The sequence below is a fragment of the Pedobacter sp. D749 genome (genome assembly GCF_019317285.1).
Lineage (GTDB): Bacteria > Bacteroidota > Bacteroidia > Sphingobacteriales > Sphingobacteriaceae > Pedobacter.
Map to the genome: position 1 here is coordinate 3402607 of NZ_CP079218.1, position 115343 is coordinate 3517949.

Here is a 115343-nt window from a genome sequence, read left to right on the forward strand (position 1 = left end):
TTTAGATAATACCGATCTTACACAGGAAGAACAATTGGATTTTGCGTTGGAGAAAGTTAATCAGTTTTTGGTTCATTAAGCAGTAGGTCATTTGTTCACTAGTCATTAGTTCATTGGTCAATGGTTTAGTAGTTGATGTCCATAAATCATAGCTTAATTAATCGTCTTAAGACTAGGGATTTAGATTAAATGCGGTGCTCCAGTCGAAATGACGTATCTCTAAGGCTAATTATTATCGGTTAAACGGTTCCAGGCTATGAGCTATCAGGCTATCAACCATGAACGATCTAACGACTAGCCCTTCGACTCCGCTCAGGATGACACACCGAGAGGAATTGTTACAATCGCATAATTGACTCCAAACCCCAAACGCTCAACTCCAAACTGATAGGCTCCAGACTATCAACCATGAACTATCTGGCTATCAAACTTTAACTTCAGAAAAAAATTCATATTTTTAGCGCATAACCCAAATGTTGCTATGAAATTAAAATCAATTTACCTTACTGTATTATTTCTATCCCTTTTTATTTTAAATGTAAATGCCCAAAAAGGCTGGATCAATCTCTTTAACGGAAAAGATTTAAAGGACTGGAACATTAAAATCGCTAAACACGAATACAAAGAAAATTATGCCAATACTTTCCGTGTAGAAAACGGTGTAATGAAAGTAAGTTATGACGGATACAATGAATTTGACCAACAATATGGTCATATCTTCTATAAAAACCCTTTTTCTGCCTATCTTTTAAAAGTAACCTATCGTTTTATAGGCGAACAGGCTAAAGGTGGCGAAGGCTGGGCAACCCGAAACAGTGGTGCCATGTTACATTGCCAGGATCCGGCAACGATGTTAAAAGACCAGGATTTTCCGATTTCTATCGAAGGGCAGATTCTAGGTGGAGACGGAGAACACGAACGCCATACCAGCAATGTGTGTACACCTGGAACGCTGATAAATTATAACGGTAAATTGTTTACGCCACACTGTTTAGATTCCAAATCGAAAACCTATGCAGGCGACCAATGGGTAACCGCAGAATTTTTAGTCTTAGGTGATTCTGTTATCAAACACATTATAGCAGGCGAAGTGGTTTTAGAATACACTAAACCTCAAATTGGTGGCGGCAACGTCTCTAACTTTGACCCGAAAGTTAAAATAGATGGTAAAGCATTAACATCAGGTTATATATCATTACAAAGCGAAAGCCATCCGATAGAATTTAAAACGGTAAAACTTTATGATTTAGAAGCCTATATGAAAAATAAGGCAAAACTGGATAAAGTATTGGCTAAAATATTAAAAGAGTAAACCATATTACTACTTAGTTGTTGAATGGTGATGTAAAAACATTACACCTAAATTTATATGATGCTCAACACCCGTTTATTTGCTCCCCTTGCCCTGCTATTCTTTCTTTTAGTTGCCAATATCACCTTTGGACAAACTGCTTACAAAGTGAAAGACATCCCCGATCCTAAAAAAAATGGGGATGGTTATGTAAGTGACCCTGACAAAATATTGGGCACCAATGCGGTTTCGGAGCTCAATAGTACCATTTCCGATTTTGAGAGTAAAACCAATGTGCAAGTGGCAGTGGTGGTAGTTAACGATTTCGACCATGATAAAGAGGATTTCGACTTTGCTTATGAACTTTTCAATACATGGGGAATAGGTTCAAAAACCAGTAACAATGGTTTGTTGTTATTTATTTCAAAGGAGCGCCGTAAATACAGGTTTATTACGGGTACTGGTGCAGAAGGTGTTTTACCTGATGTAAAGCTTAAACATATTGCCGAGCAGCAGCTTATACCAGCTTTTAGAGAAAATGATTTTGCCACCGGAATTACCAATACCATTAATGCCATTGGTGAGATTATTTTAAACCCTGAACATAAATCGGAGCTCAACCAATTGTTTACTCAGCAAGAAAGTGGTAATGATTTAGAAGATTTCTTACTACCAACCGGGATAATCATGCTGCTTTTTTGGGCTGCATTCAAAATTTTAAACCGGCAGGCTAAAAATGCTACAAAAGATAAATCCAAGTCAGATGGAAACCAATATGAAAAGATTGGAAAAGGCTGTGCGGTGGCTATGATGATCACTTTTGTAACTGGCTTTATATTCTTCTTTTTTGGTGGACTGGAATTGGTTAAAAAAATAAGGCCAAAAGATGTTCCGATTATTCTGTATGTTATTTTGGCTCTTGTACTTTTCGGCAGGTACCTTTTCCACATTTCAGCATTGCGAAAAATACACAATGACGATAAAAATTTTTTTAATTCGGTAAGTAGCTTTCATAAAAAGAATTTTTGGCTGATCATTTTTTCTCCCCTTATTTTAATCAACATTATCATCTATTTATTTAAAAGTGTTAAGAACATTAACCGATTTAAAGCAGTGCTGGATAGTAAGGGCCAGGAAATGCTGCGTTTAGATAGGGATATCAATATTGAAGGCGAACCTTTTTTAACAAAGGGCCAACGTAAAGAGGAAATAGTAAAAGCTTATGATTACGATATCTGGGAAAGTGCCGACCATAAAGAACATATCATTAAGGCATGGCCTGCAGAAAACTACAATAGCTATACTGAATGCCCGGATTGTTACTTTAGAACTTACAAACTAAATAAACGCATAACCACAAGAGCGGCAACCTACAGCCATGAAGGCCAGGCAAAACTGATAAATGAGTGCAGTTTTTGCAAAAAAACAGAATTTATAAAGTGGATTACACTGGCCATGCTGGTCGAATCGAAGTCATCTTCTTCTTCGTCGGGCAGTAGCAGCAGTTCTTCCTCTTCATCGAGCAGTAGCTGGGGCGGAGGAAGCAGTAGTGGCGGTGGTACAGGTGGAAGCTGGTAGTGTTAACTCAAATTAAATGACAAAGAAAAATATTTTGATCGCACTTGCCATTTTCATCATTCTGATCATTATCTATATGGCTAAGTTTACGGTCATTAATATAGCCTTATCTAATTTATCATTTCCTGATCAGCTGAAACATTACCCCTATTTAAATCAGGGAGCCCAATCAGAAAATTTTGAAGTGGATTATCTTTTCTATGATCCGGCAAATATAGATTACGATACCGAAACGGGGAGTTTCATTATTACCACTGCACATGTAAACCAGGATTTTGAGGTATACCACAAACTCGATGCAAAGGGAAATTCAATCGATTCGCTCGTTAATGATAGCAGTGCCATTCATACCTTTCATAACGAAGGTGTGGTTTTTGGTGAAGATTATTTTATTGATTGGATCACATCAGGTAATAAAAACAGACAGCCTTTTATTGATTTCCTGAACCAGGATTTTAAAATGGACGAAAAGGCTTGGGAAGTAATTTTTGAGACCAATTACAAAAATGCGCTTGCAGTAACCTATAAAACAGCAGCAGATTGGCATTCTTTAACCTTTTATTTTAAAACATCCAAAGGCTGGCTCGCCATGAATACTTTTAAAAACGATGATCGGATCTATCAGGATATGGGCTCAGAAAATGAGCTTGATTTTAAGGGATACCCTATTAAAGGGAACAGATTTATTACTTTAAAAAGCAGCATTACAGGAAAATATCCATTGTTGAGTTATAAAAACCAGAATAATGTAGAAAACCAGCCTTATAATTGGACAGACCCGAAAAATCCTGTTATTCTAAAATATTTCAAAAAAGAGAACTTACAGGGACGGGCGCCATACACTGGTTTGCCACAAACCTGGGGTGGCGACGTTTATCTGACCTTAAAACATAAAAGCCAGCTAATAGGGTTTAAAGAAATTGCGCTTAAAGCTGTTGGATTTTCTTCCGAACCAAAAATTAACCTGGATTTATATCAGGTCCCAAAAGCATTTGAAAATAAATCGGATGTTGCGTTTATTATCCTCTCGTATGGAACAAATATTGGCGACCGGGGTGGAAACGGGATTTATGTAATTAAAAAAAAATAGTTATATCTTATCGGTTCAAACTTAACGCTTTCCAAACATGAAAAAGGTCATTTTTATCTGTGCAGGTTTCTTTTTACTCTTAGTATGCGTATGGATCGGCATCAGGTTTTTTGGCATTTTCAATACCTATAGAAATGTTTCATCGGCCAATGAGCCCAATATTGCCGTTAATCAGATCGTAATGGCTTCAAATTTAAAAGAAGCGAAAAAAGGCAGTCTCATTGTCGTGAAAGTAGATGGAGTGCCTTGTATTTATAGGCTTTGTGCTGTCGAAGGAGATCAGATCGAAATAAAAAAGGGCGACGCTTATTTAAACGGCAAAATAATGCTGCAGAATTACGATACCAAACACAATTATAATTTTAGCAATCAAGTATACGACAAACTAATCAGTTCGGGTAAAATAAAGGCCGGAGAAAATATATATGCGATGGCTGATGAGGTTCATCTTGAACTTGTTGATGCTGAAGCTAAAAAAGCAGGCATTTATCAGCACAGACAGCTGGCAATGTTGGCATACCGTGATGAAAATATCGAGAAACAATGGCAGAACAGATGGAATGCAGATAATTTCGGCCCAGTACTGGTTCCAAAAGACAGTTTTTTCGTGCTTGGGGATAACAGGAATAATGCAAGGGACTCCAGATATATTGGTTTTATTAAAAAAAGCGATTTACTTGGTGTAGTTTTATAAACATTGGATTTAGAACTCTTTTTTAAATCCTATCCTTAGCTATTAAAAGTATTTTCTAATTTTGAAACTCTTAGCACGGTGTTTGCTTATAGCGTGTTTGCAATTACCGATTAAACTGTTTCGCAGAATCTTATACTTATGACTAGAATTTTCTTCCTCCTCATCGCTCTTTCTATTTTTGCTAACCGTTTAAGTGCGCAGGAAACTTATAGGGTCAAGGCCGATAAGTTGCGCGTAAGAGAAAGCAGCGATCCGAAAAGCAAGGTGATTGGCAATATTGCCCAAAATGGAAACATTACGGTTTTAGACGCAAGTAATGACAAGTTTTACAAAGTAAAGTTTAAAAACCGAGAAGGTTGGGTAAGCAAAGATTTTGTAGAAAAAATTACACCGGCAGCTAAACCGACTACTCCACAGGCAACTACTGCACAAACAGGTGCTGCCACTCAAACGGCAACAAGCACCGACATGTATCGCGTAACTGCCGACGATTTACGCGTAAGGCAACAAGCTGATCCAAAAAGCAAAATTGTAGGATACCTGCCTAAAAATGAAAATGTGGCCGTGATCGACTCATCGAATACGAGCTTCTATAAAATTAAAGTTACCAACGGTGAAGGATGGGTGAGTAAAGAATTTTTAGTCAGGGTTTCTCCTGTAAAAGCTGTAATTGAAAAAACCAGCGTAACCGCATCAGTACCTCTGGTAAAAACAGATTACACAAACATTATCTTTTTTGCAGTTGTGGCCTTAATACTCATCACTATATTATACTTTTCGATTAAATATGCCAGTGGCAACAAATTTTTGATCGGTTTTGCAGTGCTTGTAATCCTGGTAACCGGATATTTCTGCTACATTACTTTTATACAGGCAAAAGCGGTAACAGGTACCTTTGCCAGCATTGAAGATATACAATACAAAACCTTCAATTTTAAATCGAAAGATTCGGTAACCGTTACCGATGCCTATACTGATTCTATTTTCACTTCGAAATATGTTATTGAAGGGGACATGATCAAACTTTATGATCAGCAGAACACCATTATGCTATTGATCAGAGATGATAAAACATTAATTGGCGAAGGTTTTACCAGGGGGACCTTTACGAAAAAATAGAATTGCCAAAATCATATCAAACGTTCCTACGGAACGAAAAAAAAAAAAAAAAAAAAAAAAAAAATACTTTTTTTCTACCAATGAATCGTCCCTATAGGACGATTAGTCTTAACAAATAAACACACACCGCCTAATTGGCGATTTGCAAATGAAAGACGAGCAGGCAAACTTTACATGCCTTCCCATCGGGACGCTTGCCAGATAGCAAATAACAGATGTTATTTGTATTTCGTTCCGTAGGAACGTTTGGTAGGTATTTGTGTACAGTCCTTTGTTTATAAACCCGATAAAGCGGAATAGCCCGGAGCGCAGCGAGGATTATAAGCGATAGCGGGGCTGCTGTTCCCGATGAAATACGGAGCGCTCATTTTCAAATAATTAACCTTAAAATCACTATATAATGTTTCCATATTCTCAAAGAGTATCTGGCAAATTCAAATAACCACCCCGCCTTTCAGGCACCCCTCCATGGGAGGAGAATTATAAAACGCTAAAAATCAGCAAGATTTATTAAAAAAATCTTTTCTATTAATTAAAATATTTTTACCTTTGCAGTCCCTAAATAGGGAAAAAAGGAGATAATTAATTAATGGCTAAAAAACAAGTAGCAGAAAAAGAATTAGCAGCTAAAACAGCTGAACTTCAGGGAGAAGGCGGACGCCTGACTGAAAAAGAAACTATCGAATCAGAAGCTGATTCAGTTTCGATCGAATCGATCAAATCATCATTAGCAACACCAACCGAAGATTTCGATTGGGATGCAGATGAAAAAGTTTTCGGTAATTACAATGATGCAGACCGTAAAAAGTTTGAAGATATGTATGCCGGAACATTCAATCAGATCACTAAAGGTGAAATCATCAGCGGTATCGTTGTTTCAATTAACAACAAAGATGTAGTATTAAACGTAGGTTTCAAATCAGACGGTTTAGTTTCTACTTCAGAATTCCGTGATACACCAGATCTAAAAATCGGCGATTCAGTTGACGTTTTCGTTGAAGCACCAGAAGATGCTAACGGTCAATTGATCCTTTCTCGCAAAAGAGCAAAAACCCAAAGATCATGGGAAGCGATTAACGAGGCTCTTGAAAATGATAGAATCATCAACGGTTTCGTTAAGAGCCGTACTAAAGGTGGTTTAATTGTTGATATCATGGGCGTTGAGGCTTTCTTACCAGGATCTCAAATTGATATTAAACCTATCCGCGATTACGATGTATACGTGGGTAAAACAATGGAATTTAAAGTTGTTAAAATTAACCATGAGTTTAAAAACGTAGTTGTTTCTCATAAAGTGTTAATCGAAGACGATTTAGAAAGCCAAAAAGTAGAGATCGTTTCTAAATTAGAAAAAGGTCAGGTATTGGAAGGTACTGTTAAAAATATTACTGATTTCGGTGTGTTCATCGATTTAGGTGGTGTTGATGGTTTACTTCACATTACAGATATTTCTTGGGGCCGCATAGAGCATCCAAAAGAAGTATTATCATTAGATGAAAAAATCAACGTGGTTGTTTTAGATTTCGATGATGAGAAAAAACGTATCGCTTTAGGCTTGAAACAATTAACTCCACACCCTTGGGAAAACTTAAGCACTGACATTCAGGTTGGTTCTAAAGTAAAAGGAAAAATCGTAACTGTTGCAGATTACGGTGCTTTCTTAGAAATCATCCCAGGTGTTGAAGGTTTAATCCACGTTTCTGAAATGAGCTGGTCACAAAACTTAAGAAACCCACAAGAATTCTTAAAAGTTGGTGATGAGATCGAAGCTGAAGTTTTAACTTTAGACAGAGACGAGCGCAAAATGAGCTTAGGTATTAAACAATTATCTAACGATCCATGGCAAGAAGTTGCTGCTAAATTCCCAGTTGGAAGCAAGCACCAGGCAACTGTTAAAAACATGACTAACTTCGGTGTATTTGTTGAAATCGAAGAAGGTATTGATGGATTAATCCACATCTCTGACTTATCTTGGTCTAAAAAAGTAAACCACCCTAACGAATTCACTAAAGTTGGTGATGTATTAGACGTAGTTGTTTTAGAATTAGATGTTGATAACCGCAAATTAAGCTTAGGTCACAAACAACTAGAAGAAAACCCTTGGGATACTTTCGAAACGATCTTCACTTTAGATTCGGTTCACCAGGGCACTGTTGTTAAAGTAACTGATAAAGGTGCTGTTATTGCTTTACCATACGGTGTAGAAGGTTTCGTACCAACTAAACACATGGTTAAAGAAGATGGTACTTCAGTTAAAGCTGAAGAAACCAATGACTTCAAAATCATTGAATTCAACAAAGAAGCAAAACGTATCGTAGTATCTCACGCCCGTATTTGGGAAGAGGTTAAAGCTGAAGCTGTAGCAGAAGAAAGAAATGCTAAGAAAAAAGAAGCTAAAGCTGCTGTAACTGCGGTTAAAAAAGTTAAAGATTCTGTAGAGAAATCTACTTTAGGAGACTTAGACGTATTGGCTCAATTGAAATCGCAATTAGAAGGCGAAGAAAGCAAAGCTAAAAAAGGCTAGTTCTTTTTAACTGAATATATTAATCCCGATAGCGAAAGTTATCGGGATTTTTTTTGTGGTTATTTTTTGCCACGGAAACACGGAATGCACGGATCTCTTTAATGAATCCGTCATTGCGCGAAGGAACAGTCTACTCCGACTTTTCAGGGAAGCAATCTCAATTCTTAACCATATAAGAAATGTAAGATCATTTAAGATTGAAATGAACGAGCTTATATTGTCTTAAATACCTTATATGGTAAATCATAATTAGAAAACGAAAGCAAGCGCTTATCGGTAACTCCGGCCCCGGCTATTCGTTCAATCTTTTTGCAGCTTCTGTCATGCTGAGGCACGAAGCATCTCTTTCATCGGTTTAAGATGCTTCGTGCCTCAGCATGACAGCATATTTAAGGATGCTACAAACAAAAAGGATTTCACTGCTATCGGGTTTATATAACATAGTGGTTCGTTCTACCAAACCTTTTCCTTTCAACCGCCTATAATTATTACTTTTGAAAAGCGTAACCAAGCCTTTTCAGCATGAGAAAAATTATCCTTTTGTTTCTTACGATTATTTCCTTCAAACTTATTGCTCAGGAAGTGAATATTATTCCGCAACCTGTAAGTATTAAAACAGGAAAAAACACGGAAAAATTTATCATTGATCAAAACACAGAAATTATTTCAAATGATTCTTTATCAAATTCAGCTTTATTTCTACAAAATTATATTCAAAAATATTATAATATAAAACTTCGAATTAATCCTAATTCAACGAACGAAAAAAACATAATCAAATTAGAAATAATTAGCAGGTTATTAAAAAACTTAAACGAATACGAGCTTATAAGCAACAACAATCAAACAATAGTTTATGCTTGTTCAGAAAACGGACTTTTTTACGGCATTCAAACATTAATTCAGTTAATACCAGAGACAAAATCTCATTTATTACAAATTCCTGCGGTCGAAATTACCGATTACCCCCGTTTCGATTACCGAGGCATGCACCTCGATGTAAGCCGCCATTTTTTTGATGTAGCCTTTGTAAAACAATACATCGACTACTTAGCGCTGCATAAAATGAATTATTTTCATTGGCACTTAACTGATGATCATGGATGGAGAATCGAGATTAAAAAATACCCAAAACTTACAGAAATCGGCGCATGGCGTAACGGAAGCATTATTGGTTTATGGCCGGGAAAAGGAAATGAAAACATTAAATACCAGGTATTACCAAACGAAGTAAAGATTACGCCAAAAGATGCCGTACTCCAAACAGATGGCATTAAACATGGCGGCTTTTACACACAAGAACAGATTAAAGAGGTAATTGATTATGCTGCCAAGCGTTACATTACCATTATTCCTGAAATTGAAATGCCTGCTCATAGTATGGCCCTATTAGCTGCTTATCCGGAGCTGGGTACCGAACCCAATAAAAAGTATGAAGTTGCCCAGACCTGGGGAATGATGAACAAATACAATAATGTATTGCAAGCTTCTGATACCACATTTAAGTTTTTAGAAAATGTTTTAACAGAAGTGATGGACCTATTTCCATCGCCATACATCCATATTGGTGGTGATGAAGCTTCGAAAATATGGTGGAAAAAATCTGCTATTTCGCAAGAGATCATGAAAGCCAACGGATTGAAAAATGAAAGCGAACTACAAAGTTATTTTATCCGCAGGATAGAGAAATTTGTAAACAGCAAAGGCAAAACCATCATCGGCTGGAACGAGATTTTACAGGGCGGTTTAGCACCAAATGCGGTGGTAATGAGTTGGCAGGGCGAAAAAGGTGGTATTGAAGCTGCCAAACAGCAACATAAGGTAATTATGACGCCTGAAATTAAAATGTATTTTAACCACGCCCAATTTGTAAAAGAAGACAGTTTAACTGCGAATAAATTTTCGCCATTGATTGATGTGTACAATTACGAACCCGTACCGACCGAATTAACAGCCGAACAGGCCCAATACATCTGGGGCGGACAAGGTTCTTTGTGGAGTGAATACATTACCAATCCGGCAAAAGTGCAGTATCAGCTTTTTCCAAGGTTAGATGCCTTAAGCGAAATTTTGTGGAGCCCGAAAGAAAAACGGAATTACCCTGATTTTAAAAAACGTTTGAAAACACAGTTTAAGCGATATGATTTAATGGGCATTACTTATTCGAAAAGATATTTAGAAAATTAGTGAATGATCTGTTTTGCCACCTGCATCTGATAAGTACCCGGTGTAATACCCACGATCTTTTTAAATGCCCTGATAAAATAATTGGCATCGTTAAAACCAAGCTCATAACTTATCGAAGCCACTTTGGCCCCAGGCTGGGAAAGTAAGATTTTGGCCTTGTTAATTTTTTCTGCCAGGATAAAATCGTTAGGACTAATGCCCAGTTCGCGCTTAAACAACCTATAAAAGGTTGCCTTGCTCATACAGGCCTTATCGCTCAGACTATTGATGCTGATCTTCTCGTTCAGGTTAGATTTAATGTAGTTCAGCACAAAGGCCAATGGATTTTGATTGAGGTTATAACCTTCATCGCTGATGGTTTTAAGATTTTGGGTCTGCATAATGCGGACCAATAATTCCTTTAAAGTTAAATCGGCTAAAACATCTTTTTCTTTTGTCCGTTCAGAACAGATCCTGATTACTTTATTGATAAGGTAGGCAATCTCTTCATTGTTATAAAAATGATATTCATCGTAGTTTAGCAGCCATTTCTCATTACTGCCTTCTTTCGGGAAAAACTCGTTCAAATAAGAAATTGTTTTTTGGATCTGCTCTTGATCTATAGCCAGGGCGATACATTGGGTGGGATTAAGATCTGAAGCTTCAGGAAAATCAATTTCCATGGTAACGGCAGGCGGAACAATAACAGTTTGGCCAGGAAAATAATCAAAACCTTTCTTATCAAATAAATGCATTACCTTTTTGCCCCTCAGCATGCTCGTAATTACAAAATCATTAAAAGTAAGCGGAACTTTATACGATTCGGTATAGGTTTCGAAAACATTTAATTCGCAACGCTCTAAGGTATAAGAGGTTCTATTCTCTACCAAAGTTTGCAAGGCTTCCGATGCACTGAGATTTACCTGATCTAATGTATGTTGCATAAACTGAAAAGATTTGGTCAGACATATTTAATAAACTCAAATATAATTATTTCAGCTAGTTATATCATGTGAATAAATGCCCCTTACCTGCATAACATGACCTAATCTCCATTTGCTGACTGTTAAGATCATTATGGTTTCAATTTGGTTACATAGCCTGAAATAATAATGCTATCAATTGATTCGATTGTACTATCTGCTCCGTAGGCTTTGCCATTAGGTTTGTATTAACCAAATCTTAAAAACGTAAAAATCATGATGAGCCACCCCATTAAAAATCCTATACCAAACCCCGCTCAAAATGATTTTTAAAATTTAATAATCAATAATAATTATGGAAAATTTAATTGAAAAACCATCATTCAAAAGCCATTACGATAATTACATTGGAGGGAAATTTGTAGCCCCGGTAAAAGGTGCTTACTTCGATAACATATCGCCGATTGATGGTAAAGTTTTTACTAAAGCAGCACATTCCACAAAGGAAGATTTAGAATTAGCCGTTGATGCCGCACATGAGGCATTTAAAACCTGGAGCAAAACATCTTCTACCGAAAGGAGTATCATTTTGAACAAGATTGCACAGCGGATGGAAGATAACCTCGAATACCTGGCGGCGGTTGAAACTATTGATAATGGTAAGGCGGTTAGAGAAACCTTAGCTGCTGATTTACCCTTAGGCGTAGACCATTTCAGGTATTTCGCGGGAGTAATCCGTGCCGAAGAAGGTTCACTTTCAGAACTCGATCAAAATACTGTTTCGTTAATCGTACATGAGCCGATTGGTGTGGTGGCGCAAATTATTCCATGGAATTTTCCATTGTTAATGGGCATCTGGAAACTTGCCCCTGCCCTTGCCGCGGGAAACTGTGTGGTGTTAAAACCAGCAGAAAGCACCCCGGTTTCGATTATGGTTTTAATGGAATTAATCGGCGATTTATTACCTCCGGGAGTAATAAATGTGGTAAATGGTTTTGGCGCTGAACTTGGGCGTGCCTTAGTGACCAATCCTAAAATTTCGAAAGCCGCATTTACAGGCTCTACCCCAACAGGCAGATTGGTGATGCAATATGCAACCGAAAATATCATCCCGGTTACACTGGAACTTGGTGGAAAATCACCTAACATTTTCTTCAGTTCGGTAATGGCAGAAGATGATGCCTTTTTAGATAAAGCGGTAGAAGGTGCGGTAATGTTTGCATTAAACCAGGGTGAAATTTGTACCTGTCCATCACGTTTATTGATCCAGGAAGATATTTACGAAAAATTTATTGCCAAAGTAATCGAGAGAACAGAAGCGATAAAAATCGGTAGTCCTTTGGATAGAACGGTAATGATGGGTGCGCAAGCTTCGAAAATCCAATATGAAAAAATTGCGCAATATATTAAATTAGGTAAAGAAGAAGGGGCAGAAGTGTTAACCGGCGGAGAGGTAAATGAGCTCCCTGGCGAATTGGGTGGCGGTTATTACATCAAACCAACCATCTTTAAGGGCCATAACAAAATGAGGATTTTCCAGGAGGAAATTTTCGGCCCGGTATTAGCCGTTACTACCTTTAAAACAGTAGAAGAAGCCATTGAAATTGCGAACGACACTTTGTATGGTTTAGGTGCAGGTGTTTGGACGCGCGATGCGCATGAGCTTTACCAGGTACCGAGAGCCATTCAGGCAGGTCGTGTTTGGGTTAATCAATACCATGCTTATCCTGCAGGTGCTCCTTTTGGTGGCTACAAGCAATCGGGCGTGGGCAGAGAAAACCATAAAATGATGTTAGGCCACTATCGCCAGACCAAAAATATGCTTATTTCTTACGATAAAAATAAATTAGGTTTCTTTTAGTTGGTCTGAATGAGGAGCTGTGTTATAAGTACAAAATTGTCATCATGAAAATTCAGTCTTTAGCTAAAACATTGTATTTGTGATGACACTTTGAGGGATCGTCATTCCCAACTTGATTGGGAATCCTAATGCAATACGCTTTAAGATTCCCGCTTTTACGCGGGAAAGACGACCGCTCTAAGAATCTGGCATTACTTTTATAATACAGCATCTTTCTAAAAACCCATTTTCAACCTAAAAAAACGATCATGATCGAGCGAATAGACAGTACAGAAAAAGCAAAAGAGCTGATTGCGATACTTAAAGAAAAACATGGAGAACTCATGTTTTACCAGGCTGGTGGTTGTTGCGAAGGTACACAGCCCCAATGTTTCGAAAAAGGAGGTTATTACCTGCGGATGCGCGATGTTTGTTTAGGTGAAATAGAAGGTTGCGAGTTTTGGGTAGACAGAGACCTGTTCGAGTATTGGAAATTCTCACACTTTACTTTGGATGTGCTGGATGGATTTGGTGTAGGTGGTTTTTCGTTAGAAACCCCACTTCAAAAAACCTTTAAGATCCATTACCGCCTATTCTCCGAAGAAGAATTAAAAGATTTAACTCCAATTAAAACGGCAGAGTAATTTTGGTTTATTTGGTAAAAAGAGGTCAGTTTGGAGCAATCCGGCTGACTTTTTTTATGACTGTTGCGTCATGCTGAATTTAGTTCAGCATCTTTCTTGTTTTTAAAAATTTATGCAATCTTTGCATTAAAAATTAAACCATGCGTAAACTATTTGCCGTCCTTTCTACCATCATTACCTTATTTGCCATTAAAGAAACGGTGTATGTATTTACTTCTAATGAAGCAGACATGGTTAAGCAAAAAGCCATCATGATTGTAATTGCTTTAAGCATTACCATACCGTTAATCATTTTAACACTTTGGCTTTGGTCGCCGGGTAGAAAGAAAAATGGCCCACAAAACTAAGCAATAAACTTATTTTTCAATTCGGGAGTGGGCACCCAACAACTTTCCTGCCTTCCCCACCATTTATAACGGTTTTTGGCAATTATATCGTAAACCCAGTCACGTATAAACTTAGGAATAATGATAAATGCATAAAGAAGCGGAGTTAATCCATTGAGTTTTCGGGCCACTCTTAGTGCCGCTGAAGATTTGGTATAGAGTTTCCCATCCTCCAGCAATAAAATAGTATTCAATTTTTCGGGATCAGCATTAAATTTAGGCAGCATTTCTTTAGCGTAATCACCTTGTAGCGCAGTAAATTTGAATTGATCCTTTGTATCATGTTCAATAACAAATTGCACAGATGAATTACAGAGGTTACAAACGCCATCAAAGAAGATTACTGGTTGCCGGATCATAGATTATAAAAATAAAGTTTTTTAATGCAAAAACAGCCATCGTTTTCTCAGAATATTAAGCTTAAAAACATAATCCTAATATAAATCTTCTACTTCTGTATTTGTACTTTAGTCTTTAAAGCACTATCAAAAAATAATTTTACGTTTTTATATTTTGATAGAGAACAATTTAGCTAGGAAACACTAAAACAATCCAGCTTCAACTTTCTTACCTTAAAACATTTTTATATATTTGCCCAATCCTTCTTCCATGCAAAAGAAAACACTTCTTGACGGACAAAAAATTCAGATTACAATTAAGAGGCTCTGCCATCAATTAATTGAAAACCACGACGATTTCGCAAATACCGTTTTAATTGGCATCCAGCCAAGGGGTATTTTTTTAGCAGATCGTATTCATCAGGATCTTCAGCTTATCCTTAAAAACAAGAAAATTTTAAAGGGAAACCTCGATATTACTTTCTTTAGAGATGATTTCCGCCGTAAAGACGGACTGGTTACCGCAAGCAGCAACTCTATCGATTTTATTATCGAAGGCAAAAAAGTAATCTTAATCGATGATGTACTTTGGACAGGCAGAACCATTAGGGCAGCACTAGATGCCTTGCTTGCTTATGGCCGACCAGAGAAAGTGGAACTTTTGGTTTTAATAGACCGGAGGTTTAGCAGGCATTTACCTATAGAACCCGATTACATTGGGCATCAGGTGGATAGTTTAAACTCACAACAGGTAAAAGTAACCTGGGCGAGTGAAGGAAGTGAAGATAAAGTGATTTTAATATCGGAACCGCCCTTGCCAAAATGAGCCTAAACACCTTACAAAAGGGTTATTTTGGCATGGAAGCTCTATCTGACAGTTAAAACAATATAATAAAACAGATAAAAATAATAAATAAAAATGGCAGCAGAAAAACTATCAACCCGACATCTTTTAGGCATTAAAGATATTAACCGGAATGATATCGAATTGATTTTCGAAACTGCAGATAATTTCAAGGAAGTGATTAACAGGCCGATCAAAAAGGTTCCATCCCTCCGCGACATTACCATTGCCAATATCTTTTTCGAAAACTCTACCCGTACCAAACTTTCTTTCGAACTTGCTGAAAAGAGACTTTCAGCTGATGTGGTTAATTTTGCCGCTTCGTCATCGTCGGTAAGCAAAGGCGAAACCCTGATCGATACCGTAAACAACATCTTATCAATGAAAGTTGATATGGTAGTAATGCGTCATCCTTATGCCGGAGCAGGTCAGTTTTTAAGTAAACATGTAAAGGCTCAAATTGTAAATGCCGGAGATGGTGCACATGAACACCCAACTCAAGCCTTACTTGATGCCTTCTCCATCCGCCAGAAACTGGGCGATGTAGCTGGTAAAAAAGTAGTAATTGTGGGCGATATCCTGCACTCTCGTGTAGCCATCTCAAACATTCTTTGCCTGCAGCGTTTAGGCGCTGAAGTAATGGTTTGCGGTCCTACAACCTTAATTCCTAAACATATCCATCAATTGGGTGTAAAGGTCGAGCATAATTTAATTAAAGCCCTAAACTGGTGCGACGTCGCAAATATGCTGCGCATCCAATTGGAGCGTCAAGACATTAAATATTTCCCATCTTTAAGGGAGTATGCCATGATGTATGGCCTAAACAAACAGATTTTAGATAATCTTGATAAAGAAATCATCGTCATGCATCCCGGCCCAATAAACAGAGGTGTTGAGATTACCAGCGACGTAGCCGACAGCAAACAATCTATTATTTTAGAACAAGTAGAAAACGGAGTTGCGGTGCGAATGGCGGTATTGTATCTGTTGGCAAGTCAGGGGTAGATTAGTTCAATAGTTCATTTATCATTGGTTCATTGGTGCAGGATGCATAGTTTAGCATGGCGCATTGATAATCTAATCGTTCATTAATCAATAGTTCATTGGTGCACGGTGCATAGACTAGCATGGGGTATTGATAATTGTTTATTTCTCCATGTTGCAGAGTATTATGCTCTCTATTTATCATTGCTTACTGGACTTTGTTCATTTGTAATCGATCATTACACGATGAAAATAATGAACTCTACACAAACAGTCAACTGATGTAAACAACTAACCAATTATCCTTCTACGCGATTTCTACATAGATTACCTACAGCAAGACAGGTTTCTTTGGGAAAAGCCCCTCTGCAATGACTGATGGTGGGACTAATAAACCAACGACAAACCAACCAATAAACCTCTACCGGATGCGGCAGTACCAATGACGAATGAACTAATGACCAATGAACCTAACTTTTCCACATTCGTTCACCACTGAATACCAAACCAAAAATCCTATCGTTAATTTGTGTTATTAACAGATGTTAATTACTTCTGTTGATAAGCTTTGATACTATTTCTAATTTAGTACCAACCATATTTGAAACCAATGCAGAAAAAATACTTACTAATTCCGCTAATTTTAGCTGGAAGTTTTAGCACTTATGCTCAGGTTAGCGCAGTGCAGAACCTCAACAAAAACTATCAAACGGGCTTAGAATTATTAGACAAAGAAAAATACACTGCAGCTGCACAACAGTTTAAACTTGTTGAGCTGCAACGTTATAAACCTTCTACCCAGACAGAGAGTAACGCCGAATTATCTTTACTGAAAGAGAACGCAAAATTTTATGCCGCCGTTTGCGCACTGGAGTTAACCAATGCAGATGCTGAAAGTTTATTTCAGGCCTTTATCCGGGATTACCCGTTAAATCCGAACACCAAACTTGCTTATTTCTATGTTGGAAAAACTTATTTCAACCAGAAAAACTATAAAAAAGCTTTAGAATGGTTCGAAAAAACAGATCCTTCTACACTTTCTGGCAAGCAGAGAAACGAATATCAGTTTAAACAGGGTTACGCCTATTTTGAACTTAAAGACTACGAAAAAGCAGAACCTTTATTCGAAAAAGTTAAAAAAGAAGAGGGCGATTTTCAGGAAAGCGCTACTTACTACTTTGCTTATATCAATTACTTAAACAAAGAGTATAAAACAGCTTTAGCTAACTTCGAAAAATTAAAGGGCTCTCCTACTTATGAGGCGAGTTATCCCTACTACATCACTTCGATGTACTATCTTGATGAGCGTTACGATGATGTAATCAGCTATGCTTTGGCATCAATTCAAAAAACCAAACAGCAATTCGAACCAGAAATGTTGAGTTTGGTTGCGGCATCGTACTTTGCAAAATCTGAATTTAAAAATGCTGAAAAGTATTTCGCCGAATATTATGCAAAAGATAAAAGCGAAACCAAGAACAATCTCTTCATCTACCAATATGGATATTCATTGTTTCAGAATAAAAAATACAAAGAGTCTGTTGCCGTTTTAGAAAAGTTGAATACTGATGACGTTTACCTGCAAAACGGTATGCATACGCTGGGTAAAGCATTTATACAGTTGGGCAACAAGCAAAAAGCGCAAAGTGCTTTTTTCAGGGCTTCGCGTTTAAGTTTTGATAAGGGTATACAGGAAGAAGCCTGGTTAAACTATGCCAAATTAAGTTACGAATTAGAATTCCACCAGCAAGCTTTAGAGGCTACGCAGGGTTTCTTAAAAACTTTCCCAAAATCTCGTAAAATAAATGAGGCAAAAACCTTATTAGGTGAAGTTTTATTAACCACCAAAAACTACCAGGCAGCTGTTGATATTCTTGAGCCAATTCCGGATAAAAACCTTGAGGCCAAAGAAGCTTATCAAAAGGTAACCTATTTCCGTGGATTAGAGTTTTATAACGAGAGGGCTTTCCCAAATGCATTATCCATGTTTTTACGTTCTGAGACGTTCCCGGAAGACAATGAGATCAATGCATTAAATACTTACTGGAAAGCAGAATCAATGTACGAACTGCGTAAGTATGGCGAAGCGGTTAGCACTTTCGAGAAATTTTTAAAGATGCCGGATGCCGATAAAACAGGCGTTTACAATTTCGCGAATTATGCTTTGGCTTATGCTGCTTTCGAAGATGAGAAATACAGCAAAGCAGCTACTTATTTCGAAAAATTCCTTGCTGGTAATGATAAAGATCAAAAAACCATTGATGATGCGACCATTCGTTTAGCCGATTCGTATTTTGTAAATAAGAACTATGGTGATGCAATGGCTAATTACAATAAAATCATCAGCCGCAAAACAACTTCTGAAGATTATGCCACTTTCCAAAAAGGAATGATCCAGGGATTGGAAACGCAGTATGATGCGAAAATTGCAACGATGCAAAGTTTGTTAAATACTTTTCCAAATTCAAATTATGCTGATGATGCCGGCTTCGAAACCGCTTATACTTATTTCAACAAAGGCGATTTTGATAAATCTAAATCAGATCTTGTTGCATTAGTGGCCAAATACCCACGCAGTAGCTATGTAGCGAAAGCCTTAGTTACCATTGGCTTGGTTCAATACAACCAAGACCAGGATGATGCCGCTTTAGAATCGTTCAAAAAAGTAATCCGCGATTACCCAACTGCCGACGAAGCTAAACAGGCAATGGAATCGATCAAGAACATTTATGTAGACCGTGGAGACGCGAATGGTTTTATCGCTTACGCAGCAACTACTCCACTTGGAAATTACTCTGGTTCTGAACAGGATAACATCGTTTTTGCCGCAGCCAATAATACCTATCTAAAAGGAGATGCCAATGGTGCATTCCAGGCAGTAAATGCTTATTTCGATAAATTCCCTAAGGCCAACCATGAAAAAGAAGCTAAATTTATCAGGGCAGAATCGTTGGTTAAATTAGGTCGTCCGGATGAAGCCATTCCAGATTACGAATTTATCTTAAACGACTGGACGAGCGATTACACCGAACGTTCTTTGGTAAGTATCTCTCAACTCTTCTTAAATCAGAAAAAATACAACGAAGCGATTGTTTACCTGAAAAGATTAGAGACTACAACCGATTACAAATCGCACTATAGCTTTGCCATCAATAATTTATTAAAGGCTTACACGGCCTTAAACATGCCTGATGACATGCTTAAGTATGCACAGCTGACCAAAGAATCGGAAAAAGCTTCGGAAGAAGAAAAAAACAGTTCGAGCTTATACTCTGGTAAAGCTTACTTGTTAAAAGGCGATACTACCACAGCCATCAAAGAATTTAAAAATGTAGTGGCTAAAACAAAAACAATTGCCGCTGCCGAAGCAAAATACAATCTGGCTTTATTAGAATACAACAAAGGTGATTTCAAAACTTCATCTAAAACCTGTTTTGATCTGGTTAACAACATGGCCGCTTACGATTATTGGGTAGCAAAGGCATTTATCCTTTTATCTGATAATTATGTGGCATTAAAAGACAATTTACAGGCAAAAAGTACACTTCTCAGTATAATTGATAATTACGAAGGCAAGGACGATATCATTCCTACAGCCAAAGAAAAACTAGAAAAACTAAACCAGAAGAAGTAGCATTATGAAATCGATTAAATATATATATAGTTCACTGTTTTTTTTAGCTGCTGGATTAATGACTGCTCAGGCACAGGATAAAAAAACTGAGGAAAAAGGGGTGGTAAACGAGGAGATTGAAGTAGTGCGCCCATATAAGCCAATTTTGGCCGAAGCGGTAAAGTTGAGAAGAAGCCCGAATTTGGACGATGTTAAAACTTATAAGGCAAAATTAAACTATAGCATTTTAGATAGAAAGCTGGAGTTGAACAGCGATATCCAAAAGCTACAGGCACAGGCCTTAGCTGAAGAAAAAGCAAGCATTTTGGTTAACAACTACGTAAAAGGCGCATTCGGATCGTTGGGTACCCTTTTGGGCGAAGCCTATTTTAACACCGGCAAAGATGAAGGGCTACAAGTTGGTGGTTATTTTAAGCACTTTAGTCAGGAAGGAAAATTAAACAAACAGAACAGCAGCAACCAACAGTTAAGTGTTTTTGGTCGCAGTATTTTAGATGAAAATACCGTAAGTGGCCGCATCAATTTTGAGCGTAACGGCACTTATTTTTACGGTATAGATGATGTCCGGCCAACCCTAAATCCAAATCCGGATAAACAGGCTTTAACTACCATCGAATTAGAAGGCGAACTGGTGAAAAACTTTACTGAAGATGAAGATGCTTTTAGTTATGCTTTAAAAGCGAATGGTTATATCTGGAACGATAAATTTAGCGCCAAAGAAAATTACCTCAGCTTAAACGGTTATGTAAACAAACGTATCAATTCTTTAAACCTTGGCTTAGCTGCATCAACCGAATTTGGAAACACGAAAGATGCTTTAACCAGTGTTGGCAATAACCTGTTGCGTTTAAACCCTTATATCCGTTTACAGGTTAAAGGTGCTAAAATTACTGCAGGAGTTAATTTTGTACAGGAATTTGGCGCCTACAGCAGTTCAAAGATATTCCCTGCAATTACTGCTGACTTCACGCTGATTCCTGATTATCTGCAGGTTTTTGGGGAGGTTAAGGGAGATGTAAACAGAAACTCTTTAAAAGGTTTTACAGATGAAAACCCCTGGCTAAACAGCAATATCCTAGTGAAAAACACAGTGGAAAAATTAAGTTTCAGTGCAGGTATTAAGGGTACTGGCGGACCAGGTTTTGGTTACAAAGCCCGTATCTATGTAAAACAGTTTGATGATATGCCTTTGTTCGTAAATAACTTTACTGACTTTAATAAGTTTGATGTGATATACGATTTCGGTAAAACAAAATTAACGGGTTTAGAAGGAGAAATTTCTGTTCAGGTAAGTGATGCTTTAAAATGGACAGGTAAATTAAACGTCGACGATTGGAAGCCTGCTTCCGAAACTTACTCCTGGTTTAAACCGGGTTTAAAAGTGAGCTCGAACTTTATGTATACTTTTAACAAAAAACTAAGTTTTAATGCTGGTGTTGTGATCCAGGATGACGTAAAAGCTAAAGTATACACGGGTGCTCCTGTTCCCGCTTCACAATACGTAATTCCAAATACTAATATAGAACTTATTGAAACGGTTAAAGGTTATGTAGATTTAGGGCTAGGTGCAGATTACAGGATCAATAAAAAATTCTCTGTTTTTGCAAAAGCAAACAACATCTTAAATAAAAACTACAGTAGATATTTATACTATCAGGTTAATGGATTTAATATTTTCGGAGGCTTGACTTATTCATTTTAGGATAAAGAAACCTTTAAAGTCTTAATGAAACAAAAAAATGCCTTCCGAAATCGGGAGGCATTTTTTTATGGGCTGTTTAGTAAAATCTTCATTGCCTAAGTCTGTTTTCAAAAACAAAGTATTGGAATAACAGGTATAATCATTTCGACCGTATCGTCATCCTATAGCTATCGGATGCGAGAAGGCTTTTTCAGCCGACAACCTGCCCCGATTTTCGGGGAAACAATCTTTCAACGATCGCTGCCAGCGTGCGAATTAAAATTGCTTCGTTCCTCGCAATAACGATTTTTCTATTAGGGGTTTATCATTGATAGCGTAGTCCATTGACAGAATCTATCAGTACGGCCGTCATTCTCGAGCAGGCGGGAATCTTAAAGCGCTTGCATTACGATTCCCAATCAAGTTGGGAATGACGATTCCTCGCAGCCTATAGTTCTCTAAAAATCTGTCACTCATATTGATTTTAATTAACCCTCAGACTGACGACCGTGGTGCTCAACTTAATAACATTGCATGAAAAAGCTTTCCCAGCAATGATGCTATTTTAAGAAAATTATTTTTACTTAAACCTATATCCTATTCCAATCCTAAAAACCTGATTAGTCTATTTAAAAGAGCCCAAACTATTGCTTTATTAGACTAACTTAGGCTTGATTACTTATCCCACCAAACTCTTGCAGTAAGCACATCGCCTCCAGCTATTCTTGCAACAGCAGCTTTATAATTCTGGGGGTTATTCAGTACTTCGGTTGATAGGTAGATCATCCGGCGGGGAATAGTGCCATTGGTAATGTTACCCTTGTAGTTTATGGGAATAAGCTTAGGGTAATCGCTTCTTTTCCAATTTAACCAGGCTTCTATAAAATTGAAATTGGTACCCGTGGCTACCCAATACTGTGTATTGATTGAAGCTAATGCATTTTGTGAGCTACTTTCATCAAGTGGGTTTTGGCTAACAAACGCAGTAATCTTATTGGCGTCAACCGTTGCGGATGGATCTAACTGGGCAAGTGACTGTATGGCTCCGGTTAATCCGTTAGTATAATGTTGTTTTGCCGTACCACTAGTATTCCAGCCCCTCACCTTAGCTTCGGCGAGTAAAAATTCAGTTTCAGCGTAACTCAGAATAAAAATCGGGCCGCTCAACTTAAGATATACTGCGGTACGTGGTCTGGAATATTTTCCGAGCGGCGCAAAATCACTTCCGCTGCCTGTACCACCCGGATAGTTTGGAGAACGACTGATATCAGTTGCACCACCCTGCAGATCAAACCCATTAGGCATTCCCAACTGAACTGCTGCGTCGGTATTTCCGTTTAGGTTTTGATCTGAATTTTTAGTCAATCCATCTTTTGGTACTTCACCGATTACACCCAACCTAGGGTCGTTAGTATTCCTTAACTGATCGATTAAGGTTTTACTCCATCGAACTTCCAGGTAATCAGAAAAGGTTCTCAAAGCAAGTGATGTTCCGTTCTGGCTGTTAAATGAGGAGGCATCGGTTAACAGGATCGCATTGTCATTGATGCCTGTAAAGGTTTTATCAGCAACCTTCTCTGTCCAGTGCCTGGCTTTGTCCGGATCACTTTTGGTTAAGCGCATGGCAACCCTCAACATTAACGAGTAGCCAAACTTCTTCCATTTTTCAACATCTCCCTTATAAAAAAGATCGGCAGTAGGTCCTGGTTTTTCGGTATCCAGTTGCGCGGTGGCGGCATCAAGATCATTCAGCATTTGGTTATAAATATCTTCCTGCCGATCGTACACAGGGTATTTAATGCCCTGCATGGCCTTAACTGCCTCCTTATAAGGTACGTCACCATAGGTATCGGTAATTCTTTGTAAAACCAGCACGAACATGATATCGCCAATGGCAATCAGGTTTTTATACGCTACAGGATCTTTCAGTCTGGCCAGTCGTTGCATCTCTCTGATGGATGAAGCATCCTTATATCCTTCGTCAAAAATACGCCCCTGATAATCGGTAAAACTGCCCACATTGATGTATTTATCTCCATTATTGTAATAATAATAGGTAGAGGCAAGCAATTGCATCATGGTACTTTGGTACAAAAGCTGATAGTACCCCAAATTAGCATATTTTAACTGCGCCTGGGCAAGCAGGCTATTGGGATCGTAATTACTTTCTGTCAGTTTGGTTGGATCGGTATTGATCTGATCTAACTTTGCTTTAGAACAGCTGCCCATTAAAGCCAGAAAAAAAACACCCAAAACACACCACTTTCTCATCACCATCGTTATTTGAATTTAAAATTAAAATTAACCCCAAACGTACGCGTTGCAGGCAATGAAGCTCCTTCTATACCAGCATAACCCAGTGTGGGCGAAAACTGCGACTCAGGATCGATATTCTTACTGTATTTAAGCAGGGTAAATAGGTTTCGGGCCACCAAATCAATCCCAATATTGCTAAAAGGTGTCCTTTTTAAAAAGTTATTGTTAAAAGTATAGCCCAATGTGGCCTGTCTTAACTTAATAAAACTACCATTGAGTACCGATAATGCGGAAATATTGGTGGCCAGTTCGGGGTAATAGGCATAAGCAGGAACGTTAATGGTATTTTTTTGCCCATTTTCCAATACCCCATCGGCTACAATACCTGTTTCTCTACCCACCAGAGTGGCCTTATTTAAGCCAAGCACGTAGCTGTAATATTCTGTTGCGGATAGGATTTTATTGCCGAAGCGGTAATCGATCAAAAAAGAAAAACTAAACTGTTTATAATTAAAACTGTTGGTTATACCACCGTACAAAGTAGGCATTGTGCCGCCCATTGGAATAAAATTACCCCGTTTAGGGATGCCATCTGATCCGATGATCATGTTGCCACTGGCATCACGCAAATAATCGTAAGCCATAACCTGGGTAATCGGTTTACCAACTACCAATGCAGTATTGGCATTTAATGGCCTATAAGTACCTGTTAGCGTATAATTACTATTGCCATCAATGGAGAGTAGTGTATTTTTTACCTTAGTAAGGTTAAGATTAATCTGCCACTTGCTGGTTGTGGTAAGGATTGGGGTGTATCCTAAAGCAAGCTCAATTCCTGCATTACGGGTTTCACCAAGATTAACGTAAGCCGAGGTAAAACCTGTGGTAACCGACTGTTTTGCATTAATAATTTCATTGTGCGTAACGCGATTAAAATAAGTAAAATCAATATCCAACCTGCTGTTAAAAAACTTAAGGTCTAAGCCAGCTTCTATTTCATTTAAGGTGAAGGGTTTTAAATTGTAGTTAGGTAAATCGCTGGAAAAGCCGCCAACAGGAATACCATTCACCTGATCATCTACTGTATAATAAATTTGTGTGGTATAAGGAACGATAGGTTCGCCGCTGGTTTTGGCAAAATCAACGCGCAGTTTACCAAAATTCAGAGCTTTTAATTTCAACAGATCTGAAAAAATAAAACTGCCCGATACCCCTGGCACAAAAATCCCACGGTTATTGGCAGGCAAGGTTGAATAGATATCGTACCGACCCGTAACTGAGAAATTAAGAAAATGCTGATAACTCAGGTCAGCTGTGTAATAAGCAGATTCTGTTACGATTCTAGAGATAGCTAATGTTTTGGTACTGGTAATCAGATTTTCGGGAGTATATAAGTAAGGTACCTTAAACTGTGAACCTTTTAACTTTTCGCTATTACCTTTTCTTTCACGGTAATTCGCACCCATAGAAAGTTCGAGATTTAATTTATCGCTAAGATTCCGGGTGGCACTGAACAAGATATCGCTATTTAGTTCAGAGGTACGGTTCTGATCGTAGGCATTCATACCGCCCTGTCGGTTAATAGAAAAAGCAATTCCGGTAGGCAAAATACTTACCAATTCATCCTTACTCGAATCGTAACCAATTCTTCCCTGAACAGATGCCCAACTGGCCAGTTGATACTTCAGCACTGCGGATGAAATGTAACGGTTGCGGCTGGCATGATCAGCTTGTTTATTCATCAAAAAATATGGATTGGTTTTGTATTCATCGGCATTCCAGCGACTTTCGAAACCTGTTTTCGCATCAAAACCGGGTGCCAGAATAGATTGATCCAGGCTGGTAGCCAGGGCAGAAATTCCATAATTAGGATTTAATGGACCATCACTTAAGTAACTCTTGTTTTTATTCCATTCGTAAATATAATTGCCTGTTAAACTCAACAATATTTTAGGGCTTAAAGCCACTGTGCCATAAAAATTTAACGTTTTACGGTTTAGTGCGCCATTGCTTAAAATAGAATTGTAATCTAAATTAGAAACAGAAACACGATAGTTATTCTTTGTATTTCCGCCAACAAGTGAAAGTGTATTGGTAAATGCCGGAGCAATACGATAAAAAGTCTGGATGTTATTTTTAACAGGAGTGTAAGGTCGCATAGAACCATCTACCTGAGGAGTTAATTTGCCGTCCATCATTTCTCCCCAGCTTAACAAACCTGTTGAAATGGCATTATACAAATCGGCAGGACGTTTGTTCTGAGTCCCTTGCCCGTATAAATATTGAAAATCGGTTGAGTTAACAGGAACATCGAAAGCCAGGTTGGTATTGTATTCAAATTTAGCTTTAGTATTTTCTCCTCCACTTTTAAGGTTAATCAGGATCACACCATTGGCGGCCCTCGCCCCATATAAAGCTGAAGCTGCCGAACCTTTTAATATGGTTATTGTTTCAATATCGTCTGGATTAATATTACTGATCCCATCACCATAGTCGGCACCACCATACTCGTTAGCACTTCCCCTGATGCTATTATCAATGGGTACACCATTTACGATAAATAATGGAGAGGTGGCAGTCATACTCGAAACACCCCTAATGAGCACACGCGCAGCAGACCCAGGGCCACCGTTTACACCTGTAATATTTAGTCCGGCCACCCTCCCCTGCAGTGCCATAATCAGATTACTTTCTCTTGCTTTGGTAATAGATGAGCCTTTAATAGTGGTAAGGGCGTAACCCACCTTACGGTTATCCTTTTCGATGCCCAAAGCCGTAATTACCACTTCTTTTAAAAAACGGACACTATCTGTTTCCATCCCTCCTCCATTTTTTCTAATTACAATGAGATGATTGGGCAGCAAGGAATAAGTGTAACCACTGTTAAGCAAAAGTTGATCAATTACTTTTACAGCTTCCTCTTTTTCTACCTTGATGGATACCTGATGTTTAGGAATTTTGGATTCGCTGTAAGCGAAATGATAAACAGTTTGCTGCTGTATAGCTTCTACAACCTGCTCAAAATTTGCCCCATTAAAATTTAAGGTAACTTTAGTTTGCGCAAATGCACATAGCGGAAAAATCAATCCAATTAACAATATAATCCGCTGCACAAAATTCATGGCAACAAATATACATGGCTAAAGTATTATGTGCTAACGGTAGATATACACATTTTTGCCATTTACCGAATAATTGAAGTTTTCGATGAGTTTTAGCACCTCTAATGCTTCCTCAAGTGTTTCTTTATCAACATGCCCAGTAAACCTCACGGCTTTAAGTTCAGGTGTTTTAAAGGCTATTTTGATCCCATACCAACGCTCAAAAAGTTTAGCAATTTCCTCAAAACTATTGTTTTTGTAAATAAGCTCGTGGTTTGTCCATGCCGTTTCCAAAATACGTTCAGTCCCGGTGCCATTAAAGTAGCTAAGTTGGCTCATGCTTGCTTTATCACCAGCCAATGTGAATTTATCATTTGGCTTTAAGATAAAAGTTTGTTTGATATTATTTTTAAGGGAAATAGATACCTTTCCCCTGATTAAGGTGGTTTCGGAGAAAGTATCGTTCGGGTAAGCTTTAACATCAAATGCGGTACCCAGTACTTTTACAGCCAATTGTTCGGTATGGACAATAAAAGGGTGTTCAGGATCTTTTTTAACATCAAAAAATGCCTCACCAGATAAGTAAATATCTCTGGTACCGGCAGTAAAATGTTCCGGGTATTTTAAACTACTCCCCGAATTCATTTTTACAGTAGAGCCATCGGCCAGTACAATGGTTTTAACCTCTGCGGCTTTGGTTAGCGCTTGTTTTAATTCCAGCTGATCTGTCTTATTGAAGAAAATAGCTTCTCTATTGTATACCAGTGCACCAGCGATAACAATGGCTACAACCGCCGCAATTTTTAGCCAGGTACTATAAGGTTTATTTTTGACAACTGTTAAGCCCGGTTCTCCCGGAACTGTAATTTGAGCTTTGATCCGATCAAAAACCTGATCAATATTTTCATCCTCAACCGTTTCACCATTAAAGTAAGTTTGTAACAGTTCGTACTCCGTTCTATGCGATGCACTGCCAGCTAAAACAGATTTAAGTTCTACAGATTCATCCGGCGAAATTTCACCGGCCAATTGTTTTCCAAGCAATTCTGTAAATCTTTGATCTGTCATTTTTTTTCCGTGCCTTTATTGTATGTTCCTTTTTCTGTTAAAATTGCCTACAAAAAATAAAAAAAGATAAAGTACCCGCTAAGATAATCAGGGAGATCATTTTTCCAAGTTTTTTTCCATCGGTTCCCTTATCGTTTAAGGGCTGTAATGCCATACGGAGTTTCGCAATGGCCCTGAATAATTGCGTTTGCACAGTTCTGGGTGAGATATTCAACAGTTCTGCCACTTCTTTATACTTCATCCCGCTTTCTTTTATTAACCTGAAAACAGTAGCTGCCTGTGGCGCCAAACTTGCAATGGCATGGTCGAGTTGTTGATGCAGTTCTTTAGTTTCGAGAATGTATTCTGGTGTATGAGTTGACACCGAAATATTATCCTCTTCATCAACTAAATCGATAAACGTAATGGAAGAATTTTTTTTAAGGTATTTAAGCGATTGATTTTTTACTGCAATAAAAAAATAACTTTCGGGATTTAAAACAGGAGTACTTGTCGACCGGTTTTCCCAGCATTTCACAAATATTTCGGCTACAAGATCTTCAGCAACCTGTTTATCATTCACATAATAAATGGAAAATTTGATTAACCTAGTGTATAGAAAGCGGTAAAGTTGCTCAAAAGATTTTATATCATCCTCAAGGCAAATCTTATTCCATAAAACGACTAGATCTGGCTTAGCTGCTTTCAACTTGGTTAGTTTGATTGAATCAAATGTAAGGTAATAAAAAATATTTCATAAAAAAATCTTCCTGCTGTAGGCAATTTAACAAAAAAAAGACTCTTCATTAGGTGCCACAATAAGGCACAAACCAATTATAGATCTATTGAAGCAGAAAACGATGAATAAAAACAAATATGTACTGGGCATTGATATCGGCGGCTCGCACATTACAGCGGCGGTAATAGATATGCAGCAGCGCAATATCCTTAAAAGTTCCTTTACACGTGAGCGCGTAGACTCTCATGGCTCAACAGAAAAGATTATCCACACCTGGTGCAATGTAATTAAAGCAGCTTATAAAAAGGCAGATATCCAAATTGGCTGTTTAGGCATTGCAATGCCAGGGCCTTTCGATTATGATAACGGTATTTCTTACATTGCTGGCAATGACAAATATGCTGCATTTTATGGCCTGAATGTAAAAGAAATGCTGGCCAGTGAACTGCAGATTAACAGCGATCAGATTTTAATGAGCAACGATGCTGCCTGCTTTTTAGCCGGAGAGGTGTTTGCAGGTGAAGCACGAGCCTACCAAAACCTGGTTGGCATTACCCTGGGTACCGGACTCGGAAGTGCCGTGTGTAAAGAAGGAAAAATTACCGATGCCAACCTTTGGTGCTCTTCTTTTTTGAATGGTATAGCAGAAGATTACCTTTCTACCCGTTGGTTTTTAAAGCGTTATTATGAACTCACAGGTTTAAATATCCTAAACGTTCGCGAACTGACCTTGCTTTATGAGGAGAACCAGACGGTGCGGAAAATATTTACAGAATTTAGCCATAATCTTGGCCTTTTCCTTAAAGATTTTCAACAAGATCACGTAGTAGAGGCAATTGTGATTGGCGGTAACATTGCCAATGCTTCCAGCCGGTTTTTATCTAATGTGATTAAATACCTTGAGTCGCAGGGAATCAATACACCTATTCATATATCCAGGCTGAATGAAGATGCAGCATTAGTTGGTGCTGCGGGTTGTTGGGCAGTAGGTGCCGCTAACCTAACCGAATGAATTTGATTTTGATTACATATTACACTGCAAGCCAGAGGTAATTTATTGTAAAAAATAACCATATTATTAAGTAATCCCACAGCTGATTTTGATTGATGATTAGGAAATGGAGTTTCTGAGCTTTTGGCCACTACACTCCCGCTTTCCATTACAAGTCCTCGCTGCGCTGTGGGCTTTTCATTCCAATCAGGTTTATGTACAAAGTTTTGTGCCTTGAAACCAAACCGTTGTTCAATAAACCTGACAGCAGCGAGCATCACGATTTTTCATCGTGATAAAGCGGATGGCAGGACAACAGTACCTATGGAATACTGACATTCATTTCCAAAAAACACTGTTATTATGATTAATATTTTCGATTTAGTTTAAGCGTCTTCTACTGCACTGCTATGGATTAACTCAGGGCAATTTAATCAGTCAATGATATCGAAATGGAGAAATCTAAAAGATGCAGCAATCACTTCAAGAAAAAATATTTTAAAATATTTCAATTTGATTGTAGGCAATTTGTGTAAGCAAAATACTCTTATCTATAAAACAGTCCGGACGGAATCCGGAAGGCGGCAAACAATTAACCAAATACTTATTCAAAATTATTCATAATGAATATGAAAAAATCTCTACAGCTCACATGCTTATTGCTTTATGCATCGGCAGGTCTGTATGCAGCTACACCAGCAGATCATTTTAAACGTGCAGTTTCTTATCATTCCGTTTATCAGGATGTAATTAAAGGAACGGTAAAAGATGAAACCGGTAAACCGGTACCCGGCGTTACCATTACCATTAAAGGTGCACAAGGTGGAACACAAACTAATACTTCTGGCCAATATAGCATTGGAGCTAAAACAGGTGATGTTTTGGTATTCTCGTTTATAGGTTACCAGAGCAAAGAAATTACCGTTGGTACACAAAGCACCCTTGATGTATCGTTAACTCCAGATTCTAAAAACCTCGAAACCGTAGTGGTAACGGCATTGGGGATAAAAAGATCAGAAAAATCTTTAACATATACTACCCAACAGGTATCTGGCGAGGAACTGAATAAAGTGAAAAGCCCCAACCTGGTAAATTCATTAAATGGTAAAGTTGCCGGCATGACGATCAGTCCGAGTTCTTCGGGTGTTGGTGGTTCAGCCAAGGTAATTTTAAGGGGAAGCCGTTCGGTAAGCGGCAATAACCAGCCTTTATATGTAATTGATGGGGTGCCTATCAGCAATAACGGTAATGCCAATGCGCAACAGAACAGTATTTTTGGTGGCGGCCAGGACGGTGGCGATGGGATATCGAATTTAAACCCCGATGATATTGAAAGTTTAACCGTGCTGGAAGGTGCATCTGCAGCAGCACTTTATGGTAGCCAGGCACAGAATGGTGTAATTTTAATTACCACTAAACAAGGTAAAGCAGGTAAAACACAGATCGGTTTTTCGTCGAGTTTAACTTTTGATAAAATAGCTTACAAACCCGAATTTCAAAACAGTTATGGCCCTGCATCTACTACCACCAGAGACAGCTGGGGAGCAGCAATTAACAACACTACTGATAACCTTGATCAGTTTTTCCAGACTGGAACAAACGCAACCAATTCAATCAATTTTTCTGGCGGATCTGAAATTGCCCAAACTTATTTTTCTTATGCCAATACTTATGCAAGTGGCATACAGGAAGGTAATAAATTAAACAGGCATAATATTAATTTGCGTGAAACCGCCAAGTTTCTAAACAACAAATTAACTGTTGATGGAAATGTGAATTATATTAACCAACGCATCAACAATAGCCCATCAATTGGATTGTATAACAACCCTTTGGTTGGTCTTTATCTTTTTCCAAGAGGAGTTGATATCACACCTTATAAAGACAATTATCTGCTTGCAGGCAATGTAGGTACTGCCCGTCAGAACTGGTTAGGTGGCTCTGCAGATATTAACCAGAACCCATGGTTTTTAACCAACCTTAACCCAAACACAGCCATCAGAAACCGCTTTTTATTAAGTGGAAATGTGAAATATGAATTTACACCTTGGCTAAACCTTCAGGTAAGGGGAAATATAGACCGTACTACTGATGATTTCGAAAACAGACGCTATTCTGGTATCAACGGAAACTTTAACTCAAATGGCAAAGGATACTTATCGCAGAATACGCAAACTTTTATCCAAAAATATGCTGATGCGATATTAAATGTAACCGTGCCATTAAAAGGATCAGACTTTAAGATCAACGGATTAATTGGTGGTAGCATTAACGATCAGAAAACAACGGGATTATCTTTAGCAGGCGATTTAAGTGCGGTTGATTTATTTACACCGAATAATACCATTGTAGCAAATGCCGGCACTTATACTTCGGATATATTAAACACAACTAAAGCAAATGATGCTTTCCACAGCCAGTTACAAGCCGTATTTGCAAATGCGAATTTATCATATAAAGATTGGGCGTTCTTAACTTTAACAGGTAGAAACGACTGGTCTTCGAACCTTGCATTCACACCAAATATTTCCTATTTCTATCCATCGGTAGGTTTGTCATTTATTGTATCTCAAATGGCTAAACTGCCAGAGGCCATTACTTATGCCAAAATAAGAGGTACTTATGCTGAGGTGGGTAATGCAGTGCCACCTTACTTAACCTTTATCCAAAATACTTTGGGTAATGGTGGTGCACTTAACATTAACACTAACAGGGCATTTGCTGAGTTAAAACCAGAAAGAACAAAATCTTTCGAGATTGGAACAGACATGCGTTTTCTGGCCAACCGCTTAAACTTTAGCTTTACCTATTATAAAACAAACACCAAAAATCAATACATTCCTGTTAAACCGGCACCTTCTGGCCTTGTGGCTACAGGCTACCTAAATGCAGGCGATGTTCAAAATCAGGGTATACAGTTTACTTTAGGAGCTGACGTATTAAAAGGCGATGGTCTGAACTGGAATACAGCTATAAATGGATCACTAAACAGAAACAAAATTATTGATGTAGCCGCTTCACAGGGTCTAAATTCGATAGATTTAACAGGTGGTGGTAATAATGCATATATCTCGCGTATTGCAGCCGGTGGATCTTATGGCGATATTTATGGCTATACTTTGCAAAGAGATGCTAATGGCCGTATCATATTAAGTGGTGATGGAACAGCTGCAAACCCTTATTTCCCGGTTAAAAGTGGAGATTATAGTCTGATTGCAAATGCAAACCCTAAATTTCAATTGGGTTGGAATAACAGTTTTAACTATAAAGACTTCAGCTTAAGCTTCCTGGTAGATGGTAAGTTTGGCGGTAAGGTACTTTCACTAACCGAAGCATTAATGGATCAGGCTGGTGCCTCAAAAGCATCAGGCGATGCAAGGGCACAAGGCGGTGTTAAAATTGATGGAGTAGATGCCAGCGGAAAAGCAGTTTCGGCTACCATTAATCCACAAAGCTATTATTCTTTCTTAGGTGATAGAAACGGTGTAACCGGCGAATATGTTTATAGTGCTACTGTTGTGCGCCTGCGCGAAGCTTCAATAGGTTACAACTTACCTTTAAAAGGAACATTTAAAAGCATGCGCCTTTCGCTAATTGGTAGAAACTTGTTTTACTTCTATAAAAAAGCACCTTACGATCCAGAGGTAACCATGTCTACCGGTAATGGTTTATCAGGAATTGACGTTTTTAACCAACCAGTTACCAGAAGTTTTGGTTTTAACCTTAATGTTTTATTTTAATCCGAACAAACATGAAATCGATATATCATTTATCACAACATAAAATTAAAGGCTTATCTTTAGTTTTACTTTTAGCCGCTGCGGGTTTAAACCAGGGCTGTAAGAAGAACTTTGAAAGTTTTAACACCAACGATAATTTACCAACTACAGAACAGAGTTTAGCCTTATTGCGATCAGCAATCGGGCCTATTCAGCAAAATATATTTTCCAACTACCAGATTGCTCAAAATTTAAGTTCTGATGCATTTAGTGGTTACATGATGCCTCCAACACCATTTGGCGGTGGGATCAACAACATGAACTATTCGCTTAATAACGGCTGGAATGAAACCGGTTTTAACGACCAGTATACCAATGTAATGGCACCAATTTCTAAAATTGCCATATCACCTTTAAAAACAACTGCGCCTGAATCGTGGGGTATATCTCTTTTGGTACAGGTAATTGCAATGGACAGGGTAACCGATAAATTTGGCCCGATTCCCTATACGCAAGCAGGTAAATCATTGATTTCTCAACCTTACGATGACCAGAAAACCGTTTATAACGAATTTTTCAAACAGATTGATACAGCAGCAAATAATTTGCAAACTTTTATCACAGCAAATCCAGGCAAAAAAGCCTATTACGATACCGGAGATCTGGTTTATGGTGGAGATGTTGCAAAATGGCTTAAATTAGCCAATTCGTTGAGGTTACGTTTGGCCATGCGCATTGTTAAAGTTGATCCGGCTACAGCAAAGCTGCAGGCAGAAAAAGCAATGGCTGCACCAGGTGGATTGATGACTGTGCCAGGTGATAACGCAGCGGTTGCCCAATCAGGAAACAGAAATAACGACCTTTGGAATGTAACTGTAAATTACGATGGAGATAACGCCATGGGCGCAGCATTAGAATCATACATGGTGGGTTATGCTGATCCCCGCTTATCAATATACTGCACGCCAGCTACCGATCCTCTTTTTGCAGGAAAGTATGTAGGAATCAGATCAGGAGCCAATACTTCTTTTAATGGTTTGGGCAAAGCGGGTTACAAAACCTATTCGAGTTTAAATTCTTCTACTCCAGATAACTCAAAAGCACCTATAGGGCAAAAGGCGCCGCAAATATTAATGACGGCTGCCGAGGTTTGGTTTTTAAAAGCTGAAGCAGCTTTACGCGGCTGGACAGGTGCAGGAGATGCACAGACCAATTATGAAACTGGTATCACTACATCAATGCAACAATGGAATGCCAATATTGGCAATTATTTAGCTGATGCAACAAGTAAACCAACTGACTATGTAGATCCGAAAAACCCGGCTAACAATGCGGCTGCAGCAAGTACCATTACTGTTAAATGGGATGGAACTGCATCTAACGAAGTAAAATTAGAACGCATTATTACACAAAAATGGTTGGCTATTTTTCCTGACGGAGCTGAGGCATGGGCTGATTTCCGCAGAACTGGTTATCCAAAATTGTTTACAGTAGCCAACAATAATAGCGGTGGTACAATCAATACCCAATTACAAATTCGCAGATTGCCATATCCAACAGCAGAATACGGCAATGGAAATAAGGATGAGGTGCGTAAAGCAGTAACCTTGCTTGGCGGACCGGACAACGGCGGCACCAGATTATGGTGGGACGTTAACAAAGCAAATTTTTAACACACAAATACCAGGTAGGATGACGAAAGTTATCCTGCCTTTTTTATATCAAACCAATTCTAACCAATTTTTTTTTAACCTATGAGAAAACTACCCTTTTCGGCGTATTGCTGTAAACTCAATTCGCTTTATTTATGCTTTTAGAGCAAGTTGATCTCTCTGAAAAAGCAAACCCATCCATCCTTCTAATTCCTGATTTACAGGATGAACATCAATAAAATATAATATCTCTCTGAATAAAAACCTGTTTGTAGCGATTACAATCAATTTCTAACCAATTTAAAATAAAAATTATGACAACTACCAAATCGTTAACATGCAAAAATGTGGCATTAGCCCTTGCATTCTTTTTAACCGTTTCTATTAGCGGCTGTAAGAAAAAAGACATTACCCAGGATGAAACCTTAACTGGTCCGGCTAAAAAAGAATCAACCGCATCTCCGTCGGCAATCGGTGTAACTGGTCCAAAAGGTGTATGTTATGTAGAAGTGAACAATGCCGATATCCGAAACGTAGGAAAGTATAAACTTTCTACAGGGCAACAGCTGTTCGACATTGCGATTATTTTTGCTGCCAACATCAATTACAATACCTCAACTCAAAAAGCTGAATTATTCTTCAACACAAATGTTTCCAATGTTTTGAATAATAAAACAACTTACATTAAACCTTTACAAGATAAGGGTATAAAAGTGCTGCTTTCCATTTTGGGTAACCACCAGGGTGCAGGCTTTTGTAATTTCACCTCTCAAGCCTCGGCACAGGCCTTTGCGCAGCAATTGGCAAATGCCGTTAATACTTATGGGCTTGATGGTATTGATTTTGATGATGAATATGCAGAATATGGTAATAACGGTACCGGCCAGCCAAATTCCAGTTCATTTGTATACCTCATAACCGCATTGAGATCATTACTGCCGAACAAAATCATTTCATTTTACTTCTATGGCCCGGCAGCATCAAGATTATCATATAACGGCGTTACCGTAGGATCTAAAGTAAACTATAGCTGGAATGCCATCTACGGAAGTTATTCGGTTCCAAATATACCCGGATTGGCCAAAGCAAATCTTGGTCCTGCAGCAATAGATATTCAGGCTACCAGCTCATCTACAGCAGCATCTTTAGCTACACAAACCGTTAATAATGGTTATGGCATTTACCTTTACTATAATTTACCCAACAGCGATGTGCATACTTATTTATCAAGCATATCAAGCAACTTATATGGTGGCAAAACCACTACATACACACCTTAACAGATAAATCATAAAACCTGTACTTTAAGAGATATAATTTAATAATCAGTAATCGCCATAAATATAACCAGTAGGACGGCATAAGCTGTCCTGCTTTTTTTATTCCCCATCCTGTTGCATACCATGCCATTCGGTATTATATCGATTTAGCGATTTGCTTACTAACATACCATTTCTATCTTTGTAACCGTTATCTTTGCACGGATACAGCTATAAGTTTAAAGATTGTGATTTTTTCATGATTGGAATAATAAAACTGTACCCATATTTGTCCCCTTTTTGGAATATGATGTGTAAAAACATCAATAGACACTATTTGAAGGTAGAATATAATTTTTAATTTTAAACGCTTAATTTTACCCGAATGGATATCTTATCATACCTGTTAGAACTTTTGCAGCAACGCAAAGAAGTTGGTATTACCGGCTTGGGCACCTTTTATAAAAAAAAATACCCGGGAAGATACGATAAGGAAAAACAAACGTTTTTACCTCCTGGATATACCCTGCAGTTTACTACTGATTTAACTGAAGAAGCAGCCTTAGCTGATTTTATTGCTGCTAAAAGAAATATCTCCAATGATACTGCCGAATACTATATCGAACAGTTTGTTGAAGAAGTAAATCAAAAATTAGAATTAAACCACGAAGCCGAACTTGAAAATACTGGCCGCTTATTTTTTACTGAACAAGGAATAAGTTTCGAACCGGTGAAAAACATGAACTATGGTTCTGAATTTTATGGACTTCCATCATTGGCAGAAACCGTAATTGAGGAAACAAAACCTGGTTTACCTCAACAAGAGGAAGAAGTTTTCGACGAAATTGCCGAAGCACCCGTTGCCCCTTCTCCTTTCGAAAACAAGTCTTATCAGCCTCCTGTTATTGAGAATATCGAACTTGATGAAGTTAAAGATGATCTTAAAAATACTTTAAAACATTCGGAAGAGGTTGTTGAAGCACCAGAATTTATAAAGGGACAACACGAAGAGCATCCAAACCGTTTTGGCCATACACCAGAATCGGAAGTAGAAAATACTGCTGCTGAACAACATGCGATAGAAACACCTGAATCTGCCGAAACACAAGAGGAAGTAGCAAATACTATAGAAGAAGTAGCAATACCAGAATCGGTTGTAATACAACACGAAGAACATCCTAACCGTTTTGGCCATACGCCAGAATCGGAGGTAGAAAATATTGCTGCTGAACATCATGCAATAGAAACACCTGTATCTGCTGAAACGCAAGAGGAAGTAGCAAATACTATTGAAGAAGTAGCAATACCAGAATCGGTTGTAACACAACACGAAGAAAACCCTAACCGTTTTGGCCATACACCAGAATCGGAGGTAGAAAATACTACTGCTGAACAAGATGCGATAGAAACACCAGAGCATGACGATACGCAAGAGGAAGTAAAGGCTACAGAAAATACTTCGGTGTTTATAGAAACAAAACCAGTTGAATTACCAGAAAAAGTTATCCAGGAAAGCGAACGTCCAAGCCGCTTCTCGCTTAGATCAGAACCGGAGGAACCAAAAACATACATCAATTTAGAAGACGAGGCTAAAAATGAAGAACCTGTAATTGAGGCTCCGGCGTTTATAAAAGAGCAACATGCAGAGCATCCTAACCGTTTTGGCCATGACCCAATTGAACATGGAAACGAAGCGCGCCAAGGTATGTCTACCTGGTTGATGATTACAATTGCAGTTTTAGCTTTAGCTGTTATTGCAGCGATAACCTTTTTGGTTAAGCCCGAATTATTTACAGGCAAAAGTACTGAAGCAATAAAACCAGCACAAGTAATTGTCGATTCGCCAAAGGTTGCTGTTGATACCTTAAAAGCAAAACAAGATTCAATAGCCAAAACAGATAGCATTTTAAAAGCCAATCAGGTTCAGAAAAAAACCGATACGGTTAAAAAAACAGCATCAAAACCTGTAGCCAACCCTACTGTAGAAACACCAAAAGAAAATAAAATTGTACCAAACACTGGTCCTTCTACGTTTTATGTTATTGCAGCGTCCTTTCAATCCGAGAAAAAAGCACTTGTATTTATTAAGCAAATGGAAAAAATCGGTTTAAGTGCCGAAATCGCAAAAGTACCTGGTCGTTTAAAAAAGGTAAGCATAGCGAGTTTTACAACTGAAAAAGAAGCTAAAGAACAGAAAGATATTTTACAGAAAAAACTAAAAGGAAAAGGCTATTTCGTACAACAAAAATCTAACAACACACAACCATAATGATAACTTTATTAATTCAGGACACCACACAAGCATTACAAGACACAGCAAATGCGGTTAACCAAGCAGTAACACAGCCACAGCCAGAACTACATTTTATCGATCTGCTTTTTAAAGGCGGTTGGGTAATGATCCCCTTGGTTTTTCTTGCTTTTTTAGCCTTGATTATTTTTGTTGAACGCTATTTAACCATCAAAAAAGCCACTAAAGATGAGGCTAACCTCATTGTACAGATCAGGTCTTATATCCAATCTGGAAATTTAGAAGGCGCAATGTCGCTGTTAAGAAATAATAACTCTCCCCTTTCGCGGATGTTGCAAAAAGGTTTAAAACGCATTGGTCGCCCAATTAAAGATATTGAAGGCGCGATTGAAAACGTTGGTAAATTAGAGGTTTCTAAATTAGAGAAGAACATCAGTATATTGGGTATTGTTGCAGGTATTGCACCTATGCTTGGTTTCGTAGGTACAATTGTGGGGGTAATTACCATTTTCCACCAAGTATCAATAAAAGGTGCGATTGAAATCGGTACTATCTCTGGTGGTTTATATACCAAAATGATTACATCAGCAACCGGATTAATTATTGGTATCATCGCTTATGTACTGTACCACATTTTAAACATTATGGTTGAAAAAATCATTCTTAAAATGGAAACCGATGCAATTGATTTTATTGATTTATTAGAAGAACCAGGCAAATAATGAACTTACGCAAAAGAACAAAAGGATCGGTAGAAGTACATACTTCAGCGTTGAACGATATTATGTTCTTCCTGATGCTGTTTTTCTTACTGGCCTCTGCCGTGGTTAATCCTACAGTAGTTAAACTATTGTTACCACAATCTTCAAGCGGACAGCAATCTACCGCCAAGAAAGCAGTTACGGTTACAATAGATGAAAACCTTAAATATTTCGTTGAAAAGAAACCGGTTAGTATTGAAGAATTAGAGCCTACGTTGGCATCATACCAAAAATTAGCACCAGATATGACCATTCTTTTATATGTATCGCGCAATGTGACATATCAGGAAGGATTTGTGGTAAATGACATTGCCAATAAACTGAAATTAAAACTTGTTGTAGCCGTTGAGCCTAAAAAATAATGAACTACAAAGCACAAATACCTAACGAAGAAAATAATTACCCTAAAGCCATTGCCATAGCAAGCGGAATTATGGGTTTTTTATTATTGATCAGCTTTTTTATAGTGATTGGTTCTTTCCAGCCACCTGAAGAAGTGGGTATGGGCGGTATGGTTGTAAATTACGGTACTTCAGCAGAAGGAATGGGTGATGATTATACCAGCATTGAAGAGCCATCGGCTGATCCAAATGCAAATGGCAAGCCACCAGAAAAGGTAACACCAGAAGAAAAAGTTACACCAACTACCTCTACCGAAAGTAGCGATAAAGAAGTGCAGACACAAAATACTGAAGATGCTATTGCCGTAAATACTAAACCAACAAAACCAACTAAAGCAGCACCAACTCCGGTAACTGAAGACAAGCCGGCCAAACCGGTAATTAACCAGAATGCACTTTACAAAGGCAAAAAAAATACTGGTCAGGGGCAAGGAGACGGCACCGGAAAAACACCAGGTAACCAGGGCGATAAAGATGGCGATCCATTGGCTTCTAATTATGGAGAAGGTGGTTCCGGAAATGGTAATGTACAGTTATCATTGGCCAGCAGAAAATTTATCGATATCCCAAGGATACAGGATGATGGGCAAAGTGCAGGAAAAATTGCCGTTCAAATCCGGGTTGATAAAAATGGTAAAGTGGTTCAGGCCCGTGCGGGTGCAAAAGGCACTACCCTATCTGATTTAGCACTCTGGAGAAAATGTGAACAGGCTGTTTTAGGTGCGAGTTTAAATAAACTGGAATCAGCTCCCGATGTACAAACCGGAATTGTGATGTTTAACTTCAAAGTGAAATAAAAAATAAATTAAATAACCAAGGTCTGTGTCTTCACAGACCTTTTTTGTTAATATAAATATTTCCCTTGCCATGGTCTGTGTCTTCACAGAACACCACCTAGACTTCAGAAGTTCTCCCTCCCCCAAATCCCAAATTTCAAAACTTCGGAAGTCAATCTCATTTGAACTTCAAACGCCAATCCATTATATTTGACGCAAATTATGAACTACCAACAAACGCTTGAATTTTTATACAGTAAACTCCCGATGTTTACCCGCGTTGGTGCCTCTGCTTTCAAAAAAGATTTAACCAATACCATTATTCTTTGTGAGGCTTTGGATAATCCGCAAGATAAATTTAAGAGTGTCCATGTAGCGGGCACTAACGGTAAAGGATCTACATCACACATGTTAGCATCAGTATTGCAGGCACAGGGATACAAAACGGGGCTTTACACCTCTCCCCATTTAAAAGATTTCCGCGAACGCATTCGCATCAACGGAAAAATGATGAGCAAAACGGAAGTGGTATCGTTCGTAAAAGATCAACAAAAATTGATCGAAAAAACTGAGCCTTCTTTTTTCGAGGTCACCGTTGCCATGGCATTCGATCATTTTGCCAAACATCAGGTAGATGTAGCTGTAATCGAAGTGGGTTTAGGCGGAAGGTTAGATTCTACCAATATCATTACACCACAAATTTCGGTCATCACCAACATCAGCCTCGATCATATGAATATGCTGGGCAATACCCTGTCCGAAATTGCAGGTGAAAAAGCAGGCATCATTAAAAAGAATATTCCGGTAATAATTGGCGAAACCCAGGAAGAATCGGCACCGGTTTTTATCAAAAAAGCCAAAGCTGAGGGCGCTCCTATTGTTTTCGCTGATCAAGTGTTAACTGCCCAGGATTTTAAAATAAAAAACAGTAAACTTTCTTTATCCGTTTATCAGGATGGTAAAATCAAATACAAAGATCTTCAAAGCGACCTTACCGGTGTTTATCAGCATAAAAACATCCTAACCGTTTTAGAAACTCTGGCAGTACTGAACGAGAAAACTGAAATAAAAACCGATCAGGAAAGTATTTATAAAGGAATAAGCCAGGTAAAAAAACAAACCGGTTTGCAGGGCCGTTGGCAAACTTTATCTAAAAATCCTTTAGTCATCTGCGATACCGGCCATAACGAAGCGGGAATTAAGGAGGTAATCAAAAACATTACACAAACTCCATATCAAAACCTGCACATTGTTTTTGGTATGGTAAACGATAAGGATATTTCGAAAGTGTTGTCTCTTATGCCAAAAAATGCCATTTATTATTTTTGCAAACCTGATTTAGAACGTGGTTTAGTTGCTAACGCACTAAAAGAACAGGCGGCAGCATTTAACTTAAACGGATACATTTATGCATCAGTTGCCGAAGCAAAAGCAACTGCTATTCAGGCAGCCGGCACAAATGACCTTATTTTTATAGGTGGAAGTACATTTGTAGTGGCCGAAGCGATATAAAATCTTTACATAAACTTCAAATTAGCTTTATCTAAATTGATTACTTTAGCCATTTAACTAAAACACAATGAATAAAATATCCCGTTTAATCTTTACCATTTCTATTTTTTCGATCTCACTTTCCTCAGCTCAAACCAAAAAACCTACCGCAGTACCTTCAAAAGCATTTCCAGCTGAGGTTGCACGCCCTAAATTGGTGGTTGGCTTAGTGGTCGACCAAATGCGTTGGGATTATTTATACCGCTACTATAACCGCTATAGCAATGGCGGATTTAAAAGATTAATCAACGAGGGTTTTTCTGTGGAAAATACCTTCATCCCTTATACACCTACTTATACGGCATGTGGCCATACTTGTATTTACACGGGGTCGGTTCCGGCTGTTCATGGTATTATCGGTAACGATTGGTACGATCCTGAAACCAAAAAGAGTGTGTATTGTACCGAAGACTCTACAGTATCAACGGTTGGCAGTACACCCTCTTCAGAAGGTAATATGTCACCGAAAAACATGCTTACCACTACCATTACCGATGAGTTGAGATTAGCCACGAACTTTAAAGGTAAAGTAATCGGTATTTCATTAAAGGATAGAGGTTCGATCCTTCCAGCCGGCCACGCGGCAAATGCAGCATATTGGTACCAGGGCAGTACCGGAAACTGGATTACCAGCACCTATTATATGAAAGAAGTGCCCACCTGGATTGCCGATTATAATAAACTGAAACTAGCGAACAAGTTTTATGCAAAAAACTGGGAAACTTTATACCCCATCAATACCTATGTAAACAGTACCAAAGATGAGAATGCTTACGAAGGTAAATCAAGCACATTTCCTCACCAATTAACACAAAACGTTGATAAAAATTTCGATGCCATCAGAAGCACCCCTTATGGCAATACTATTACTTTAGATCTGGCCAAATTAGCCATCCTATCAGAAGATTTAGGTCAGGATAATATTACCGATTTCCTGGCGGTTAGCTGCTCATCTACCGATTATGTTGGTCATGCCTATGGTCCGAACTCTGTAGAAGCAGAAGATACTTATTTACGTTTAGACAAAGATTTCGAAGAGTTTTTCAATTATCTGGATAAAAAAGTAGGTAAAGGAAATTATACCGTATTTTTAACTGCTGATCATGGAGCTGCGCATGTACCAGGTTTTATGCAGGAGAACAAATTACCTTCAGGCGTAGTGAGTGACCGTGATATCGCAGACAAATTAAATGCTTACTTAAATGATAAATTTAAAGTAAATAATGTGGTTTTAAGATCGATGAACAACCAGATCATTTTCGATCATGATAAAACCGACAAAGGTGATGTGAGTTTCGATGTAATTAAATCAGCATCAGTAGAATTCTTAAAAAGGTTAGATGGTTTCCAGAATGCAGTTGATATTGCTAAAATATCACAGGCTACAATTCAGGAAATCCAGAAAAAAATGATTACCAACGGATACAATGCACGTAGAAGTGGTGATATCTATTATGTTTTACAACCAAACTGGTTTAACGGTAGCAGTACAGGTACAACCCATGGAAACTGGAACCCATACGATTCACACATTCCATTGGTTTTTATGGGCTGGGGAATCAAATCAGGCGCTTCTAATAAAACACATTACATGACCGATATTGCACCAACGCTGGCTGCGCTGCTCCATATTCAGATGCCAAATGGTAATGTTGGAGAACCAATCACAGAGATTACAAACAAATAATTTAAGGAAACTATGCTCACCAGCATAGTTTTTTTGTTTTATAGATATTTAGAATGATAGCTTACCACTAACATGAACTTAGTCGACTTAGGTGGTAGAAAAACGGAAACAACTAATTATTCTCAACCAACTTAGTCACCTTAGCACACCTAAGATTATATACACTGATTTCGCATTGAGCTTATATGGTCTCAAATGTCTTATATGGTAAAAAATAAACTATATTTTATCTTAACATCATGTCAACATACACCGCTACCAAACTTACCCCCATGCTCGAATCGCATGATATGCAAGAAACGCTAAAATTCTATACCGAAATTTTAAATTTCACCTGCGCATCAAAATTCGAAGACCTGAGTTGGTTAACCCTCCGCAAAGATGAGATAGAAATCATGTTCTGTAGCCCTAATGAGCATCGCAATATTCCTAAATCCATCATGAGTGGTTCACTTTACATCAAAACTAACGAGGTGACTGCACTATGGGAAAGTTTAAAAGATCATTGCAAAATTTGTTATCCGCTCGAAGATTTTGACTACGGAATGAGGGAGTTTGCTATTTACGACAATAACGGTTATTTACTGCAGTTCGGACAAAATTTGTAACTGAACCAAAAGCCATAACGGTATAGGGTATTCGTGCTTTAAGCTGCTTAATTTAGTACATTTGCATACCAAATATATTTGGAAACAAGGATTGGTTACCAGAGCATATCCATCCTTTAAATCCTGTAGTATGCAACAAGTAGAAATCTATAAGCCTAAAAATAAAATCCGTTTTGTAACCGCTGCATCCCTTTTCGACGGACACGATGCTACCATCAACATTATGCGCCGTATCCTTCAATCTTCAGGTGCCGAAGTGATTCACCTTGGCCATAACCGATCGGTTGATGAAGTGGTAAACTGTGCCATTCAGGAAGATGTTCAGGGTATTGCAATGACTTCTTATCAGGGCGGACACATCGAATATTTTAAATACATGCACGATCTTCTGCAAGAAAGAGGTTCGGAACATATTAAAATATTTGCGGGTGGTGGCGGCGTAATACTACCCTCAGAAATTGAAGAACTCCAGGCTTACGGAATTTCTAAAATCTACTCTCCGGATGATGGCCGTAAAATGGGTCTACAGGGCATGATCAATGATATGCTGATCCAAACCGATTTCGTTACCAAAGCCAATATCACTAACGAGCTCGAAACCATTCCAACAAAAGATATCAAAGCCATTGCTGGGGCTATTACGGTTGCAGAAAATGATCCCGAAGGTGCTCAGAAATTTGTTGATGAATTAAAAAAACTCTCCAAAAATAACACTGCGCCTATTTTAGGCATTACCGGAACTGGCGGTGCCGGAAAATCGTCTTTAGTAGATGAGCTGGTTCGGCGTTTTTTGGTAGAAGTGAAAGATAAAACTTTAGCGATCATATCAGTAGATCCATCAAAAAGAAAAACAGGCGGGGCGTTGCTTGGCGACCGTATCCGTATGAATGCCATCAATAATCCACGGGTGTACATGCGCTCTTTAGCCACCCGTCAGGCTAACCTTGCTTTATCTAAAAATGTACAGGAAAGTATCGATATCTGTAAAGCGGCAGGTTATGATTTAATTATTGTAGAAACTTCGGGCATTGGCCAATCGGATACTGAAATCACTGAACATTGCGATGTTTCACTTTATGTAATGACTCCCGAATTTGGTGCAGCTACGCAGTTAGAAAAAATTGACATGTTGGACTTCGCCGATTTGGTAGCCATTAATAAATTCGATAAAAGAGGCGCTTTAGATGCCTTACGTGATGTACGCAAGCAATACAAACGTAACCATAATATTTTCGAGGCCAAAGATGACGAAATCCCTGTTTACGGCACCATGGCATCACAATTTAATGATCCGGGCATGAACAACCTGTTTGTGGCCTTAATGGAACAGATTAAATTAAAAACCGGAACCGATTTTAAGGCCAAAATGGAATTAACTTCTGATCAATCAGAGAAGATTTATATTATTCCACCCGATCGCATCCGCTACCTGGCAGAAATTGCCGAAGCAAGCCAGACATATAACGAATGGGTAGATAAGCAGTCTACTATTGCCCGTAAAATGTACCAGCTTAAAGGTGTAATCGATTTATTAAGCGAGAATAATTCCCCTCTTCCAGAGGGGTGTCCGCAGGACGGGGTGTCAAAAAGCCTAAATGCAACCTATGAATTCTTTGAAGAGCAATTAGATGGCGAATGCAAACGTTTACTTCGCCAATGGCCAGAAACCAAAAGAGCTCACAAAGAAGAGTTTTTCATTTATAAAGTCCGCGATAAAGAAATTAAACAACCTTTATTTTACGAATCACTTTCCAAATTGAATATCCCAAAAGTAGCCTTACCAAGGTATGAAGATTGGGGTGATATTTTAAGGTGGCTGTTAACCGAAAATCTTCCAGGCGAATTTCCTTATGCGGCAGGCGTATTTCCTTTAAAAAGAGATGGTGAAGACCCAACCAGGATGTTTGCCGGAGAAGGTGGGCCCGAACGGACCAATAAACGTTTTCATTATGTTTCTCTAGGTCAGCCGGCGCACCGCTTATCTACAGCTTTTGATTCTGTTACCCTTTATGGCGAAGATCCACATATCCGCCCCGATATTTATGGGAAAATCGGAAACTCGGGTGTAAGTATTGCTACTTTGGATGATACAAAAAAATTATACTCAGGTTTTGACCTTTGTGCACCATCCACTTCAGTATCTATGACTATCAATGGCCCCGCACCAATGTTATTGGGCTTTTTCATGAATGCCGCAATTGATCAGCAATGCGAAAAATACATTATTGAAAATGGTTTAACAGAAGAAGTTGAGGCTAAAATCGCTTCAATTTACAAAGCAAAAAATATAGAAAGGCCATCATACAATGGTGTACTTCCGGAAGGAAACAACGGCTTAGGTTTAATGCTTTTAGGTGTTACGGGTGACCAGGTTTTACCTGCCGATGTTTATGCCTGCATAAGGGCAAAAGCCATCAGTTCAGTTAGAGGAACCGTTCAGGCCGATATTTTAAAAGAAGACCAGGCACAGAATACCTGTATATTTTCTACAGAATTTGCCTTAAGGATGATGGGTGATATCCAGAAATACTTCATCGATGAAAAAGTGAGGAACTTTTATTCGGTTTCCATTTCCGGCTATCACATCGCCGAAGCTGGCGCTAATCCAATTTCACAACTTGCCTTTACCCTAAGCAATGGATTTACCTTTGTAGAATATTATTTAAGCAGGGGCATGCATATTGATGACTTTGCACCTAACTTATCTTTCTTCTTCTCCAATGGAATTGATCCTGAATATGCCGTTATCGGTCGCGTAGCCAGAAGAATTTGGGCCAAAGCCATCAAGAATAAATATAAAGGGAACGATCGTTCACAGAAGCTTAAATACCATATTCAAACCTCTGGTCGTTCTTTACATGCCCAGGAAATCGATTTTAACGATATCCGAACCACTTTACAAGCACTATACGCCATTTACGATAACTGTAATTCACTTCACACCAATGCTTATGATGAAGCCATTACCACGCCTACCGAAGAATCGGTTAGAAGGGCAATGGCAATCCAACTGATCATCAATAGGGAATTAGGTCTGGCGAAAAATGAAAATCCACTACAAGGTGCTTTCATTATCGAAGAGCTGACTGATCTGGTTGAAGATGCCGTTCTCGCCGAATTTAAACGTATAAACGATCGCGGTGGTGTGTTAGGTGCGATGGAAACCATGTATCAACGTGGAAAAATCCAGGAAGAAAGTTTGTATTACGAAACCTTGAAACATACCGGCGAATACCCAATTGTGGGTGTAAATACCTTTTTAAATAAAAATGGCTCACCCACCATTGTTCCAGGCGAAGTAATCCGTGCTACTGAAGAGGAAAAGCAGTACCAGATTTCGGCATTGCAAAAATTTCAGGACCGTAATGCAAACCGTTCAGCAGATTTACTGAAACAATTGCAAAAATCAGCCATTGCAGGCGATAACATCTTTGAACAGTTGATGGAAACCTGTAAAATTTGCTCTTTAGGTCAAATTAGCAAAGCCCTTTATGAGGTAGGTGGACAATATAGAAGAAACATGTAATAAAAAAAGCCCTTATCGATTTGATAAGGGCTCATATATTTTATAACTAAAGATTTAAATATCCTAGCCAGCAATCCAGCTAAATTTATAATCAATGGTTGGTGTTTTCATACGCTCTGCAACACGTAATAAACGCGAAGGCAAAGCCATAATATAATCGCGGGCTTGTTCACCAGCTTCATTTAAATCACGCATACCTTCTATTTTCCAATCTTCAATCAATTGTTGCATAATTTCCACATAATCGATCGCAGTATAAACACCTAAACGTTGCGCAGCATCGGTAAAGTGACCAAATGTTTGACCAATTTTCAAACCTACCTCACGTAAGAAATGTGCAGGCATTACAATCTTTTTACGCATCATATCTTCAAAAGCCAACATCGCTTCATTAGGATCAACCTCGAAAATACGGTTCATAAAATCTTTATAGGCTTTTGCATGTCTGGCTTCATCTGATGCGATTACACCACACATTCTAGACAATAAAGTATCGCCATCTTTTTTTGCTAAAGAAGCAACCCTTCTGTGCGATACATTGGTAGCCAACTCCTGAAAAGAGGTATAAATAAAGTTGCGGTATGGATCGTGACCAGTACCAATATCGAAACCATCAGCAATAAGATACTGCGTAGAGATTTCCATTTGGCGCATATCTACACGGCCTGAGAGGTATAAATATTTATTTAGCAAATCACCATGACGATTTTCCTCTGCAGTCCAATGGCGAACCCATTTCATCCAACCACCTTCCTCGTCTCTGCTATGTCCATCAACCATGGCTAACCACGATTCGTAGGTAGGTAAAGCTTCTTCTGTAATGGTATCGCCAATTAAAACGGCTACTAAATCGTAAGAAAGGTCTTTTGCATTATCCCTTAAAATTCTGATATCTTGATAAAATGTTTCACTAGTAGAATCTGGTAAAAAATCAGAAGGTTGCCAGTTAGTATCGATCGGTTTCAAATAAGTTCCCATCGACTCCAGCATATATTTTTCAATATGCATCATTACTTCCCTTCTTTTATCTGCAAAAAAACTCATTATTTATGCTTATATTTTTGTTAAAAACAAAGATAACCAAATATTGTGGCAAACCTTATGATATTAACATATTTAGCGCTAAATCAGTTTTAAATGTGATCAAAATCAGTAAGATACTCTTAAATGGCACCCTATAGACTGTAGGTGATGAATTTAATGTAATTCTTGTTGATTGTTTTTTATTTTTTGGAGCGCAGTTCCCTGTGCATTTAGGCTGGGTTCTGCCTGCTGTACGTTTTACTCCGCCAATGAAGAATTGGCTCTGTGCTCACTCCCATCAGGGCTATTAAACAGGAAAGAAGAAGGAAAATAGGTAAGATGTAAAACGGATGATGGAATGGCCTCTGCGGAGATCAGCGTGATCTGCGGGAGCAAACCCTTAACTTTGCTTAACGCCTTGATGGTGAGAAAAATTTATGGCCCCTTTACCATTAAGGGATTAAGGACATTAAGAAAAGAACCTTTGCATAATCCCTTTTAATGCTTTAACAGTTTTAAATAATATACTTCACAAAGCCATTATAACAAGAAAACCCTTCAACATTTCTGTTGAGGGGTTTCTTTTTAAGATCTGGCACCGACCTACTCTCCCACGTGTTACCGCAGTACCATCGGCTCTGGTGGGCTTAACTTCTCTGTTCGGAATGGGAAGAGGTGGACACCACCGATATAGGCACCTGAATATTTTATTGAGGTAGAAGGTAGAGGATATAAAGGTGGAGGGGAATCCCTAAACCTTAAGCCTTTCGCCTTAAACCTTAAACAGTATTGAAAGAAGTTAGTTTGAAGAACAAACAACAGTCTGTTTGCTTTGAAAGCTTCGGATGATTAGTACTACTCGACTGTGCTGTCGCCAGCTTTACATCTATAGCCTATCAACGTAGTAGTCTTCTACGGTCCTATATGGAATTCTCATCTCGTGGCTAGTTTCGCACTTAGATGCTTTCAGCGCTTATCTATTCCCAGCGTAGCTACTCTGCAATGCCCCTGGCGGAACAACAGATTCACTAGAGGCTAGTCCAACCCGGTCCTCTCGTACTAAGGTCAGCCCCACTCAAAATTCCTACGCCCACAACAGATAGGGACCGAACTGTCTCGCGACGTTCTGAACCCAGCTCGCGTGCCACTTTAATCGGCGAACAGCCGAACCCTTGGGACCTTCTCCAGCCCCAGGATGTGACGAGCCGACATCGAGGTGCCAAACCTCCCCGTCGATATGAGCTCTTGGGGGAGATCAGCCTGTTATCCCCAGCGTACCTTTTATCCTTTGAGCGATGGCCCTTCCATGCAGAACCACCGGATCACTATATCCGTCTTTCGACCCTGATCGACTTGTCTGTCTCACAGTCAAGCAAGCTTATGCTATTGCACTCCGCGTACGGTTACCAAGCGTACTGAGCTTACCTTTGAAAGCCTCCGTTACCTTTTTGGAGGCGACCACCCCAGTCAAACTACCCATCAAACAATGTCTCCCTCTTAGAGGGATTAGACACCGAATACAGAAAGGGTGGTATTTCAACGTTGGCTCCACGACGCCTAGCGACGCCGCTTCAAAGCCTCCCACCTATCCTACACATCCTGTATCCAATGTCAATGTTAAATTGTAGTGAAGGTGCATGGGGTCTTTCCGTCCCGTTGCGGGTACCCGGCGTCTTCACCGGGACCACAATTTCACCGAGCTCATGGCTGAGACAGCGCCCAGATCGTTACACCATTCGTGCAGGTCGGAACTTACCCGACAAGGAATTTCGCTACCTTAGGACCGTTATAGTTACGGCCGCCGTTTACTGGGGCTTCGATTCAATGCTTCTCTTACGATGACATCCCCTCTTAACCTTCCAGCACCGGGCAGGTGTCAGGCCTTATACTTCATCTTTCGATTTTGCAAAGCCATGTGTTTTTGTTAAACAGTCGCCTGGGCCTTTTCACTGCGGCTGACATTGCTGCCAGCGCCCCTTCTCCCGAAGTTACAGGGCCATTTTGCCGAGTTCCTTAGCCATGATTCACTCGAGCACCTTAGAATCCTCTTCCCGGATACCTGTGTCGGTTTGCGGTACGGGTTTTTATAACCTGAAGCTTAGCGGTTTTTCTTGGAAGTCTGATTACCTGCGCTATCCAATTAGCCGAAGCCTCTTGGTACTATCGACTTTCAGCTAGATCGGCGGATTTGCCTACCGTTCTAATACCTACTGTCTTTAACGATCTATTCCGTCAGATCGCGGCAGTGTCACTACTCCGTCCCCACATCGCAGTTATAAAAAGTACGGGAATATTAACCCGTTGTCCATCGAATTTCCCCTTCGGGTTCTCCTTAGGTCCCGACTAACCCTGATCCGATTAGCGTTGATCAGGAAACCTTATCCTTTCGGTGGGCGGGTTTCTCGCCCGCCTTATCGTTACTTATGCCTACATTTGCTTTTCTATAAGCTCCAGCACCCATTACCAGATACCTTCGCTGCCGATAGAATGCTCCCCTACCGATATATTTCAATCCCATAGCTTCGGTGTACAATTTAATGCCCGTTTATTATCCATGCCCGATCGCTCGACTAGTGAGCTGTTACGCACTCTTTAAATGAATGGCTGCTTCCAAGCCAACATCCTAGCTGTCTGTGCAATCGGACCTCGTTAGTTCAACTTAACTGTAACTTGGGGACCTTAGCTGATGGTCTGGGTTCTTTCCCTCTCGGCGCGTGACCTTAGCACCCCGCGCCTCACTGCCGACTATATTATATAGCATTCGGAGTTTGTCTGGATTTGGTAGGATTTGACTCCCCCGCACCCAATCAGTAGCTCTACCTCTATATAACTCAACGTCGACGCTGTTCCTAAAAACATTTCGGGGAGTACGAGCTATTTCCCAGTTTGATTAGCCTTTCACCCCTACCCACAGATCATCCGGAAACTTTTCAACGTTTATCGGTTCGGTCCTCCAGTACGTGTTACCGCACCTTCAACCTGTCCATGGGTAGATCACAAGGTTTCGCGTCTACCTCCTCTGACTATACGCCCTATTCAGACTCGCTTTCGCTTCGGATCCGTGCCTGAAGCACTTAACCTTGCCAGAGAAGAGTAACTCGTAGGCTCATTATGCAAAAGGCACGCCGTCACGCCACCTGGACGCTCCGACCGCTTGTAAGTACACGGTTTCAGGTTCTATTTCACTCCCCTGTTCGGGGTTCTTTTCACCTTTCCCTCACGGTACTGGTTCACTATCGGTCTCTCAGGAGTATTTAGCCTTACCGGATGGTGCCGGCAGATTCCCACAAGGCGTCTCCGACCTCGCGGTACTCAGGATACTGCTAGGCTAGCATTCTATACGTGTACCGGGCTATCACCGTGTATCGCTGGGCTTCCCATCCCATTCCACTTCTGTTTGCTAATGCCACGTTGCAGTCCTACAACCCCCACTTTGCCGTAACAAAGTAGGTTTGGGCTCTTTCCCTTTCGCTCGCCACTACTTAGGAAATCATTGTTATTTTCTCTTCCTCTGCTTACTTAGATGTTTCAGTTCGGCAGGTTTGCTCATTATATGTGACATGTCTTCAACATGCCGGGTTGCCCCATTCGGAAATCTTCGGATTAATTCCTATTTGCAAATACCCGAAGCTTATCGCAGCTTATCACGTCCTTCATCGCCTCTGAGAGCCAAGGCATCCCCCGTGTACTCTTTATTACTTTCTTCTACTCATACGCCTTTTGCGCCGTATGGTATGCTTTTTTGCTCTTGTTATGATGTCTCATACCTCACTTTGTATTGCTACTCTGCTTGGTGAGCACAAACACAACAGTCGCCTATTGTTGTTTGCTCTTCTTTTTTAACTTCTTCCAATATGTCAAAGAACTTTATTAAGGTATAAGGCTGAGGGTATAAAGGTGTAGGGTTTAATGTGCCCTAACCTAAGCCTATAGCTTATTCCTTATTAGTAAAAACTGCGGTCTCGAACCGTTTCATATTTCGATATTATTATATCTATATATGTGCCCCATGGCGTTTCTTCTTTTCTTAATCTTTATGTCAATGTATATTATCTATCCCGATAATAAGGTGTGTATTCTGTTTTTTGAAAGCTTTCTGCTTTGGTCTTTAAGCTTTAATGCTCAAATGTGGAGAATAACGGAGTCGAACCGTTGACCTCCTGCGTGCAAGGCAGGCGCTCTAGCCAGCTGAGCTAATCCCCCAAAAGGATTTTAAATGTGTAGTCCCGTCCAGATTTGAACTGGAGACCCCTACATTATCAGTGTAGTGCTCTAACCAGGCTGAGCTACGGGACTTCTTAATTCCAGGTAAGCATTGTTTGCAGTATATAGTATCTTACCGCTACTGCTTCCTTTGGCTTCCCCTTCTTGTCTCCGTTAAGCTTACCTTTATAGTAGCCCACCGTTTTCTTCTGGGTGTTTCTTTTTTCTCTTTTTAGTATAAAGTATATGGTATCAAGTATCAAGACCTTAAGCCTTCTACCTTATTACCTTCTACCTTATCGAAATATCATGTTGCGTGGCGAGTAGGTGAGTCTACTCCAGAAAGGAGGTATTCCAGCCGCACCTTCCGGTACGGCTACCTTGTTACGACTTAGCCCCAGTTATCGGTTTTACCCTAGGACGCTCCTTGCGGTTACATACTTTAGGTACCCCCAACTTCCATGGCTTGACGGGCGGTGTGTACAAGGCCCGGGAACGTATTCACCGCGTCATTGCTGATACGCGATTACTAGCGAATCCAACTTCATGGGGTCGAGTTGCAGACCCCAATCCGAACTGTGAATGGCTTTGTGAGATTCGCATCATATTGCTATGTAGCTGCCCTCTGTACCATCCATTGTAGCACGTGTGTAGCCCCGGACGTAAGGGCCATGATGACTTGACGTCGTCCCCTCCTTCCTCTCTGTTTGCACAGGCAGTCTGTTTAGAGTCCCCACCATAACGTGCTGGCAACTAAACATAGGGGTTGCGCTCGTTGCGGGACTTAACCCAACACCTCACGGCACGAGCTGACGACAGCCATGCAGCACCTAGTTTCGTGTCCTTGCGGACTGATCTATCTCTAAATCATTCACTAACTTTCAAGCCCGGGTAAGGTTCCTCGCGTATCATCGAATTAAACCACATGCTCCTCCGCTTGTGCGGGCCCCCGTCAATTCCTTTGAGTTTCAATCTTGCGACCGTACTCCCCAGGTGGAACACTTAACGCTTTCGCTTAGCCGCTGACTGTGTATCGCCAACAGCGAGTGTTCATCGTTTAGGGCGTGGACTACCAGGGTATCTAATCCTGTTTGATCCCCACGCTTTCGTGCCTCAGCGTCAATAAGACCATAGTAAGCTGCCTTCGCAATCGGTGTTCTGAGACATATCTATGCATTTCACCGCTACTTGTCTCATTCCGCCTACCTCTAGTCCATTCAAGCCCATCAGTATCAAGGGCACTGCGATAGTTGAGCTACCGTCTTTCACCCCTGACTTAACAGGCCGCCTACGCACCCTTTAAACCCAATAAATCCGGATAACGCTTGGATCCTCCGTATTACCGCGGCTGCTGGCACGGAGTTAGCCGATCCTTATTCTTCCGGTACATTCAGCTCTCTACACGTAAAGAGGTTTATTCCCGGATAAAAGCAGTTTACAACCCATAGGGCAGTCTTCCTGCACGCGGCATGGCTGGTTCAGAGTTGCCTCCATTGACCAATATTCCTTACTGCTGCCTCCCGTAGGAGTCTGGTCCGTGTCTCAGTACCAGTGTGGGGGGTCATCCTCTCAGATCCCCTAGTCATCGTCGCCTTGGTGGGCCGTTACCCCGCCAACTAGCTAATGACACGCATGCCCATCTCAATCCTATAAATATTTGAACATTGGATAATGCTATCCTGTGTTTTTATGCGGTGTTAATCCGGATTTCTCCGGGCTATCCCCCAGATTAAGGTAGGTTGCATACGCGTTACGCACCCGTGCGCCACTTTTTCTTCCAGCAAGCTGGAAAATATCGTTCGACTTGCATGTATTAGGCCTGCCGCTAGCGTTCATCCTGAGCCAGGATCAAACTCTCCATTGTAAAATGTGTTGTAAGATGCTGACCAGTTTTAACTATTGTTAAAAATAGTCTTCTTTTTTGTTATGTTGTCTGTTAGACACCACCTTTAAAATAAAGCTACGTAATCATGTACTTTGATCAGTACTCCATTACCTCGCTACGCTACATTGACATCTCTTTTAAGAACTTTCTGATCTGGTAAACCTCACGGCCGATCACTTATATATCTTCAAACTTCAGTTCGTTCAAGTCTTGTTAGTCTTAAACGTGTTTACGTCTGTTTCAATCTTTTTTTTCTACCTTCCCGACATCCGCCGTTCCGATTTTCCCGCTTCCTTTCGGTTGGGAGTGCAAAGGTAAGGAACTTTTTTAAACTTCCAAATAAAATAAATTTTATTTTTGAAGCTTTATTCTTTCCTTATTTGCTTTTCAATACACCAGGTTTAACTGGCTCCCCGTTCTTCCGAACCGGGCTGCAAAGGTAGCAATCTTTTTCTCATCCGCAACATTTATTTTAAAATAAATCCCACTCTCCTATCTCTATACCACCTTTTCAGTTTATTAACCTCTTCCTCCGAAGCGGGATGCAAAAGTAGGAAAATTCTGTATAACACCAAAGGTTTTTTATGGAATAACGAAGGGTTTAACGTAAGTTGATGGTTTTCAGTAGGAAAATTTTTACCTCCGGCAAAACTTTTTCAAGAATTGAATGTTTACACCTCCTTATAAACCTCGTAGGTTTTAAAAACCTGCGAGGTTTGACCTAAAAACTTACGAGTTTCCCTGCACCCTGCCATTAGAAACTTCGTAAGTTACTCCTGCCCCCGCCCACCTAAACCCGATTGAAGTGGTAGCTGCCGGCTTCACGCCGGCACTACAAACGGAAAGCGGGAACGCACTTATATAATAGCACAACAAACTGCTTTGCTGAAAAACCTTTGAAAAGTAGTAGTTCCATCATTGTTTAGCTGTAGGAAAGCTGATTTTCAAACATTAAACTAATATTGAAAATGGATTAATTTCCCCTTACTTATGTCTGATAATAACTAAAATCTTTTTAACTACAATCACAACAAGAACCGAAGCCAGTCCAACTATTAATCCAAAAGCGAATTCTCTAAGTATTGATGGAAAAGAAGGAAAAATATGATGAAGAAAATCAATATTATGTGCAAAGATTCCTCCCGACACCAATATCAGTGCAACCGTTCCTACAATACTTAAAATTTTGATAATAACGGGCAGCGATTTAACCAGTATTTTTCCGATTACTGAAAAAATACCTTTATCGCCGGAGGCTTTCACCAAGCGGTAGCCGGCATCATCCATTCTGACAATAAGCGCAACGATTCCGTAAACACCAATTGTAGCTAATAATGCCACCACTGAAACGGTCATAATCTGAATGGCGAGCTTTTCATCCAAAACACTCCCCAGTGCTATAATGACAATTTCTATCGACAGTATAAAATCAGTGGTAATAGCAGACCTAATTTTTGTCTTTTCTGCTGCATCACCTTCTTCAATCACTTCTTTAGCTTCAACATGTGATGGCTTAGTACGATGGAAAAAATATTCAACAACTTTTTCTACCCCTTCATACGCCAAATATAAGCCACCCAGTATCAGAATTACTTTAATTGCAACCGGAAAAAAAATATTGAGCAGTAAGGCAATTGGAACAATAATGAGTTTATTTACCAAAGAACCTTTGGTGATTGCCCATAGTACCGGCAACTCCCTGGAAGAAAGAAAACCTGTCGATTTTTCTGCGTTTACGGCTAAATCATCTCCTAAAATACCAGCCGTCTTCTTTGCCGCCACCTTTGCTGTTACAGCAACGTCATCCATTAAGGCACTTATATCGTCTAAAATTGCAAAAAAACCCGAAGCCATATCTAAATTTATTAATGCTGCAAAATATTAATTCCTTTTTAGATTTAGATAATTAGGCATCAAATCTTTGAACTAAACATATGAAATTTTCCCAATTATGTTCTATTAAGGTTTGGCAATATTTATTTACACGGTTTATAACAGTAACAAGCCAAAACTGTTCGAAAAAAACTAAAGAATTTGTAATTGTTTAAACGCAAAGCTAGATAGATCTATAATTATTAAAATTATGAGCTTTTTTTTGGTCTCAGTTTGGATAATTCGGATCCAACCCGATATAAGCTGCCAGGTTATAAAGCAACTCTTTCGAGCTTATTTGCAGTGCAATAGCAGTAACCATTAGGTTAGGTTCTGTCCTGCTATCCGTTTTACTCCGCCAATGAAGAATTGGCTCGTGCTCACTCCCATCAGGGCTATTGAACCTGGGATGGGAGATGTAAGATATGATGTAAAAATCAGCGGAGATCTGCATAATCTGCGGGAACAAATCTTAACGTTCTTAACTGCTTAATGGTATAAATAAATCATCTGAACTGATACGAATAAGATCTAATCGAACCATTCATTTTGATAATTTGGAGCACAATAGCAGCAATATATTAGGTTTGGATTTGTCACAATTATAAAGTAGCCTGCTTTTTATTTTTTTTGGAGCGCAGTTTACTCTGCATTTAGGTTGCGTTCGGTCCTGCTGTACGCTCAATCCTTTTGGGAAACCATTCTAACATAAACGATCAATCATCTTTTCCCAAAAGGGATACCGCTCCCATCAGGGCTATTTAAGCTGGCACAGAAGAAGGAAAACAGGTAAGATGTAAAATGGATGATGGAATGGCCTCTGCGGAGATCAGCGTGATCTGCGGGAGCAAACCCTTAACTTTGCTTAACGCCTTAATGGTGAGAAAAATTTATGGCCCCTTTACCATTAAGGGATTAAGGACATTAAGAAAAGAACCTTTGCATAATCCCATTTAATGCTTTAACAGTTTTAAATAATATACTTCACAAAGCCATTAAAACAAGAAACCCCTCCAACATTTCTGTTGAGGGGTTTCTTTTTAAGATCTGGCACCGACCTACTCTCCCACGTGTTACCGCAGTACCATCGGCTCTGGTGGGCTTAACTGCTCTGTTCGGAATGGGAAGAGGTGGACACCACCGATATAGGCACCTGAATATTTTTATTTAAGACTAAAGAAGAAAGCTTAAAGACTAAAGCGTAATCTACCTTTGGTCTTTGCTCTTTGCTCTTTCAGCTTTTAGCCTTTTAGTATTTCAATTTCGCTGGCCCTAAAACACAAGGCCTTGTATATAACAAGAAAACCCTTTAACATTTCTGCTAAAGGGTTTCTTTTTAAGATCTGGCACCGACCTACTCTCCCACGTGTTACCGCAGTACCATCGGCTCTGGTGGGCTTAACTTCTCTGTTCGGAATGGGAAGAGGTGGACACCACCGATATAGGCACCTGAATATTTTATTGAGGTAGAAGGTAGAGGATATAAAGGTGGAGGGGAATCCCTAAACCTTAAGCCTTTCGCCTTAAACCTTAAACAGTATTGAAAGAAGTTAGTTTGAAGAACAAACAACAGTCTGTTTGCTTTGAAAGCTTCGGATGATTAGTACTACTCGACTGTGCTGTCGCCAGCTTTACATCTATAGCCTATCAACGTAGTAGTCTTCTACGGTCCTATATGGAATTCTCATCTCGTGGCTAGTTTCGCACTTAGATGCTTTCAGCGCTTATCTATTCCCAGCGTAGCTACTCTGCAATGCCCCTGGCGGAACAACAGATTCACTAGAGGCTAGTCCAACCCGGTCCTCTCGTACTAAGGTCAGCCCCACTCAAAATTCCTACGCCCACAACAGATAGGGACCGAACTGTCTCGCGACGTTCTGAACCCAGCTCGCGTGCCACTTTAATCGGCGAACAGCCGAACCCTTGGGACCTTCTCCAGCCCCAGGATGTGACGAGCCGACATCGAGGTGCCAAACCTCCCCGTCGATATGAGCTCTTGGGGGAGATCAGCCTGTTATCCCCAGCGTACCTTTTATCCTTTGAGCGATGGCCCTTCCATGCAGAACCACCGGATCACTATATCCGTCTTTCGACCCTGATCGACTTGTCTGTCTCACAGTCAAGCAAGCTTATGCTATTGCACTCCGCGTACGGTTACCAAGCGTACTGAGCTTACCTTTGAAAGCCTCCGTTACCTTTTTGGAGGCGACCACCCCAGTCAAACTACCCATCAAACAATGTCTCCCTCTTAGAGGGATTAGACACCGAATACAGAAAGGGTGGTATTTCAACGTTGGCTCCACGACGCCTAGCGACGCCGCTTCAAAGCCTCCCACCTATCCTACACATCCTGTATCCAATGTCAATGTTAAATTGTAGTGAAGGTGCATGGGGTCTTTCCGTCCCGTTGCGGGTACCCGGCGTCTTCACCGGGACCACAATTTCACCGAGCTCATGGCTGAGACAGCGCCCAGATCGTTACACCATTCGTGCAGGTCGGAACTTACCCGACAAGGAATTTCGCTACCTTAGGACCGTTATAGTTACGGCCGCCGTTTACTGGGGCTTCGATTCAATGCTTCTCTTACGATGACATCCCCTCTTAACCTTCCAGCACCGGGCAGGTGTCAGGCCTTATACTTCATCTTTCGATTTTGCAAAGCCATGTGTTTTTGTTAAACAGTCGCCTGGGCCTTTTCACTGCGGCTGACATTGCTGCCAGCGCCCCTTCTCCCGAAGTTACAGGGCCATTTTGCCGAGTTCCTTAGCCATGATTCACTCGAGCACCTTAGAATCCTCTTCCCGGATACCTGTGTCGGTTTGCGGTACGGGTTTTTATAACCTGAAGCTTAGCGGTTTTTCTTGGAAGTCTGATTACCTGCGCTATCCAATTAGCCGAAGCCTCTTGGTACTATCGACTTTCAGCTAGATCGGCGGATTTGCCTACCGTTCTAATACCTACTGTCTTTAACGATCTATTCCGTCAGATCGCGGCAGTGTCACTACTCCGTCCCCACATCGCAGTTATAAAAAGTACGGGAATATTAACCCGTTGTCCATCGAATTTCCCCTTCGGGTTCTCCTTAGGTCCCGACTAACCCTGATCCGATTAGCGTTGATCAGGAAACCTTATCCTTTCGGTGGGCGGGTTTCTCGCCCGCCTTATCGTTACTTATGCCTACATTTGCTTTTCTATAAGCTCCAGCACCCATTACCAGATACCTTCGCTGCCGATAGAATGCTCCCCTACCGATATATTTCAATCCCATAGCTTCGGTGTACAATTTAATGCCCGTTTATTATCCATGCCCGATCGCTCGACTAGTGAGCTGTTACGCACTCTTTAAATGAATGGCTGCTTCCAAGCCAACATCCTAGCTGTCTGTGCAATCGGACCTCGTTAGTTCAACTTAACTGTAACTTGGGGACCTTAGCTGATGGTCTGGGTTCTTTCCCTCTCGGCGCGTGACCTTAGCACCCCGCGCCTCACTGCCGACTATATTATATAGCATTCGGAGTTTGTCTGGATTTGGTAGGATTTGACTCCCCCGCACCCAATCAGTAGCTCTACCTCTATATAACTCAACGTCGACGCTGTTCCTAAAAACATTTCGGGGAGTACGAGCTATTTCCCAGTTTGATTAGCCTTTCACCCCTACCCACAGATCATCCGGAAACTTTTCAACGTTTATCGGTTCGGTCCTCCAGTACGTGTTACCGCACCTTCAACCTGTCCATGGGTAGATCACAAGGTTTCGCGTCTACCTCCTCTGACTATACGCCCTATTCAGACTCGCTTTCGCTTCGGATCCGTGCCTGAAGCACTTAACCTTGCCAGAGAAGAGTAACTCGTAGGCTCATTATGCAAAAGGCACGCCGTCACGCCACCTGGACGCTCCGACCGCTTGTAAGTACACGGTTTCAGGTTCTATTTCACTCCCCTGTTCGGGGTTCTTTTCACCTTTCCCTCACGGTACTGGTTCACTATCGGTCTCTCAGGAGTATTTAGCCTTACCGGATGGTGCCGGCAGATTCCCACAAGGCGTCTCCGACCTCGCGGTACTCAGGATACTGCTAGGCTAGCATTCTATACGTGTACCGGGCTATCACCGTGTATCGCTGGGCTTCCCATCCCATTCCACTTCTGTTTGCTAATGCCACGTTGCAGTCCTACAACCCCCACTTTGCCGTAACAAAGTAGGTTTGGGCTCTTTCCCTTTCGCTCGCCACTACTTAGGAAATCATTGTTATTTTCTCTTCCTCTGCTTACTTAGATGTTTCAGTTCGGCAGGTTTGCTCATTATATGTGACATGTCTTCAACATGCCGGGTTGCCCCATTCGGAAATCTTCGGATTAATTCCTATTTGCAAATACCCGAAGCTTATCGCAGCTTATCACGTCCTTCATCGCCTCTGAGAGCCAAGGCATCCCCCGTGTACTCTTTATTACTTTCTTCTACTCATACGCCTTTTGCGCCGTATGGTATGCTTTTTTGCTCTTGTTATGATGTCTCATACCTCACTTTGTATTGCTACTCTGCTTGGTGAGCACAAACACAACAGTCGCCTATTGTTGTTTGCTCTTCTTTTTTAACTTCTTCCAATATGTCAAAGAACTTTATTAAGGTATAAGGCTGAGGGTATAAAGGTGTAGGGTTTAATGTGCCCTAACCTAAGCCTATAGCTTATTCCTTATTAGTAAAAACTGCGGTCTCGAACCGTTTCATATTTCGATATTATTATATCTATATATGTGCCCCATGGCGTTTCTTCTTTTCTTAATCTTTATGTCAATGTATATTATCTATCCCGATAATAAGGTGTGTATTCTGTTTTTTGAAAGCTTTCTGCTTTGGTCTTTAAGCTTTAATGCTCAAATGTGGAGAATAACGGAGTCGAACCGTTGACCTCCTGCGTGCAAGGCAGGCGCTCTAGCCAGCTGAGCTAATCCCCCAAAAGGATTTTAAATGTGTAGTCCCGTCCAGATTTGAACTGGAGACCCCTACATTATCAGTGTAGTGCTCTAACCAGGCTGAGCTACGGGACTTCTTAATTCCAGGTAAGCATTGTTTGCAGTATATAGTATCTTACCGCTACTGCTTCCTTTGGCTTCCCCTTCTTGTCTCCGTTAAGCTTACCTTTATAGTAGCCCACCGTTTTCTTCTGGGTGTTTCTTTTTTCTCTTTTTAGTATAAAGTATATGGTATCAAGTATCAAGACCTTAAGCCTTCTACCTTATTACCTTCTACCTTATCGAAATATCATGTTGCGTGGCGAGTAGGTGAGTCTACTCCAGAAAGGAGGTATTCCAGCCGCACCTTCCGGTACGGCTACCTTGTTACGACTTAGCCCCAGTTATCGGTTTTACCCTAGGACGCTCCTTGCGGTTACATACTTTAGGTACCCCCAACTTCCATGGCTTGACGGGCGGTGTGTACAAGGCCCGGGAACGTATTCACCGCGTCATTGCTGATACGCGATTACTAGCGAATCCAACTTCATGGGGTCGAGTTGCAGACCCCAATCCGAACTGTGAATGGCTTTGTGAGATTCGCATCATATTGCTATGTAGCTGCCCTCTGTACCATCCATTGTAGCACGTGTGTAGCCCCGGACGTAAGGGCCATGATGACTTGACGTCGTCCCCTCCTTCCTCTCTGTTTGCACAGGCAGTCTGTTTAGAGTCCCCACCATAACGTGCTGGCAACTAAACATAGGGGTTGCGCTCGTTGCGGGACTTAACCCAACACCTCACGGCACGAGCTGACGACAGCCATGCAGCACCTAGTTTCGTGTCCTTGCGGACTGATCTATCTCTAAATCATTCACTAACTTTCAAGCCCGGGTAAGGTTCCTCGCGTATCATCGAATTAAACCACATGCTCCTCCGCTTGTGCGGGCCCCCGTCAATTCCTTTGAGTTTCAATCTTGCGACCGTACTCCCCAGGTGGAACACTTAACGCTTTCGCTTAGCCGCTGACTGTGTATCGCCAACAGCGAGTGTTCATCGTTTAGGGCGTGGACTACCAGGGTATCTAATCCTGTTTGATCCCCACGCTTTCGTGCCTCAGCGTCAATAAGACCATAGTAAGCTGCCTTCGCAATCGGTGTTCTGAGACATATCTATGCATTTCACCGCTACTTGTCTCATTCCGCCTACCTCTAGTCCATTCAAGCCCATCAGTATCAAGGGCACTGCGATAGTTGAGCTACCGTCTTTCACCCCTGACTTAACAGGCCGCCTACGCACCCTTTAAACCCAATAAATCCGGATAACGCTTGGATCCTCCGTATTACCGCGGCTGCTGGCACGGAGTTAGCCGATCCTTATTCTTCCGGTACATTCAGCTCTCTACACGTAAAGAGGTTTATTCCCGGATAAAAGCAGTTTACAACCCATAGGGCAGTCTTCCTGCACGCGGCATGGCTGGTTCAGAGTTGCCTCCATTGACCAATATTCCTTACTGCTGCCTCCCGTAGGAGTCTGGTCCGTGTCTCAGTACCAGTGTGGGGGGTCATCCTCTCAGATCCCCTAGTCATCGTCGCCTTGGTGGGCCGTTACCCCGCCAACTAGCTAATGACACGCATGCCCATCTCAATCCTATAAATATTTGAACATTGGATAATGCTATCCTGTGTTTTTATGCGGTGTTAATCCGGATTTCTCCGGGCTATCCCCCAGATTAAGGTAGGTTGCATACGCGTTACGCACCCGTGCGCCACTTTTTCTTCCAGCAAGCTGGAAAATATCGTTCGACTTGCATGTATTAGGCCTGCCGCTAGCGTTCATCCTGAGCCAGGATCAAACTCTCCATTGTAAAATGTGTTGTAAGATGCTGACCAGTTTTAACTATTGTTAAAAATAGTCTTCTTTTTTGTTATGTTGTCTGTTAGACACCACCTTTAAAATAAAGCTACGTAATCATGTACTTTGATCAGTACTCCATTACCTCGCTACGCTACATTGACATCTCTTTTAAGAACTTATTGATCTGGTAAACCTCACGGCCGATCACTTTATATATCGTTAAACTTCAGTTCGGAAAAGTCTTCTTCGTCTCCCCGTGTTTCTGTTTAGCTTCAATCTTTTTTTTCTATCTTCCCGACATCCGCCGTTCTGATTTTCCCGCTTCCTTTCGGTTGGGAGTGCAAAGGTAAGGAACTTTTTCAAACTTCCAAATAAAATAAATTTTATTTTTTCAAGCTTTATTCTTTCCTTATTTGCTTTTCAATATACCAGGTTTAACTGGCTCCCCGTTCTTCCGAACCGGGCTGCAAAGGTAGCAATCTTTTTCTCTTTAGCAATATTTATTTTAAAATAAATCCCACTCTCCTATCTCTATACCACCTTTTCAGTTTATTAACCTCTTCCTCCGAAGCGGGATGCAAAAGTAGGATTTTTTATCGCTTCCGCAAAGGAAATTTGTCAAATCCTGTATGGATTGGTGTAAGTTGATGGTTTACAGCATGAAAAAGTTTTGCCTCCAGCAAAACTTTTTGACAAATCGGGTGTTTTCGCCTCTTATAAACCTCGCAGGTTTTTGAAACCTGCGAGGTTTGATCTAAAGACTTACGAAGTTCCCCGCACATGTCCTTTAGAAACTTCGTAAGTCCCCCCTGCCCTCCGCCACCTAAACCCGATTGCAGTGGTAGCTGCCGGCTTCTCGCCGGCACTACAAACGGAAAGCGGGAACATACGTATATAGTAGCACAACAACTGCTTTACTAAAAAAAAGAGTGCATACTATATAGTATATAAGCTAACCTTTATATATATATATGTTAAAAATTGTTAACTGTTATATTCTACTGAATTGCTTTGCATAGCTTAGCGGCGAATTGTTTTTATTGATGTTATCGTATTATTAATTATCTTTGCAGAATGTTTAAAGTTAAACACTTAATTATTTTAGTATTTATTGCCGCTTTGGGTATTGCGGGTTGTAAAAGTCGTTTCGAGAAATTGAGAGCGAGCAATGACGTTGCAAAAAAATACCAGGAGGCGCTTCGTTTGTATAATAAACGCGATTACAGTAAAGCATTAGTTCTTTTTGAGGATCTTTCTCAAAAATATCGTGGCCGTGCAGAAGCTGAGGATCTGAACTATTATTATGCTTATACCTTATATAGATTAAGTGATTACACTACTGCAAGATACCAGTTTAAAAGTTTTGCAGATACCTACCCGGCAAGTAAGAATGCGGAAGAAGCGAGATACATGGGTGCTTATTGCTATTATTTAGAATCGCCAAGCTTCTCTTTAGATCAGGAAAATACCTATAAAGCAATTGATGCGCTTCAATTATTTATCAACTTATACCCTACCAGCGACCGCGCTGCAGCTGCAGGCAAATATATTGCTGTACTAAGAGGCAAACTGGAGGATAAAGCATTTGAAAATGCTAAAATGTATTTAACTACAGGCCCTAGTAATGTAGATAATTACAGAGCAGCAGTTATTGCCTTAAAAAATGCACAAAGAGATTACCCGGACATTAAATATGCTGAGGAAATGGATTTCTTGATGATCAAAGCGCAGTATTTATACGCTAAAAATAGCTATGTCATCCGCCAGGAAGACCGGTATAATGAGGCGCTTGCTTTATATACTGAGTTTACTGAAAACCACCCGGATAGTAAATTTGCAAAGGATGCAAAGGCGCTTAAGGGTGATGTTGAAGCAGGAATTGTGGCTACCAAACAAGAATTAGCCTTATATGCTGCCGATCAGGAAAAATACAAGCAGATGCTAATCAGAACCGGTAAATTGAAAGATACCGTTTCTGCAAAACCAACTAATGCAGATAATACGAATATTAAAAACAAGTAATAGATGAATACTAACAAACCTGCTGTACCAAATACTACAGTAACAAGAAACGTACACGATTTAGATAAAACTACTGATAACTTATACGAATCATTAGTTGTAATTGCTAAAAGAGCAAATCAGATCTCGAACAACGTTAAAGAAGAGTTACACGGTAAATTGGCAGAATTTGCTTCCAGCAACGATAATTTGGAAGAAATTTTCGAAAACCGCGAGCAGATTGAAATCAGCAAGCACTACGAGCGCATGCCGAAGCCTGTTTTGGTTGCTATTGATGAATTTTTAAACGAAAAAATTTATCATAGAAATCCTGCTAAAGAACAAAAGTAACTGCATAGCGCATAGCGTTTAGGGCAAAGCGTTTAGCACTACGCTCTATGTTCCATGCCTTATGTACTCTGCGCATTATGCTAAAAAATAAAAATATAATCCTTGGCGTTTGCGGCAGCATCGCAGCATATAAGTCGGCATTTTTGGTTCGGCTACTTGTAAAAGCTGGCGCAAACGTAAAGGTTATTCTTACCCCTGATGGTGCTAATTTCATTACACCACTTACCCTTGCTACGCTTTCTAAAAACCCGGTTTACACGCAATATTTCGAAGAAGAAACAGGCGTATGGAGTAATCATGTTGAGCTAGGCTTATGGGCCGATCTCATTATAATTGCTCCTGTAAGTGCTAATACCTTAGCCAAACTAGCAACGGGAATCTGCGATAATTTATTAACAGCTGTTTATCTTTCAGCCAAATGCCCGGTGTATGTTGCACCTGCAATGGACCTGGATATGTGGAAACACGAAACTACCCAAAATAATATTGAACGTATTATTGGTTTTGGGAATACTGTTATTGCTCCTGCCAATGGCGAATTGGCCAGCGGACTTTGGGGTGAAGGCCGAATGGCTGAACCTGAAGAAATTGTTTCTTTTCTGGATAATGCCATTAAAAAATCTATGCCGCTATATGGCAAAAAGGTAATGGTTACCGCCGGTCCTACTTACGAGGCTATAGATCCGGTACGTTTTATAGGCAACCATTCCTCAGGTAAGATGGGTTTTGCCATTGCTGATGAGTTGGCGAAACTGGGTGCTGAGGTTACCTTAATTGCCGGACCAACTGCACAAAAAGCTGGACAACGTTTAAAAAGAATTGATGTGGTGAGTGCCCGCGAAATGTTCGATGCCTGTACTTCAGTTTTCCCTGAAAGCGATATCACGGTAATGTGCGCAGCCGTAGCCGATTATCGTCCCAAACAGGTTGCCACCCAAAAAATTAAAAAACAGGATAGCGGATTAGTTTTGGAACTGGAAAAAACAACGGATATACTTGCTTCATTAGGTGCGGCGAAAAAAACACCCCAGATTTTGGTTGGTTTTGCTTTAGAAACTAATGACGAAGAGAATTATGCAAAAGGCAAACTGGAGAAGAAAAATCTTGACCTGGTTGTTCTAAATTCTTTGAATGATACGGGCGCAGGTTTTAAATCAGATACCAATAAAATTACTATTTTTAACAAAGCTTTAGAACGGACTATTTTTGATATGAAATCGAAAACAGAAGTTGCCAAAGATATTTGTACGGCCATTTTAAAAATTGCGAAATGATAAAAAAGATTGTTTGGATATTGGTATTGGTTGGTTTCGGGAAGCTGCAGGCGCAGGAGTTAAACGCGAGGGTAACTTTGCTGGCTCCCCAGGTTTCGAACATTAGCAAACCAACTTTAGATGCTTTGCAAAAAACAATCCGCGATTTTTTAAACAATAACAAATTCAGTAACGAAAGTTACAAACCTCAGGAGCGCATTGACTGTAGTTTTATCATCACGATTAATTCGTGGGATGGCGGCTCTGGTTACACTGCCGAAGCCCAGATTCAAAGCAGTCGCCCGGTTTTTAACAGCTCTTACAATAGCACTTTGTTAAATATGAGTGATAAGAATTTCGATTTTAATTTCAACGATGGCGCTACAATCGACTTCTCTGATCAAAATTTCATTTCCAATATCAGTGCCCTCCTCACCTACTATGCTTATACCATCATCGGGATGGATAAAGATAGTTTTAGCAAAATGGGTGGAACTCCTTTTTACAAAAAAGCACAGAATATTATTAACCTGGCACAAGCCTCTGGTAATACCGGCTGGAGAGCAGCCGATGGCTTACGTAACCGCTTTTGGTTCAACGAAAATGTTTTAAACCCCATTTTTGCCGAGCTCCGCAATTTCATTTACAGTTATCATTTAAGTGGCCTTGATCAGCTAACCGATAATGATAAAGGTTTAACGCAGATTGTTGCCGCACTACCTGCACTGCAACAAATGGATAAGCAGAAACTGGGCTCTATCTTCCCTAATGTTTATTTTGCCACCAAAGCCGAAGAAGTAACCAATGTACTTTCTAAACTCAATGGACAAGATCGCATGAAAGCCTATAATATGCTGGCAGAAATTGATCCGGCAAATATTGGTAAGTACGAGGGACTGAAGAAAAATTAGTTTATTGGTCAATAGTTTGGTCGTTCATGGTTGATTGCTTAGGAGGTGATTATTGACTTGGCTAAACTACTTCGGACTCCGGACCGCTGGCCTCGGACTATTCGATTAAGTAGTTTCTCTATTTGTAGTAAATAATTTTAGAAAAGCAATCTCAGCATTTCAATTAAAGCCAGTCCTGCTTTCGCTCATACGCCTGCAGGCCTTAAACACAGGCCGGTATCCACATCAATCAGGTTTAATAAATTCGGTTAGTTTTCCATAGTGATGGTTTTCCTTTCTAAAGCCTGATTGTATGCACCATTTTCCCCTAACCAGCATACTATATCACAGTTAAGCAAATTAACCAGTTTCAATAATTAACCGATAAAATTAAAAACTTGTTAAAATATTTTTATATTACGAATATCTTCGTACATTTGAATACGAAATAATTCGTACAACTTGTAACATATGACTAATCATAACATCAAACCAACAGAAGGTGAAATGGAAATCCTCCAGGTGCTTTGGCAAAAGGGGAATGCAACGGTAAGAGAAGTTCATGAGGCATTGAATAAAAAAGACTCCGGGTATACCACCACTTTAAAACTGATGCAGATTTTGCACGAGAAAGGGATGGTAGAAAGAGATACCAACCAAAAAACGCACATTTATAAAGCACTTGTTAGTCAGGATAAAACTGAAAAACAATTGGTAAATAAAATGATCGATAACGTATTTAACGGATCAGCAGCGAGGTTGGTAATGCAGGCCTTAGGTAACCACAGTGCAAGTGCAGAAGAAATTGACGAAATAAAAAAATATTTAGATAGCCTAAAGTAAGGCTATCGTTGAAGGTTGAAAGGTGTAGGGTTTAGATCCCTAATAAACAGTAAAATTTTCGGATTGTCTCCGTATAAAAAATTAAAACCACCGTTATGGAAACTTTATTACAACAGTTCATCAAAGCATTTGGCTGGAGTATTTTAAACTCACTTTGGCAAAGCGCCATCATTTATGGCATCCTCTTTATCGTCATGCTCAGCATTCCGAAGCTTGCAGCAAAACATAAGCACAACCTTGCTTTTAGTGCCATCATTTTAATGTTTGCTGGCTTTGGCTATAACTTCATTCACCAATTAACATTGAATGTCAATAACGAGGCTCCCGCGGTTAATGCACAAAATATTGAGGTTTATCAATACTTTAATAACCTGCCACCAAGTTTTAGCAGCAAGGCAGAGCAGTATTTCCCTGTTGTAGTCATATTTTATATTATTGGTATTGTGCTTCAGTTATTTGTTATCATTAAAGGTTATGGTCAGCTTTCAAAGCTGAAAAAAGAAAGTTTAAGTGCTATTCCGGATAGCTGGAAAGCAATTTTCGAACAGGTAACTGCCCAACTAAAAATCAATAAAGTTATCCGGTTCCACCTCTCTTCTATTGTTAACGTACCCTTGGTTATAGGTTATTTAAAACCTGTGGTATTATTTCCATTGGCCCTGGTAAGCCAATTAGACAACGATCAGGTAGAAGCGATATTAATCCATGAGTTATCACATATCAGAAGAAACGATTTCCTATTAAACCTCATTAAAACAGCCATAGAAACATTATTATTCTATAATCCATTTGTATGGATGGCGGGTAGGTTTATACATATTGAGCGTGAACATGCCTGCGATGATCTGGTATTAAAGATTACCGGAAAACCATTGAATTATGCCCATGCCCTGCTTAAACTCGAACTGTTAAAAGATAAAAGCAGTCCGGCTTATGCACTGGCAGCAACGGGTAAAACCCAGAATTTATATCAACGCATAAAAAGAATAACCAACATGAAAACAAATTATTTAAACGCTAAACAACAAATGGCAGCCTTAACTTTAGGAGTAGCCTGCTTGTTCTCTATTGCCTGGATCAATCCAGCAGAAAAGAAAAAAGAAAACAGAATACAACCTAAACAGGAGATTTTGAGCGTACGGTCTGCTAACGGAACCATAAGCCACCTGATCTGTACCGATACTACCAAAAAGCGTAAAATCAAAATTGTTACCATTGATGCAAATGGTAAAAAAACCGAATATAACTCGGTAAAAGAAATGCCTGATAGCTTAAGAAAAGATTTTTACAGCGACGGACTTTTTGGCAGCAATGGAATATACAGGATCAATCTTGATAGTTCATTTAAATTCAGATTAAACGATTCTATTTTACATACAAAATTTTATAAAGAGTATAACTCGCCGGAAGCACAGGCTAAATGGAAAAAATTTGGTGAAGATATGGCCAAACAATATAACTCACCAGAGGCACAGGCTAAATGGAAAAAATTTGGCGAAGATGTAGCCAAACAATACAATTCACCAGAAGCACAGGCTAAATGGAAAAAAATGGGTGAAGATATGGCCAAAAAATTTAATACTCCGGAGGCTCAGGCAAAATGGAAAAAGATGGGCGAAGATATGGCTGCAAAAATGAATACCCCGGAGTTCAGGGCACAAATCGATAACATCAGGATAGAGGCTCTAAAATCTGGGGATATGGTGCGTTTATCAGGATTATCGAGATTAAAGGCTGACTCTACATTTAAAGGAAATAGAAACTCACTTACCAGCCCAGATGGTACAGTTTTCTTTTACAACGATAACAATAACACCAACAGCAAAGTAAGACAGACTGAAGAATATAAAAAGCTGAAAGAAACATTCGACAATGAAGTAAAGGAGCTGAAAGAGAAAATGGAGAAAAAAGAAAAAGTTGAAAACGGCAACAAAAGCTCAAAGGTAATTCCTTCTGTTATGTTATACAAGAATCAGGATTTTACAGGTGCGGTTAAAGCACTGAACACAATAACTGCTGTATTAACATATAAAAAATCAGATTTTACCAATGCCAATCAATTGGCAATAAAAAGTTATCTTCAGACATCCAACTTAAAAATTGCTGACGATAAGGTAATTAATATTTCTATAAAATAACACCAGATAAACCAAACAGATCATGAACAGCGAAGATTATTCTTCGCTGTTTTTGTTTTGTACGGTGCTGTTGAATAAATTTTAATATTTTTGCTTAGCATGCTACAAAAACTTTCTATCCGTAATTACGCATTAATTGATAGTCTTGATATCGAATTCGATAAAGGCTTAAATATCATCACAGGTGAAACCGGTGCTGGTAAATCGATCATACTTGGCGCATTGTCGCTAATTTTGGGTCAGCGGGCAGAAAGCAAATACTTTTTTAATCAGGATAAAAAATGTGTTATTGAAGGTAGTTTTGTATTGGCAGACGAAAACTTAAAAGAACTTTTTGAAGAAAATGACCTTGATTTTTCGAACGAAAGTCTTTTGCGCAGGGAAATTTCTATCGACGGTAAAACAAGATCGTTCATTAATGATACACCTGTTAATTTATCTATCCTGAAACAGATCGGTGAAAAACTGATCGATATCCACTCACAGCATGCCACGCAGGAGATTAATGATGCTGATTTTCAATTATTGATTGTTGATTCACTAGCCAATCACCAATCACTATTGTTTGATTACCGTAGCGGGTTTAAAAAACTTAGACAGGATACTTCCTTGTTAAAAAAATTAATCGCTGAGGCCGACGAAGCCCGTAATAAACAGGATTATGAACAGTTTTTATTTAATGAACTCGAACAGGCAAAATTACAGGAAGGCGAACAGGAAGAGCTGGAACAAGAACTGGAACGCTTAACACATGCCGAAACCATTAAACGGGCCTTACTTACCGCTTCAGGATTAATTAATGAAAGCGAACCTTCTGCCCTTCAGATGTTAAAAGAGGCTTCCTTACAATTACAGGGCATAGAAAAATTCGATCCGGCAATTAATGTATTATACGAACGTTTACGCTCATCGATCATTGAAATCAAAGATATCACCGATGAGGTTTCTGCAATAGAAGAAAATACTTTACACAGTGCCGATCGCTTAGAAATTGTAAACCAAAGATTAGATCTGTTTTATTCACTCCAACAAAAACACAGGCTTGCAAACAATACAGAACTGTTAGCACTCCAAAAACAACTGGAAGAGAATCTGAACAAACTCTTATCTTCTGATGAGCATATTGAAAAACTTCAGAAAGAAATCGACCAACTCAAAAAGGCACTGTACAAACAGGCCGACCAGTTAAGCGCCAACCGTAAAAAAGCAATTAAGGTGGTAGAAGAGCAAACCAGCACCACATTAAAAAAAGTGGGTATGCTAAATGCCAAATTGGTTCTGGATCAAAAAATCTTATCAGAGCTGAATAAAGACGGACTAGACGAAATCAACCTACTTTTTACAGCAAATGCTGGTCAGGCCCCTGCGCCGGTAAATAAAGTAGCATCTGGTGGTGAATTATCCCGATTAATGCTGGCCATAAAAGCTTTATTGGCTAAACATACATCCTTACCAACCATTATTTTTGATGAAATAGATACCGGAATTTCGGGAGAAACCGCTTTAAAAGTTGGAGAAGTAATTTCCGATTTAGGGCAGAACATGCAGGTAATTTCGATTACACACCTGCCACAAATTGCAGCCAAAGGCATATCACATTACTTTGTTCACAAAAATGAGGATAAAGGCAAAACCACTACCGGAATCCGCAAGCTTAAACAGGAAGAACGCATTGGTGTAATTGCCGAAATGTTAAGCGGAAAAAACCCAGGGGCATCAGCCATCGAAAATGCAAAAGAATTATTGGCATAATTTATCATACTAATTCCGCGGTCTGTGTCCCCACAGATCTTTTTAATATCAAATCTAATTATTTGTCTGTGAGGACACAGACCACGGCGATAGGCGATAGTATATTGATTTGATTCAGTGTCAGATAGTAAAATCTGACACTAATAAGAAAAGCACCAATAATTTTACATCATTGTATAAATACAAACTAATAAATTAGTTTATATTTATACAATGAAATCCTTATTACTTATATTTCTATTAGTCATTGGTAACTTTTGTCTTGCTCAACAAAGTTATACCCTTTCGGGCATGGTTAAAGATAAACACGGTGAGGCTTTACCCGGAGCAGGCGTATATGTAAGTGGTTATAAAATTGCTACAGTAACGGACAATAACGGCAAATATGTCCTTCCCTTAAAACCAGGAAACTACGATATTTTAGTACAATTAATTGGCTACAAAGCTTTAAATAAAAACGTAGTGATTGCTGATAAAGCCGTAAAACTTGATCTTACCCTCGAAGAAAGTGTAACTCAATTGGCAGAAGTAACCATTAAACCCGATCCGAACAGAGAACATTATATTGCCATGTTTAAAGAGTATTTTATTGGCACCACCCCCAATGCAGAGCAATGTAAGCTTATCAATCCTAAAGTACTGATTATCGATTACGATAAAGAGGAGCATAAACTTACCGTGAAAACCACCGAATTTCTGATTGTCGAAAACAAGGCACTTGGATACCGCATTAAATACCTTTTGAATAATTTTGAATACGATCGTAAAACAAGAATCATCTATTATGAAGGTTTTCCGTATTACGAAGATTTAAAAGGATCAGCAAGGAGGAAGAAAATTTGGGATCAAAAACGAATTACCGCTTATCTGGGATCGCCTCAGCATTTTTTTAGATCCATTTATCACCATCGCGCCACCGAAGAGGGTTTTATTATTAATAAACTGATGACAAAATCAAATCCGGATAGACCCTCTGACAGCATGATTAACGCCAACATTAAACGGCTAACGAAAGTAAAGGATGGCTTAACATTAACCTTTACCACGGGAGATTCATTAAGCTATTGGATAAAAAAGAAAAACCTTGCCAGCGGAATTTCATTTTTAAGCCGCGCTCCGGTAGCGCAGGATACTCTGGTGCATGTAGAGAATCAAAGTATTAAAAGTTTCAATTTTACGGACCAACTTTATGTTATTTACACAAAAGAAAGGGAAGATCCTACTTATGCCAACCGGATCGGCCTGTCTATTGCCAGACCGTTAGATATACCCGATTACCAGATTTCTACCATCGCCTTACATGTTGTTCCGGTATATTTTTACGAAAACGGCTCTATTTACAACCCGCGTTCGATGCTCTATACTGGCTACTGGGCCTGGGAAAAAATTGCCGATAGCGTGCCGATGGATTATTTGCCGCCAGTTAACTTAGCGGAAAATAAGTAAAAATATCATAACACAATAAGGGAGATAAACCATACACCATTTTTTCTTTTTTGAAAAGCAAATGCAGTGCTCTTCGGTTTCAGCAGTCCCGCCCTTCGTTGCAAATCCTCGCCCTCATGCTTCGGGCTGTGGGTTTTCCACTTCGGTCGGGTTTAGCTGGCAGGGCTGGCAATCCTATTTAGGGTTTGGAACTATGCAGCACCTACCACTGTTAAATAAACCTGACAGAGCGGGTAGCCCACAGTGAAGTGTAACGTAACGAGGACTACAAGCGATGGCAGGGCCGCTGTAGCCATGAAAAACGGAGCTTTCATTTTCAAATAAAAAACGACTCTTGTTGTAAATCAGGCTTATTAACAAATTATCCCTTTTAAGATCCTTCTCTGCGGTCAGGATGACAGCGCTCATGCTTCTGAATGTGGGTTTTCCTCTTCGGTCGGGTTTAACTGAAAAGGCTGGTTAATACTATTGAGGGTTTGGAACTATGCAGCACTCACCACTGTTAAATAAACCAGACAGAGCGGGTAGCCCACAGTGAAGCGTAACGTAACGAGGACTACAAGCGATGGCGGGACTGCTTTAGCCATAGAAAACGGAGCTTTCGTTTTCAAATCGAAAACCAATCATTTCATTACAATTGGTTTGAGCTATTTTGGATAAATTATCATTTTAAAGATCCTTCTCTGCGCTCAGGATGACAGCTCTTACAAAAGATCACTATCAAATGTTAAATTTGTTAAAATTCTTTTTCGTTTTTAATAAATATTACGCCTTTTGGTTACATTCGTCTCCATGATTAAAAGCCTTTTAGTAGCCCTTACGCTGATTATATTGGGTACTAATGCCATTGCTCAAAACACCTTCTCAATTAGTGGTTTGGTCAGGGATCAAAAAGATGGATTGCCCGGTGCAAGTATCTATTTAAGTGGGTATAAAATTGCTACAGTTGCTGATAACGATGGAAGATTTAAACTTTCAAACCTAAAGCCGGGCAGTTACGATCTACTCGTTCAACTGGTTGGTTACCTCCCCTATTCTAAAAGTGTAATCATATCGGATAAATCGGTCCAGGTAGAACTTGTTTTAAAAGAAAATGTTGCCCAGCTTGATGAAGTAGTGATCCGGGCCGACCCTAACCGCCAGAAATATATTAACCAGTTTAAAGAATTTTTTATCGGCAAAACGCCCAATGCAACTCAATGTAAAATCTTAAATCCGCAGGTTTTAAATGTAGATTATGATGTAACCAAAAGTACGCTCACCGTTTCTACAACCGAATTTTTGGTGGTCGAAAACAAAGCTTTAGGTTACCGACTCAAATACATGCTCGATCATTTTGAATATAATTCCCGAACCCATATTATTTATTATTCTGGTCACCCGTTTTTTGAAGAGTTAAAAGCTTCGGCAGCTAAAAAGAAAAAATATATCGCCGCCCGAGAAGTAGCTTATTATGGTTCTTCGCAACATTTTTTTCGTTCGCTTTATGCCAATAAAACAAAGGAAGAAGGTTTTATCATCAATAAAATGATCAAAATCCCTAACCCTAACCGTTATCCACAATACATTATCAATACCAATTTAGAAAAGATTAAGGCCGTACCTGAGAAAACAGGCATCAGACAGAACAAAGGTAAAATAGATACCGCACTGCTCGCCTTTTGGACCAAGCAACAGGAGATGCCGAAAACTATCGATAAATTTTCGAGAGCAGATGTACTTACCGATACCTTAGTGCATTATTTTAACAAGAATTTAAAATACTTAAGTTATACTGATGCCTTGCTAATTCAATATACCAAAGAAAAAGAATCCATGGCTTATTCTAAAACCGGTTTTTGGATTTTCAGGCCTTTAGATGTTCCCGAAAATGAAATCTCCGTTGCCAATTTAACCGGTGAAGGTGTTCGTTTTTATGAAAATGGTGGTATTTATGATTCACGATCTTTACTTTTCGAAGGTTATTGGGCTTATGAAAAAGTTGCCGATATGGTACCCATGGATTATGTACCGCTTCCGAGGAAGGAATGATGGAAGATGTGAGATGGAAAATGTAAGATGTATGATGGGATCTAAAACTAAAATTGTTGAAAAGTAACCATTTTTGATCATTAAAATTACTAAAAATATTAGTAATTTTAATCTATGATTAGCGATGAAGAAAAACAGTATTTTAAAGGTCGGGGGGCTCAGGTTAATCCACATAACAAATTTTTAAAGGATGTTTATGTAAAGGAACATCATGAGGGAATAGATGATTGGGAAGAAAGCGACCGCAAAACATCCTTTATTTTCGAGAATTCAAAAACCATCGTAAACAAGGTTGATAGTCCGGATGTGGGCATGGCCTATTCGCTTAATCCCTATCAGGGCTGCGAACATGGCTGTACTTATTGTTATGCCCGCAACTCTCACCAATACTGGGGTTATAGTGCCGGAATAGAGTTTGAACGGAAAATAATCGTCAAAAAAGATGCTCCGGTACTGTTTAAAAAGTTTCTGGAGAAAAAAGGCTGGGATGCAACGACCATTTCTCTTTCTGGCAATACCGATTGCTACCAGCCTGCCGAAAAAAAGTTTAAACTCACCAGGCAGTTGCTCGAAATTGCATTGGCCTACAAACAGCCCATTGGTATGATTACCAAAAACTCCCTGATCCTGCGCGATAGGGATATTCTGCAGGAAATGGCCAAGCTAAACCTTTGTATGGTTTATGTCTCCATTAATAGTTTAAATGAGGATTTACGACAAGTAATGGAACCACGTACTACAACTGCCAAACAACGGTTAAAGGTGGTGGAGGAATTGAGTAAAGATGGAATTCCTATGGGGGTGATGGTTGCTCCTCTTGTTCCTGGTTTAAGCGACCATGAAATTCCGAAAATTTTAAAAGCGGTAGCCAATGCCGGTGCCATTAAAGCCGGTTATACTGTGGTGCGTTTAAACGGAGCCATAGGACAGATATTTGAAGATTGGCTGCGCAAAAACTTTCCTGACCGCTTAGATAAGGTGTGGCATTCAATTCAAAGTTGCCACGGCGGAAATGTAAACGATAGTCGTTTTGGAGATAGGATGCGTGGCGATGGCAATATTTCTCAAATGATCAGGGATAATTTCAGGCTACACTGCCGATTAAATGGTTTAAATGTAAAGGATATTATTTTAGACCATACTTTGTTCAAAATTCCAAGTAACCAGGTGAGTCTGTTTTAAAATTTGGGGAGAAAATCCATGGCGCTCAGTGGCCTTGATTTTATCATCATGGCCATTTCAAATTAGTTGGTCATAATTTGTAATTCTACCGCGTTGACACATCTTTTTTAAGAATAGTTTAAGCATCATGCTAGGTTGCTTAAAAGAAGTATAGGCTGTACCGAAGAACGTCGTCAATCCCAAGAGCCAGGGAAATCAAAAAAACAGTTGCAGTTCAGGTAAATTGGCAGTAACAAACCTGAAACGCAGTGATTTTGTGTTCATAAGCGATGATTTAATATTTAAAAAATATTGAACACAAAATGAAGTGCCGCTGTTTTTTTGATGTGCATGGGATTGTGCAAAAGGCTCATTGCTGGATTGACAAAGCGCTTTGGGTACTTTGGCGCTCCAAAGTACCATGCCCCGCGGCATAGAGCGAAAAAAACTGCAGTTAACAGTCGTTACCGATTTGCAATCGGGATTTTTGAGGTGTGGCTTTGTAATCCACCTTAGTAAATTTGTAATCCAGCTTGATAAAACTTAGTTTTAACGTCATGAACATTGCATTAGTAACCTACCTTGATAAAGGTGCTTATGATAGCGCTACAGTTGAAAGCGAAGATGATAAACTCTTAAATTTCCTCAAAGAAAAAGGACTGAACATTGAAAAAGTAATCTGGAACGATCGGAATATAAACTGGGAAGATTATTCGCTTGCCATTTTAAAATCACCATGGGATTATTTTGACCTGATTGAAGAATTTTACGACTGGCTTGATCACCTGGAAGCAAAAAAAGTAAAATTGCTTAACCCTATTGATGTTGTGCGATGGAATGCAAACAAACAGTATCTGCGGGAAATTGAAGCAGCTGGATTAAAAACTACACCTGGTTTATTCATTCAAAATCAAGAAAGCGTAAATCTTGAATATTTTTTCGAGAAATTCAACACCGATAAGTTAATTGTAAAACCTTGTGTGAGTGGTGGTGCAAAAAATACATTTAAAGTAACTGCAGATAATGTAAATGAGGTTAATCAAAAATTAAATCTCCTTATTCAGGATGAAGATTTTATCATTCAGCCATTCCTGCCAGAGATTCTGGAAAGCGGTGAATGGTCGTTTATTTTCTTTAATGGCGTGTATAGTCATTCCTTAATCAAACAGGCTAAACCTGGCGATTTTAGGGTGCAACCGGCCCATGGCGGCTCTGTGCATCCGCAAAAACCTCATGCAGAACAGATTGCTACCGCAGAACAATACGTAAAGTTATTTACTAAAGATTGCCTGTATGCACGGGTTGATGGTACTTTTGTAAATGACGAATTTTTACTGATGGAGTTAGAATTGATAGAACCTTTCCTGTTTTTAAATACCGATCCTCAAAATTACGAGCGGTATTATCAGGCATTAGTAGATTTGATGTAAAAGAACTTACTATTAAATAGCCTGTTTATCGTGGTTTCTCAGGAAAGAAAAATCGTCATTGCGAGAAGGCTTTTTCAGCCGACGAAGCAATCTTACAACGATCGCGACTAGCAGGCGCATTAAGATTGCTTCGTCGTTCCTCCTCGCAATGATGACGTGTTTCGTTAGGTGCAAATTAACAGTTCTAATTGAATCACTTAGTAAATTTTCTCGATTGTTACTTAGCTGAAAACCTACACCCAATATCTATCATTTTGGGCCGCACCCATTTCGAAATAAGTGTATTAAACAAAAAAACTCCCGATTTTCATCGGGAGTTTCTTATTTATTTACTCGAAGAATCTTCTTCTTGTTTCGGCTCTTCTTTTTTCTTTTCGCCTTTTTTGTGATTGATAGAAATCAGTTCGGTAGTTTTATCGTAATCAATTTCTAAAACATCACCTTCGGCTAGTTCACCTTTAAGGATCTCTTCAGCAATTGGATCTTCTAAATATTTCTGAATGGCCCTTTTTAACGGACGAGCACCAAAATTACTATCAAAACCTTTATCAGCAATGTATTCTTTAGCGTTATCGGTTAATGCAATTTCATAACCAAGGGTATGAACGCGACCGAATAAAGCTTTTAACTCGATATCGATAATTCTGAAGATTTCGTCTTTACCTAAGCTATTGAATACTACAACATCATCAACACGGTTTAAGAACTCAGGAGCAAAAGCACGTTTTAATGCACTTTCAATTACACCACGACTGTGAGAATCGGCCTGATTAGTTTTTGCTGAAGTAGAGAAACCAACACCCTGACCAAAATCTTTTAGTTGACGGGCACCAATGTTTGAAGTCATGATGATGATTGTATTTCTAAAATCAACTTTACGTCCTAAACTATCGGTTAACTGTCCTTCATCCAAAACCTGCAATAAGATATTGAATACATCTGGGTGAGCTTTTTCAATCTCATCCAATAAGATTACGGCATAAGGCTTTCTTCTTACTTTTTCAGTTAACTGTCCACCTTCTTCATAACCTACATATCCCGGAGGCGCTCCCACTAAACGTGATACTGCAAATTTCTCCATATACTCACTCATGTCGATCTGGATCAGAGAATCATCACTATCGAACATGAAACGGGCTAATTCTTTTGCCAATTCGGTTTTACCTACGCCTGTCGGGCCTAAGAAAATAAATGAACCAATTGGTTTTTTAGGATCTTTTAATCCGGCTCTCGTACGTTGGATCGCTTTTGTTAATTTTTTGATCGCATCATCCTGACCAATAATTTTCTCAGCCACTTTATCGTACATGTTCAACAGTTTTGCACTGTCTGTTTGTCCAACACGTTGCACTGGGATACCCGTCATCATCGAAACCACTTCGGCTACATTATCTTCTGATACTTCGTAACGTTTACTTTTGGTTTCTGCTTCCCACTCGGCTTTAGCTTTATCTAATTCTTCAATTAAATTTTTCTCTGTATCGCGCAGTTTTGCAGCTTCTTCATATTTCTGGCTACGTACAACCTTGTTCTTCTCTAATTTGATATCTTCAATTTTAGCTTCGATATCAATAATATTCTGCGGAACGTGGATATTGGTTAAGTGAACACGCGAACCTGCTTCATCTAAAGCATCAATCGCTTTATCAGGTAAGAAACGATCAGAAATATAACGTGATGTTAAAGTAACACAAGCTAAAATAGCTTCATCAGTATACGTTACACCGTGGTGTTCTTCATACTTATCTTTAATTCGGGTTAAAATCTCTACAGTTTCGTCCGGTGTAGCAGGCTCAACCATTACTTTTTGGAAACGACGGTCTAAAGCACCATCTTTTTCAATGTATTGACGGTATTCATCTAATGTTGTAGCACCAATACATTGAATTTCGCCCCTTGCCAAAGCAGGTTTGAACATATTGGATGCATCTAATGAACCTGATGCACCACCAGCACCAACGATGGTGTGGATCTCATCAATAAATAAAATAACATCAGTAGATTTTTCAAGCTCGTTCATCACGGCTTTCATACGCTCTTCGAACTGGCCACGGTATTTTGTACCGGCTACCAATGAGGCAAGATCTAAGGTAACTACACGTTTGCCAAAAAGCACACGCGAAACTTTACGTTGCACAATGCGTAAGGCCAAACCCTCAGCAATTGCCGATTTACCAACACCCGGCTCTCCAATTAAAATTGGATTGTTCTTTTTCCTGCGGGATAAAATCTGCGATACGCGTTCAATTTCTTTCTCGCGGCCAACGATTGGGTCTAAACGACCTTCTTCTGCTGCTTTTGTTAAATCACGACCGAAATTATCCAGAACAGGGGTCTTAGATTTTATATCTGAAACCTTTTTAGGTGTACTAAAGCTTTCCTCTTCGCGATAATCATCATCGCCTCCTGTAGAAGCGCTATTTGAGATATCATCTCTGAAACCATTTTTATTCACTTCTACCTCCTGTTTAAAAACATCGTAAGTAACGCCATACTGCAATAAGATTTGTGAGGCGATGTTATCATCATCTCTCAAAACCGATAATAGTAAATGTTCGGTGCCAATTAAATCGCTCTTAAATATTTTAGCTTCTAAGTAAGTAATTTTTAAAACTTTTTCTGCCTGTTTTGTTAACGGAATATTGCCTAAGTTTACTGTAACACTCGAAGTACCCCGAACGGCATCTTCAATTGAGCGGCGCAATTTACCTGTATCAACCCCTAACGATCGTAAAATTTTTATAGCCATGCCATCGCCTTCGCGGATGAGGCCCAATAATAAATGCTCGGTTCCGATGTAATCGTGCCCTAAGCGGAGCGCTTCCTCCCTACTAAAAGAGATTACATCTTTAACCTGTGGTGAAAATTTTGCTTCCATAATACCTTTCTTAACAGCTACGTCCCTAAACTATAAAATAACTTTATAAAAACGAACGTACTGTTTTCTTTATTTTATCAACAATTGCGCCATATGGGTGGATAAAGAGGCTTTTGAATGCCCGAGAACCCAAAATTCAATGTAAGATTATTGTTTCGATAAATATTAATTTATTTATATCTATCTACGTAATAAGTGTTCTAAAGGTTTTAAAGGGACATTTGCCAAAAACATCCGGTTACTGATATCTGATTGTCGGTTTATTGTAAGTATTTTTTAACCATCAAAAACTGACAATTTGTATCTTTTTACTTAGGCAATTTACAAGTTTTGACAGAAAAACAAAAGAACATGACATCATTTAATAATTTTATCAGATTCACAAGCTCAAGCCACTCCTACACAAAATAATCTTACTACGAATTTAACCGTAAATAAGTTGTTTTTGTTTTTAACATTATTAAACTAACTGCTTTAATTAGAATTAAAATGGCCGCAGTTAAATGCTGCGGCCATTCAATTTAATGTCAATATTTAAATACTGTCTACCCCAATGTAATAATCAGTATTTTTTGTTTAAACAGAAGCATAACAGCGTTATCCGTTCAGATATTTTTAGGGTTACCAATGGATCCCGAGGTTAATCTCAAAGTTCCCCGCTGTGTAACCGCTTAAATTACCAGTTTGTGTTGTGTATGCGGTATTGATCATGTATTTTTTCTTATAATGCAACCCAACACCAAAACTTGCAGCTTTACTGGTATGATACATAGCTGTAAAGAACAACTGTTGATTGGCAACTCCTAGTTGTCCGCCAATATCAAAAATATCAGCGATTCCCGTAAAAGAACGATAAGCAACTTTAGGTTGAAACAGACTTTCGCCAATATCAATTTTGTACCCTGCTGCTGCATATACAGCAGGTGTATTAATTAGTTTTAAGTTGTCTCTGTTGAAATAATTTTTAAGGTTCACTAATGCAAAATCTGCAGTAAAGTGCTTTGAAGTTAGTCCAACGCCAAAATCACCATCGAAATACGTCTTATGGTCGTTATTATAATTGCCAACCTGCGGATCATTTGGATTTCCTATAAGGTCTTGCATATCCACCCGCTGATTCAAAAAACCTGCAGACAAACCAAAATGTAATTTTGCAGATTCATTAAGCGGAAGATGATAGGCATAACTTGCCATAATTCTCGTTTGCCTTTGTAAGCCGGCTTTATCAAGATTCATGTTTAATCCTACCCCTACTCTTTCCCATCCGTAAGTGGCACTCAGATTTTGTACCATAGGGGCACCGGGAATATTATTCCATTGTGAACGGAAGGTCAGGTCTGCTGTTGCACCTTCTGCTAATCCAGCCATGGCCGGGTTAGCAAGGTAAGTATTGTTAAAATATTGGTTTAATAATGGATTAGTCTGAGCTTTTACCTTCGAAACACCGATAAGAGCAGCCAGTATTAATATTGTTGTTTTCATCCTTTTCATTTTCTTAGCGGTTTCTGATAATCGTAATAAATCCCTTTTGAACCAATTTATTTGGGCCATAAGTAATGATGTAATAATAAGTTCCTTCCGCAAGGTCATTTCCTCCGATAGTTCCATTCCAGCTGTTATCATATGATTTTTTACTGTACATTTCCCTGCCATTGCGATCAAATATCCGAACTTCGTTACCTGGATACATATCAATGTTCTGTACAAGCCAGGTATCATTTATACCATCTCCATTTGGCGTTAAGATATTATTCGCAACCAATTTATAATCTTCAGCTACCTTAATGGTGATCGATTTAGAACTATTGCAACCGCTCGCATTGGTTACCCGAACCGTGTACGTTGTGGTTTGTGCCGGACGAACGCTAAGGAAAGCAGTATTCTGCCCGCTAACAATACCACTTGCCGTAGACCAGCTGTAGGCTGTGCCTCCACTGGCAGTTAATACCGTTGTTTCACCCTTACTGATTTCAGTACCTTTACTACTTACAATACTTACCGATGGAACTGCATTGATTGTTAATGTACCGTTTACATATACAAAACTATAATTGTTAGATGCACCACCAGATGCTACCAGTACATAATTGCCTGCTACATTTCTATTGGCAGTAGTGCTTACAGTTGGTTTTGTACTCAATGAATTTTCAGTATCACCTGCTTTAAAACCGGCATAAGTTACTCCAAACGTTGGGAAACCGTCTGACTGGCACATTACCGCATTTATTGCCGTAACAGTAAGTACAGATTTAGTAATGGTCAGGTTAGCACCAATGTAAGTTAAAGTATAGTTACCATTCAATGCAAGCGTACCCTGGTTGATCGCATACGTACCCACGTTTTCTCCAGGTGACCTGGTTAAACTTCCCGTGAAAGTATTTGTCCCAACTAAAGCCGGAGCAAAGGTATAAGTCAGTGCAGGATCTGCATCACCATAGGTTTTGCTTTTCGCTGCTGCTGTTACCGTTACCGTTTTCGCACCGATCGTTAAATCAGCACCAACATAAGTTAAGGTATAGTTGCCATTCAATGCCAGTGTTCCCTGGTTAATCGCATACGTACCCACATTTTCTCCAGGTGATCTGCTCAGACTTCCGCTGAAGCTATCGCCTGTTACCAATGCAGGTGCAGAAGTATAAGTCAGTGCAGGATCTGCATCGCCGTAGGTTTTGCTTTTCGCTGCGGCTGTTACCGTTACCGTTTTTGCACCGATCGTTAAATCAGCACCAACATAAGTTAAGGTATAGTTGCCATTCAATGCCAGTGTTCCCTGGTTGATCGCATACGTACCCACATTTTCTCCAGGTGATCTGCTCAGACTTCCGCTGAAGCTATCGCCTGTTACCAATGCAGGTGCAGAGGTATAAGTCAGTGCAGGATCTGCATCACCATAGGTTTTGCTTTTCGCTGCGGCTGTTACCGTTACCGTTTTCGCACCGATCGTTAAATCAGCACCAATGTAAGTTAAGGTATAGTTGCCATTCAATGCCAGTGTTCCCTGGTTGATCGCATACGTACCCACATTTTCTCCAGGTGATCTGCTCAGACTTCCGCTGAAGCTATCGCCTGTTACCAGTGCAGGTGCAGAGGTATAAGTCAGTGCAGGATCTGCATCACCATAGGTTTTGCTTTTCGCTGCGGCTGTTACCGTTACCGTTTTCGCACCAATCGTTAAATCAGCACCAATGTAAGTTAAGGTATAGTTGCCATTCAATGCCAGTGTTCCCTGGTTGATCGCATACGTACCCACATTTTCTCCAGGTGATCTGCTCAGACTTCCGCTGAAGCTATCGCCTGTTACCAGTGAAGGTGCAGAGGTATAAGTCAGTGCAGGATCTGCATCACCATAGGTTTTGCTTTTCGCTGCGGCTGTTACCGTTACCGTTTTTGCACCGATCGTTAAATCAGCACCAACATAAGTTAAGGTATAGTTACCATTTAGTGCAAGCGTACCTTGATTGATTGCATATGTACCCACATTTTCTCCAGGTGATCTGCTCAGACTTCCGCTGAAGCTATCGCCTGTTACCAGTGAAGGTGCAGAGGTATAAGTCAGTGCAGGATCTGCATCACCATAGGTTTTGCTTTTCGCTGCGGCTGTTACCGTTACCGTTTTTGCACCGATCGTTAAATCAGCACCAACATAAGTTAAGGTATAGTTACCATTTAGTGCAAGTGTACCTTGATTGATCGCATAAGTACCCACGTTTTCACCAGGTGATCTGCTTAGACTTCCGCTGAAGCTATCGCCTGTTACCAGTGAAGGTGCAGAGGTATAAGTCAGTGCAGGATCTGCATCACCATAGGTTTTGCTTTTCGCTGCGGCTGTTACCGTTACCGTTTTTGCACCGATCGTTAAATCAGCACCAACATAAGTTAAGGTATAGTTACCATTTAGTGCAAGCGTACCCTGGTTGATTGCATACGTACCCACATTTTCTCCAGGTGATCTGCTCAGACTTCCGCTGAAGCTATCGCCTGTTACCAATGCAGGTGCAGAGGTATAAGTCAGTGCAGGATCTGCATCGCCATAGGTTTTGCTTTTCGCTGCCGCTGTTACTGTAACTGTTTTTGCACCGATCGTTAAATCAGCACTAATATAGGTTAAAGTATAGTTACCATTTAGTGCAAGTGTACCTTGATTGATCACATAAGTACCCACGTTTTCACCAGGTGATCTGGTCAGGCTTCCGCTGAAGCTATCACCTGTTACTAGTGAAGGTGCAGAGGTATAAGTTAGTGCAGGATCTGCATCGCCATAGGTTTTGCTTTTCGCTGCCGCTGTTACTGTAACTGTTTTTGCACCGATCGTTAAATCAGCACTAATATAGGTTAAAGTATAGTTACCATTTAGTGCAAGTGTACCTTGATTGATCGCATAAGTACCCACATTTTCGCCAGGTAACCTGGTCAGGCTTCCGCTGAAGCTATCCCCTGTTACCAGTGCAGGTGCAGAGGTATAAGTCAGTACAGGATCTGCATCGCCATAGGTTTTGCTTTTAGCTGCTGCCGTTACCGTTATCGTTTTTGCACCGATTGTTAAATCAGCACCAACATAAGTTAAGGTATAGTTGCTGCTCAAAGCAAGTGTTCCCTGGTTGATTGCATACGTACCCACATTTTCTCCAGGTGATCTGGTCAGACTTCCGCTGAAGCTATCACCTGTTACTAGTGAAGGTGCAGAGGTATAAGTCAGTACAGGATCTGCATCGCCATAGGTTTTGCTTTTCGCTGCTGCCGTTACCGTTACCGTTTTTGCACCGATCGTTAAATCAGCACCAACATAAGTTAAGGTATAGTTACCATTTAGTGCAAGCGTACCTTGATTGATTGCATACGTACCCACATTTTCTCCAGGTGATCTGCTCAGACTTCCGCTGAAGCTATCGCCTGTTACCAGTGAAGGTGCAGAGGTATAAGTCAGTGCAGGATCTGCATCACCATAGGTTTTGCTTTTCGCTGCGGCTGTTACCGTTACCGTTTTTGCACCGATCGTTAAATCAGCACCAACATAAGTTAAGGTATAGTTGCCATTCAATGCCAGTGTTCCCTGGTTGATCGCATACGTACCCACATTTTCTCCAGGTGATCTGCTCAGACTTCCGCTGAAGCTATCGCCTGTTACCAATGCAGGTGCAGAAGTATAAGTCAGTGCAGGATCTGCATCGCCGTAGGTTTTGCTTTTCGCTGCGGCTGTTACCGTTACCGTTTTTGCACCGATCGTTAAATCAGCACCAACATAAGTTAAGGTATAGTTGCCATTCAATGCCAGTGTTCCCTGGTTGATCGCATACGTACCCACATTTTCTCCAGGTGATCTGCTCAGACTTCCGCTGAAGCTATCGCCTGTTACCAATGCAGGTGCAGAAGTATAAGTCAGTGCAGGATCTGCATCGCCGTAGGTTTTGCTTTTCGCTGCGGCTGTTACCGTTACCGTTTTTGCACCGATCGTTAAATCAGCACCAACATAAGTTAAGGTATAGTTGCCATTCAATGCCAGTGTTCCCTGGTTGATCGCATACGTACCCACATTTTCTCCAGGTGATCTGCTCAGACTTCCGCTGAAGCTATCGCCTGTTACCAGTGCAGGTGCAGAGGTATAAGTCAGTGCAGGATCTGCATCACCATAGGTTTTGCTTTTCGCTGCGGCTGTTACCGTTACCGTTTTCGCACCGATCGTTAAATCAGCACCAATGTAAGTTAAGGTATAGTTGCCATTCAATGCCAGTGTTCCCTGGTTGATCGCATACGTACCCACATTTTCTCCAGGTGATCTGCTCAGACTTCCGCTGAAGCTATCGCCTGTTACCAGTGCAGGTGCAGAGGTATAAGTCAGTGCAGGATCTGCATCACCATAGGTTTTGCTTTTCGCTGCGGCTGTTACCGTTACCGTTTTCGCACCAATCGTTAAATCAGCACCAATGTAAGTTAAGGTATAGTTGCCATTCAATGCCAGTGTTCCCTGGTTGATCGCATACGTACCCACATTTTCTCCAGGTGATCTGCTCAGACTTCCGCTGAAGCTATCGCCTGTTACCAGTGCAGGTGCAGAGGTATAAGTCAGTGCAGGATCTGCATCACCATAGGTTTTGCTTTTCGCTGCGGCTGTTACCGTTACCGTTTTTGCACCGATCGTTAAATCAGCACCAACATAAGTTAAGGTATAGTTACCATTTAGTGCAAGCGTACCTTGATTGATTGCATATGTACCCACATTTTCTCCAGGTGATCTGCTCAGACTTCCGCTGAAGCTATCGCCTGTTACCAGTGAAGGTGCAGAGGTATAAGTCAGTGCAGGATCTGCATCACCATAGGTTTTGCTTTTCGCTGCGGCTGTTACCGTTACCGTTTTTGCACCGATCGTTAAATCAGCACCAACATAAGTTAAGGTATAGTTACCATTTAGTGCAAGCGTACCTTGATTGATTGCATATGTACCCACATTTTCTCCAGGTGATCTGCTCAGACTTCCGCTGAAGCTATCGCCTGTTACCAGTGAAGGTGCAGAGGTATAAGTCAGTGCAGGATCTGCATCACCATAGGTTTTGCTTTTCGCTGCGGCTGTTACCGTTACCGTTTTTGCACCGATCGTTAAATCAGCACCAACATAAGTTAAGGTATAGTTACCATTTAGTGCAAGCGTACCTTGATTGATTGCATACGTACCCACATTTTCTCCAGGTGATCTGCTCAGACTTCCGCTGAAGCTATCGCCTGTTACCAGTGAAGGTGCAGAGGTATAAGTCAGTGCAGGATCTGCATCGCCATAGGTTTTGCTTTTCGCTGCCGCTGTTACTGTAACTGTTTTTGCACCGATCGTTAAATCAGCACTAATATAGGTTAAAGTATAGTTACCATTTAGTGCAAGTGTACCTTGATTGATCGCATAAGTACCCACGTTTTCACCAGGTGATCTGCTTAGACTTCCGCTGAAGCTATCGCCTGTTACCAATGCAGGTGAAGGGGTATAAGACAGTCCAGGATCTGCATCGCCATAGGTTTTGCTTTTCGCTGCAGCTGTTACTGTTATCGGTTTTGCACCGATTGTTAAATCAGCACCAACATAAGTTAAGGTATAATTGCTGCTCAAGGCAAGTGTGCCCTGGTTGATCGCATACGTACCCACGTTTTCTCCAGGTGACCTGCTCAGGCTTCCGCTGAAGCTATCGCCTGTTACCAATGCAGGTGAAGGGGTATAAGTCAGTCCAGGATCTGCATCGCCATAGGTTTTGCTTTTCGCTGCAGCTGTTACTGTTATCGGTTTTGCACCGATTGTTAAATCAGCACCAACAAAAGTTAAAGTATAGTTGCTGCTCAAAGCCAGTGTGCCCTGGTTGATCGCATAGGTACCCACGTTTTCTCCAGGTGACCTGCTTAGGCTTCCGCTGAAGCTATCGCCTGTTACCAATGCAGATGAAGGGGTATAAGACAGTCCAGGATCTGCATTGCCATAGGTTTTGCTTTTCGCTTCGGCAGTTACTGTTATCGGTTTTGCACCGATCGTTAAATCAGCACCAACAAAAGTTAAAGTATAGTTGCTGCTCAAGGCCAGTGTGCCCTGGTTGATCGCATATGTACCCACATTTTCTCCAGGTGACCTGCTCAGGCTTCCGCTGAAGCTATCGCCTGTTACCAATGCAGATGAACGGGTATAAGACAGTCCAGGATCTGCATTGCCATAGGTTTTGCTTTTCGCTGCAGCTGTTACTGTTATCGGTTTTGCACCGATTGTTAAATCAGCACCAACATAAGTTAAGGTATAATTGCCACTTAGTGCAAGTGTGCCCTGGTTGATTGCATACGTACCCACGTTTTCTCCAGGTGACCTGCTCAGGCTTCCGCTGAAGCTATCGCCTGTTACCAATGCAGGTGAAGGGGTATAAGACAGTCCAGGATCTGCATCGCCATAGGTTTTGCTTTTCGCTGCCGCCGTTACTGTAATAACTCTTTGCGCAACAGCACTGGTCGGTATAGTGATAACTGGACTGTTAGTGCCCGTACTGGTTAATGTTATATTCCCTGTAATATTTGTATTAGCAGTTGCAGTTGCTGTTAACCTTACATAAACTGTACCCGATACCGTACCCGAAGTACCGATGATAGCAGAAGTACCAAAATTTATACCATCAGCACTTACTTCAAAATTAGCTGTTGATGAAGGCGTGGCCGTAATACCGGCAGTTAATCCTGTACCCGATACGTTCACACTGGTTGATGTTGATGCGGTTCCGTAAGTTGTGCTTAACGCTGATGGAAAAGTCCCGGCTGAAGCGGTAATTTGAGATGCCTGAGTGTAGGTAATAGAAAACGGACTTGCAGCCGTGTTGCTATTGCCTGCAGCATCCTGTGCTATATTGGCCGAAACATTTATCGTTACTGCACCATTTGCTGTTGGCGTGGAATTAAAAGTATAAGTAGTTCCGCTTCCTGAAAAACCACTGATGGTGGCATTTCCTGGTGTAATATCTCCTGCTACAAATCCTGTTACGGTCTCCGAAAAAGTAACTGTAAATGGAATTGGCGAAGTGCTGGTTGATCCACCGGATGCACCCGCAGTGCTCGTAATCACAACGGATGGACGCTGCGAGTCAACCGTAAAAGTAATGATAGGACTGTTTGCGCTCACTGCATTACCAGTAACCTGTGCAGTCGCATAAACCGTATGCGAACCTTGTGTCAGTGAAGTTGGCTGAGTGAATGACCAGTTCCCGCCAGTTGCTGTTTTGAAACCTATAGATGCTCCATCTACATATACCGTAACGGTTGCATCTGCTGTTGCAGTTCCTGTATAAGTTGGGGTGGTCGTAGTGATTAAATTGCCATTGGAAGGGCTGGCTACTACCGGTGTGGCTGTTGCTGACTGTACATAGGTAAACTGGTCGCTGGCACTGGTTGCACTGGTGCCCCCTGTTGTAGTGATGCGGACATCAACGGTGCCTGTTCCTGCCGGCGCGGTCGCCGTGATCTGTGTTGCAGAGTTAACGGTGAAGCCTGTAGCCGCCGTGGCGCCAAAGGTCACCGCCGTAGTCCCGCTGAAGTTGGTGCCGGTAATGGTCACGCTAGTGCCTCCACCGGTCGGGCCACTGGTTGGGCTCAAAGCCGTTACAGTTGGTGCGGCGACATAGGTAAACTGGTCGCTGGCACTGGTCGCACTGGTGCCTCCTGTTGTAGTGATGCGGACATCAACGGTGCCTGTTCCTGCTGGTGCGGTCGCCGTGATTTGTGTTGCCGAGTTAACGGTGAAGCCTGTAGCCGAAGTAGCTCCAAAGGTCACCGCCGTAGTCCCGCTGAAGTTGGTGCCGGTAATGGTCACGCTAGTGCCTCCTCCGGTCGGGCCACTGGTTGGGCTCAAAGCCGTTACCGTTGGTGCGGCGACCTGTACTGAAGTGGTAAATTGTTGATCTGCACCATAGGAAGTACCAACACTATTTATGGCATAAGCACGTACATGATAGGTTGTAGAACTTGACAGTGTTGTTTCATTATAGGAATATGTACCTAATGCTGTTCCTGCAACTATTCTTTTGGTATCGGCAGTGGTAGGATTAAGGGTTGTTGAATAAACAAAGCCTTTTTCTGTTATTGTGGCAAAACCAGCGCTTACCAAATTACCATTAAATACTGCAGAAGTAGCTGCTACCGAACTTGCAGCATTAGTAGTTATTCGTGGGGAAGGATCGTATGTAAAACTGGTTAAGCCAACATAGAAATCGGCAGCATTAGTATTATTTGGAAATTGGGCATTTGTGGTAATCGTCAATATTACTTCATCAACATCGCTCCATCCTGTAAAATTATATGAATACGGGGCATTTGCATTTTCCAGATAAACGTTTTGAGTATACTTTACTGTTCCTGATTTTTTACCTTCGATCCTGATATACTGATCCTGGCTAAAAGTGACAAAATTAATCGTCTTAAAATTAAAATTCTGACCATCAGCTCGCTTTATGGATGTTTTGGCATTACCAGTTGCCGTAGGAGTTGGATCTCCCGATTGGAGCCAAAGCGTCTGGTCGTTATACGTCCAAAAACCTGGGCTATTAGCTGCCATTGTAAATGTCCAGCTTTCCTGAGCCGCAGTAGTCTGCGTAAAAGATGTTGTTCCCAATTTCGTTCCATTAACAGGATCACCTGATACATTAGCAAAATCGAGTGTCCTTGTCTGCCCATATAAGGTCAACTGAACAATCAACAAACAAATTAATAAGTAAAATTTTCTCATCATATTTAACACTTTATTATATACATTTATCCAAAATTATTGTGGATATTTTTTTTTATTTTATTGCACTTTATCTAAACTTAACACCTTTTTAGCCTCAAAAGAATCCTTGAACCATCGAACGGTATTTGAATTACATTCTAAAAAATTAACAGGGGTACTTGCTACTCCTGAAGTAATCGACACTGTCAATCAATTGCATCATCTCTATTCAAAACTCACTGATATTGAAGGTGTTCTTGCACCATCCGATACAGATGAAGTTTTTGAAGAATTGAGCGAAAATGGTACACGCGTAAATCCATACATGGCTGCGTACTGCTTTCTCGATTACCTTCGTTCCTATAAATTCACCCTTGGCATTAAAAATCTGATCGATGATAAGCTCAATCAGGGTAATCAAAAACCTTTACAGATCTTATATGCAGGAACTGGCCCATATGCATCGCTTATATTGCCGTTAACTACTGTATTCTCTGCAAATCAAATTCAGGTTACTTTGCTTGACATTCACCAATCATCTCTGGATGCGGTAAGTAAACTGATCTCAACATTTAACCTTGAGGCTTATTTTAATGCTTATATCAAAGCAGATGCAACCCTCTTTACTCCTAATGATCATATAGCCTATGATATTATCATTTCTGAAACAATGGATAAAGCCTTGCGTAAAGAACCTCAGGTTGCTATTTTTAATCACCTTCGTCAGTTTTTAAAACCAGATGGGGCTTTTATCCCTGAAGAAATACGGGTTGACCTCTACCAATCAAAATGGTGTGAAGAAAAAAATCCGGCTTTCGAATATTTCCTTGACACTGAAACCAGGAAACACAATGCCACCTTTCGCGAAAAAATTACCAACCTGATTGCCATTAATAAACACTCTGTTACAACATTTAAAAGAACAAATCCGGATCATCGCCTTTTCCTAAAAACAATTGATCCTAAAAACTTTAAAGCGGCGTACACGGCTTTGCTTCTACTTACCGAGGTGCAGGTATATAAAGAAATTACCCTAATTGAGGATGAATCCGTTTTAACAGAGAAGGATTATTTGTCTCCTCTAAATGATCGAATCCTTCAATCCGGATTATCTTTTTATTATAAAATGGATAACGATCCCCGTATTATATGCGATTAGATGCATAAATACGGATTTTGCCAGCCGCTCACATTTTCTTCGTGTATTTCAGTAAAAATAGCATCATCAAATGCCAGGCGTTTACCCTGTTCAACTACGACCCTATGGGTACTTGGTCCTGATACATTAATTTTAACAATATCTACATCTGGTAATAAAAAGCCAGATTTCGGATAAAAATTAACCTCGCCTCGTGGTCCTTTCTTTTTATCTGTCCGCAAATGTTCCATCACCTTATTCCAATCGCGGCGCTGCATAGCAGGTTCCATTTCCTTTAGGGTCATGCCAGCTTCAAATCCCAATAATGAAAATACATCAGCCACCCTGCCGGATTGTCCTTCCACGATTCTAACAAAAGCATCATTAATGTCGCCGGCCATTTCTCTTGTCCATTGCGAATAGGAATAAAAAGATAAAGGAAAACCATTAATCTCTTTTAGCACATCAGGGAAACACATGGGTTCGGAAAGCAATAACGGAACCTTCTTATCAAGGCCCCTATCATAAAATGCCCGGATAAATTCAGTTGCCTGAGGACCAGAAAACAAAGCATGTAAATAAGCAGGCGGTTGTTTTTCAATATTATTAAGCAAAACCTCCACGTTAAGCACATGGGGTTCATTATGATTTAAGGAAAGGATATGAAAGTCTATCAATTTAGATCCAGCAGCAATAGCACCATGCCTAAAACTGGAAGCCAGATGATAGCCTCCATCATAAGGAGGCATAATGACGGCGCCATTATCACCAAAATATTTTTGCGCCCAATAACCAAGCGCATATTCTCCCTGCCATAACTGATAGCTGCTATGAAATATGTTAGGGCTGGTATAACTTACTGATGGAAGATATTCGCCCATATCAAAGAAGAAGGCAAGTTTTTGCCTGCTCTCAATTAAGGTGATTAATTCCGGCAGAATCTTATAACTGATATAGCCCATTAGAATATCCACATTATGAAAATTAAGCAGTTTTTGTACTGCCTGCTTTACATCGGACTCTCTTCCCTGACCAACATATTCTGGTATAAACTGATAATCCTTTTGCGTGTAAATATCTTTACACAGCCCCGCAAACAAACCATTTACAAGATTATTTGCATGATCTGGATAAATAGATGAATAAGTAGATATAAAACCAATCTTAAGAGGAGATATCATGAGGAAAGCGCTAACAAAAAATATTATAGTGTAAATTTAAGTCAATAGAAATGACCAACCGGCAGTTTCAGGCTGGCCATTTTATTCATTATTAGTTTCTGCTTGGGTATAATCCCTCTACCACTATTAACGCTGTTAATGCCATGTAAGGATTTGAAATATTAACAGGCTGACTACCACCTGCAATACCTACAGTTACATTACCTGCTGGCGTGATCGAACTACCAGTAGAAGGGCCAATATTCAGATTAGTATCTGGAGTAGAATTGTTATATAATGCAATATTAGCAGTACGTGGAACTACCATTTGCGCTAAGGTATTCGCCGACGATGATGGGGTCGCGGCAGTACCTGCAGCGCTGGAAGCCATCATAGTTGGTGCAGGAATGGTTACACTCGTACCTGCGAAAGTTGCTACGTGAGTGTGCGCAGGCATATTAGGGGTCAATAATGTTATCTGTGTATTTCCTGCAACTTCGCCAATTGCATAGCTTCCGAAAGCTGAATTACCCGTGCCTATCATGGTTCGGCCAGCTAGGTTAGGCAAGCCAAAAGTACTTTGTCCGTTGCCGCCATACACTGTACCTAATAACGAATATAGTGCTGAATTTGTTGAAATTGAGAGTTGCTGCCCATTACAGCTCATAAATCCTCGTGGTGCGTAAGAACCGGCGAACATTCTTATCATGCCCATGTAATCATCCATAATTTTAATAGTTTAAAGGTTTAAATAAATTATATGTTGTTTAATTTGATTAACATACTGCCTCTTGTCGTATACTATTTTGAAAACGCGCTCCAGCCTTTACACCAGATGCGATTAGTTTATAGCCTGATAAAATCGCTTCGTTATTTTGTAAAATATTAATGCGCAAAAAGCTATTGTACTTACAGGCTACAAATAAGCCATAGTTACCATCAGCATGTACTATTGTACCAGGCTCAAAGTCACTTACATCATTAAGTATTGCTGGTGAAACCTCTACTATTGCCAGTTCTTGCCCGTTTAAAAAAGTAATTGCCCCACCGAAAACAGGATTGCATGCATTTACAAGGTTCATGATTTCTGCAGCGGTCTGGTTCTCCCAGTCAATTAGTAAATCATCTCGTTTTACAGCCGGAAAAGAAAAAGAAGAGATTTCATCCTGTTCAACAAGGTCATTCCCGTTATTACTAAATTTCTCTAATGCTTTTTCAATAACACTTATGGCCAACAGGCTGAGTTTGCTATTTAGCGCACCAAAACTTTCTTCAGAAAAAAGCTGAATCCGCTCCTGAAATAGTATTGGACCACCATCAAAACTATCATCCATTTTATGAATAGTAATTCCTGTAGAAGTTTCGCCCCTTTTGATCTGCCAAAATAATGGTGCAGGACCGCGGTAGGCAGGTAGTAAACTAAAATGAACATTGAAGAAACCAAATTTTGGTTTTTGCAGGAGCCAGGCTGGCAGTTTCTTAGAAAATCCAAATACTATACCTAAATCAGCATGAGTATTTAGCAACAAATTATCTATTTGATCTGCAAAAGATTCACTATTATCCAATTGAAGGCAATTAATCCCTTTAAGAATGCAAAATTTAATTATTTGATTTTCGTAAATAGAGGAGGTTACTACAGCATCTAGACATCCCTTTTCGTGAAGATAATTGATAGTCGGCAATGCCGCTATATGACTTGAGAGTAGAATTAATTTCACTAGGATGATATTGAGATAACATTAATTTTAAGTAAATCTATATAATAAATTTTTAACTTCAAATAGTAATTTTCAAATACTTACTTTTAAGTATACATTGTATCATCTTTAATATTAGATTCGAAAATCTAAATATTAATCTTAGCCCTGCAATGGTAATTTACTCAAAGGCCGACATCCATGTTCCCATCTCAAAGATCCAACATGAACTTAAAAGAATGAAATCAAATTGGATAAATCATTTCAATACAGCTCATTATCAGGGATCGTGGACAGTTCTTCCACTACGTACTCCCGGGGGTGCTGACAGTATAATCCCGGATTTAGGTGCGGTAGACCATTATAAAGATCATCCTAACATGTTGTTATTTCCTGCTGTAAAACAGTTGATAGATGAGATGCACTGCGAAATCATGTCAGTAAGATTCCTTAATCTTGCTGCCGGAGCTGTAATTAAACAACATTGCGATGCTGAACTGGCTTTCGAAAAAGGAGAAGCCAGGCTACATATTCCTGTACATACCAATCCAGATGTGGAGTTTTATGTTAATAACGATCGTGTAATCATGAATGAAGGAGAATGCTGGTACATCAATGCAAACCTGCCCCATCGGGTAACTAATGACGGGCATAGCGACAGAATCCACCTGGTTATAGATTGCAAGGTAAATCCTTGGCTGGAAAATTTCATTTTAGATAGCAAAATCATTGCCCATGCTCCTGATCAAAACCGCGATCCTGAGTTATTGAAACAAATGATTGCTGCACTAAAAATGCACCAAACCTCACATTCATTTAAAATGGCAGCTGAATTTCAAAAGGAGTATGATGATTTAATAAAGAGCAAAGCATGAACGAATCACATTTAAAGCACTGGATTCCGTATCGGCTTATCAAAAATGAGGGTAATTATAGCTGCCGATGGCTTTATACCAACGGAGTTCCTTTTACCGAGCCATTCTTTAACGAATCCATCAATAAACGCCTGTGTCATCCCTATAACTCAAATGACTTTAAGCCTTCCGCCGATCTCAGTATATTACCGGAGTGGTCATCGGCTTTAAACAGCATCGCTCCTACTGCATTCATTTTTCATGTGTCCAGATGTGGATCTACACTAATCTCCCAATCGCTCTGCCTTAACAATCAGCATATTGTACTGCCAGAAGTACCTTTTATTGATGAAATATTGCGCCTAAATAAAATCCGTAATTGGCCTTCTCCGTTAAACCGCGAAGAACTGATTAAAGCGGTGATCAAAATTTATGGCCAAACCACTGAAGGATTTGGAAAGCATCTTTTTATCAAAACCGATAGCTGGCACATTCATTTTATGCCCCTGCTCAGAAAACTTTATCCTCATGTTCCATTTATCCTGCTGTACCGCAAGCCTGACGAAGTGATGCGTTCGCACCAGAAATTAAGAGGAATGCAAGCCGTTCCCGGGGTGATTCCAAACGAATTGTTAGGAATTGAAAATGAGAAAATTAATCCTGCTGATTTCGATGGCCATACCATTAAAGTACTGGAGAATTATTTCAAAGCTTTTAGCCGTGCTTCACAGCAGGACCCGCTGAGTTTATTGCTTAATTACAATGAAGGAATTATCAATATGATGCATCGTTTCTGCATATTTACCGGCGTAGAACTGAATAAAGCCGATTGGGCGCAGATAGAAGCCCGCAGCAGCTTTAATGCAAAATATCCTGATCAGGTTTTTCATGAAGAACAACCAGATGAAGCCATCCCTGTTTACCAGCAACAAGCATTTAATTTTTACCATGAACTTGAAGAATTGCGGAAGGCACAAATTGCAAACGCTTAAATTAATATGAATCATCTCACCAACCAAATACTGACCTTTTTAAGGGAGATCGGCATCAGCTATAGCCTTGAACCAATCAACAGCGAAACCTTTTTACCAGGACTTAAATTACGTGCCGGAACATTGATAATCGATGTAGAGAAATTGCTTTACCCGGGCGATATTTTACACGAAGCCGGGCATTTGGCCTGCATGCCACAAGCCATCAGAAATGAGATGAGCGACGATCTTGAAAGTGGCGACTTACATAATGGCGGCGAACTTATGGCTATTGGCTGGTCTTATGCCGCCTGTATTTACCTGGGGATTGAGGCAACTGTGGTATTTCATGAACATGGTTATAAAAATTCTTCAGAATCAATAATTGAAAACTTTAGCGAAGGCAGATTTATAGGTGTTCCTTTGCTACAATGGCTTGGAATGACTTATGATGAAAATCAGGCAAGAATTCATGGATTAAATCCTTACCCTGCCATGCAAAAGTGGCTTTGTACAAAAAGACCGGAATAGCTATTTCGTTTACTCACCAAATTTTGATATGCTTTTTCTAGGGATTAGCTATAATAATGAGGCATCATATATTGTCTTTTCCATCATCAATTAGCAACAGTTATTAAATACGTTGATTTGCAAGGGGGTGTGTACTCGACTTAACTTGGGAAAGAATAAAATCAGTTAATTGTTCACAAGCTTCTTCTTCAGTAAGCTGTTGCGTATTGACGTATAGATCCACCTGTAAAGGATCTTCAAATACATCATTAATTCCTGTGAAATGATATAACTTATCCTGATGCCCATCTGGCAAAAGTGCTTTGTGATATAATCCTTTCGTATCACGCAGAATGAGCTGTTGAATCGGGCAATCAATCCAGATTGTTTTCGCATTATAAAGTTCCCGCAGCTTCTGTCTGCCAGACTCATATGGATTGATAGCCGCAATTATAGCAATAATACCCTGCTGTACAAATTCATAGCCTACATGACCAAGACGACGGATATTTTCAAGGCGATCGGCAGGTGAGAAACCAAGATCATGATTCAATGTTTTCCGGTAACTGTCCCCATCAATCACTATAACGGAATAACCAATAGCCGTAAGCCGTTGGTTAACCAACTGGGCCAGAGTGGTTTTTCCTGCTCCGGATAAGCCTGTAAACTGTAATAAGAGCATTGCGTTGTTTTTTAATTTATAATGAGATTAATTATGTGAGAAAATAGATAAATATTCAATAATTGTAAAAAGTTAGGAATAGGCTAAAGCTTTGTAAAGCTAATATATTGTACAAATCTGGGCTGTTTAGATCGGTTTGCAGTTGCGGCATGAGGAAGCGCTTCTAACCATAATATCAAATCACCTTTATTTCCTGCTATAGCGATGTGACGATTTTGTTTTCTTAAAACATCAATAGCCTGATCAGGATGGTCATGCATTTGCAGAAAAGAATTAATCTCATGCTGAAATCCAGGAATTAATGAGAGTGCTCCTCTATCCTCTGGCACATCATTAAGGTAAACCAAGCCTTGTATATGATATTTAATACCATCTGAAAAATCTATATCCCAATGTAAAGGGCTACCTCTAAAATGGAAATAATCAGTTTCAGGCGGATTATACCCAAGCTTTTCCGTATTTGCCACAATAAAATTAGTTTGATACAAATGCGTAAATACCTGTCTGATTGAATCAGAATTTCTGATTTTAGCAATATGTTCATTCTGATAAAGCTGCAACATTATACCTTGAAGCAAATCATGTTGACCATACCAGCTAGACGGCTGCTCCAGATTTATTCCAAGCATCTCTGTAATCACACCAATTACACGGTTACAATCATCCTCATTAACCAAACCCGGTATCCTGAGATAGCCATTTTTATCCCAGAATTTCAATTGATCGGCATCTAACACCTTTAAAAAATCCTGATCAGGTTTATCTACCGCACGATCACACCATGAATTAAATTTTTCTACAGCTTCTAGATAGGCTTTTTTGCCCATTCGATGCATAATCCAGTGTTTAAACTCGTCATCACTTTGGCAGTGCCCATATAAAAAATCGTAAGTTTCAAAAATTCCAATCCCAAAAACAGAAAGAAATACCTCTTCCATCCTAAAAAAATCCTGATTGATATTGACCTCAGATTTCTGACGGCTATGATAAACGCGGTAAAGACTAACAAAAGAACTGTACATAATGCTTTCTGTAGGCTAAACGGATTTAAATGTGGCGGTGTTAACTATCTGTTTGTTATCGTCACTCATAGTGTTTTAAACGTAGTTTTAATATGTATAAGCAAAGCCAGGTTTATCCGACATTACATACTCAAATGTAATTGTCATATCCTCCTTTTGGTTTTGTAATTTAAAGATGGCTAACGGTAAAGTTAAGCTGCAGTTGTAAGTAGTTAGCACTTCCTTACCAAACACTGTTATTTCTGTAAATAAACTAAGCTGTTTATGGGTTTCGGAAGCCGGCACCTGTAAAACTACCGGTTGCGGAAGTTTAAATTCACGGCTGGCGCAGTACACCAACCCTGCTTTTATCCTTTTTGGCAGGTATTCAGGTATGGTAAAATATTTATATTCCTCTTCCCATCGGGTTAATACTGCTTCAACAGTTATCTCTTCTGGAATAAAAATAGCTTCCGGATACATCTGAAGGATTAAATTGTTCATGATGGCCACCTGCGGTTCTTTCCTTAAAGCATTTAACATGGTTTCTGAAATGACCATATCTATACGAATATGATCAGGAAATTTATAAGTAGTGGCATCCGTACAAACATAATCGATCACATATTCTGACAAGCCTAATTCTTCATAAAGTACTTTTGCCGCATCCAACGAATCAGGGTTAATATCCAATAAAATGAAATTGATTTGTGCCGAAGTAAATTTGGAAGTTAAAGGTGTAAGCAATGTGGCGTAAGGACCACAACCCGCATACAATATATGGATGGTTTGCCCCCGCATAGCATTTAATAATTGATTAATTGCCTGATTAATGCCTCTGATAAACCTACGTGTGCGTTCTAGTTCTTTAAGACAATGCGCCGCTTTAATGGATGAAACTGCTTTACCATTTGGCAGATAAATGTCTTCATCTGTAATATTACCAGCATTTATACCGGTTGCGCCGGCAAAAAGCAAGTGAAGCTGTTCAATTGCTTTTTTAATCTGCAGATAGTCCTCTTCAAAAAGTAAGACATTAGTTGCGGCAGACATGCTCTCGTTGCATTGTTGAGTCGTTAATTCCATTTATTTTTTAATCTAATGCTGAAAAATTTAATACTGAACTAAAAGAATAATTTAGCTCAGATTGATCATCTGATTATTAATTTACTATGCACATTGTAATGTAGCATTTTAATTAATAACATAATCTTCGAATTTGGTGTAGTGTTTATTTCCGTAGAAATCAACCATACAAAATCCTACCTGATAATTCCCTTTTGGCATAGTTGAAAGCTTGATATCTAAAGCTGAGGGATCAGTGATCGTAATTTTACCCAATTCAATACTCATTGATTCATCCAGGGCATTTTGACCCAGAAAAACAATTTCATCAAGCGCTTGAAGGTCCTTAATCTTATCCGTAACGCCATCTGCAGAAATCTCCCGAAATCCGATCACTTTAGCCAGATTTTCCCCATCAACATTAAAATATTTTATAATCAGTTCTGCTTGTTTTCCATTCCAAAGCACAGGTACATTGTAAGATACTCCTGATTGATTGGAAAGCCCCATAAATACACAAACATTGATATCGTTAATGCTGATCCACCTGGCATCCCATTTTTTATTACCTCCATACAAGGTAATATTTCCGCGGTGATCAACATTTGTATCGTAGGCATCCAATCCATACGAAACCAACGTATTATCTCCTGTTAATTTTCTGATATTTAAGTAAATCTTATTGGTGTTAACCAACATGGCAGCATTTAACTTTCTTTCCGAATCACTAACAAAAACGCTATCAGCACCGCCGCCAATTAATTCAGTTACATAATTTTCGATAAATTTTTCAAATTCTGTATTAAAAGTAATTTGAAAATAATCATTTAACTGGCTGGCTGTTTTTCTATTGTAATAAGGAAAATACACCGAAAGCCCTGAAATAGCATCTTTATCTAAATTTTTTGAATAAACATTGAATAAAACTGCATCCCGCATTTTTTTCTCGAAATCACTAAACAATGTATCGGTACTTTTAGCTGCGATCTTAAAAAAGCTAAACATATCAATCATATCTTCAGCCGCAAATGAAAAAGAAGGCAATCCGAATGATTTGGACCTGGCCCGGTAATTTGATTTCTGCCTAAAAGCTTCTTTAGGCGGATACGTTGAATTTAGATTTGCAGAAATATTACTGATCAATTTTCCTATACTTATATTTAAAGCGTCAACTTTATTAAGCGCTATTACAGATAATGTTGCCTGAAGATAAGGTTGAGACGAATAAGTATCGATATACGATTTTGCAATTCCCTCCAGAAGTTGAGTTGTGCTTAGATTTGGATTGGTAGATAAGGAGTTGATGATATATTGATAATTCCAGCCGTTGCCAGGTTCAAGTTCTTGTGAGGCCACCATGTATTCAGCATAGGGTGCCAGTACAGTAGCAGTTTCAATGGTTGCCATTAAACAGGCGTCAAAACCTATAAAATCCAGGTTCAAATCATTTTGGCTATGTTTTAAATCAGCAAAAGCCTCTCCCATTTCACGTAACGACAGGGAAATATCTTCAGGAAATAACTCATCATATCCAAAACCATGTACACTGCCTCTTCCGTGATTCCAAAAAATCAACCCATATCTTTCTGCAGGGAAGTTCTTTTTGCTATAGGCAATAAAATCAACCAGGGTTGATGGGTCTCCTATACTTTTGTTGGCTGTAACTTTTACTTTTTCAAACCCATTTTTAGTAACCTTACTATAGGTCAGGCTATCGCTGGAAATCGGCTCAGAGAATTGCCATTTTTTAGTTCCTCCCTGCAAAATCACCGTTGCAAAGTTATCATCAACGTTATTATAGGAATTGATAATTTCGTTAATGTCTTCACTCGCCAACTGATGTTTGCTTTCCAAGTCTGATCCATTCATATAAATCAGCAGCACAAAACTGCGCTTAGGCTCCAGGTTTTGAGCATAGCTGATATTAGCATAAAATATTAATCCAGCTAGTATTAACAGTAAATGGCGACTTTTTCTAATGAAGCCCATTATCTTCTTGGATTAACTTGTGGAGGATTTCTAAATTGATAAATGGCTGCGGCCACAGCATCTTTAAATTCCTCACCATATTCATTCGTATTATCCGGGAATGTTTTCTTTAACAATTCTGATAATCCATCTGCATAATTCTCATTGGCTAGATCTATATCAAAATCGCTGTTGGCCTTAAATGATCTTTTAACTTCATTATTATCTTCAATAACGTTCTCTACTCTTGAAAACAAAGAACGTCTTTCGTTCCTTAAACTTCTTGCAACTGTTTTCTGATCGTTTATATCCCTTACAAGGCCTAAGAGATCGGTCATCTGCTGGTCCATTTCATTCGAAATATTGGCCCTAACCTGGTTATCGCGTACCAATGTAATTACTTCATCCAATGAACTTACAAACTCATCATCAAAGGCTTCTACACATTGGCGCTGTATCACTTCATTTTTGAGTTTTACTTCTTCTATTTCGCAAATATTTTGTTGCCAATCTTCGGGTTGTTTTTCATATTCATTCACGTATCTCTTATTCGATTCGATCAGGAAATCTTCTATCATGTCATGAAATTCCAGTAAGTCATAATAGTCCTTTTTATTTTGCGCAATGCTTTGCAATTTAGGCGTTAATAAATTATAATCTGTTTCTGAACTTAAAGTTCTAAAAATACCTTTACCGATATTTGAGGTCACTTCCTGCGTTTTAGTAGATAGTTTATCCTTCACAAAACCAGTGATCAAAGCACCAATATCGTTCATCGCTTTATCTACATCCAACGAACCTTTTAACATGATATCATTTCCAAAAACTGTCAACTCAAGTTCGGCTTCTATTTTCCTGGCATTAGACGTAAATTCCATACTCAATACGAAAGATTTGATCCAAAGTAACTTGGTAATGGCACTTAAAATATTAGCTACCGCCTCTAAAGCTCCTGATGCGACCTTTCCTCCAAGGGTTAGTGCTGCCTTTGCTATTTCCAAAGCACCATAGGCTACGCCAATAGCCACATTAACACCCACCTTTAAGGTTTCATAATATAAAATCTGAGCTGAATAATAAATTTTATCATCCAGGCGCCACCAGGAAGCATCTTCTCTTCTATCAATATAACCCCGGATGTAATCGTTATATTCATTGATCGTGTTACTCAAATTTAAAATCTGCTGTTGCGCTTCTGTCAATTTCCGGGTTGCGTTTTCTATAGAGTTTTGCACGCTCCTGGCCGCATCACGCACGGCATTCTGCGCTTCTTCCAAAAGTTTGATAAATCCACTGGTATCGAATACCAAACGTGAACTAAATCCACTGCTCGAAAAATCTGCATAATTTCCCTCCAAATGAAATAAAATTTTAAAGCCAACATATTGCAGTTCAAGATCAATGTATATCTTTCTGTCTTTAAGAAGAATCAAGGCATCTAATTCAAAGATATTTAAGATATTAACATAAGCACTTAAATAGAATTCGAGTTTTTTTGATGCACGGTTGATGTTTAAATACAGCACAGGGCCTTGAGCATCTGCTTTTATTAAAGCGCCAGCCAAACCTCCTTTTATAGGTTCCATAGGCATGACCTTTCGGGATTTTGTCAATTCAAATATTCCCTTGATCTCAATTTTTGAAATTTCAATCAATGCCAGGATAGCATTACCAGGCTCTATAAGAAAGAGTCCTCTAGCTTTTACATTAAAGATTTCGATAGTGCCGCACAGAAAAAAACCGACATTCATCTGATAGTTTCCTATTTTGGTAGGCTGAGAACATATAAACAACTGGCAGTTTAAAGAAATAGCTCCTGATGAGTCGACACGATAATGCCGCATGGTTGAAGTATCGGTAAAGATAGATTGACCGCTGGTCCCCAAAGCAGAAACCTGAAGATTTTCTGTGCCAGGTATGGCGAGTTCAGTGGGCAGGCTTGAATTAAAGTTCTTCAATATTTCCGCTTTATTGGCCTTATCCGGATGAGATGGATACTCCCATTGGGGCATTTTAGCATTATTAATTTCAAAATCGGCTAAAGCCACTACATCAAGGAATTCTATGCCAGGAAAATCAACTTCCGCAATATCTACAATAATGTCCTTTAAGGAAGTCCTTCCCTTGGTAGAGGTGATTGCCGCGGTAATTAGCCCGATATTAGCCTGGCTAACAATAAACCCTGCAAAAATAGAAATATTATTGGTCGTTACCCGACCAGTCATCCCAAAAGTAAGCCCTGTGGCTCCTACGCCAATCATTAAGCCTAAATCGCTCAGGCTAATCCTGGTGTTTAATGGTATCCTATAGTTTGAAGAAGCAGACAAGGTAAATGAGGAGACGGATAGGTTTCCGGCAAGAATAAAGGTTAACACATCGTCTTTTAAAGGAAAATTGAGCTTCCCTCCTGCTTCTAAGTAGAAACCATTATCCTTTTTAATCCCGAAGTATAAATTTTCAATCTCATAACCATCTTTTTTGATATCGGTGCTGATAAGCATCGCTTCAAATTTTGAAGTGTTCAGTGCTGCTCCTATAATCAGATCGATATGATCGAGACCAGTTAATTGATAAAGCCCCTTTCCAAATGCTCTTTCACTATTTTTCAAATCAAATAATGAGTTGGCAACCAATTGGTAATTACCATAGCGATCTGATAAGACCATTTCGGGAAAATGATCGGACGCGGTTCGCTTCAAATATTGGTTTATGGCAAGGGAGGCTTTGTTTCTAACAATTAATGCTACTTTTTTTATAGCAAAAAAAGTCATTGTGTCGTAAATGAACTGCTCTAATACATTTCCACCCTGAAAAAAATCGGTGTCTATGCTTAAAGCCAACTGTTTAGTATCCGCAAGCACAACCACATTGGCATAAAGCGAAGCTTTACCTCCTGATATATTTTTATTATACAGAATAACCACAGACCAGATATCGGCAGATTTAAGCACCTGTGCTTTAAAAGTCCCGGGTAAATTATTAAACAGCGTAAATTGGCCAGACAGTCCATTAATGGCTAATTCATTGTTGTTCAATAAATCTTTGATTTCAGCCCGACTGGTGTCGAGCTCTCCGAAAATCAATTTTTTATTATTATTTACAATAATGGTTACTGATGCATCTAACTCAAAAATCTTCCCGGTAGCCGAAAAAGCCAAGTTGGTTTGGTTACTCATTTCGAAAAAAAAATTATGCTCTTGCGGCTATGCTTAACAGAAAATAGATCAACCTAGCTGATCATTATCTCTTAATAATCTAAACTATCCTATCAACTAGTTACCCTGCTACGGTTATTTTCTTTTCAGGTGCATCAAGTTTCTTAACTAAATTTTCAATAGTATCTAAATTCAGCTGTTGTAAAATTTTATTTCTTTCGGTATTCCAGATTTTAAAAGCTAATTTCTCAATTTTCACGAATCCTAAATCAGGAATGGCATCTCCACAATCAACCTCAATGGCAAAGGCATATTCCTTAACATTACCTTTAACATAAAGGTAAGCAGTTTTCAAGCTAAACTTAAGGTTTTCCAATTTGAATTTAGATTCTGGCTCATCCTTACTTAATGCTTTCAAGTCAGCTTTTATTTTGTCTGTGTTAACATTACTGCCGAAGGCATCTTTTAAATCTTGTACCATTTCACCCAAAGTGGCACTACCCACCTCATCTGGACTTGTAGGGGCTAAAAGAAAAGCAGATTCCTCCCCTTTTTTTTCGTAAACTGCTACTAAATTGGTTTTAAGTAATTGGAACTGTACGCCCAATTGAAGACTCATTGCACTCATTTTTTTTAAAATTTTTAATTTTCCTACTCTTTTGGCTTTTCGGATGATGCCCCGTTTGCGTTATGGTGTCTGGTCTCCACTTTTGGTTCTTACAAGATTATTTAGCAGGTTGATGTAGATTACTTAAGCCATTAATCACCAGCCATCAATGTTGTCAATAATTAATAGCGCTACAGTTAAAAGGAAAATATAAACCTGCAAAAGTTAGCTTATCATTTGGACTGTATCTGGCTAAGCTTCTCAAAGCACACATGTGGATTATTGTTTTTTGCATTTCAACTATATCTATGGTCGTTAAATACATTTTTCAGGCACAAACTTAACATTAGCCGTTTTATGGCTAACAAAAAGATTGGTCTTTAGGCAATACAGCTGCAACGAGAAAGAGTTGTGACTTGAGAGCGTTGCATACCAGATTGTTCCTTCAGAAATTACCATGGGATAATTCTGAACAGTTATTACATTAGCAATTTACTGATGCACGAATATAATATTTTTATCATTTCAAATAAACATACTGAGCAAAAAAATAATATTAAAACAGCACACGGAAGAAGAGATGATAAAGTTTAGCGAGTAAGCCTATTGCTTCATAAATTGGCCATTATTGGTTTAACCAGGCTTTAAATAGTGGTGCCCGTTCGCGGCTTACAAATGTTTCTTGCAAGGGATAATGAAAGAAAGTTTTGAATTGAAATAATTATCGTTCTGCTGTGTTCAGCGAAAGGGTATCAGTAGAAAGCGAACACGATAAAAGTATATCAGGAAAATTAGACACATTCCTGATCACGAAGAGACATTAATATAATAATTAGCAGGCTTCCAAAGAAGCCTGCTAATTATATTACAGATAAACCTGTTTAAATAATCCAACACTGCCAACTTTAATATATTGACCTGTGTTTGCTATTGAAACGGCAAAACCTATCGAAACAGTTGTTTGCTGTGTAAGCGTAAAATCTAACTTTCCATCTGAGATATTTGCGAAAGCTATCGATGCTGAAGTGATGTCAGCAACATTCGGAAGTGTGTTTCCGGCAGCAACCGAGATAAATCTTGAGCCTCCACTGTTTTGATCTATTCCATTTAAACGGAAGCTGTAAGTGCCAGCTGGAAGTGTAATTGTTTGATAAACCAATCCATTGGTAACAGGCGTAGTAATTCCCCAACCAGATTCAAATGACAATACACCCACACCACTGCGCAATTCGTAACCGCCGTAACGATTACTATTGATATTTTTAGCGCCAGCATTACTAATCCAGTCAGCTAGTGTACCCCATCTTGATCCGTCCCAGGTATCCCTGTTAAACGGGCCCGCGTTTTTTAGATAAGTTGATGTTACATCTTGTTCAACATAGCGTGGAATATACCTATCTACAAAGTCTGTTTTAAAAGTATCTACACAACTCGTATCAGGCAGAAATAATGTTCTATACTTCATACTGGAACTGGTTTTGAAATTGCTTAATACAGTACTGGTAGCATCAATAGGTACCTTTATGGTAACTGTTTGATTACTGTTATTCGTATATTGTACTTCTGTAGCAAATACCCCGGTTAACCTGTCCATTCCAAGCCAATCAATTTTTGTTACTCCATCCGAACCTGTTTGTGCCACACTTATCCCTCTGTTACTAAGAGATGCTTTGTAACGGTCTCCATAGGACATGCCAGTTTTATTCACAGGAATCGAACGATTCCCATCTTTATCATAAGTATAAATGGTAAAACTTTGCAAACCCTCTGCTACATTTGGAACAAAAATAGTTAAGCTGTCAACTGTATTTTTCTTAACTACCGGGATAGATAAAGAGTCTTTGAAATTATTCCAAAAAACTTTACACAAAACCACTTTTGGATCAGCAAGAAATAATGCCTTCAATTGCACTCTATTATTTCCAGAGCTAATTTTAACAGAATCAATTTTTCCAGGATATGAAATTTCTCCTCCAGCTACATACTTCTTATAATCGTCAGCCTTAGTACAGGCTGCGAAAATGCTTACAACTGCAAATAGGGTTGTAAGTCTCATCAGTTTTATTTTGTTAAACATGTTTATTCTTTTATTGATGAATTTAACCTTACCTCGGATCTCCGTAACATTGTAATTCTGCAATACTCATAAATGTAGTACCCTGCCAATTACTGATGGACTTTATGCGTATATAGCGAACCTTCTTCACGTTACCTGCAGGGAATGTATAGCTAATACCTGCATTAGCGAAAGCATAATCTTCTGCCGTTTGCACACCATACGCACTTCCCGAAGGTTTTGTAGAATCGAAAGTACCTAACAGGCTCCAGTTATTGTAACTACCATCACCTGGTGGGTTATCACTTCCCCAAATTTCAAACTTTTTAATATTCCCCCCATAATAGTAGGTTCTTCCTGCATTCAAATATTCAGGATAATTCCAGACCACAATACGGCTCATAATTGCAGACTGCCCTAAATCAAAAGTTACCCACTGAGGAGTTAATGTACCTGTACTGGTTAATGAAACATTTGGCCAGTTGATGATATCACCATCCCACATTTTTGCTAAACCAGTTGCAGTATACTGTTGACCAACATCAGTAGGCAGATTAACCGCTCTATATAAATTCTTAGCTAAAAGGGATTCATACAATGGCTTTAAAGTAGTATACAAAGTATCTGTATAATTCAACCACCTATCTCTTACCGTAACTGCAAATTTCTGCGAAGTAGTATCTAAACCTCTGATCGACTTGTCAATATCAATTGCAGAGGTATAAATGTTATTTTTTGGATCGCCAACATACTTACCATCCTGAAATCTCAATACTTCAATCGAAAGATCAGCTTTGGCAGGATTTGCTGCCTGAAAATTCAAACCTGCAAAATCAGGAAGAACCTTTAAACTTCTAAAAACTCCCCAAATTGGATTTTCTAAAGGTTTAATTTTAACTACTACAGGATCAGAAGCAACCTCACTCCGATTTACTGCATATAATTTGATCTCATGAAAATCTGTATCTCCAAACCCCTCAACAAGCAAAGAGTTGTTGTAGTATGAAGACTTTACTTCCATCTGTTGACCATTCTTGAGACTATATATTGCTTTCACATAAAGCAAATCTTTATCTGATGGCAGTTTATATGATAATTTGGCATTACCAGGTCCACTTTCTACAGTTACACTACTTACCTGGCCTGGAGGTGTTGTGTTATTTTCAAGTGGTATTAATTCATCTTGCTTGCAAGAATACATTAAGGAGATACCACTAATTAAAACAAATAGTAATTTATTTAATGCTTTCATTTCTATAATTTTAATTTATTACCATCCTGGATTTTGAACCAATTTTCTATTAACTGTCAAATCATACGTGCGTATAGGCCACAAATAATCTCTGGGCGATATAAAATTCTGATTAAATATTGTTCTCACACGATAATATTCTTCTGATGTGGGTTGATAAATACTCCAGCCAGTAATTGCCTGATTAAAGAGCTCAGCGGCTCTCTTCCAACGTTTAATATCCCAGTAGCGACTTCCCTCAAAGGCCATTTCGATCATACGTTCTTGTTGAATGATTTGACGCATACCATCTTTTGTAGTATATTTTGTTGGACTCGTAGAGTAGTTCGACCATGATACCTCTACAGATAGCAAACCTGCTCTGGAACGAATTCTGTTGATATAATCAAAAACTTCCTGAGAAGGAGCACCTAAACTTTCATTTAAGGCTTCAGCGTACATTAAGTACAAATCCGCTAATCTAAGTTCAGGCCATGCATAGGCTCTGTACGTTACATTATTTTCAGAATGAGCCATGTTCCAATCAACAACCTTCTTCACAAAATAACCTGTTTCATTATACCAGCCAAAGTTGTTAGCTCCTGAAATTTGATTAGATTTAGCTTCTACAGTATAGGTGCCTTCATCTGTATTACCCGGACTATCATACTTAAAGAAAGTACTGCCATCAAAGGCTAAATCAGCATAAAAACGCGGTTCCCTATCGAAATTCAGCCTCGCGGTGGTATAACCTTCTTTTATATAAAATCGTTCAGCCTTAACTGCTTTTCTCAACGAATAGCGATTGGTAAAGTCAAGGGTCTTATCTTCATTTATAGGAACACCATTTTTACTGTAAAACATTTCAGCTATTTTAATCGGAGGAGCAAGTTGCTGTCTTGCCTGGCCAACCGGAACAGGATTTGCACCATCTAAGCGTGGCATTGCAACTCCTTGTAAAAAGCCTGTTGTACTATTTGGATTACCCCACACCGTTTCAGAGTTCAGTCCAAAACGCTCCGTCATTGCGCCTTTTATAGTTAGCTGCCTTTTAGTAGAGTCAGAAATTTTCATGGCTGTGGTGCCAGGGAAAGTATATAGTTTGAAGCCTGCAGCTTCTGATGCATCAATGGCAGCTTTTGCAGCATCAGCTGCTTTTTTCCATTTATTGGCGTCATAAGTGGTATTAAATAGTGCTACCCCATCTTTATCTTTGAATCCAGAGTAATCTGAATTTCCATTAAATAACGGACTAGCTGCGGTTAGTAGCACTTTTGCTTTTATAGCTAACGCTATCGGTTGAGTAATACGCCCTAGCTCAAGCGTTTTATCCCTTATACGTTGAGGTAAATCCGGAGTCGCCTGATCCAACAAACTAACAACGTAATTAACACAATCATCAAAAGGCATACGCTTAACCTTTACCTCATCTTCAGAAGCACTGATTGGAAGATTTTTATCCACAATCGGTATTGGGCCATACATTCTCATCAGTAGAAAATTATAGTAGGCTTTCAAAAACTTAACTTCAGCAATCCAACGTTTACGTTCATCTAATTGTAAATCCGGAATCTTTGTTTCATCAGATACGTTTTCCAGAAAGATATTGCAATTTCTAATGGCTTGCCAATAATTTTTCCATAGTGATCTATCACCCTCACTCCATGAATTGAATAACGGATTAGCCGCATTCTGATTTCCCCGGGCTATTCTCCAGCCTTCAGAGATAAATTCACGTTCATCTAAAGATGTCCATACTTCATCACCAGTCATATATCCCATGTTAGCTAAGGGATTTCCATTTGAAGGCATAAAGGAATAGCAGGTAAATAAATACTTTTCTGCTTCGTTTCTTAAGCTAAAAGCATTGTCTAATGTCGCTACGTTATCTGGAACAATATCCAGATATTTTTTACACGATGCCAAAGATAACATAAGCAAAAATGCGAGGGCACCGTACCGTATAGCACTGAGTTTATTGTTTGTTTGGATCAAAATATTTTTATTTTTCATAATTCTACAAATCATCCTAAAATTTTAAATTTAGACCTATGTTATAAACTACTTGCAACGGATAACCAATTCCTTTACCTCCCATTTCTGGATCCCATAATTTATAAGAACTTAAAACTGCCAGGTTGGTGGCATTTAAATAAAGTCTTGTTGTCTTTATACCCAATTTCTGTTGTAGCTTATTTGGAAGATTATAGCCTATCTCTGCACTTTTTAATCTTAAAAAGCTACCGTTTCGCATCCACCAGGTAGATGTAGGTAAATTATTTTCTACATATGTGCTACTTAAACGTGGCCACAATGCATAGGTATCACGATTTTGTTCAGACCAATGACTATCTGCAATTGCTTTTAGCAAACCAGTTTGTATCGCATTAGCATTGTCAGTAAATCGGTTATCTATCATCTCCCGCCCTAATACAAATGGGGTAATATTATATGGATTGATAAAGAATGATGAACGCGCTGATCCCTGCAGGAATACTGAAATATCGAATCCTTTATATCCGATTGTACCGCCAAAGCCATAAATAATTTCAGGAGCCGTAGGTAACCCTATAGGCACTTTGTCAGCGTCCGTTACTAATCCATCGCCGTTCACATCCCTATATTTGATGTCTCCACCACCATAAGTTAAGCCCGGTACTCCCCCTAGCTGTACGGGTGAATTTTTTGCTTCCTGATCATCAATAAATAACCTTTCTGCAATTAACCCGTATGATTGAGAAGCAGAATTACCAGCAATATAGCGGTAGGCTTCTTTACTATCGTAACTAGGTTCATCAGCAATTAGTACCTTACTTGCTGCATATGTAAAGTTTCCTCTCAATTGTAAGGAGATTCCATTACCAAATGTTTTATTATAATTAGTACTGAAATCCACACCTCTACTTTCCATTTTGTTGGTATTAGCACGAATATTGGCTTGTAACCCCATCGTACTTGGGATAAATGTACGTGAGGTTAAGATGTTGGAACGCGTTTGTTTATAAACCTCAACAGTAAAGTTCAAGTCTCTGAACAAGGTCAAATCCATAGCAAGATTAAGCTGTTTAGAGCGTTCCCAGGTAATCAGGTTATTTGGATATATCGAAACCGAGATACCGGGTCTATAGTAACCTCCGTCTTCACCAAATTGTGCACCATAGCCGCCATTTTCCATTTGTACTGAAGAAAGATAAAAGAATCTATCAGTAGGAGTTCCTATTATATCATTACCGGAAAATCCATATGTACCTCTGATTTTTGCTGATGTGATCACCTTTTCAAGTGGTTTAAAGAACGCAGCATTTGAAATGATATAACCTAAACCGAACGAAGGAAAAAATCCAAAACGGTTGTTAGGTGCGAAACGTTCAGTTCCATTATAACCAAAGTTAAATTCTGCCAGATATTTACTATCATATGTATAATTAGCACGTCCGGCTACACCTTGATTACGTGAAGGCAAAGATGATTGTAAGTCCCCGGCATTACCTGACAGAAAGTTTCTCATGGTCGTAATTAACATGGCGCTTACATCATGTTTTCCAAAAGTTCTTGTATAATTGGTTGCTAGTTCGGCATAAAATATAGAATTCAAGTCCTTTGAACCTTGTGAATAATCAAGATATTCCGTTCCAAGGGGCCTGACTAATGAAGTATTTCCACCATTCAATAAACTTAGTGATACACTACCATCAGGTTGTGCTGCTGAAGAATAGTAAAATGGATTGTATCTTCTTGAAACATCAAAATAAGAGTACCTACGTGCATAAGTCATAAAGCGAACGTTTAAGCCGGGAGTAAGGTCTTTCAAATCTTGCTTTATTTCGATTTGTGTCTGTAATGTAGAAGAATTACGATCCTGATAACCTCTTACCATTTCTGCGTAAGGGTTCATATAAAGATTTCCGTTAGGCGAAATTACATTACCAAATAACGGGTGCTTGGCATAAGCTTGATAACTTGCTGGATAAACAGCTGGAAAAGCTACAGGATTAGACCATAATGCCCTGTTAAATGCGAGTCCACCACCACCTACAGGCCCCGTATAATCATCAAATTGACCAGATACTAATATATCGGCAGTGGTAGTGTTAGTTAAATTAATAGTTACATTAGAACGAACGGCGTAATTTTTCAGCTTAATATTACTATTAAAATTATTTACGTCATCTACCTTCAATACACCATTATCGATATTATAAGTACCAGACAGATAATAAACAACTTTAGAACCACCACCGGAGATGTTTAAATTAAATCTTTGGTTGAGTGTATATTTTTTAATTAGCTGATCAATCCAGTTATTGTTTGGGTATAAAAGCTCATTCTCTCCAGCCGCAGTAGCATCTATCTTATTCCGCTGGTATGGTAATTGAGATAGCCTGTTACGTGTTAATGCACCTTCATTTGCCAGGTTCATATAAGTCACATTATCTGCAAATTTAAAGTTTTTGGTGTTACCTGAAACAGAATTCTCTGCCCGGAAACTAAACTGAGTTTCTCCTGCCTGGCCTCTTTTAGTTGTAATTAACAGCACGCCATTAGCACCTCTGGCGCCATATACAGCAGAAGCCGCAGCATCTTTTAACACACTGAATGTAGCCACGTCATCCGGTTGTAAACGGGCTAAGTCGTTTTGAGTTGATTCCGCGCCATCAATCAAAATCAAAGGGTCTTGTTTCCCCGCACCGAATGTACCCAAACCTCTAATGAAAAAAGAAGCGTTATCTGATCCTGGCTCTCCGCTTCTTTGGAAAGCAACCATACCTGCTACACGACCAGCTAGCATAGTGGTTAAGTTACTGGTTGGTCCCTTTAATTCTTTTGGATTGATTGTAGTAATGGAACTTATCAGACTAGCTTTTTTCTGTGTTCCATAACCTACTACTGCAACCTCTTCAAGTGAATTCGCGTCTGATTTAAGTACAATATTAATCACATAGGTTCCATCTGCTGATTTTTCATAATCTGCAACTGTTTTAGTTTGCGGCTTATAGCCCACCAGGCTAAAA

At 39.6% G+C, this 115343-nt stretch carries 66 protein-coding genes, 4 tRNA genes, 7 rRNA genes and 1 pseudogene (2 of these 78 only partly in view); 42 read left to right on the forward strand and 36 right to left on the reverse strand.

Annotated features, from left to right (window positions below; all coding sequences use genetic code 11):
* From cmk to KYH19_RS13755, 8 genes are all read left to right on the forward strand, one after another.
* Nucleotides 1–79: the 3' portion of a (d)CMP kinase gene (cmk, locus tag KYH19_RS13720; protein WP_219075541.1), read on the forward strand. Its footprint begins 602 nt before the window's first position; 79 of the gene's 681 nt are visible here — the last part of the coding sequence; the start codon falls outside the window, past its left edge; it ends in the stop codon at nt 77–79.
* Nucleotides 80–481: 402 nt separating this feature from the next.
* Entirely contained in the window at nt 482–1312 is an 831-nt protein-coding gene (locus KYH19_RS13725; RefSeq protein ID WP_132395316.1) for a DUF1080 domain-containing protein, read from the forward strand.
* A 57-nt stretch (nt 1313–1369) separates the two neighbouring features.
* Complete coding sequence (locus KYH19_RS13730) at nt 1370–2869, forward strand: YgcG family protein (protein ID WP_219075542.1); 1500 nt, start codon at nt 1370–1372, stop codon at nt 2867–2869.
* A gap of 16 nt (nt 2870–2885) precedes the next feature.
* A complete protein-coding gene (locus tag KYH19_RS13735; RefSeq protein WP_219075543.1) occupies nt 2886–3959 on the forward strand; it encodes a hypothetical protein in 1074 nt (357 codons plus the stop codon).
* 37 nt (nt 3960–3996) lie between these two features.
* Nucleotides 3997–4653 (forward strand): signal peptidase I, encoded by a 657-nt coding sequence (gene lepB / locus KYH19_RS13740; protein WP_219075544.1) that lies wholly within the window; start codon nt 3997–3999, stop codon nt 4651–4653.
* Between the two features lie 138 nt (nt 4654–4791).
* Nucleotides 4792–5772, forward strand: coding sequence for an SH3 domain-containing protein (locus KYH19_RS13745; protein WP_132395320.1), 981 nt, complete (start codon nt 4792–4794; stop codon nt 5770–5772).
* A 589-nt stretch (nt 5773–6361) separates the two neighbouring features.
* Nucleotides 6362–8296: a 30S ribosomal protein S1 gene (gene rpsA, locus KYH19_RS13750; protein WP_121287220.1), complete on the forward strand. Its 1935-nt coding sequence runs from the start codon at nt 6362–6364 to the stop codon at nt 8294–8296.
* Nucleotides 8297–8818: 522 nt separating this feature from the next.
* The gene (locus KYH19_RS13755) at nt 8819–10483 is read left to right on the forward strand and encodes a beta-N-acetylhexosaminidase (protein WP_219075545.1); all 1665 of its coding nucleotides are present in this window, start codon (nt 8819–8821) and stop codon (nt 10481–10483) included.
* On the opposite strand, the gene KYH19_RS13760 is transcribed toward KYH19_RS13755, so the two are convergent.
* Nucleotides 10480–11406, reverse strand: coding sequence for an AraC family transcriptional regulator (locus tag KYH19_RS13760; RefSeq protein WP_219075546.1), 927 nt, complete (start codon nt 11404–11406; stop codon nt 10480–10482). The two genes, KYH19_RS13755 and KYH19_RS13760, sit on opposite strands and share 4 nt — an antisense overlap.
* Before the next feature lie 334 nt (nt 11407–11740).
* Here KYH19_RS13760 and KYH19_RS13765 point away from each other — a divergent pair, with 334 nt between their 5' ends.
* The 3 genes from KYH19_RS13765 to KYH19_RS13775 all read left to right on the forward strand — a co-directional run bounded on the left by KYH19_RS13765 (nt 11741) and on the right by KYH19_RS13775 (nt 14216).
* Nucleotides 11741–13246, forward strand: a complete 1506-nt coding sequence (locus KYH19_RS13765) for an aldehyde dehydrogenase family protein (RefSeq protein WP_132395323.1) — start codon at nt 11741–11743, stop codon at nt 13244–13246.
* 248 nt (nt 13247–13494) lie between these two features.
* A complete protein-coding gene (locus tag KYH19_RS13770) occupies nt 13495–13869 on the forward strand; it encodes a DUF779 domain-containing protein (protein ID WP_219075547.1) in 375 nt (124 codons plus the stop codon).
* 140 nt (nt 13870–14009) lie between these two features.
* The gene (locus KYH19_RS13775; protein ID WP_219075548.1) at nt 14010–14216 is read left to right on the forward strand and encodes a hypothetical protein; all 207 of its coding nucleotides are present in this window, start codon (nt 14010–14012) and stop codon (nt 14214–14216) included.
* Here the strand turns inward: KYH19_RS13775 and KYH19_RS13780 are convergent.
* A complete protein-coding gene (locus KYH19_RS13780; protein ID WP_219075549.1) occupies nt 14213–14614 on the reverse strand; it encodes a thiol-disulfide oxidoreductase DCC family protein in 402 nt (133 codons plus the stop codon). The two genes, KYH19_RS13775 and KYH19_RS13780, sit on opposite strands and share 4 nt — an antisense overlap.
* Before the next feature lie 250 nt (nt 14615–14864).
* On the opposite strand from KYH19_RS13780, the gene pyrR reads away from it, so the two are divergent.
* From pyrR to KYH19_RS13800, 4 genes are all read left to right on the forward strand, one after another.
* Nucleotides 14865–15419 carry a bifunctional pyr operon transcriptional regulator/uracil phosphoribosyltransferase PyrR gene (pyrR, locus tag KYH19_RS13785; protein ID WP_086547373.1) on the forward strand — a complete coding sequence of 185 codons (555 nt, stop codon included), beginning with the start codon at nt 14865–14867 and terminating at the stop codon, nt 15417–15419.
* A 93-nt stretch (nt 15420–15512) separates the two neighbouring features.
* Complete coding sequence (locus tag KYH19_RS13790; RefSeq protein ID WP_029279355.1) at nt 15513–16442, forward strand: aspartate carbamoyltransferase catalytic subunit; 930 nt, start codon at nt 15513–15515, stop codon at nt 16440–16442.
* A 589-nt stretch (nt 16443–17031) separates the two neighbouring features.
* Entirely contained in the window at nt 17032–20055 is a 3024-nt protein-coding gene (locus KYH19_RS13795; RefSeq protein WP_219075550.1) for a tetratricopeptide repeat protein, read from the forward strand.
* Nucleotides 20056–20059: 4 nt separating this feature from the next.
* Nucleotides 20060–21757 carry a TonB-dependent receptor gene (locus tag KYH19_RS13800; RefSeq protein ID WP_219075551.1) on the forward strand — a complete coding sequence of 566 codons (1698 nt, stop codon included), beginning with the start codon at nt 20060–20062 and terminating at the stop codon, nt 21755–21757.
* A gap of 654 nt (nt 21758–22411) precedes the next feature.
* On the opposite strand, the gene KYH19_RS13805 is transcribed toward KYH19_RS13800, so the two are convergent.
* From KYH19_RS13805 to KYH19_RS13820, 4 genes are read right to left on the reverse strand one after another with little or no spacing between them, the layout of a single operon-like run.
* The gene (locus KYH19_RS13805) at nt 22412–24007 is read right to left on the reverse strand and encodes a SusD/RagB family nutrient-binding outer membrane lipoprotein (RefSeq protein WP_255562422.1); all 1596 of its coding nucleotides are present in this window, start codon (nt 24005–24007) and stop codon (nt 22412–22414) included.
* 8 nt (nt 24008–24015) lie between these two features.
* Entirely contained in the window at nt 24016–27114 is a 3099-nt protein-coding gene (locus KYH19_RS13810; RefSeq protein ID WP_219075552.1) for a SusC/RagA family TonB-linked outer membrane protein, read from the reverse strand.
* A gap of 33 nt (nt 27115–27147) precedes the next feature.
* The gene (locus KYH19_RS13815; protein ID WP_219075553.1) at nt 27148–28161 is read right to left on the reverse strand and encodes a FecR family protein; all 1014 of its coding nucleotides are present in this window, start codon (nt 28159–28161) and stop codon (nt 27148–27150) included.
* A 37-nt stretch (nt 28162–28198) separates the two neighbouring features.
* The gene (locus KYH19_RS13820; RefSeq protein ID WP_219075554.1) at nt 28199–28849 is read right to left on the reverse strand and encodes an RNA polymerase sigma-70 factor; all 651 of its coding nucleotides are present in this window, start codon (nt 28847–28849) and stop codon (nt 28199–28201) included.
* 151 nt (nt 28850–29000) lie between these two features.
* Between KYH19_RS13820 and KYH19_RS13825 the strand changes: the two genes are divergently transcribed.
* From KYH19_RS13825 to KYH19_RS13880, 12 genes are all read left to right on the forward strand, one after another.
* Complete coding sequence (locus tag KYH19_RS13825) at nt 29001–29891, forward strand: ROK family protein (protein WP_219075555.1); 891 nt, start codon at nt 29001–29003, stop codon at nt 29889–29891.
* Nucleotides 29892–30499: 608 nt separating this feature from the next.
* Nucleotides 30500–33610, forward strand: a complete 3111-nt coding sequence (locus KYH19_RS13830) for a SusC/RagA family TonB-linked outer membrane protein (protein WP_219075556.1) — start codon at nt 30500–30502, stop codon at nt 33608–33610.
* Nucleotides 33611–33621: 11 nt separating this feature from the next.
* Entirely contained in the window at nt 33622–35262 is a 1641-nt protein-coding gene (locus KYH19_RS13835) for a SusD/RagB family nutrient-binding outer membrane lipoprotein (RefSeq protein ID WP_219075557.1), read from the forward strand.
* Between the two features lie 293 nt (nt 35263–35555).
* Nucleotides 35556–36521 carry an endo-beta-N-acetylglucosaminidase H gene (locus KYH19_RS13840; RefSeq protein WP_219075558.1) on the forward strand — a complete coding sequence of 322 codons (966 nt, stop codon included), beginning with the start codon at nt 35556–35558 and terminating at the stop codon, nt 36519–36521.
* Between the two features lie 364 nt (nt 36522–36885).
* Entirely contained in the window at nt 36886–38769 is a 1884-nt protein-coding gene (locus KYH19_RS13845; RefSeq protein WP_219075559.1) for an SPOR domain-containing protein, read from the forward strand.
* Nucleotides 38769–39473, forward strand: a complete 705-nt coding sequence (locus KYH19_RS13850) for a MotA/TolQ/ExbB proton channel family protein (protein WP_132395340.1) — start codon at nt 38769–38771, stop codon at nt 39471–39473. Before KYH19_RS13845 ends, KYH19_RS13850 begins: the two co-directional genes overlap by 1 nt.
* Nucleotides 39473–39874 (forward strand): biopolymer transporter ExbD, encoded by a 402-nt coding sequence (locus tag KYH19_RS13855; protein ID WP_132395341.1) that lies wholly within the window; start codon nt 39473–39475, stop codon nt 39872–39874. The genes KYH19_RS13850 and KYH19_RS13855 overlap by 1 nt, the downstream gene beginning before the upstream one ends.
* Nucleotides 39874–40710 carry an energy transducer TonB gene (locus KYH19_RS13860; protein ID WP_116253336.1) on the forward strand — a complete coding sequence of 279 codons (837 nt, stop codon included), beginning with the start codon at nt 39874–39876 and terminating at the stop codon, nt 40708–40710. Before KYH19_RS13855 ends, KYH19_RS13860 begins: the two co-directional genes overlap by 1 nt.
* Nucleotides 40711–40911: 201 nt before the next feature.
* A complete protein-coding gene (locus KYH19_RS13865) occupies nt 40912–42201 on the forward strand; it encodes a folylpolyglutamate synthase/dihydrofolate synthase family protein (protein ID WP_219075560.1) in 1290 nt (429 codons plus the stop codon).
* A 67-nt stretch (nt 42202–42268) separates the two neighbouring features.
* Nucleotides 42269–43927, forward strand: a complete 1659-nt coding sequence (pafA, locus tag KYH19_RS13870; protein WP_219075561.1) for an alkaline phosphatase PafA — start codon at nt 42269–42271, stop codon at nt 43925–43927.
* A gap of 239 nt (nt 43928–44166) precedes the next feature.
* Nucleotides 44167–44535, forward strand: a complete 369-nt coding sequence (locus KYH19_RS13875; RefSeq protein ID WP_207908377.1) for a VOC family protein — start codon at nt 44167–44169, stop codon at nt 44533–44535.
* A gap of 130 nt (nt 44536–44665) precedes the next feature.
* Entirely contained in the window at nt 44666–48061 is a 3396-nt protein-coding gene (locus tag KYH19_RS13880; RefSeq protein ID WP_219075562.1) for a methylmalonyl-CoA mutase family protein, read from the forward strand.
* Nucleotides 48062–48124: 63 nt separating this feature from the next.
* On the opposite strand, the gene KYH19_RS13885 is transcribed toward KYH19_RS13880, so the two are convergent.
* The 13 genes from KYH19_RS13885 to KYH19_RS13945 form a co-directional block, all read right to left on the reverse strand.
* Nucleotides 48125–49105 (reverse strand): acyl-ACP desaturase, encoded by a 981-nt coding sequence (locus tag KYH19_RS13885; protein WP_132395346.1) that lies wholly within the window; start codon nt 49103–49105, stop codon nt 48125–48127.
* Nucleotides 49106–49674: 569 nt separating this feature from the next.
* Nucleotides 49675–49786 (reverse strand): 5S ribosomal RNA (rrf, locus tag KYH19_RS13890).
* Between the two features lie 128 nt (nt 49787–49914).
* Nucleotides 49915–52789, reverse strand: a 23S ribosomal RNA gene (locus tag KYH19_RS13895).
* A gap of 424 nt (nt 52790–53213) precedes the next feature.
* Nucleotides 53214–53287: transfer RNA gene (locus KYH19_RS13900), tRNA-Ala, on the reverse strand.
* A gap of 18 nt (nt 53288–53305) precedes the next feature.
* Nucleotides 53306–53380: transfer RNA gene (locus tag KYH19_RS13905), tRNA-Ile, on the reverse strand.
* 249 nt (nt 53381–53629) lie between these two features.
* Nucleotides 53630–55151, reverse strand: a 16S ribosomal RNA gene (locus KYH19_RS13910).
* The 16S, 23S and 5S rRNA genes sit together here with 2 tRNA genes alongside, the layout of an rRNA operon.
* A 1005-nt stretch (nt 55152–56156) precedes the next feature.
* A complete protein-coding gene (locus KYH19_RS13915; protein ID WP_219075563.1) occupies nt 56157–57026 on the reverse strand; it encodes a DUF808 domain-containing protein in 870 nt (289 codons plus the stop codon).
* Between the two features lie 1063 nt (nt 57027–58089).
* Nucleotides 58090–58201: ribosomal RNA gene (rrf, locus tag KYH19_RS13920) — 5S ribosomal RNA — on the reverse strand.
* 184 nt (nt 58202–58385) lie between these two features.
* A 5S ribosomal RNA gene (gene rrf, locus KYH19_RS13925) occupies nt 58386–58497 on the reverse strand.
* Between the two features lie 128 nt (nt 58498–58625).
* Nucleotides 58626–61500 (reverse strand): 23S ribosomal RNA (locus KYH19_RS13930).
* Between the two features lie 424 nt (nt 61501–61924).
* A tRNA-Ala gene (locus KYH19_RS13935) sits at nt 61925–61998 on the reverse strand.
* 18 nt (nt 61999–62016) lie between these two features.
* Nucleotides 62017–62091 (reverse strand) — tRNA-Ile (locus KYH19_RS13940).
* Nucleotides 62092–62340: 249 nt separating this feature from the next.
* Nucleotides 62341–63862, reverse strand: a 16S ribosomal RNA gene (locus tag KYH19_RS13945).
* Nucleotides 63863–64926: 1064 nt separating this feature from the next.
* Here KYH19_RS13945 and KYH19_RS13950 point away from each other — a divergent pair.
* The 5 genes from KYH19_RS13950 to KYH19_RS13970 all read left to right on the forward strand — a co-directional run bounded on the left by KYH19_RS13950 (nt 64927) and on the right by KYH19_RS13970 (nt 69190).
* Nucleotides 64927–65874, forward strand: a complete 948-nt coding sequence (locus KYH19_RS13950; RefSeq protein WP_132404324.1) for an outer membrane protein assembly factor BamD — start codon at nt 64927–64929, stop codon at nt 65872–65874.
* 3 nt (nt 65875–65877) lie between these two features.
* Entirely contained in the window at nt 65878–66204 is a 327-nt protein-coding gene (locus tag KYH19_RS13955) for a DNA-directed RNA polymerase subunit omega (protein WP_025145617.1), read from the forward strand.
* A 77-nt stretch (nt 66205–66281) separates the two neighbouring features.
* Entirely contained in the window at nt 66282–67478 is a 1197-nt protein-coding gene (gene coaBC, locus KYH19_RS13960) for a bifunctional phosphopantothenoylcysteine decarboxylase/phosphopantothenate--cysteine ligase CoaBC (protein ID WP_219075564.1), read from the forward strand.
* Nucleotides 67475–68368: a DUF4835 family protein gene (locus tag KYH19_RS13965; protein WP_132404321.1), complete on the forward strand. Its 894-nt coding sequence runs from the start codon at nt 67475–67477 to the stop codon at nt 68366–68368. The genes coaBC and KYH19_RS13965 overlap by 4 nt, the downstream gene beginning before the upstream one ends.
* 450 nt (nt 68369–68818) lie before the next feature.
* Nucleotides 68819–69190, forward strand: a complete 372-nt coding sequence (locus tag KYH19_RS13970; protein WP_121281962.1) for a BlaI/MecI/CopY family transcriptional regulator — start codon at nt 68819–68821, stop codon at nt 69188–69190.
* 2 nt (nt 69191–69192) lie between these two features.
* Here the strand turns inward: KYH19_RS13970 and KYH19_RS24385 are convergent.
* A pseudogene (locus tag KYH19_RS24385) lies at nt 69193–69279 on the reverse strand (hypothetical protein); the annotation flags it as partial.
* A gap of 6 nt (nt 69280–69285) precedes the next feature.
* Here KYH19_RS24385 and KYH19_RS13975 point away from each other — a divergent pair.
* The 6 genes from KYH19_RS13975 (at nt 69286) to KYH19_RS14000 (ending at nt 79148) form a co-directional block, all read left to right on the forward strand.
* Nucleotides 69286–71328, forward strand: a complete 2043-nt coding sequence (locus KYH19_RS13975) for a M56 family metallopeptidase (protein ID WP_219075565.1) — start codon at nt 69286–69288, stop codon at nt 71326–71328.
* Nucleotides 71329–71427: 99 nt separating this feature from the next.
* The gene (gene recN / locus KYH19_RS13980; protein ID WP_219075566.1) at nt 71428–73080 is read left to right on the forward strand and encodes a DNA repair protein RecN; all 1653 of its coding nucleotides are present in this window, start codon (nt 71428–71430) and stop codon (nt 73078–73080) included.
* 213 nt (nt 73081–73293) lie between these two features.
* Nucleotides 73294–74526 (forward strand): carboxypeptidase-like regulatory domain-containing protein, encoded by a 1233-nt coding sequence (locus KYH19_RS13985; RefSeq protein ID WP_219075567.1) that lies wholly within the window; start codon nt 73294–73296, stop codon nt 74524–74526.
* A gap of 792 nt (nt 74527–75318) precedes the next feature.
* Entirely contained in the window at nt 75319–76557 is a 1239-nt protein-coding gene (locus tag KYH19_RS13990) for a carboxypeptidase-like regulatory domain-containing protein (protein WP_219075568.1), read from the forward strand.
* A 114-nt stretch (nt 76558–76671) separates the two neighbouring features.
* Nucleotides 76672–77739, forward strand: a complete 1068-nt coding sequence (locus tag KYH19_RS13995) for a PA0069 family radical SAM protein (protein WP_219075569.1) — start codon at nt 76672–76674, stop codon at nt 77737–77739.
* Nucleotides 77740–78275: 536 nt separating this feature from the next.
* Complete coding sequence (locus tag KYH19_RS14000; RefSeq protein ID WP_219075570.1) at nt 78276–79148, forward strand: RimK family alpha-L-glutamate ligase; 873 nt, start codon at nt 78276–78278, stop codon at nt 79146–79148.
* A 325-nt stretch (nt 79149–79473) separates the two neighbouring features.
* Here KYH19_RS14000 and KYH19_RS14005 read toward each other — a convergent pair whose 3' ends face one another.
* The 3 genes from KYH19_RS14005 to KYH19_RS14015 form a co-directional block, all read right to left on the reverse strand.
* Nucleotides 79474–82026, reverse strand: a complete 2553-nt coding sequence (locus KYH19_RS14005) for an ATP-dependent Clp protease ATP-binding subunit (RefSeq protein WP_132404300.1) — start codon at nt 82024–82026, stop codon at nt 79474–79476.
* Between the two features lie 621 nt (nt 82027–82647).
* The gene (locus KYH19_RS14010) at nt 82648–83508 is read right to left on the reverse strand and encodes a PorP/SprF family type IX secretion system membrane protein (RefSeq protein WP_219075571.1); all 861 of its coding nucleotides are present in this window, start codon (nt 83506–83508) and stop codon (nt 82648–82650) included.
* A 13-nt stretch (nt 83509–83521) separates the two neighbouring features.
* Complete coding sequence (locus KYH19_RS14015) at nt 83522–92254, reverse strand: MBG domain-containing protein (RefSeq protein ID WP_219075572.1); 8733 nt, start codon at nt 92252–92254, stop codon at nt 83522–83524.
* A gap of 106 nt (nt 92255–92360) precedes the next feature.
* Between KYH19_RS14015 and KYH19_RS14020 the strand changes: the two genes are divergently transcribed.
* Nucleotides 92361–93392: a class I SAM-dependent methyltransferase gene (locus KYH19_RS14020; RefSeq protein WP_219075573.1), complete on the forward strand. Its 1032-nt coding sequence runs from the start codon at nt 92361–92363 to the stop codon at nt 93390–93392.
* Here the strand turns inward: KYH19_RS14020 and KYH19_RS14025 are convergent.
* The 3 genes from KYH19_RS14025 to KYH19_RS14035 form a co-directional block, all read right to left on the reverse strand.
* Nucleotides 93389–94552, reverse strand: coding sequence for an ABC transporter substrate-binding protein (locus tag KYH19_RS14025; protein WP_219075574.1), 1164 nt, complete (start codon nt 94550–94552; stop codon nt 93389–93391). The two genes, KYH19_RS14020 and KYH19_RS14025, sit on opposite strands and share 4 nt — an antisense overlap.
* A gap of 91 nt (nt 94553–94643) precedes the next feature.
* On the reverse strand, nt 94644–95258 hold the full coding sequence (locus tag KYH19_RS14030; RefSeq protein ID WP_219075575.1) for a phage tail protein: 615 nt from the start codon (nt 95256–95258) through the stop codon (nt 94644–94646).
* A 49-nt stretch (nt 95259–95307) separates the two neighbouring features.
* Complete coding sequence (locus KYH19_RS14035) at nt 95308–96099, reverse strand: methionyl-tRNA formyltransferase (RefSeq protein ID WP_219075576.1); 792 nt, start codon at nt 96097–96099, stop codon at nt 95308–95310.
* A gap of 305 nt (nt 96100–96404) precedes the next feature.
* Here KYH19_RS14035 and KYH19_RS14040 point away from each other — a divergent pair, with 305 nt between their 5' ends.
* The 3 genes from KYH19_RS14040 to KYH19_RS14050 are packed head-to-tail and all read left to right on the forward strand — an operon-like array spanning nt 96405 to nt 98587.
* Nucleotides 96405–97106 carry an aspartyl/asparaginyl beta-hydroxylase domain-containing protein gene (locus KYH19_RS14040; RefSeq protein ID WP_255562424.1) on the forward strand — a complete coding sequence of 234 codons (702 nt, stop codon included), beginning with the start codon at nt 96405–96407 and terminating at the stop codon, nt 97104–97106.
* A complete protein-coding gene (locus KYH19_RS14045) occupies nt 97103–98077 on the forward strand; it encodes a hypothetical protein (protein ID WP_219075578.1) in 975 nt (324 codons plus the stop codon). Before KYH19_RS14040 ends, KYH19_RS14045 begins: the two co-directional genes overlap by 4 nt.
* A 6-nt stretch (nt 98078–98083) precedes the next feature.
* Nucleotides 98084–98587, forward strand: coding sequence for a hypothetical protein (locus KYH19_RS14050; protein WP_219075579.1), 504 nt, complete (start codon nt 98084–98086; stop codon nt 98585–98587).
* Between the two features lie 103 nt (nt 98588–98690).
* On the opposite strand, the gene cysC is transcribed toward KYH19_RS14050, so the two are convergent.
* The 10 genes from cysC to KYH19_RS14100 all read right to left on the reverse strand — a co-directional run.
* Complete coding sequence (cysC, locus tag KYH19_RS14055; protein ID WP_219075580.1) at nt 98691–99248, reverse strand: adenylyl-sulfate kinase; 558 nt, start codon at nt 99246–99248, stop codon at nt 98691–98693.
* A gap of 83 nt (nt 99249–99331) precedes the next feature.
* A complete protein-coding gene (locus KYH19_RS14060; RefSeq protein ID WP_219075581.1) occupies nt 99332–100186 on the reverse strand; it encodes a phytanoyl-CoA dioxygenase family protein in 855 nt (284 codons plus the stop codon).
* Between the two features lie 171 nt (nt 100187–100357).
* On the reverse strand, nt 100358–101335 hold the full coding sequence (locus tag KYH19_RS14065; RefSeq protein WP_219075582.1) for a methyltransferase domain-containing protein: 978 nt from the start codon (nt 101333–101335) through the stop codon (nt 100358–100360).
* 108 nt (nt 101336–101443) lie between these two features.
* Nucleotides 101444–103303 carry a clostripain-related cysteine peptidase gene (locus KYH19_RS14070; RefSeq protein ID WP_219075583.1) on the reverse strand — a complete coding sequence of 620 codons (1860 nt, stop codon included), beginning with the start codon at nt 103301–103303 and terminating at the stop codon, nt 101444–101446.
* Nucleotides 103303–106458: a hypothetical protein gene (locus KYH19_RS14075; protein WP_219075584.1), complete on the reverse strand. Its 3156-nt coding sequence runs from the start codon at nt 106456–106458 to the stop codon at nt 103303–103305. Before KYH19_RS14075 ends, KYH19_RS14070 begins: the two co-directional genes overlap by 1 nt.
* 100 nt (nt 106459–106558) lie before the next feature.
* Complete coding sequence (locus KYH19_RS14080) at nt 106559–107056, reverse strand: hypothetical protein (protein WP_219075585.1); 498 nt, start codon at nt 107054–107056, stop codon at nt 106559–106561.
* Nucleotides 107057–107909: 853 nt separating this feature from the next.
* Nucleotides 107910–109121 (reverse strand): DUF4998 domain-containing protein, encoded by a 1212-nt coding sequence (locus KYH19_RS14085; protein ID WP_132402373.1) that lies wholly within the window; start codon nt 109119–109121, stop codon nt 107910–107912.
* A gap of 28 nt (nt 109122–109149) precedes the next feature.
* A complete protein-coding gene (locus tag KYH19_RS14090) occupies nt 109150–110352 on the reverse strand; it encodes a DUF5000 domain-containing lipoprotein (protein ID WP_132402376.1) in 1203 nt (400 codons plus the stop codon).
* 18 nt (nt 110353–110370) lie between these two features.
* Nucleotides 110371–112344, reverse strand: a complete 1974-nt coding sequence (locus tag KYH19_RS14095) for a RagB/SusD family nutrient uptake outer membrane protein (protein ID WP_255562425.1) — start codon at nt 112342–112344, stop codon at nt 110371–110373.
* A gap of 16 nt (nt 112345–112360) precedes the next feature.
* A protein-coding gene (locus KYH19_RS14100; RefSeq protein ID WP_219075587.1) for a TonB-dependent receptor crosses the window boundary here: on the reverse strand, nt 112361–115343 show its 3' portion. Its footprint extends 269 nt past the window's final position; the window shows 2983 of its 3252 coding nt (coding positions 270–3252); its start codon lies beyond the right edge, outside the window; its stop codon occupies nt 112361–112363.

Coding starts and splice junctions, on each gene's coding strand:
- KYH19_RS13770 (WP_219075547.1), top strand. CDS start 13,495: ATGATCGAGCGAATAGACAGTACAGAAAAAGCAAAAGAGCTGATTGCG.
- KYH19_RS13760 (WP_219075546.1), bottom strand. CDS start 11,406: ATGCAACATACATTAGATCAGGTAAATCTCAGTGCATCGGAAGCCTTG.
- KYH19_RS13955 (WP_025145617.1), top strand. CDS start 65,878: ATGAATACTAACAAACCTGCTGTACCAAATACTACAGTAACAAGAAAC.
- lepB (WP_219075544.1), top strand. CDS start 3,997: ATGAAAAAGGTCATTTTTATCTGTGCAGGTTTCTTTTTACTCTTAGTA.
- KYH19_RS13735 (WP_219075543.1), top strand. CDS start 2,886: ATGACAAAGAAAAATATTTTGATCGCACTTGCCATTTTCATCATTCTG.
- KYH19_RS13790 (WP_029279355.1), top strand. CDS start 15,513: ATGGCAGCAGAAAAACTATCAACCCGACATCTTTTAGGCATTAAAGAT.
- KYH19_RS13855 (WP_132395341.1), top strand. CDS start 39,473: ATGAACTTACGCAAAAGAACAAAAGGATCGGTAGAAGTACATACTTCA.
- KYH19_RS13835 (WP_219075557.1), top strand. CDS start 33,622: ATGAAATCGATATATCATTTATCACAACATAAAATTAAAGGCTTATCT.
- KYH19_RS13755 (WP_219075545.1), top strand. CDS start 8,819: ATGAGAAAAATTATCCTTTTGTTTCTTACGATTATTTCCTTCAAACTT.
- KYH19_RS14095 (WP_255562425.1), bottom strand. CDS start 112,344: ATGAAAAATAAAAATATTTTGATCCAAACAAACAATAAACTCAGTGCT.
- rpsA (WP_121287220.1), top strand. CDS start 6,362: ATGGCTAAAAAACAAGTAGCAGAAAAAGAATTAGCAGCTAAAACAGCT.
- KYH19_RS13860 (WP_116253336.1), top strand. CDS start 39,874: ATGAACTACAAAGCACAAATACCTAACGAAGAAAATAATTACCCTAAA.
- KYH19_RS13810 (WP_219075552.1), bottom strand. CDS start 27,114: ATGAATTTTGTGCAGCGGATTATATTGTTAATTGGATTGATTTTTCCG.
- KYH19_RS14060 (WP_219075581.1), bottom strand. CDS start 100,186: ATGGAAGAGGTATTTCTTTCTGTTTTTGGGATTGGAATTTTTGAAACT.
- KYH19_RS14085 (WP_132402373.1), bottom strand. CDS start 109,121: ATGTTTAACAAAATAAAACTGATGAGACTTACAACCCTATTTGCAGTT.
- KYH19_RS13865 (WP_219075560.1), top strand. CDS start 40,912: ATGAACTACCAACAAACGCTTGAATTTTTATACAGTAAACTCCCGATG.
- KYH19_RS13885 (WP_132395346.1), bottom strand. CDS start 49,105: ATGAGTTTTTTTGCAGATAAAAGAAGGGAAGTAATGATGCATATTGAA.
- KYH19_RS14080 (WP_219075585.1), bottom strand. CDS start 107,056: ATGAGTCTTCAATTGGGCGTACAGTTCCAATTACTTAAAACCAATTTA.
- KYH19_RS13765 (WP_132395323.1), top strand. CDS start 11,741: ATGGAAAATTTAATTGAAAAACCATCATTCAAAAGCCATTACGATAAT.
- coaBC (WP_219075564.1), top strand. CDS start 66,282: ATGCTAAAAAATAAAAATATAATCCTTGGCGTTTGCGGCAGCATCGCA.
- pyrR (WP_086547373.1), top strand. CDS start 14,865: ATGCAAAAGAAAACACTTCTTGACGGACAAAAAATTCAGATTACAATT.
- KYH19_RS14040 (WP_255562424.1), top strand. CDS start 96,405: ATGGTAATTTACTCAAAGGCCGACATCCATGTTCCCATCTCAAAGATC.
- KYH19_RS13800 (WP_219075551.1), top strand. CDS start 20,060: ATGAAATCGATTAAATATATATATAGTTCACTGTTTTTTTTAGCTGCT.
- KYH19_RS13780 (WP_219075549.1), bottom strand. CDS start 14,614: ATGATCCGGCAACCAGTAATCTTCTTTGATGGCGTTTGTAACCTCTGT.
- KYH19_RS13840 (WP_219075558.1), top strand. CDS start 35,556: ATGACAACTACCAAATCGTTAACATGCAAAAATGTGGCATTAGCCCTT.
- KYH19_RS13815 (WP_219075553.1), bottom strand. CDS start 28,161: ATGACAGATCAAAGATTTACAGAATTGCTTGGAAAACAATTGGCCGGT.
- KYH19_RS13970 (WP_121281962.1), top strand. CDS start 68,819: ATGACTAATCATAACATCAAACCAACAGAAGGTGAAATGGAAATCCTC.
- KYH19_RS14065 (WP_219075582.1), bottom strand. CDS start 101,335: ATGGAATTAACGACTCAACAATGCAACGAGAGCATGTCTGCCGCAACT.
- cysC (WP_219075580.1), bottom strand. CDS start 99,248: ATGCTCTTATTACAGTTTACAGGCTTATCCGGAGCAGGAAAAACCACT.
- KYH19_RS13875 (WP_207908377.1), top strand. CDS start 44,167: ATGTCAACATACACCGCTACCAAACTTACCCCCATGCTCGAATCGCAT.
- KYH19_RS14025 (WP_219075574.1), bottom strand. CDS start 94,552: ATGATATCTCCTCTTAAGATTGGTTTTATATCTACTTATTCATCTATT.
- KYH19_RS14030 (WP_219075575.1), bottom strand. CDS start 95,258: ATGGATGATTACATGGGCATGATAAGAATGTTCGCCGGTTCTTACGCA.
- KYH19_RS14090 (WP_132402376.1), bottom strand. CDS start 110,352: ATGAAAGCATTAAATAAATTACTATTTGTTTTAATTAGTGGTATCTCC.
- KYH19_RS14045 (WP_219075578.1), top strand. CDS start 97,103: ATGAACGAATCACATTTAAAGCACTGGATTCCGTATCGGCTTATCAAA.
- KYH19_RS13775 (WP_219075548.1), top strand. CDS start 14,010: ATGCGTAAACTATTTGCCGTCCTTTCTACCATCATTACCTTATTTGCC.
- KYH19_RS14070 (WP_219075583.1), bottom strand. CDS start 103,303: ATGGGCTTCATTAGAAAAAGTCGCCATTTACTGTTAATACTAGCTGGA.
- KYH19_RS14015 (WP_219075572.1), bottom strand. CDS start 92,254: ATGATGAGAAAATTTTACTTATTAATTTGTTTGTTGATTGTTCAGTTG.
- KYH19_RS13915 (WP_219075563.1), bottom strand. CDS start 57,026: ATGGCTTCGGGTTTTTTTGCAATTTTAGACGATATAAGTGCCTTAATG.
- KYH19_RS13985 (WP_219075567.1), top strand. CDS start 73,294: ATGAAATCCTTATTACTTATATTTCTATTAGTCATTGGTAACTTTTGT.
- KYH19_RS13805 (WP_255562422.1), bottom strand. CDS start 24,007: ATGAGAAAGTGGTGTGTTTTGGGTGTTTTTTTTCTGGCTTTAATGGGC.
- KYH19_RS14010 (WP_219075571.1), bottom strand. CDS start 83,508: ATGAAAACAACAATATTAATACTGGCTGCTCTTATCGGTGTTTCGAAG.
- KYH19_RS13830 (WP_219075556.1), top strand. CDS start 30,500: ATGAAAAAATCTCTACAGCTCACATGCTTATTGCTTTATGCATCGGCA.
- recN (WP_219075566.1), top strand. CDS start 71,428: ATGCTACAAAAACTTTCTATCCGTAATTACGCATTAATTGATAGTCTT.
- KYH19_RS13965 (WP_132404321.1), top strand. CDS start 67,475: ATGATAAAAAAGATTGTTTGGATATTGGTATTGGTTGGTTTCGGGAAG.
- KYH19_RS13725 (WP_132395316.1), top strand. CDS start 482: ATGAAATTAAAATCAATTTACCTTACTGTATTATTTCTATCCCTTTTT.
- KYH19_RS13975 (WP_219075565.1), top strand. CDS start 69,286: ATGGAAACTTTATTACAACAGTTCATCAAAGCATTTGGCTGGAGTATT.
- KYH19_RS14075 (WP_219075584.1), bottom strand. CDS start 106,458: ATGAGTAACCAAACCAACTTGGCTTTTTCGGCTACCGGGAAGATTTTT.
- KYH19_RS14050 (WP_219075579.1), top strand. CDS start 98,084: ATGAATCATCTCACCAACCAAATACTGACCTTTTTAAGGGAGATCGGC.
- KYH19_RS13880 (WP_219075562.1), top strand. CDS start 44,666: ATGCAACAAGTAGAAATCTATAAGCCTAAAAATAAAATCCGTTTTGTA.
- KYH19_RS13730 (WP_219075542.1), top strand. CDS start 1,370: ATGATGCTCAACACCCGTTTATTTGCTCCCCTTGCCCTGCTATTCTTT.
- KYH19_RS14005 (WP_132404300.1), bottom strand. CDS start 82,026: ATGGAAGCAAAATTTTCACCACAGGTTAAAGATGTAATCTCTTTTAGT.
- KYH19_RS13850 (WP_132395340.1), top strand. CDS start 38,769: ATGATAACTTTATTAATTCAGGACACCACACAAGCATTACAAGACACA.
- KYH19_RS13745 (WP_132395320.1), top strand. CDS start 4,792: ATGACTAGAATTTTCTTCCTCCTCATCGCTCTTTCTATTTTTGCTAAC.
- KYH19_RS13950 (WP_132404324.1), top strand. CDS start 64,927: ATGTTTAAAGTTAAACACTTAATTATTTTAGTATTTATTGCCGCTTTG.
- KYH19_RS13795 (WP_219075550.1), top strand. CDS start 17,032: ATGCAGAAAAAATACTTACTAATTCCGCTAATTTTAGCTGGAAGTTTT.
- KYH19_RS13990 (WP_219075568.1), top strand. CDS start 75,319: ATGATTAAAAGCCTTTTAGTAGCCCTTACGCTGATTATATTGGGTACT.
- pafA (WP_219075561.1), top strand. CDS start 42,269: ATGAATAAAATATCCCGTTTAATCTTTACCATTTCTATTTTTTCGATC.
- KYH19_RS13825 (WP_219075555.1), top strand. CDS start 29,001: ATGAATAAAAACAAATATGTACTGGGCATTGATATCGGCGGCTCGCAC.
- KYH19_RS13845 (WP_219075559.1), top strand. CDS start 36,886: ATGGATATCTTATCATACCTGTTAGAACTTTTGCAGCAACGCAAAGAA.
- KYH19_RS14000 (WP_219075570.1), top strand. CDS start 78,276: ATGAACATTGCATTAGTAACCTACCTTGATAAAGGTGCTTATGATAGC.
- KYH19_RS13995 (WP_219075569.1), top strand. CDS start 76,672: ATGATTAGCGATGAAGAAAAACAGTATTTTAAAGGTCGGGGGGCTCAG.